Genomic DNA, 115343 nt, shown 5'->3' with positions numbered 1-115343 from the left:
GGCAGATAACGAAATATCAATGGGCGGCATTATTGCAGCCGTCATGCTCTCTAGCAGAGCCATCGCTCCTATGGCTCAGCTAGCAGGTTTAATTACTCGCGGTAATCATACCATTAGCTCATTACGTCAACTTGACGCCATTATGAGCCAAGAAGATGAGTTTGAGGATAAAGGACATTTAGCCAGTAAAGAACGATTTATGGGTAAAATAGAAGCGGATAATATCAGCTTCAGCTTTCCCGGATCAGAAAAGCCAAGCCTACACCCTCTATCTCTTCGTATTAATCCTGGAGAACGTATCGCCATTATTGGCCGAAATGGGTCTGGTAAAAGTACGTTAGCCAAGCTATTACTCGGGTTATACAAACCGACTCAAGGTAGCCTACGTTATGACGGTCTTGATGTCGGGCAAATTCACCCTAGCGACCTGAGACGTAACTTTGGTTACTTACCCCAAGATGTCACCTTATTTCATGGTTCTATCCGCGACAATATTTTATTTGGCTCTCGCCAAGTCACTGAACATCAATTGATGAGAGCGATTCAGCTTTCAGGAGTAAGCTTGTTTACCAATTTAGAGTCTGAAGGTTTAGATCAACAAGTTGGTGAAGGTGGATTGGCGTTAAGCCGAGGGCAAAGACAAACAGTTGCGCTCGCGCGAGCAACCTTAAATGACCCTTCGATACTCTTAATGGACGAACCTACAGCAAGTCTTGATGCTCGAGCAGAAAAACAATTTGTTCGCTCGATGCAGTTAGTTAGTCGCGATAGAACTTTATTACTGATTACCCATAAAATGCATCTGCTCAATTTAGTTGATCGTATTATTGTACTCGATAAAGGCCATGTGATGGCTGATGGGCCCAAAGATGAAGTCCTGGCGAAGCTAAATGCCGGAGCGATTTTGGGGGGGCAGAACTCATGAGTAAGCATCTGACAACTGAAGAGTTGGAAATGGTTGATGACGTATACGGCGCAATGATGACCGATGCTCCTTCCGGGCATCGTCTGATCATATGGTCTTTGGCTGCTATGATGGTATGCTTTTTTATATGGGCTTATTTCTCAGAGTTAGACCAAGTGACAACAGGAATGGGTAAAGTCATACCCTCCTCGCAATTACAGGTAATTCAAAGTTTAGATGGCGGTATTTTACAAGATGTTTACGTTCAAGAAGGAGCCATTGTCACCAAAGGACAAGCGTTAGCTCGTATTGACGACACACGTTTCCGCTCAGACTTTGATCAACAGGAACAGGAAGTTTATGGATTGCAAACTAATATACTCCGCATGCGGACTGAATTAGACAGTATTATTATTTCAGATATGTCTTCTGACTGGCGCCAACAAGTCAAAATTACCCAACAACAATTGATATTTCCACAGAGCATTATTGATCAAGAACCAGAGCTAGTTAAACGTCAACAGCAAGAATATTCAATTCGGCTCGATAATTTAAGTAATCAATTAGAAATTTTGGTACGTCAAATACAACAACGTCAGCAAGAAACAGACGAACTAGCCTCTAAAATAAGTACCCTTACAAAAAGTTATCAATTAGTATCTCGCGAACTAGAATTAACAAAACCTCTAGCTCGTAAAGGTATTGTCCCTGAAGTTGAACTGCTAAAACTTGAACGCACAGTTAATGATATTCAAGGTGAACTGCAATCTGTTAGGATCTTACGCCCTAAAGCGAAAGCATCTATGGATGAAGCCATCTTAAAGCGCCGTGATGCAGTATTTGTTTACGTTACCGATTTACGTGCACAACTCAATGAAATGCAAACTAAACTATCTCGCATGAATCAGGCACAAAAAGGTGCATTTGATAAAGTCAGTAAGGCCGTCATAGCATCTCCAGTTGTTGGTACCATTAAAAAAATCAACTTTAATACTTTAGGTGGTGTCGTACAGCCAGGCGAAGATATTATGGAAATAGTGCCATCAGAAGATAAATTACTGATAGAAACCAAAATATTGCCAAAAGATATTGCTTTTTTACATCCTGGATTACCCGCAATAGTAAAAGTCACTGCTTATGACTTTACTCGTTACGGTGGGCTCAAAGGAACCGTTGAACATATTAGTGCCGATACATCTCAAGATGAAGAAGGTAACAGCTTTTACATCGTAAAAGTACGAACACAAGAATCTAGTTTAATGAAAGACGATGGCACGGAGATGCCTATAATCCCAGGGATGCTTACATCTGTTGATGTCATCACAGGGAAAAAATCTATACTTGAGTACATTTTAAATCCAATTTTAAGAGCAAAAGATACCGCTCTTAGAGAGCGCTAAGAAGAAACCGGGAGGGTTTTTAATGCCTACAATTATAAATCAACAAAAAAAGCTAAGTGCTATAGCCTTAGCTTTATCAATGTTGATAACACCAACCGCTTCAAGTCAAACACTTGAACAAGCTGTTGCACATACACTGGACACAAATCCAGATTTACGTATCGCTTTTAATAGCTTTAAAGCACGTGAAGAGCAAGTTAATCAGGCTATCGCAGGTTATTTGCCAACCGTAGATATAACTGCAGGCTATGGCTGGGAACAAACAGATAGCCCATCGACACGCCGCAAAGCGGGTCAAGGTGATGTCAATGATGACGGTATTATTGAATTAGAACGTGGCGAAGCTGGCTTTAGTATCAAACAAATGATCTTCGATGGTTTTTATACCAGTAGCGAAGTCGATCGTTATTCGTTTGAAGCCAGTGCCGATCAGTGGGCATTATTTTCTGCTGCTGAAGATATGGCATTGGATGTCACCAATGTGTACCTTGATGTAATCCGTACCGAACAAGTATTACAACTCTCTGAAAAAAACCTCGCCAGTCATAAAGAGATTTACGATCAAATAAAACAGCGGACAGACTCAGGGTTAGGCTCGATAGCAGATTTATCACAAATCACTGGTCGTCTTGCCCGAGCAAATGCCAATGTTATTTCGGCTAAAAATAATTTAGAAGACGCACGAGCAGCCTTTATAAGAATTGTAGAATCACAACCAGATAACTTAATCTTACCAGTAGCTGATGCCGACATGCTGCCAGAAACCTTAGCACAAGGGATCATTACAGCAAAAGCGAAACATCCAGTGTTAAAAACAGCTGCAAACGACATAAATGCCGCGAAAAAAGAGCGTAGCTCAGCCAAGGCCACCTATTTCCCACAACTAAGCCTAGAGCTGAATGGTAATTGGAATAACGATACTGATGGAGAAGATGGCTACAGCGCAATTAGCAGCCAAAATGTCAATGGCTACAATAACGAGTTAGTCGGAATGGTTAGGGTTAAATATAATCTTTTCGCTGGCGGTAAAGACATCGCTAAAGATAGAGAAACCGCTTATAAGATCAATGAAGCGAAAGAAATTCAACAACGCGCTTATCGACAGGTAATTGAAGGAACGACTCTAGCTTGGAATGCCTATCAAATGTTAGCACCGCAAAAACAATTCATTCGCGAACATGTAGAAGCGGCTAAACAGACTCAAGTGGCTTACGTGCAACAATTTAATTTAGGCCAACGTAGCCTTCTCGATTTACTCGATACCGAGAACGAACTATTTGAAGCACGTAAAGACTATTTACAAACGGAATATGATGAAATCGCTGCTCGATATCGAGTTTTAAATGCGACTGGCGATCTACTCGACTCACTTCGAGTTACCCGCCCAGAAGAATGGCGCGGCGAGCGCGATTATGAAGGAGGCGTGAATTAATGAGATATTTAATTATTCTACTGATATTACTAACTACCGTAGGTTGTTCACTCAACAATATTGTCGAAAATAATTCGTCAACGCTACAAAAATTTGATCTTACAGACAATGATCATGACGGTGTAATAATGGCTCGAGATAACTGTATGGGCACAAATATTGGTGCGGCAGTCGATAATTACGGTTGTGGTAACATTAAGGACATCAACGAACGCCAAGAATTAAAAATACTCTTTAGTAATAATTCTAATGTTATCGAACCTCAATATTACGACCAAATTGAACGCGTTGCGGAAATAATGAAAGCCTATCCTATTACTAAGGTAACGATTGAGGGTCATACAAGCAAACGAGGTAGCTATGAGCTAAATTTAGCGTTATCTCAGAATCGCGCCAAGGCGGTAGTAGAAGTACTCGAAAAAAACTTTGGTATTGATCCTAGCCGTTTAACTGCGATTGGCTATAGTTTCGATCGTCCCATTGATAACAGTGGTACACCAGAAGCAGAAGAGCGTAATCGCCGAGTTATCGCAGTTGTAACAGCCGATGACACTGTTCCTGAAATGAAATGGAATATCTACACGGTAGACGGACAATTCGAATAAAGGACACACAAGGTATTGATTTTTTGAGTCGTGAAGGCCAAGTAAAAACATCGCAATACAAAAGGGTCTGTCATGTTTCTATTATGACATCGGCTCTTTTAGTTTCATGTTTATATGCGGCGCCGACTCAAGAGTTAAATCAACAAGAAACAGTTTCAGTATTATCAAAACACTATGGCGATCGTGCAGGGTTACGAGCAAAGGCTTGGTTTAACATCCTCAATGATTCACAACAACTTGCAGATATAGACAAGTTAGAAAAAGTTAATCAGTTTTTTAACTTATTTCATTTCATTGATGATCAAACTCTGTGGGGCGATTCTAATTACTGGGCATCACCGATGGAGTTTATTGGTGCCAATGGCGGTGATTGTGAAGACTTTTCAATTGCAAAGTACTTTACCCTTCTTCAGCTTGGTATTACTGAAGATAAACTTAGGATCACCATGGTAAAAGCAACATCATTAAATCAATATCATATGGTGTTAGCATATTATGAAAAACCAAATTCGATTCCATTGGTGCTCGATAATTTGGATAAAACGATAAAATTGGCAACAAAACGAAAAGACCTCCTGCCGGTCTATAGTTTTAACGGTAAGCAATTATGGTTAAACAAAGAAAAAGGCCGGGGTGTATTAGCTGGTTCGTCATCGCGTCTTGAAAAATGGACTGACCTTAAACTTAGATTAGGCGTAGACCGTTTACGCCAACCAAAACTCAACATGGAGTAGTGACAACATGACCCTGTTCAGGCAGATCTATGCGTTACTTTTCGGGCTTTTCTTGTTAACGATTGCAAGTGTTGCCTATGTGCAATTTTCAGAGACTCAACGTTTTTTAACGACACAAATGGAATCTGATCTCAATAATGCCAGTAATTCATTAGGTTTAATGCTGACTCCTGTTTTAGAAGCTGGCGATGATGCCGGGGCAGAAACATTAGTCAATGTTATTTTTGAGGGCGGATATTACCAACAAATTAAGTTAACTTGGTTAGTCGATGGCAAACAACAAGTATGGAATAATGCGATTAGAATCGAAGGTGTGCCGCAATGGTTCATCGACTTAAATCTATTTCACACTATAAAAAAAGAGAGCACAATTACCTCTGGCTGGCTACAACTAGCAACATTAGAAATTACTGCCCACCCAGGTTTTGGCTACCATGAATTATGGCGAATCATTTCAGATATTATCATTCTATTTTCAATTTTATTTCTCATTGCTATCGTGCTTGCAAGAGTAGGATTAAGTTGGATCTTAAAACCGTTAAACACACTTTCTGTACACGCAAAAAAAATTGCTGACCGTCAATTTGGCCCCGATATGCCAACGCCAAAAACAAAAGAATTAAAAGAATTGGTAAATGCATTTAACAGTATGTCGGCTCAGTTAAAGCAAGTATTTAACTCACTTGACGAGGAAGTATCCGCGTTAAGAAAGAAAAATCTCGTAGATCAAGTATCTGGATTACCCAATAGACAGTATATGGTCAGCCGAGTTAATGGTTGGTTAAGCGAACCGAGTACTGGTGCACTTTATTTAGTCAAAATGGATTGGCTAGAAGAAGTTCATAGTAAATACGGCTTCCAAGTTCGAGATGAAACCATCCGCATTCTGGCTGAAAAGCTACAACATCATCAAGATGAAATCTCTATTTCTGTTATCGCTCGTATAGCCGCTTATGAATTTGCTTTCCTTGTTGAAGACTGTGAACATGATCAATTAACTAAGTATTTACAAAGTTTAATACGAACGGTTAATAAAGAAATATCTAAATCCGGCTGTAAACCAAACGAACAGTTTTATATTGGTGTGGCAGAGCGTCTGGGACAAATGACCGTATCGGATATGTTGGCCCAGGCAGATAATGCTCTCCAACAATCGATTAAAGAAGGCAAAGTATTTCATTGGTTTGAGAACACTCAAAAGCAATTGTTCACTCGAGAAGAGTGGCGCAGTAATTTGAATCATGCAATAAAACATAAGAAATTCCAATTTCGCTGGCAGCCGATTCAACTTTGTGAAAAAGATGAAATTTGTCAGCGAGAACTATATTGCCAACTGCAAATAAACGATACAATCCTGCATGCTGGTCAGTTTATGCCATATGTAGAATTGCTCTCATTAGGCACAATGCTCGATCGCTGTTTAATAGAGACGGTAAGTGAACATCGTTTACTTGAACGTAATTATGAACGCGTCGCTATTAACCTCACCTATCAAAGTATTAGCGATGCTGATTTCCATATTTGGTTAAAGCAATTTCTTAGAACCAATAAATATACTAATCGCATTTGTTTTGAAATTCCTGAAGCCAGTGTTTATAGCGATTTAGAATCTTGTGAAAACCTCTGTAAAATCATCCGAGATTCAGGAGCACTTTTTGGAATTGACCATTTTGGCCGCCAATTTGGTTCAATGGCCTATTTACAAAGCTTGCGTCCACACTATGTCAAACTCGACCAATCACTTGCTTATATTGAAGACAACCAACATAACAGTGAGCTATGCAGAGCTTTAGTCAATGTAGCCAAAGGCTTAGATATTCAAGTAATTGTGACGGGTATTCAAGAGAAGGAACAACTCTCTCGCTTTACTGAATTAAGAGTTGATGCATATCAGGGCTTTATAGTACCGCCGGTTAATATAAAGCTATAAATCATATTGCTTCGCTCACACTAACCACTCTTCGGAGTGGTTTTTTATACCTTAGTTATTTACTCATAACACATTATGATAAACCCAAAAGCGATGCCAATGTGCATAATCCTATCGGCAATGCTAACCTCCCATACTTCAACACATTACTTGCTAACCATGTCAGCATAATACGAGTTAAACGATTACCAAGCTTAGTCATAAGATTAAGCAATATAATGACCAGCGCCCCAAGAAATATAACCACATAAAATTCTGTAGCTACGGTTAATTTGAAATCTCACTAGATGATTTTAAATTTGTGAGTTATCCCGCTCTTAATCAGACAGAGGTTAGATAACCACAGCAACCGTATCGAGGTTACAGATGCGCTGCAATATAATGGCCTACTTGTGGGTAAACGCCATGTACCCTTGCATATAGACAGTACAAGCGTCACTAAGTTAGCTAATAACAATATCATTGATATTAGCTATTTTTAAAGCTGGAGTATTAGTAATCAAATGGAACATTGGAATAATTAATCAAAATTGTAAAAACAAAAAAGCCACTCTAATGAGTGGCTTTTTTGTAAAATTGGTCGGTGATAGAGGATTCGAACCTCTGACCCTCTCGTCCCAAACGAGATGCGCTACCGGGCTGCGCTAATCACCGAAATTTTTCGTTAACTCTTAACTGTAGGCCAATTAACATGACATTAATCAGAATACATAAATATGGTCGGTGATAGAGGATTCGAACCTCTGACCCTCTCGTCCCAAACGAGATGCGCTACCGGGCTGCGCTAATCACCGAAAATAAAACTATATAAAACAACAAATTGAATGGGGTGACTGATGGGGCTCGAACCCACGACAACCGGAATCACAATCCGGGACTCTACCAACTGAGCTACAATCACCACTGACTTTCAATTCTACTAACCAATACGACAGAAACTGTACATGCCGAATGGTGCGCCCAGAAGGATTCGAACCTTCGGCCTTACCCTCCGGAGGGGTACGCTCTATCCAGCTGAGCTATGGGCGCTCGCCTTGGTTAGCGACGCATATAATAAGGATAAACCTACCCCGCGTCTAGCCCTGATTTGCTTTTTTTAACTAACTGGTTAACTTTTGACTCATTTACGATAACTAATTACGGATTCATTATAGTTATTAACCTTATACTTACATTTATTTCTCTTGGATCACATTTGTATTTATGGTAAATATAATGGTTGTTCAACAATAATTCTTCACATAATTAATAAGATAAGAAGAACAGGTAATATGGATACGGATTTCGGCCTCTTAAAAGCATCTCAACGAGTCGAACACCTGCAAAAAAGGGTTGTTCGCTTGAAAGGGTTGGCTAAAAAGTATAAACGTTCTGAAATTATTCAGAACGCGTTACTCGGCATTTCCAATATTGCTACTCAAGTCACATCTCTTGATGACTTTTATCAAAGAGTTCATTTACATTTACAGCAACTCATTCCTGCAGAAAACTTTTTTATCGCATCTAAAGACGCCGAAACAGGACTCACTAGTTTACCTTTTTTTGCAGACCAACAAGATTCTCATCCATCTGAACTTTATCCAGACCAAGAAATATCAACTTTACTCAATGCAGGTCTAACGGGTTACGTGCTCCGTCATGGTGTACCTTTATTATGTGACGATAATAAATTTGAGGAACTGATCGCCAGTGGCGAGATTAAAAGCCTTGGCTCTCCAAGCCATCAATGGCTCGGTGTGCCGATTAAAAGCCAAGATGTCATTAGCGGTGTACTGGTAGTACAAAGTTATAACCCAGCCAATACCTATGGCGAATTAGAATTAGAATTAATGGGGTTTATTTGCCACCATATTTCAGGGGTTATGGAACGACTTGAGCATCATGAACAACTTGAACAAGCTATTGTAGAGCGCACAAAAGAGCTCAGCAAAGCATATGACAAAGTCAAAATTGAAGTAAAAGAACGCGTAAAAGCAGAAGAATTACAAAAAGCGCTATTTGAAATTGCAGATCTGTCTGCATCTAAGGTATTTCAACAAGATTTTTATTTACGGCTCCATAGAATTATCAGTCAATTAATTCCAGCTAACAACTGTTTCATCTCACTGATTGACGACGATAATATGTTGTCATTTCCTTTTTATGTTTCACAAAGGACTACTGAGTATCCAGCTTCACGGCCAATGCAAGATGGATTAACTGAATATATTTTACAACATAAGTTGCCACAATTATGGTCCGCAAAAGAAATTGCTAAAATGGTCGCTATGGGTGAAGTGTATGCAAAATCCCCAAGTTTGAATAAAACGCAAAAGATGCACCAGTGGATTGGCATTCCGTTAATGATTAATGGCGATATTGGCGGTGCATTGACAATTTACAGTCTGGATGATGAGCATATATATCAATTAAAAGACTTAGAATTACTGACCTTCGTTTCCCAACATATAGCTAATGCAATTGAGCGAAAGCAAGCGGTTGAATCACTCAAAAACAGTTATGAGCTACTAGAAGATAAAGTAATAGCCCGTACCCATGCGCTGGCCGAATTAAATAACAATCTGCAGCAAGAAATAAACCAACGTCGAAAGATAGAAGCTCAACTGGTTCATGATGCACAACACGATGGATTAACAGGTTTACCCAACAGATGTTTTTTGATGGACCGCTTGTCACAAGCATTAAAACATTTTCGCCGCCATGGATTAGATCAGTTTTCGCTATTATTCATTGACTTAGATAGATTTAAGGTAATAAATGATTCTTTTGGTCATTTAGAGGGTGATCGTTTTCTCATTGAAACCGCAAAACGATTAAAGTCGTGTATTCGCGAGAATGATACTCTCGCTCGTATGGGAGGAGATGAGTTTGTAATATTACTTGATTCAATTAATGCGACAGAAGATGCAAAAGACGTCAGCGAACGAATTTTACACGCCTTATCAATGCCATATCAACTAGCAGAACAAAATTTCATTTCGGGAGCAAGTATCGGTATCGCCTTTAGTGGTCATAATAAAATGATCACCAGTGAATCGATCTTACGAGATGCTGATGCCGCGATGTATCAAGCTAAGGCCAATGGCAAGGGTTGTTATGTCATTTTTGATGACAAACTCAGTCTACAAACAAAACAACAATATGACTTAGAGATTGACTTCAAAAAAGCCTTAGACCGACAAGCATTTGATATTTATCTCGTTGAAGTCGTCGATTTTAGTAACGGTGAAATTATTGCCATTGAGCCACAAATTGAATGGCACCATCCAGAACAAGGCAAGATTGAACATGCCAAAATGAAACATCTTGCGGCACAATACCAGCTCACGCTAGATTTAGATGGTTATATTTTTAGTTATTTGCAGAACCAATATCAATCGCTAAAACAACAATATAGTAAGGATGTAAGCTTACATCTGTCCATTAGCAGTCAGCATATTAAAAATAAATTTGTATTACGTAATTTAAAAAACACCATAAAAAGCAGTAACATCAACGTCAACAAATTAATGCTATTCTTCAACGAAAAAGCCCTAGTACAAGATACTGAAAATCACATCAATGGTTTCGAGCTTATCTCACAATTAGGAGTCAACATCGGTATTGATGGTTATGGAACAGGTTATAGCTCATTAAGTTGTCTAAGTTTCTTACCCATTAAGGCATTAAAATTAGATAATGATATCAGTAAGCACTTACTCAATGAGAAACAATTACAATTAGTGAAAGCTTATCAATTGACGGCTAACACACTTAATTTTGATATGTACGCCACAACAGTAGACACCCAGCAACAAGTCAGGCAATTTTTAGAGCTCGGTTATGCTCGTGGCCAAGGACGAGCAATTAGCAAATTATTTACCGAAAACAAAATCAGCACCAACCATGCGCTTAATCAATTAAACATAAATGGTTAAGCTTATTTTTTAAACATATCGCGTATATTGGCGATATGACTTTTACTGGTTTCCACACGTTGCTCTTCAGTTTGTACTGGTTTACGGTTTTCCCAAATTAAATCATCTTGCGGTAACTCAAGTAAAAAACGGCTTGGCTCACAACGCATCGTTTCGCCAAATTGGCGTCGCTCTCGGCATATTACAAACCATAACTCACGTTGTGCCCGAGTAATCCCCACATAAGCCAAACGTCGTTCTTCATCAACATTATCTTCATCAATACTCGACTGATGGGGTAAGATCCGTTCTTCAACACCCACCATAAACACAAAAGGATATTCCAATCCTTTAGAGGCATGTAGAGTCATTAACTGAACTTGATCGCCACCTTCATCCTCGCTATTACGTTCCATCATGTCGCGCAGGGTTAATCGAGTGACCACTTCAGGTAAGGTCATCGGCTCATCTAATTCATCACCTTCAAGCATTTCGGTGACCCAACGATACAATTCTGAAATATTCTTCATCCGCATTTCAGCCGCTTTGGCGCTGGTACTGGTTTCGTAAAGATAATCTTCGTAATTAATTTTGCGAATTAACTGTTTAATTGCTTCAACAGGCTCTCCACGAGTAGCGACCTCACCAGTATCGACAATAAACTTACCAAACTGATACAAGGAGTTAACCGCTGCGGGCGCTAAATGATGGTTGAGCTCAACATCAAAAATCGCTTCAAATAACGAGATATGCTTTTGATTAGCAAAATTACCTAAGCGCTCCAGTGTCGCAGGTCCAATACCACGCTTAGGTAAGTTAACCACTCGCAAAAAGGCATTGTCATCATCAGGATTCACCACTAAACGCAAATACCCCATAATATCTTTAATTTCTGCTCGAGAGAAAAATGAGGTGCCACCACTCAGTTTATAAGGGATCCGGTTAGTCATTAGCGATCGTTCTAGTAAGCGAGACTGATGATTACCACGATATAAAATGGCGTAATCACCAAACTTGGTTCGTCCAACAAACTTGTGACGAATAATTTCGGCAACAACTCGTTCAGCTTCCTGTTCTTCATTTGCGGCAATTAATACCCTAAGCGGCTCACCATAAGCTAACTCACTAAATAACGCTTTGTCGTACACATGAGGGTTGTTAGCAATCAAAATATTGGCTGCACGAAGAATACGTTGGCTCGAACGATAGTTTTGCTCTAATTTAATCAACTTTAGTTTGGGGAAGTCTGTTCCAAGTAACACTAAGTTTTGCGGTTTCGCACCACGCCAAGAATAAATAGACTGATCATCATCGCCAACCACGGTAAAGCGTGAACGCTCACCCACCAAAAGTTTAACTAATTCATATTGGCTGGTATTGGTATCTTGATATTCATCCACCAACAAGTATTGGATTTTGGTTTGCCAACGAGTTCGAACGTCTTCATTCATGCGCAACAATAAGGTAGGAAGTAAAATAAGATCATCAAAATCGAGGGCGTTATAGGACTTCATATGCTGAGCATAGCGTTGATACAACATAGCAAACAATTGGCTTTGTTCATCTTTTGCCATACTGATTGCTTGTTGAGGAATGACTAACCCGCCCTTCCAATTTGAAATTGCAGATGCCAAAGATTTGATCAGATCTTTATCTTCATCCAATTCATCTTCGGTCAACTCTTTTAATAACGCGAAAGTGTCTTGATCATCAAACAGTGAAAAACCCGCCTTCAGCCCAAGCACTTTATGCTCACGCTTAATGATTTCAAGACCTAAAGTATGAAAGGTAGAAATCCATAATCCACGGGCTTCTTTGCGCCCCATAGACTGTGCCACACGCTCTTTCATTTCACGCGCAGCTTTGTTGGTAAAGGTGACAGCGGCAATATTTCGAGCTTTATAACCACATTTTTCAACTAAATAAGCAATTTTATTAATGATCACCCGTGTTTTACCACTTCCAGCGCCAGCGAGCACTAAGCATGGACCCGATACATAATGGACCGCTTCATTTTGCCCTGGATTGAGTTTCATTAATCATTACACCTTACTTAACCTTAAACGAGGACGGATCATAGCAGAATCAACTGGTGACGGTTAACGAAAAATCACAGTTAAGGTTTGGAAAAACGCTTACCTCGGTTACAATTGACTCAATATCTCAGTAGGGAATCATTATGATTAATCCAAAGAAAATTGAAGAGCTCGCTAAACAACTTAGCGACAATCTGCCTAACGGTGTAAAGCAGTTTGCCGGAGAATTTGAAGAGCGCAGTAAACAAGTACTGCAAAACCAACTGATGAAACTGGACGTAGTTTCACGTGAAGAGTTTGAAGTACAACAACACGTATTACTTAAAACCCGCGAGAAGCTAGAAGCATTACAAGCACAAGTGAATGAATTAGAAAAAAAGCTTGCTGAGTAGCTCACCAGAATTAGGGATAACACTCGATGTTACTGGCTCTGTAATCGTTTCAATAAACTTTTCAGACATAAAAAATGACGCTATTTAGCGTCATTTTTTTACTTACATTAGCTGAGTAAACCTCAATTCTGGTTAAGAGACTCTTCTAATGCATATAAACAAATGGCGACGTTTTCACGACGGGCACTAAAGCCCATTAAACCAATGCGCCATGCCTTACCCGCTAAAGCACCTAAGCCAGCACCAATTTCTAAATTATATTCTTCCAATAAATACTTACGCACGGCAGCGTCATCAACACCATCGGGAATATACACAGTATTAAGTTGTGGTAAACGTGATGCTTCTTCAACCACAAATTCAAACCCAAGTTTGGTTAATCCATCACGCAAAAACAGATGCATTTTACGATGTCTTGCCCAGGCATTTTCGAGCCCTTCGTTGGCTAACAAACGCAAAGACTCGTGCAGTGCGTACAAGGCATTAACTGGGGCGGTATGATGATAACTGCGTTTAGCGCCTGCACCATTCCCCCAATAACCCATCACTAAGGTTTGATCTAAGAACCAACTTTGTACTTGAGTAGTACGGGCTTTTAACTTAGCAACTGCCTTAGGCGAAAATGACACAGGAGATAAGCCAGGCACACAAGACAAACATTTTTGACTACCCGAATAAATGGCATCAATTCCCCATTCGTCCACCAGCAACTCCACGCCACCTAATGATGTTACCGCATCAACAATGCTGATACAGTCGTGTAATTGCGCTAAGGTACACAAGGTTTTGGCATCAGACAGCGCACCTGTTGAGGTTTCAGCATGCACAAAGGCTAAGAATTTTGCATCAGGATGCGCAACAAGCGCAGCTTCAACTTTATCAGGGCATACTGGTTCGCCCCATTCATTGTCGACCACTACCGCAACACCACCAACACGTTCAACGTTTTGGCGCATTCGCTCACCAAATACACCATTACGGCACACAATGACTTTCTCGCCTGGCTCGACTAAATTAACAAAACAGGTTTCCATACCGGCACTGCCTGGTGCTGATACGGCTAAAGTCATTTCATTTTTGGTTTGAAAGGCGTATTGAATGAGGCTTTTTAGTTCATCCATCATACCCACAAAAAGTGGATCAAGATGACCAATAGTCGGTCGAGCTTGCGCAGCAAGTACTTCAGGATACACATCAGATGGGCCTGGGCCCATTAGGATTCGGCGTGGTGGCATAAAAGCTTGAATTGTTGGTACGGGTAACATCAATGTCTCCTTAAAATGAGGTCTTATATGCTCGTATTACCAGCATATGGAAAAATTCACCCTACATATAAAGCAACCCACCCCAATCGCATAATGCAATAACCGCATAGAGCATTGGCAGTGTTGGTACTCACCCACGAATATATTTTCGTTTTAGGCGCACTGACAATACCACATTGAGGCGTTAAATCACCTCAGTATGGTATTTTAATATCAATTATGATTTTGCTTTAGTGCTATTCAAAAATAACTGATAAGCCGGACTATGAGTCTCTTCTTGATACACAAAACCCAAGTCTGTTAAAAACTGGGCAAATGCGACATCATCATTTTCAGGTACTTCAAATCCTGTTAACACTCTGCCAAAGGCTGCACCATGGTTGCGATAATGAAATAAACTGATATTCCATTTGCTCTGTAAGGTGGTTAAAAACTTCAATAGTGCCCCAGGATGCTCAGGAAACTCAAAACTAAACAGGCGCTCTTCTAGTGGTTCTAGTGGATGACCACCCACCATATAACGCACATGTAATTTTGCGGTTTCATCTTGAGATAAATCTTGAACCTCAAAGCCTTCCGACTCAAGTAACGCGATAATATCTGCTAACTCGGTTTGCCCACCCGTTAGTCGAATTCCGGCAAATACCACCGCAATATCACGACTGCTAAAGCGATAGTTAAACTCGGTCATAACACGGTTATTCAGTAACTGACAAAAGCGTAAAAAACTGCCTGGTTTTTCAGGTATTTTGACCGCTAACACCGCTTCTTTTTGTTCACCTAATTCACAACGCTCAGACACATAACGTAAGCTATGAAAATTAACGTTAGCACCACTTAAAATAGCAGCCACTTTTTTAGGTGCATCGATGGCGTCACCCTGTTGAGCCATGTACTTTTTAAGCCCAGCAATTGATAAAGCCCCTGCGGGTTCGGCAATCGCTCGGGTATCTTCAAAAATATCTTTGACTGCCGCACAAATTTCATCAGAAGTGACAGTAACCACTCCATCAACGTATTCACGCGCTAATCGAAATGGCTCATCACCAATACGTTTAACGGCAACCCCATCAGCAAACAAACCAACTTGAGCCAGAGTGACTGGTTCATCGGCTTCTAACGCGGCTTTTAAGCAGGCTGCGTCTTCTGGCTCTACGCCAATGATTTTAACTTGTGGCATCACCGCTTTGTAATAAGCTGCAATGCCTGCTATTAGTCCACCACCGCCAACCGGTACAAACACAATTTCAATATCACGTTGTTGCTGCACCATTTCTTGGGCAATGGTGCCTTGACCGGCAATCACCGCTTCGTCATCAAACGGGGCGATATAAACACGCCCTTCTGTTGCTGAAAGGTTTTTAGCATAATCATTCGCTTGATCAAACGCTTGCCCGTGTAGCACTACAGTGCCACCCAAGCGTTTTACTGCATCAATTTTAATATCAGGTGTCGTACTCGGCATCACAATAACCGCATCGATACCGCGGCTGGCGGCTGACATTGCCACACCTTGAGCATGGTTACCCGCCGATGCACACACCACACCTCTATCACATTCATCTTGAGTTAACGCAGCGATACGGTTGTAGGCACCACGTAACTTAAATGAATGCACGGGTTGCATATCTTCACGCTTTAAATACACCTGACAACCAAATCGAGCAGACAATTTATTCATGCTCGACAATGGCGTCACTTTAGCCACATCGTAAACCGACGACAGCAAAATTTTCTGTAAATAATAATGAGCGAGATCTAATTGAGCTTTAGACGCCAAAGCCAACATATTACCCCTCCAGCTTAGAACGATCGCGTACAGCACCTTTATCAGCACTGGTAGCAAGTAATGCATAAGCTTTCAGTGCTAATGACACATAACGCTCACGGGAAACAGGCTTCCAACCTAATGGGCCTTTGGTATCCATCGCATTGCGACGACGAGCAAGCTCTTCATCACTGACATTAAGTTGAATGTTACGCTGAGGGATATCAATGGCAATTTGGTCGCCATTTTCAATTAACGCAATAGTGCCACCAGAAGCAGCCTCTGGTGATACATGGCCAATCGATAAACCAGACGTTCCACCGGAAAAACGACCATCGGTAATTAGCGCACATTTAGCGCCTAAACCACGTGATTTTAAATACGTTGTTGGATACAGCATTTCCTGCATGCCAGGGCCGCCTTTAGGGCCTTCATAACGAATAACCACGACATCGCCTTCTACCACTTCTCCGCCTAAAATGCCTGCTACAGCATCATCCTGGCTTTCATATACTCGAGCACTACCGACAAACGTTAGATTAGATTCATCGACGCCAGCCGTTTTAACAATACAGCCATCGACAGCAACGTTACCTGACAATACGGCTAAGCCACCTTCTTGGCTAAAGGCAAACTCACGCGAGCGAATACAACCATTTTCGCGATCATCATCGACACTGTCCCAACGACAATTTTGACTAAATGCTTTAGTGGTTGGAATACCTGCTGGGCCTGCACTAAAAAAGCGCAACACGTCAGGATCGTTAGTTTGTTTAATGTCATACTTGGCCAACACAGTTTTTAAATCGCCACCGTCATCTGCTGCTACGTGTGGCACATCATTATGCAATAAACCAGCACGGTCTAACTCACCGAGAAGAGCCATTACACCACCCGCACGATGCACATCTTCCATATGATATTTAGGTGTTGATGGCGCAACCTTACATAAATGAGGAACTAAGCGCGATATCCGATCAATATCCGCCATGGTAAAGTCAATTTCGGCCTCTTGAGCAGCGGCTATTAAATGCAATACCGTATTGGATGAGCCTCCCATGGCAACGTCTAATACCATGGCATTTTCAAATGCTTTAAATGAAGCAATATTACGTGGCAATGCTGTTTCATCGTCATGCTTGTAATAACGCTCAGCCAACTTCATCACGCGGCGACCGGCTTCTAAAAATAATTCACGACGGTCCTCGTGAGTTGCCAACATAGAACCATTACCCGGTAACGATAATCCTAGGGCTTCAGTTAAACAGTTCATTGAGTTAGCAGTAAACATACCCGAGCACGAGCCACAGGTAGGACAAGCACTACGTTCAATTTGCTTACTGTCTTCATCACTGACATTGGTATCAGCACCGGCAACCATCGCATCAACCAAATCAAGTTTAATCAGTTGATCAGATAACTTGGTTTTACCCGCTTCCATTGGACCACCTGATACAAATACCACAGGGATATTTAATCGTAGCGCGGCCATTAACATGCCAGGAGTAATTTTGTCGCAGTTAGATATACACACCAATGCATCGGCACAATGGGCATTCACCATATACTCAACACTGTCTGCAATTAACTCGCGCGACGGTAAGCTATACAACATGCCACCATGACCCATGGCAATACCATCATCTACCGCAATAGTATTAAATTCTTTGGCAATTCCGCCAGCTTCTTCAATAGCACCAGCAACCAATGACCCCATATTCTTTAAATGTACATGGCCGGGTACAAACTGAGTGAACGAATTAGCGATTGCGATAATGGGCTTGCCAAAATCGTTTTCTTTCACGCCAGTGGCACGCCATAGTGCGCGGGCGCCTGCCATGTTGCGGCCTTCGGTACTGGTAGCTGAACGTAATTTTGGCATTGCTAATATCCTTGGTTAAATGTGGTGCGCGTTACCTGTGTCATCACGATAACGTTCTAATAAATGGTTAATAAAAAACTTAACTGTTTGCTGCTTGGTCCAATGACACGGCAGGTAATACTTTACAATGCGTCACATCAATTAATTTATCTAACTGGTTACTGAGTAATTCAATTGCACGTTCAGCCTCAACCCATAAGGCAATAGCCATGCTGGCGTCATCATTGATGTGTACCTGCATTTGAGTGACTTTAAATCCACGATGGCGAGTAACACGCAGTACACGCTCAAGTACTTCAGGGCGTTGTTGAACGGTTATTTCTAATGCATGCATCATGTTTGTTTCTCCATTTGATCCATCATTTCACTATTACTTGCGCCCGGTGGTACAAGAGGCCATACGTTAAAAGCATCATCAATCGACACATGCAGCATATAAGGACCTTTACTGTTCAACATTTCGTCTAATGCTTGTTCGACTTGATCTGCACGGGTTATCGTTCTACCCGGAATATCAAATGCCGACGCCATAAGGACAAAGTTAGGATTATCAGATAAGTCGGTTTCACTGTAACGCTCTTCAAAAAATAACTGCTGCCACTGTTTAACCATACCCAATTTTTGATTATCAATCAGTAAGATTTTTACTGGTAATTTACGACGTTTAATGGTGGTTAACTCTTGAACATTCATCATAAACGAGCCATCTCCAGAGACTGTGACCACGGTCGCATCAGGTCGCGCAACTTGAGCGCCAATCGCAGCAGGCAAACCAAAACCCATAGTACCTAAACCTGCACTTGATAAATGATCTTCTGGACGACGGAACCACATATGTTGTGCGACCCACATCTGATGCTGACCTACATCACAGGCAACAACACTGTCCTCGGGAAGTTTATTGGCTAAACGACGTAACATCGCAGGGGCATAAATTAAATCTCCAGGATGATGATAATCCCATTGGTGTGTACGAGATAGCTCTTCAACATTTGCTTGCCACGGACTAATATCAAGCTGTCCAGCTACCGCAGCGGTTAGTGCCGGTAACACTATGCTAAGCTCTGCAGCTATCGCTACGTCAGCTTGGCGTAACTTTCCAATTTCTGCGGCGTCTATGTCTAAATGTAATACTTTGGCGTTGCTGGCAAAACTGGCAAGACGACCAGTAACTCGGTCATCAAAACGAGCTCCGACAACCATTAGCAAATCGCATTCTTGCACGGCCAAATTAGCACCTTTACCACCATGCATACCCAACATGCCTAAATAACCTTTGGTGCCATGCGCAATGCTGCCTAAACCTTTTAAGGTGGCTACCGATGGAATGCCTGTGGTGTCGATGAACTGACGTAAATGTGCAACGGCACCAGCCATTCCAACACCACCACCGACATACAACATAGGCTTTTTAGCATGTTTAATTAGCGCTATAGCGGCATCTAAGTCATCGACTTGTGGAAGTAATTCATCAGTAACGCTTTGAAGGGGTGTTTTGTATTCTAATGCTGCAAGTTGAATGTCTTTTGGAATATCAACTAAAACAGGACCAGGACGCCCTTCTGCAGCAACTTCGAATGCACGATATAAGGTGGGAATAAGCTCATTGATGTCGGTGACCATAAAACTGTGTTTTGTGCATGACAACGACATACCTAATACATCAATTTCTTGGAATGCGTCAGTACCAATAACACTGGTAGACACTTGGCCGGTTATGGCAACTAATGGTACAGAATCAAGTAAAGCATCAGCAAGTGAGGTGATTAAGTTAGTGGCGCCAGGTCCTGAAGTAGCAAAGCACACTCCGGTTTTACCACTAGCTCGAGCATATCCTACGGCAGCAAATGCGGCACCTTGTTCATGGCGGCTAAGTAAGTGCTCAACAGGTCCACCATAGAGGGCGTCGTAGATTGGCATAATGGCCCCGCCAGGATAACCAAACACGGTCGTCACACCATGTGCTGCTAGTACTTTGATTACGGCATCTGCGCCACGCATTTTTTGTCCTGCTTCCATATTCTCGTCTCTACTTCGTCAATGTATCTGCTTGCTCTACTGATATGCTATCTGGGTATTGTTATTTACTTGAACTTAAAACTAAAAAACCCCCGGTCCTTTCGGAGCGGGGGTTTTTGCAATCTGTTTGACTTAAGTCAGTCTAGTTGCCAAAACGCCACCCCCGCTGTGATTTAATAATCACTACGGTAATAATTTCGAGAATGAGTATGGCTGAGTGGTTAAACATATTATCGACTGTATCCTAAGTATCTTCGCTAATTCATATCGTGGTATTTAACCACAACCTTCATGGTGTACTTAAAGAAGTACCATAAAAGAATTACCCAATACAACTAAAAAATCTACTTTGTAAAAAAAAATTCAGCTTCCCTGCCGAGACAATGCAAACAACAACAAAAACTTAACCCATGAATTCAATAAATATTTATTGTGAATTCAATTTAACCATTTGTTTTTTCAGCGCCCCAATCAATAAGATGAGGACGTTTCGATTGATGCCTGTCCGACAACGGGGCTTAATTTCAGCCAAAACTCTGAACAGGTACAACATCAGTTCAATTTAACGTTTAGTATTAACCACTAATAATTTGTGCTTAGTTAGCTTCCACAATACTTTTCATATCAGTCATGTAACCACGTAATTCAGCGCCGATAAACTCAACTTCTGTATTACGAATTTGATCATTTACATCAATTAAGCGCAGGTTATCAACACCAGTGGATTGATCCTTAAAACCGCCGCCTAAATACTCAGATGACATTGCGTTTACGTATTCACGTAGCATTGGCACTGCCGCATGGTTAAACAAGTAACAACCGTATTCAGCTGTATCTGAAATAACGATGTTCATTTCATATAAACGCTTACGCGCAATGGTGTTAGCAATCAAAGGTGTTTCATGTAGCGACTCATAGTAAGCAGACTCTTCAACAATGCCTGCGGCAACCATGGTATCAAACGCAAGTTCTACACCTGCTTTGATCATAGCAACTAAGAAAATGCCTTTATCGAAATACGTTTGCTCATCAATATGATCAGATGAAACTGGCGCATTTTCAAATGCAGTTTCGTTGGTTTCAGCTCTCCAACGCAATAAGTTAGCATCATCATTAGCCCAGTCTTCCATCATAGTGCGAGAAAACTCACCACTGATAATATCGTCCATGTGCTTTTCAAATAGTGGCTTAAGGATTTCTTTTAACTCTTCAGCCATATCAAATGCTTTGATTTTAGCTGGGTTAGACAAGCGATCCATCATATTGGTAATACCGCCGTGCTTAAGCGCTTCGGTAACGGTTTCCCAACCTTGTTGAATTAACTTGCCGGCATAAGCTGGGTCAACACCGTCGGCAACCATTTTTTCGTAACCTAAAATAGCACCCGTTTGCAACATTCCACATAAAATAGTCTGTTCGCCCATCAAGTCTGACTTAACTTCTGCCACAAAAGATGACATTAATACGCCGGCACGGTCGCCACCGGTAGCGCTAGCATAAGCCTTCGCAATGGCCAAACCGTCACTGTTAGGGTCGTTTTCTGGGTGTACAGCAATCAATGTTGGTACACCAAAACCACGCTTATATTCTTCACGGACTTCTGTCGCAGGGCACTTTGGTGCAACCATAACAACAGTAATATCTGGACGAACTTGCATGCCTTCTTCAACGATATTGAAACCATGTGAATAAGATAACGTAGCACCTTGCTTCATTAATGGCATAACCGCATTAACAACGTTAGTATGTTGCTTATCTGGTGTTAGGTTTAACACTAAATCAGCTGCAGGAATAAGCTCTTCAAAGGTTCCTACTTTAAAGCCGTTATCAGTGGCTTTTTGCCACGATGCACGCTTTTCAGCAATGGCTTGCGGACGTAAGGCAAAAGAAATGTTTAGGCCTGAGTCACGCATGTTTAAACCTTGGTTAAGGCCTTGGGCGCCACAACCTAAAATCACGATATTCCAATCTTTAATATATTGGCAACCATCACTGAATTCAGTACGGTCCATAAAGCGGCATTGTGCTAATTGAGCTAATTGTTGACGTAAATTCAGAGAGTTAAAATAGTTAGCCATCTGATACCACCTATAAAATTTAATAATTTGGGACTCAACATCTTATTAGTCAGCGACCTTAAGCGTTGTGATTGAAGTCACTATAGCGCATGCATATGATTGCTTAAAATGATATATTCGGGATGTCACGTTGCAATTAATGCAACATTAAATGCTTAACCTAATATTTAACTTACATTTGAGCTCTAAGGTGCTGTGATGGATATTCGTTCACTTAAAATGTATTTACACTTATGTGATAGCCTGCATTTTGCCAAAACAGCAGAGCAATCGCATGTCAGTCCATCGACATTAAGCCGTGCCTTACAACGTTTAGAAGAGGAAGTGGGTAGTAAATTGTTTGAACGTGACAATCGCAGTGTCACGATGACCCATGCAGGTATTGAATTTAAACGTTTTGCCGAGCACACATTATCGGAATGGACTCAATTACGCAGTCGTATTGACCCAAGTCAGCAAATTTTACGCGGCAATCTTAATTTGTATTGCTCGGTGACTGCGACTTATAGCCATTTACCAGCATTGTTAGATCGATTTAGACGTGAGCATCCTCATGTCGATATTAATCTCCATACCGGAGACCCGGCTAATGCAGTAAACCAAATCCAAAAAAATCGTGCCGATATTGCCATTATTGCATTGCCGGAAGTCTTTCCTAGCAGTTTGCATTTTACGCCGATTGATAAAGTACCCATTTCCGTCATTGCCCCAACAATACAATGCCAAGTACAGCAATGGGTAAACCAATCCCAAATTGACTGGGCTAAGTTGCCCTATATCGTACCGGATCATGGTCCCGGCAGAAAAAGAATTGATTTGTGGTTTAAGCAAATGGGCATAAAACCCAATATTTATGCCCAGGTATCAGGTCAGGAGGCGATAGTCTCTATGGTCGCGCTCGGCTGTGGTGTTGGTATCAGTCCAGAAGCCGTGCTCCTCAATAGCCCGGTACGTGATCGCATTCAAACTTTATCGTCACCAGTCGCGATCCCGCCATTTGAATTAGGCTGTTGCTGTAAAGAAAAACGCACCAATGATCCTATCATTAGTGCATTCTTAGCGATCATTTAATGACGCTGTTTAGCTTATCTAGGGAAATTGACTTAAGGCAGTGGTGGTATTTCAATGTCTATACGAGTCACCAGCAGTTGGTCAACTTTGTATGAATCAATATCGACCACTTCAAATTTATACCCGGCGTAATTGACAAAATCGGTTCGTTTAGGAATTTTGCGCAACATATACATCATAAAACCAGCAATAGTTTCGTAATTTTGATTATGCGGAAACACTTCAATATTAAACGCACGCATTACATCAGTAATAGGCGTCACCCCATCCACTAACCAAGAATTACCATCACGGGCAACAATTTGCTCTTCGCTTTCATGTAATGACCACGCGCCCATAACAGCACTTTGTAAATCATTGGTGGTGACAATGCCTACAACCAACGCATACTCGTTCATCACCACAGCAAAGTCGGAACGATTATTCTTAAAATATTCCATCGATTCAGACAAGGTTAACGTATCAGGGATAATCAAACAGTTATGTACTAACGTACTGCCTTTTAAAGTTATGTTCTCGCCGTTAATTACTCTAATTAGCAATTCTTTTGCATCAACAAAACCTTTGATCATATCAAGTTGACCATCACAAACTAAAAACTTGTTATGCGGATTTTTAGCAATTTTCTGTTTAATGTCTTCTTCGCTGTCTTGCAGTAAAAAATACACTAAACTTTCACGCGCAGTCATTGCAGAGGTCACCGAAACCGACTGCATTTCAAACACGTTTTCCATCATTTGCTGTTCGCCTTTATCCATCACCCCCGCTTCTGTACCTGCGGTCATCATGGCGTAAATATCATCATGGGTCACTTGGTCATTACGCGCAGTAGGTACTTGTAACAATTTAAAAATTGCATTGGCCAAGCCATTAAAAATCCACACAAATGGCTTTAATATTTTAATACACAAAATTATTGGCATCACAAAAGTAACCGCGACTTGCTCTGGGATCACCATCGCAATACGTTTAGGCATCAAATCAGCAAATAGAATAAACAACGAGGTGACAGTCACAAATGAACAGACAAAACTCAGTTGCAAACCCCATTCATTGCCTAATAAAGGCAACAGTAATGCTTCAAAATGAGGTCTAAATGCCGACTCACCCACGATACCGCCCATGATCGCAACCGCATTCAGTCCGATTTGTACCACGGTAAAAAAACTACCTGGAAGAGCTTGTAGCTTCAACACCTTTGCTGCACGCAAGTCACCCTCATCAGCCATTAATTGCAAACGCATTTTTCGTGATGCCGCAAGGGCAATTTCGGACATAGAGAAAAAACAACTGATGCCTATCAGGCACAAGATGATCAATAAATTATCAGAGAGGCTCATAGTTTACCTTTACCTGAATACTAGCCAAAACATCAGGATTGTATATACATATCATTGTTGCAAAATGGGCAAATGCAAGACCTTAGCCATTTATTAATATTCAAATTAACAAGACTAATGATTCAATACACATAGAAATAACGAGTGTTGAAATATCATTATAGTGTTTCACGACAACAGACCTATTTATGATCCTTCCTTGTGTACTATAAAGCGACGGCATTCTACTCAACATCACTGATTTAAACTAGCTTATAAACATAACTTTATCTGACTTATTTAGCCTATATCACGCAAAAAAATACATCGCTGCTAGACTATAAACATATCTTCACTTGTATATTATTCAAACAAAAGGAATTGTTAATGGCGATAGCCTGTGTATTTACTCGAGCAAGCTGCGGTGTAGAAGCGCCAAGAGTTACTGTTGAAGTGCATTTAAGCAACGGTTTACCCGCATTTAATCTAGTGGGACTGCCAGAAACCTCTGTCAAAGAAGCTAAAGAACGCGTTAGAAGTGCGTTAATTAATGCTGGCTTTGAATTCCCACAAAAACGCATTACCGTCAATTTAGCCCCAGCAGATTTACCCAAGCAAGGCGGACGATATGATTTACCTATCGCAGTAGGTATTCTCGCAGCATCAAATCAAGTTCCAGCTAAAGCATTACATCAATGTGAGTTTGTCGGTGAACTGGCACTCTCCGGCCAAATACGCCCTTGCAGTGGATTATTACCAGCCATTATTGCGGCACGTAATGATCAACACCATTTTTTTATGCCCATCGAAAACCGCCATGAAGCTGAGCTGGTTGGCTATCATCACAGTTATTTTGTCGCCCACTTGCAGAACTTAGCGGCTTTTCTACACGGCCAAGCACAATTACCTCTGCTTGATACCTTACCTGAATGGATAGAAGAAGAGCCCCGAAACCATTCATCGCTTTGTATGAGCGATGTCATCGGCCAGTATCAAGCCAAGCAAGGACTTGAAATTGCGGCGGCCGGAGGACACAACATGCTGTTCGTAGGACCACCAGGAACGGGGAAAAGCATGCTAGCCAATAGAATCATTCCACTATTACCAAAACTCACTTACGATGAAGCCATTGAAGTAGCAGCTATTCATTCTGTCGCTGGATTACATGTAAAACCGCAAAATTTTCTTAATCGCCCTTTTCGCTCGCCACATCATACATCATCATCTATTGCACTGATTGGTGGTGGAAGTCATCCAAAGCCAGGTGAGATATCATTAGCGCACCGTGGGATATTATTTCTTGATGAAATAGCTGAGTTTCCGCGTAAAGTATTGGATTGTCTGCGTGAACCTTTAGAAACCGGCCAAGTTGAGATTTCACGTGCTGCAGCAAAATTGACTTTTTTGAGTCGATTTCAACTTATTGCCGCAATGAACCCAAGCCCTTGTGGCGATACAGAGCGCGCGCGTTCAACTCCTGATCAAATTCAACGTTATTTATCCCGTTTATCAGGGCCATTTTTAGACCGCTTTGATTTAACCGTGGATGTACCCAAACTTCCTGCTGGCACCTTAACCCAACAGCATCAACCCGGTGAGACCAGTATTGAAATAGCCAAGCGGGTCAAACAAGCACGCGATCAACAACTCAGCCGATCTGGAGTGTTAAATAGTGAATTATCCCCAAAACAACTCAAACAAGATGGTGCTATTACTCAACCCGATCTTGAATTTTTAGAGCAAAGCGTTGTGAGTTTAGGCTTGTCTGTACGCAGTTTTCACCGCATTCAACGGGTATCACGCACCATTGCCGACTTGCAGCAATCGCCTACCATCGAACGAGGTCACATTGCTCAAGCCCTTGGTTATCGGGCAATGGATCGATTACTGGCAAAACTGAATCAGCAATAAACCTAATTTAACCTATCGTATTGATTGAGCAAAACCGCGACTACTAGTAACATAGCCCTCCGTTTATAGGAGAGAACAATGTCGCTGCTGTCGAAAATCAAAGGTTCAATTGCATTCTTATGCTACTTATTTAATACCATTTTTTGGACCATTCCCATTTTAGCTTTCAGTTTTGTAAAGTTAATCCCCATTGGCATTATCCAAAAAATCTGTAGTTATATTCTCGATAATTGCGCGACAGCATGGATCAGTGTCAATACCGTGGTAGAAGCTATTTTTCATCCTATGCGTATTCATATCACAGGCGACCAATCCTTTTCTGAAAAAGAATGGTACATGGTAATAGCCAACCATCAGTCATGGGTCGACATCCTTATTTTACAACGGGTTTTTAATCGTAAAATTCCTTTTTTAAAATTTTTCCTAAAACAAGAATTGATTTTCGTCCCAATACTCGGTATTGCTTGGTGGGCATTAGACTTTCCTTTTATGCGCCGTTACAGCACGGCACAATTGCGCAAAAATCCTAAATTAAAAGGTAAAGACATCGAAATAACCCGCAAAGCGTGTGAGAAATTTAAAACCAAACCTGTCAGCATTATGAATTTTGTCGAAGGTACACGGTTTACTGCGGCTAAACATGACAAACAAGAATCGCCTTTTCAACATCTTTTAAAACCCAAAGCGGGCGGAATGGCATTTGCGTTGTCAGCCATGGGTGAGCACATTAATAAATTGGTTAATGTCACCATATATTACCCAGATATAGTGCCAACCTATTGGCAATATATTTGTGGCGGATTATCTGAGGTCAGAGTGGATATCAAAATTACAGATATTCCCCAGCGGATGCGGGGTGATTATATGAAAGATCGTGAATTCAAAATTGACTTCCAAGAACAGCTTAATCAACTCTGGATCGACAAAGATAAGCAGTTGGATATGTTTGCTGCACAAGCAAAACAAGAGGTATAGCCAAGATGCTGACTTTTTTACCTGGCCCAGTACTTTATTTTATCAGTCTGTCATTATTGATTATCAATACAGTTGTATGGAGTTCATTGCTAACAATCGGCGGTGTGGTTAAATTTTTATTGCCTTTTTTGCCGATACGTCGACTATTGACACGAATAATGAACCGTCTTATGTGGTCATGGGCAACATGCAATGGCGGTATTTTATATCTTATTTCTAATATTGAATGGGATGTAAAAGGATTAGAAAAACTCAACCCTGACGGCTGGTATTTATTGATAAGTAATCATGTCAGTGGCTTTGATATTGCCGCCCAAACTTACTTATTGCGTAACCATATCCCAATGTTGAAATTCTTTTTAAAAAAAGAACTCCTTTATGTACCTATCATGGGGCTAGGTTGTTGGGCGCTAGATATGCCATTTATGGACCGGACTAGCGCAGCTAAGTTAAAAAAGAACCCTAAATTAAAAGGTAAAGATCTCGAAACGACTCGCAAGGCATGTGAACGCTTTAAGCATTCACCAACATCCATTATTAATTATGTTGAAGGTAGCCGTTTTACTGAAGAAAAACGATTACGTCAGAATTCACCTTATCGTCATTTATTACGCCCTAAAGCCAGCGGGATTGCTTTTACACTATCAGCAATGGGCGAACAGTTTACAAGTCTGCTAAATATCACCATAGTTTATCCAGAAACTTCAGAAAAAGTGTTGGCTAATGTCATGCATGGACGCACTAAAAAAGTGGTGATCCGCATTGAGGTACTTCCCGTGCCGCGAGTCGACCCAGAAGTCTACTTTAAAAGCCCAGAAACTCGTGTCGAGTTTCAGCGATGGTTAAACCAACTTTGGTTCGAAAAAGATCAGCAAATCGATGACATTATAAAAATACATCAAGATCAAAACGCATAGATTGCTCTAAAAATGACCAATTATGGTTTTATATTGCTTTGTGCGTGGAAAATGGTCAGTTTTACACTAAAAAAGAGTTAGTCTGTCACTCAATTAATAAAAAATTTAACATCTGAGTTTGTAGTACTTAAGTTAAAATTTTATTGTTACTATAACTAGACTATGAGTAACAGCCTTTCCAATGTAACTTTTATAGGTGAAATTTGAATTTTAGTACATTTACGCTTTTAGTACACTATCTCATGTTAGTCATAACATTGAGTTTTTCGGTGTCTGTTGCAGCACAAAAAGACGGTCCTAATGATGGTCTAACCGAAGTAAAATTTGAACACTTTGATACAAGTAATGGCCTCAATCAAAACTCAATTACCCGCTTGTTTATGGACAGTTCGGGAATGTTATGGATAGGAACTCAAGATGGACTCCACAGCTACAATGGGGTTGAGTTTAATTTATATCTAAAACAGCAACAAAGCAGTAATTCTATTTCGGGAAACTTTATTACCGACATATTGCAGTCGCCCGATGGGGATTTATGGGTCGGCACCTATAATAGTGGCCTCAATAGACTCAATCTCACTAACGGAAAGTTTACTCAATACAAACAGGCTCAAGGCTTAAGCGAATTACAAGTAACTCAACTTGCTGTTATTGGCGAGACTATCTGGGTAGGCACTCGATCTGGTCTTTTCATTCTGTCACTAAAAACAGAAAAAATTATTCCCGTTAGTTTAGGTAATAACATCACTCCTAATGTGACCAGTATAGCCAATATTGATGATAAATATATTGTAGTGGGTACCCAGTCCAATGGCACATTTGCCATTGATAGTAATACTATTATTCGCCTTGATATTCCTGTCGACAAGGCGGTTAACGACATAAAATTTAGCTCTATTTATTCTGTATGGCTTGCGATTGATAACCAAATTTGGCGCTATAATTTAGAGAACCATCAAAAAGAACTCATTTGGTCGCGGGAAAATTATCATGGCGATAATAAAAAAATTGATCAATTTGTGGTTAACAATGCCAATCAATTATGGGTCATTGGTAATAACTCAGGCTTAACTCAACTCGATTATGATGGTAAAAAGTGGCACAGCACCGTTTATAAGCACAACTCACAAGCACTAAACAGTATTAGCGCGAATAACATACAAACATTAATGCTAGACCCTAATGGTATCTTATGGATAGGTACATTTTTTTCCGGTATCGATAAGCTCAATATCAACCATCAATATTTTAGCCACTTTTACGATAACCAAACTAATACACCTCGAATGGCAAATATGGTCCGCGCCATTTTCAGGGACAAACAACAGCGCCTATGGATTGGTACTCAAGGCATTGGCGCTAAATATCTCATTCCAGGCGATAATAAATACCATTACATCAACGATTTATTTAGCCAGCTATTAGCTATCCCAGAAGATCAACTTTCTCTCACTGTCCAAGACATTGTGCAAGACATACATGATTCACTATGGTTCGCGACCAATGTCGGCATATTTACCCTCGATAACAACACTCTACGGCAAATTAAACCAGACAATGAACAACTCCATACGGATACCATGTTTCGCAGTTTAGCCTTTGATGATAAAGGCCGTTTATGGATCGCCAGTAGCAAAAGGTTATATTCTATTTCGCCAAATAGTCAAAAAATGGTCTCCTATAATTTCGATTTTCAAACTGAATACTCACCATTCAAACATCAAATTATTAAAATATATTTTAGCCAAGGTTATCTATGGTTAGGCACCATGAGTGGGTTAGTAAGACTGGCGCCCGATGAGCAAAAACTAGACTTTTTAATTCACGATCCAAAAAATCTCAATAGTTTAAGCGATGACCGCGTTCGGGATTTTTTACTCACTGAAAATGGTGACTTTTGGTTAGCGACTCATGGCGGTATAGACAAGCTAACAATCGAAGATGGGGCTTTTAACTTTGAGCGTATAGATGTCAATGCAGATAACAGTAGCGACACGGTTTACGCCATTTTAGAAGATGCACAACATGATTTATGGTTAAGCACAAATAACGGGATTTCACGATTTACACCTAAAACGAATGAATTTATATCGTTTAATCAATATGAAGGTTTACAAGCCAGAGAATTTAATGGCTCGTCTAAATTTAAAGACCGTAATGGTGATTTATGGTTTGGCGGCATTCGAGGACTGAATCGATTTAGCCCAGCCCAGATCCCAAAATACCGAGCAGAGAATAAATTAGCCTTAACAAAGTATACTATCGGCGAAACAACATACCCTATCCTCGATTTAAGCCATGCACCTGACATTAATATGCCCTACGAAAAGCAGTTAATTAGCTTTGAGGTTAGTTCATTAAACTATAGTTACCCTGGATTAAGTCGTTTTAGTTATTTTCTCAATGGTTTTGATACCGCTTGGCATCAGTTAGCGGATGGCAATAAAATTTCCTACACCAATTTACCCCCTGGAGAATATCAATTAATAGTACGCCATGCTCTTGGTGCCAATCAATACGGTAAAAACACCTTAAATGTAAACGTATCGGTTGTTCCGCCTATTTACATGACAAATTTAGCTTATGCGCTATATTTTTCGGTCGCATTATTATTGATAATCTGGTTTATTACCGCCCGAAAGAAAAAACACATCAAACAACGTGAATTCGATAGCAGTATTCGAGCCTCTGAAGAGCGCCTCAAATTGGCACTGTGGGCTTCAGGTGATGGGATGTGGGACTGGAATATCAAAGAGGACAAAGTTTATCGAACCAATATGGTTGAGCCAATGGACTTCGGTCAAAAAGGTCAATTGCTCATCAGCAGTATCCATTCTGAAGACCGCCCTAAGGTACAGATGCTGCTCAACGACCATTTAAATGGAGAGACAGAATTCTTTGAAGCTGAATATCGTGTTGAATCAGCCCCTGGTAAATGGTCATGGCTATTAGACCGTGGGCAAGTCGTTGAGCGCGACGAAAATAATGTCCCCTTACGAATGGCAGGCACTCATAAAGACATTACCAATCGTAAAGTAACTGAAAATGAGTTGAAGCTTTCATCACAAGTACTGTTTAGTATGAATGAAGCGGTCATCGTCGGCGAGCTAGACTACCAAATCCGCTCAGTTAATCCTGCATTTAGCCGTATTACCGGCTTTAAACACCGTGATGTTGTCGGAAAACATTTTCTGTTTCTGACAATGGGCAAGCAATCTAGTGAGTTTTACAATGCTGTCGAAACCCAGCTATTAAGACACAAACATTGGGCTGGCGAGATCAAAATTCGTACTCGCGACCGTCGCGGCATTCTTGCATGGCTTGAGATCAACCAAGTAATCGATAATAAAGGTGAAACAAGCCATTTTGTAGCAGTATTCACTGATATTACTGCGCGTAAAAAAGCTGAAGAAGATTTGCGAGTATTAGCTAATTTCGACCCTCTCACGGGACTGCCTAACCGCACGCTATTTCAAGATCGCCTCAATCAAGCAGTCACTAAAGCGCATCGCGCAAACAACATAGTGGCATTATTGTTCTTAGATCTTGACCGATTTAAGCATATCAATGATTCAATGGGACACCATATTGGTGACTTACTGCTTAAAGCTGTCGCTCATCGACTGCAAAACTCTGTACGTGATGGTGATACGGTTGCGCGTTTAGGGGGCGATGAATTTACCATTATTTTAGAAGGTGTAGCCAAAACTAAAGCCGCGACCATCATTGCAGAAAAAGTCCTCAATGCATTCCAAACCCCCTTTTTACTTGACGATAAAGTACTGACCATTTCACCGTCAATCGGCCTCAGCTTGTATCCCGAAGATGCGCAAGATACAACATCTTTAATTAAATATGCTGATACTGCCATGTATCACGCAAAATCACTGGGGCGCAATAATTTCCAATTCTATACCGAACAATTAAATAAATATGCTACCCGCCATGTTCAGTTAGAAGCGGGGCTTAAAAAAGCGATGCAGGACAATGAACTGTATCTGGTTTATCAACCTCAATTCGATGTTAAGACCGAGATGATTATTGGTCTAGAAGCATTATTACGTTGGGACAGTCCAGAACTAGGCTTTATTTCACCGGTTGAATTTATCCCACTGGCAGAAGAAACAGGTATGATAAATCAAATAGGTAACTGGGCCATTAATGAAGCCTGTAATCAACTAGCAGAGTGGCACAATTTAGGCTTTGAACATATATCTGTAGCGGTTAACCTTTCTGCCAGACAATTGAAAGCCGATATAATATCTACAATAGAAGTCGCATTAGCAGTATCAGGTTTACCGGCAAGTGCACTAGAACTCGAATTAACAGAATCGATGATCATGGGTAATCCAAAAGATTCTGTTGCAGTATTGGCGAAATTAAAAGCATTAGGATTAACCATTGCCATTGACGATTTCGGTACTGGGTATTCCAGCTTAAGCTATTTGAAACGTTTCCCAATTGATACGTTAAAGATTGATCGTGAATTTGTTCGAGATATTACCGAAGATCCTGACGATGCAGCCATTACGAGTGCCATTATCACCTTGGCCCATAGTTTAGAGCTTAACGTGGTTGCTGAAGGGGTTGAAACTCAAGAACAATTAGATTTCTTACGTGAAGGAGGCTGCGATCAAGTACAAGGCTTCTTACTCAGTAAACCATTGAACACTGTTGATTGCCTGGCATTATTAACCAAAGAAAAAGCTGCCATTAATCGTTTTTAACGCAAAACAAAAGCTCCATAAAGGAGCTTTATTAAACAACATTAGCAGATAGAGTAACCTATGGAGCGACACGCTCAATACGTTTTACCCAACCTGTTGGTGCAGGAATATTGCCTTTCTGTAGGTCAGTAAAGACTTTATAAATCCGTTGGATATTAGGTCCAATTTTGCCATCACCCACGGTAATAATACGTCCATCTTCAAAAATATATGAACTCACAGGAGACACGACAGCTGCAGTACCAAAACCACCCGCTTCAATAATTTCACCAGATTCAATGTCCCCAATAAACTTATCCAACATCACCGTTTCTTGTCTTACTTCACAGCCTAATAAATCACCTAATTCAAGCATAGATTGAGAAGTAATTGATTTTAAAATGGTATCGGTGAATGTAGGAATAATCACAGTGCCGTCTTTTAAAATATGGAAATGATTCATTGCACCCGCCTCTTCAATTTGGGTGTTAGTAGAATCAAGATATAGCACTTGTGATGCACCATATTCCGCTGCAGCTTTGCCTGCACGTAAAGATGCAGCATAATTACCAGAAGCCTTAGATGCACCTGTACCACCTGACACTGCCCGGTGAAATTTTGTGGTGATCAATAAACGGATGCCACTGTCGACACCTGTAGCATAATAAGCACCAGATGGGCTTAACATGACACAGAAGGTGTATTTCTGACTTGGACTAACCGACAAACGATCTTCTGTAGCAAAAATAAATGGACGAATATACAAACAGGCACCATCTTGTTGCGGAAACCACAAACGGTCCACGTCAATAAGGGCATTAATAGCCTTCACTTGCATTGCTTCATCAATATTGGGAATACACACAATATCGGCAGAACGATTCATCCGTTCGGCATTTTTGTTTAAACGGAAAGTATAAATCTCGCCATCTTCGTGCATAAAGGCTTTTGCGCCTTCAAATATTGATTGTCCATAATGTAACGTCATTGCACCTGGCGCCATTTCAAACGGACCATAAGGTACAATGCGCGGATCGCACCACTGACCATCACGATAATCCATCAAAAACATATGGTCAGTACGCAACTTACCGAAACCTACGTTGCCTTCAGGCTTGAAGGGTTCTGTACGGCGCTCTGACGCTGATTTCAAATTATATTTTATGTCCATTGCATACCACCTTAAAAACTGAGCTTGCAGACTATGGAGGCTTGAGATTAATGTCAAGTCGAAGCCATAAATCCTAAATCAAATTACGTAAAATGAACGTAACAAGCATCAATATATTTATTCATACTGCAACAGACAAACTGTCAGTGCATATCTCATTCTATCACTCGCTAATCGCAACCAATCAATGACTCTAATGTAACTAAACATGATTAGCCATGAATGGCTAACTTGCCACTGCTGCAGCAATTACTGATATTTCAACTAAGTATTCAGGCTCGGCAATTGCTGCTTGCACACAAGCTCTTGCAGGGGCATGCCCTTTAGGTAACCAGTTGTCCCACACTTTATTCATAGCATCGTAATTGGCCATCTCTTTAAGGTAAATAGTGGCTGATAAAATATTTTCTCGTCGGCTGCCCGCTTGTGTAAGTAGAGTATCAACTTCTTCGAGCATCGATACAGTTTGGCTATTGATGTCGGTTAATTTGTCTTTTGCGACTTGGCCACTCAAATAAACGTTATTATTGTGGATCACTATACTGCTCATACGAATGCCAACATCGAGTCTGCGGATTGTCATAGAAAGGTCTTTGTTGCCTTGGTTAGCAGATAAAAATAGCGCGATCTCAGATAAAGTACAATATCGAACGATTTATTGAATATATTTTAGCCACTTAGTTTTAAAGGCTATTCCTATAGGCCTTGTCACTGCTAGAATCGGGGTTCCATCCAGAAACGTATAGGACTGCCCCCATGAGCTTTGAATTATTGTCCCAACTGGAAACCAAAATCCAGGCAACACTCGAAAATATTGAGCTACTAAAAATGGAGCTTGATGAAGAGAAGCAAAAGAATGAAGCATTGATATTAGAACAACAAGAATTGGCACAAAAAAACCAACAATTGCAGCAAGACCTAGACTCTTGGAGTGATAAGGTCAACGGCCTTGTTGGTTTATTGAATAACGAAATCTAAATGGATTGATACTGCTGCGATTGCGCTTCAATCAAGGCATTTAATTCACTGATCGCCTGCTTCACATGTGGCAGGCTTTTTTTCGTCTGTAAAAAGCGGCCTTTATCAAACTCAAGCAGTCCTAAGTCTTTTACCCAAATAACTCCACTCAAAAAAATTCGAGCATGCTTAACGATAAGTTTAGGGGCATAAACAGGGAACATTCTCATACGGCTTCCTCCAAGAAGATAACATCCACAACATGCATGGAATAGTTAACGATAAGCCGCGTGTAACCTAAATATACAAACGCCACAGCAAACTACTATCCACTTTTATTAAACGATAAACACAGTTTTATACTTGTCAAATTGGACAGCTTGCAGCCAAAAGAGTTTCATTAATTGATGATTATTTATTGCCCTACTAAATCAAATATTATAAATCGGCACTTTAATGTCACTTGCCAATATTTTGACGCCATGTTAATATCTTTACTGTTACTCAGGGTAAAAAAGAGTTATTTAACTCATCTCCGTATTGTCTTTTATAGACATGCGGTTTTTTTTTGCCTTTTCACCGTTCAAGCCACCTTCTCGTAAATATGTCTCTTATTTAGGCAACAAAAAAAGGAGCCGAAGCTCCTTATTTACATAACCCATCGGTAGTGGATTACTTTTTATCTATTGATGTTAAGTAAAATGCGATATCAATTAACTCATCATAAGATTTAATAGAGCTGGTTTCGACGCGGTATTTACCGTTAACAACTAATGAAGGAACACCTGAAATTTTAGCATTTTCAGTATCACGCTTCATTTTTGCCATTTGTGCATTAACCATAAATGAGCTAGCTGCTGCATCATAAGCTTTAGCGTCGACACCATTAGCAATGAATAATGATCTGATATCGTCTGCACGTGTAAATTGTTGACGCTTATCGTGGATAGCGCTAAATAATGCAGGTTCAATTTTGTCTTTAACATTAAGTTGTTCTGCAATTGCAAAAGCACGAGACATTTCAATGCCCATTTGGCGACCAATAAACTCAACGTGAGCTTGATTAAACGTGACACCTTCAGGCAAGTTGGCTTCAATTTTAGGCACTACTGTTTTAGAAAAATTAAAACAATGCGGGCAAAAGAAAGAGAAAAACTCAGTAATCTCTGGTTTGGCTGTTCCTGGGCCTTCATTAATTACAGTGTAATGTACACCTTCTTTATAATCAGCAGCCATCGCCGCCATCGGTGCCAGTAGTAGTGCTACGGCCATCAGTAATGCTTTTTTCATTTTACTTCCTTAAAATAGGCAAAATATAAATACGCTGGCTCTATCATAGTCTAGCGTTAGCCTGTAACTCAATATCTAGCTAATTGTATTTGTAACTAAATACTATTAGGTAGTGATTATGAAATATTGTTAATTAAAACTGGGTAAACTCAATGGTGGTTCATTCAGCGCAGAGAGCTGTTCTTTAAACGCCAACGTTTGTTGTTCCCAGTACTTAATATCACCAAACCATGGAAAATTCATTGGAAATGCAGGGTCCTGCCAGCGCTTGGCTAACCACGCATTATAATGCACCATCCTAAATGCCCTTAATGGCTCAATTAACGCCAACTGTTTAGCATCAAAATCACAGAACTCTTGATATCCTTCTAACAAAATATCAATTTGTAATAATTGTTGCTGGCGATCACCCGTCAACATCATCCATAAATCTTGTACTGCCGGACCTTGCTTAGCATCGTCTAAATCAACAAAACCAGGGCCATCTGGTGTCCATAAAATATTACTAGGGTGTAAGTCTCCGTGCAGACGTATTGAAGTAAAGCTGTGTTGCTGCCAAATTTTCTTTGCTTTATCCAGCACCTGTTCAACAACAGTAAAAAATGCGTTTTGCATCGAACTGGAAACGATATCGCTCTCGCGTAAGTAGCGATAAGGCTCATCGCCCAAAATAGCAGGAGTCAGCGATTCACGGTACTTAAAAGGCTGCATTGCGCCATATTGATGAATACGGCCAATAAAGCGACCAACCGATTCAAGTTGTTCTAAATTATCAACTTCAAATGCGCGTCCACCAATAGAAGGAAACAACCCAAAACGATACCCTTGATATTCAAATAAGGTTTTACCCTCAATAACCACCGGAACGGCTATGGGAATGTCTTCAGCAGCGAGTGCCAAGGCATAATCGTGTTCTTCTTGAATTTGTTCATTGCTCCAGCGATGTGGTCGATAAAACTTCACCACATAACGAATGCCTTGGTCAGAACGGAATTGATATACCCTATTTTCATAACTATTTAATGCTAATAATCCCGTCTCAGGAAAGACACCGATGCTTTCGATGGCATCTAAAATGAGATCGGGTCTCAATGCCTGAAAATGAAACTCTGCACCTATACCGTTATCCATGTATGCCTTATTACGTCGTTTGAATATGTGGAGTAAGTAGCGTTAGCAAAAATGCTAAAACATCTAAATCATTGGGGTTATCAATGGAGATCCAACAACTATCACCATAAAATTCGTAATGTAACCATAAAGGACAACCTTCAAAATTCAGTAACCATTGATGCCGATCTGCGCCCCATTGGCGCTCACGGATTTCGCAGTCAAGTGCCGCGGCTAGCGGTTCTGCAAATTGTTCAAATTGCTCAAAATCTACCTTTGCTTGTATAACCAAACTTAATGTTTGTGGATCTAATCGGGCTGACAATACATTCATACATTGACTCAGATAAAATAATTCAATTAACTGCTGCAAGACATAATTAAGCCTTGCCCCCAATCGGGTGGGCGTTTGGCAAGATCTTCCATTTCAGGTTGTTCATCATATGGACGACTTAACACTTGCTGAAGTTGTAATAACTTACTGTTATCGCCATTTTCTTCTATGTCTATAATAGCTTCTTGTGCCAGATAATTACGTAAAATGTATTTTGGATTAACACCATTACGCTCACCTTGCCACATATTAACATCGTCTACCTTACCCATCCGGTCTTGGTAAGCTTGATACCAAGTATCAAAGCCAGCAAGATCGACCATACTGTCACGTAATACCGAGTGTGAACTATTAGGGTCCAACTGGCCAAAGTCGCGTAAACTATTGCTGTAATCAAGCTGGTTATTTTCAAGTAATACAGTAAATTGTCCCACCAGATGCAAATCCAGCTGTTCTTGCTCCGCTTCACTGAGTTTATTTGCACTGATGTTTAGTTGCGGTAGCCCCAGCTTAGCGCGCATAAGCAATAAATACTGCTTAACCAACTCATCTTGATAAGTATTTAACGCGGCAATTAAATCGTCAGACTCAATAATCGGCGTTAATACTTGGGCCAACCGCTTGAGGTTCCATAATCCGACTCCAGGTTGCTGACCAAATGCATAGCGGCCTTCGTGATCAGAATGATTACAAATAAAGTCTTCTTTAAATGTATCTAAAAACGAAAAGGGGCCAAAATCAAATGTATCACCTAAAATCGACATATTGTCGGTGTTCATCACCCCATGAGCAAACCCGACAGATTGCCAATGGGCAATCATTATTGCGGTCGATTTCACTACCTCATAAAACCATTGTTTGTACCCTGCAGCATCTGTCGATAAATGGGGGTAATGTTGCTTGATAGTAAAATCAACCAATTGTGTCAGCTTGCCAGCATCACCTTTTTCACTATGAAAGAAATATTCAAAATGGCCAAAACGAATATGACTTTTGGCTAAACGTACGGTAATTGCGGCAGTTTCTTGGCTTTCGCGCCACACGGGCAAATCAGAACCAATGACGGCTAAAGCACGGCTGGTAGGTACGTTTAACGCAGCCAGCGCTTCTGACACTAAAAACTCCCGAACCGCCGAGCGCATTACCGCTCTGCCATCACCTTGGCGAGAATACGGTGTAGGCCCGCCACCTTTTAACGCAACATCCCAAGCGCCATTTGGCCCAATGGCTTCACCTAATATAATTGAACGCCCATCACCTAATCTTGGGGTATAGCCGCCAAATTGATGACCACTATAAACTTGAGCATAATAACTCGCACCAGGAGCCGCATGGTTGGCCGACAATTGCATCAGCAATTCATCATTAGGCTGTTGCAAACCAATCAGTTGAGCAGCGTCCTCGCTCCAACCAAGCCAATGAGGATTACTGATGGGTAAAGGATAAACTTGCGAATAAAAGCCTTCTAATTGTTCAAAATAATCTTGCTTAAATTGCATCACGCTCCGCCCCTACGGCTAAGCTTTTACACTGCAATTGTTCCTGTTCGTCTACCTGACATAACTCACCGCACACAAAAGCTTGCTCTGCTGGCACTGATGACAATTGTAAGTGCAACATCCCCGCGCCCTTTGCTTGGCATTGCTCAAGAGAGTCGTAATAACCTGTTATGTGGTCTTGTACAGCAATCTCTGTTGGTAATGGTGTTTGATCTGCAACATAAAACAAGGTCCATTCTGGGGTGCGAATACAACCAGAAAGTGAAACTACAGCTGCAGAAATTAGCAATATTTTAGTCAATGTACGAGTCATTAATGTCATTTTAAACCTTGTAAGCATTAGATTTTAAGCAACAAAAAAGCGAACCAAGGTCCGCTTTCCTTTTGAATATCATACCTGATATCCATCCAACAGTATTGATTAGCCTGTTAGCTAACTTTAGCTTTGGCTTTTTCGATACGTTTAATTCGCCCTTCAAACCCAGTGACAGTGCCGTCGGTTAACTGGTATTCAAGCGCTTGCTGGCAAACTTTAATCGCATCATCAAACTGACCGACATCATTTAGCAAAGTCGATAACTGCATAAATACTGGCGATTTTATTTCATCAGTACTTTTTTGACTGACACATTGTTGATGTAATGCGCTATATAAGCCTAAATAGGTCAACTGCAATGCCGCACCATATTGGCAATAATCAGCCTGTTTACGCATTTTATAACAATGGTTTATCACACTGGCTAAGTTGCTGTGCTGGCTTTCAAGATCGCTAGCATTGTTAGCGGCGTCAACCTGTTGTATAAAACTCTCACTGGCCCAATCACCTTCAACACGTCTAAGATTCAACGCTTGACCTTGATAACTTGGTTCTTTAACTGTTGATACACCAGCGACGCTTGCTTCAACGTTAGCCGTGTTTACTTCAACCTCTGAAATCGCATCTTTTACCACAGTTTCTGGTTCAGTAACCATTTCTGTTTGTGGACGATCAGACTCAGAGATTATTGCTGTTGTAGGTGCCTCAACGGATTCAGCAGTATGCTCTGCTACTACTTCATTTTCTGCTACTACGTCATCTTCTGCGACTTTATCGATGACAGCATGCTCTGGATCTGCCACTGCAGTATCGTCTGCTACCATTGAAGGTTTAGCGATCTCATTAGATGATGAATGCGCTGCAGCATTGCTATCGGTTTTATCTTGTTCTTGTTTTGCCACCGCTTGAGTGCGTCTGTAAAGATACAGAGCAATTGCAACCAATATGACAATTAAAATTACCTTCATTAGGCTTCACCTTGCTGATTATGTGCATAGCACATGATTTTATCTCACTCACAACAGTATTCGTCGTGAGGCAACGTAACGACATTCATACATAATAGTGCGTTGTTGTTTAAACGCTGTGCTTTTTTTAAGCACCGCCCATTATTATTTCAATGTACACTATAAAATCAAGTATTTATCTATTTAAATCTGTAATAAGCCGTAGATCGCTCATCATTTATCCCTTGTTTGGATCATTTTTGCGATCCAAACCTCAGAAAAGTACGTTTTGTGTTTAAGTTCAAAGTTAAATAAGCTGAATTTGTCAGCTCATATTGCCAAGCTTACACTACTAATGTCCGACTGTTTCACTAGGGTATTAAATCAGGAATAACACTATGGCCGATGTAGAATTATTAAGTGGTAAATTACTTTACGAATTTCAAACCATGCAAGCCATGGTCGAAATATATTGTAAAGCGCATCATCCCCTCAAACCATCCCATGGTGTTTGCCAGCAGTGTAGTGAATTTTTAAGCTATGCCAATACTCGCCTCGATCGTTGCCCCTACGGCCAAGACAAACCCACTTGCAATAAATGCCCTGTGCATTGTTACAAACCCCATATGAAAGAAAGAGCACGTGAAATAATGATGTATGCGGGGCCAAGAATGCTATTGCCTCATCCCATTTTTGCCATTAAGCATTTACTGGCAGAGCGTAAACCGGCACCGGGTTTACCACCGGAGAAAGCGTCAAACAGGCATTTACGTAAAGCTGAGCAAAGTTAGCAAGCAAAAACTATTCGGTTAGCAGGAAGTAGGTTAGTATTCACTATCGTCAAAGAGAGTGAAAATGAACCAATTTAACGATTTATTCATTCAAACATACTGGTGGCTCTCCTTACTAGGAGGCATTCATTGCCTTGGGGTAGGTTTGTATGTGCATTATATTTACCAAAGTACCACCCGCAGCCATAGCCTGCTGGCTGGAATATTTTTACTTATCGGTTGTTACTTCTTAACAGGTTTACTTACCCCAGAAACCACCCCAATCCCGATACATTTAACCCTAACACTGTTTATCCCGATCTATTTTTTATTAATGCCAATGCTGTATTTATATTGTAAAAGCAGCCTAACAGGACAAGATTATCAACCACTGTTAATTAAACATTTTGGCTTTGCCATTATCGTTGCATTAGTCACCAGTTCAACTGTTTTATTTCATATTGGTATTGATCCACAAGCCTCAAGTAACACCATTGGGACACTCGATAAATTAAGCAGTATTAATCTATTAGCCATGATCTTACCCATATTTTTAATGCTACAAACTGTTGGCTATTTCTGGGCAATTTATCGTTTATTATCCCACTACCGCCCTCAATATTTGGCCAAAAGGCAACTTAACTTACAAGTGATTCGATTTCGTTGGTTAAGTGTACTCACCATAGGTATTCTAATTAATTGGGTACTGCGGATTATATTGGTTTATTTACCATTTTACTTAGGTGACTCTGTTTCATTATTAACCCAAGGAGTTACCCGTTTAACGCTTTTACTGACCGTATACATATTTGCACTATATGGTATCCAGCAAGTCACGCGAACCGCCTATCTACGCGGTGGGCTCAACGCCAGCGACAAAACTACATCGCCCCACAAAACACTCAACACTAACTCGTTACTAAACGATGAAGAAATGAGTTATTTGCAAGATTTAATGGTGGATGATGAGCACGATACAAGCGATAACGTAACCGAAACCAAAGACCACTCAAAAAAGTAACTCGCACCTATTTTGCATTCGCAGACAGCAACCAATAACACCCTGACACACAGCAAGTATAAATGTTTATTCATTAGTGCCATTTAAGGGGTATGCTACTCTATGGTTAGTTTTTGCCATGACAACTTAGTCAATGAGGTTATTTATGAAACGTTCAATTAGCTTAGTTTTTTCCAGTGTTCTCGTGTTATTAAGCTTCGCTTTTTCAGTTCCAAGTTTTGCTAGCGATGAAGCTTACAACGACGCTATTACTAATTTCAAAAAGGCCGATGAAAGCCGGAGTTTATTTAATACGGCTTATGGTTATGCCATCTTCCCCAGCGTAGCCAAAGGCGGTATCGGTATTGGAGCCGCATATGGTAATGGTCGCGTATTCCAAGGCGATAATTACATGGGTGATTCCACGTTAACCCAGCTATCTATCGGTTTTCAATTAGGTGGACAAGCTTATAGTGAAATCATCTTCTTTAAAGATGCCAAAGCTTATAATGAATTCACCAGCGGTAGCTTTGAATTTAGCGCGCAAGCGTCTGCAGTGGCAATTAATCTTGGCGCTAATGCTCAAGTAGGTACCACAGGTAATTCAGCTAGTGCAGGCCAAGCAGGCAGTAATCATGCCGCCGCCGCAGCCTATATCAATGGTATGGCGATATTTACCGCCGCAAAGGGTGGGCTAATGTTTGAAGCCGCTCTTGCAGGTCAGTCGTTTACCTTTGATGGTAAGTAACCACTGCTAGTTTGTATTTATGGCCTGCGGCCACTAACGTCGTGGTGCTTCGCCCACACCAGACATTTAAGAACGCAAGGTTCCACCCTGCACGGGCCAAAAGGGGATCAACAGCAATCCCCTCTTGGATCACCCCTGCCGTTCCGGCAACATTTTCGCTATTCAACCAAACAACAGCAGCGAAAAAATTGCGACGAAAATTTATCCAGCTTTTGGTTTCATTTTAGCGTTCCTCGGTCTTATTCGAAAATGCTAACGCTTTCGATGGTACATCTGATGTGAATGGATTCACGAATGTCGTGATGGCATGGTCTATGATGTTCCCGACATCATAATGACATTTCCCATATCCATATGGGTCTGATGCCAAAGAGCGACCTGTACCGCGAAAGCTAGCCCGTCATGCATGGCTAGCTCACGCATTCTTTTATAAAGAGTCTTCAACGGCCTCAAGTTCAGAGTTGAATTTAGGCATTTTCAATCATGGCTTCTGACTCACTTATGGACAGAAACGTTTTAGAAAATCCAGTGTTTCAATTTACTTTTCATAAAGTTTACCCTGACCCCACGACCCCACTAAATTCTTCTAGCGGGAAATGAGCGCATCAAAAGCAACGACAAGAGTGAGAACAGTTGATTCGTCAGCTAGGTTTTGGCTCGGCGAGTAATCAGCTAAATTAGTCTAACTCTATTGTGGCAATCTCCTTTCCCGCACCCACTACTATTGTTATCTCCTGCACATGGCGCTTCAAAGCTCCTGATCAAGTAAGAAATATTCTAACTAGCTAACAAAAAAACCGTTTTTGTAGAGGTACAATAATTGGAAATATCCCCTGCGTTATGGAAATCACAGATGTCGTCTATTTATCAACAGTTACTCACTACAGCACCAACCGATCTACCACCAATCAAAGCAATCCACATTTGCCACGAAGAAAATAACCCAAGTGCCAAGTTTGGGGTTGTCGAATTAGAAGGCGGTACCATTGGCCTAACCTACGTAAAATTGGGCAACGCGTTTGAGCAGTTACAAAATGAATCGCTATACAGTGATTACATTGGTAAAGCAGTAACGGATTTAGCCCAATTAAGCGTGCTGCAACAAGATTGGCAGCAAGTGCTTGGCGCCGGAGCGCTTAATGCCATTAGCCAATATGTACTCAAACAACGTGGCTTTAACTACCACAACGAAGAAGACAGTTTAGAGCTGCTAGATATTCAACCTGGTGAGCGCGTTGGTATGGTTGGCTACTTCGCCCCGCTTATAGCCCAACTCCGCGAACAACAAACCCCTTTAACGGTGATCGAGCTGCGGGCTGAATTGGTTCAGGCCAAAGGCAATTTTGAAGTAACCACAGATCCAAGCAAATTGGCGCAATGCGATAAGGTACTTATTACTGGCACCAGCGTAATCAACAACACCCTAGAAGGCTTGCTAACGCATTGCCATAAAGCCCAAGAGATCGCGCTGGTGGGCCCAAGCGTTGGCCTGTTGCCAGAGGTACTATTTGAACATGGCATCACTCGCATCGGTGGCCGCGCAGTAGTAAACAGTGAACTGTTCCTTGAGCGTTGGAAAAGTGGCGAGAAGTGGAAAGAGTCCGTTACTCGTTACTCTTTGAGAAACAGCGACTACAAATAATTTCTCATATTAAGGGCGAGACATAACCGTGCGCCCTTTCATCCACCTATATAATCAGAAAAACCACGCCCATTTGTGGTGACAAAATCAGCAAACAAGCGTAACAGCGCTATGCTTGAGCTGTTCCATAAGCGGTTATCGTCAGTTTCTCTGAGACAGGCTAGTAACTGCCGGTGAGAATAACAATAGGATAAACCTATCAAAAACCTATTTATATCCCCAAGGCACTGGTGGTAACGCAACCGGTTGGGTTAAATCAAACTCGACTTTAAAGTCGCGATCTTCTCTGGTTAAACGATAAGTAAAAGTATGTGCTTCAATCATCATCTGCCACTCGTTAGTAACCGACTGAGTTAAGCCATGTTGCTTAAAGTTGGCAATCGACTCGTCATCGACAGGGAAAGTCTGCATATTTGCAGTACCAGTATCACGGGTATCGCCACCATACATAGTCACTTTATCTTCACTACCATCTTTATGACGATGATCATGCTTTAAACGTAGCCCTGTATCGGTTTGAGTGATAATCCACGTTCGTGAATGATCTGCACCCACATGAAATGGGATTTTCAACTGCTTATCTGTACATTCTCGCACATGCATAACTAATGGTTTGCCACTAAAACCATCACCTTCAGCTCCACCAGCTGTGATTTTACCGGCAAAAGCTTTACCACAAAGCGCACTAATCGCTTCAAAAAATTGTTGTTGCTGTACCGAATTAGCAGCATAACTTGGGGTTGCCAATAACATACCGCCACACATTAACGCACTGCTGAAGTAACCACTTAGTCTAGACATTTTAGCCATGATGCTCATTCCTTACTTATCATTTTTATTCAACACAGAGTACACGCTTTAGATAAACTAAACCCGCATAAATGCGGGTTTAGTTAACTCAAGTCTATAAAGGCACTGACTACTTTGCGTATTTCGATTTGGTTGCCCAACCCGTTTTTGCAGAATGTTTAGCGCCTTGGCTTTTGGGCGTTTGCCCTTTTGCCGCTTGGCCCGAAGCCTTAGGCGAAGACTTACTGTTTTGCCCTGCAGGTTTGGCGTTGCCTTTATCTGCTTTAGTACCGCCTTTACGGTCTTCAAACTGATCGGCAGAAAAACGGGTCATTGCTTTTTGGCCGCTTTGCTCTTTTGTTTTAGCCGATGGCTTTTGGCCCCACTTCACTTTAGTTTGCTCGTTACGGGTTTCTGGTGGCACCAAATGATTTGGACCATTACCAATTAACGACTCTTTACCCATGGCCACTAAGGCTTCACGGATCATCGGCCAACCCATTGGGTCGTGGTAACGCAATAAGAATTTATGCAATTTACGCTGACGGCCTTTTTTCGGCACCGTCACGTGCTCACTATCATGCTTAACGTTTTTCAATGAGTTAAGTTCGGTATGATAAATCGTGGTCGCATTGGCCATCGGAGATGGATAAAAGTTTTGCACTTGGTCGAGCTTAAATTTCTGCCCTTTTAACCATAATGCCAAATTAACCATGTCTTCGTCGGTGGTACCTGGATGCGCCGAAATAAAGTACGGAATTAAAAACTGCTCTTTACCCGCTTCTTTAGAAAATTTATCAAACAGTTCTTTAAACTTGTCATAGGTTCCCATACCTGGCTTCATCATTTTACTGAGAGGGCCTTCTTCGGTATGTTCTGGGGCAATTTTTAAATAACCACCCACATGATGCTTAGCTAACTCTCTAATATATTCAGGGTTTTCAATAGCTAAATCGTAACGAACCCCCGATGCAATTAAGACCTTTTTAATACCAGGCACTTCACGTGCGGCTTTATATAAGTCGATGGTGTGTTTATGATCTGTACCTAAATGGCCACAAATAGACGGATACACACACGATAAACGTCGGCAGGTTTTCTCTGCTTTCACGCTGGTACAGCCTAAACGGTACATGTTTGCCGTTGGGCCGCCTAAGTCAGAAATAACCCCTGTAAAGCCTGGTACTTTTTCTTGAATATCTTTAATTTCTTTGATGATCGACTCTTGCGAGCGACTTTGAATAATGCGTCCTTCATGCTCGGTAATCGAACAGAATGAACAGCCACCAAAACAACCACGCATGATATTGATTGATGTTTTAATCATATCGTAGGCTGGAATTTTTTCTTGGCCATACATAGGGTGTGGAATGCGTTGATAAGGCAAATCGAATACTGCATCCATTTCATCAGTGTTTAATGGCCAAGCCGGTGGATTGACCCATACCCCACGGTTAGCATCATGTGGTTGAAACAGCGCACGGGCACAACCCGGGTTTTGCTCTTGGTGCAAAATACGCGAGGCATGGGCATACAAATACTTGTCTTCGCTGACCTTGTTATAAGCAGGAAGCAGCACATAGGTTTTTTCCCATGGCTTTGGACGAGGCGGTTGAACGCTAATGGCTTTAGGAGCCTCGTTATCAAAAATCTTTTCGTCTGTTGGACCTGATAAATTACTGCAACCAACGTCATCTGCACCATATGGACTAGGTAATGGCTCAATTTTATGTAATTGGTCTATTTTACGCGAATCCATACCACGCCAACCGGGCATAGGCTCTTTCCGCATTGTTGCGGTACCACGAACATCATCAATATCGCTAATGGCTTCACCCGCTGCAATACGGCGTGCCACTTCCATTAATGGTCGTTCAGCATTACCGTAAATTAAGATATCTGCTTTAGCGTCAAAAATCACACTGCGACGGACTTTATCAGACCAATAATCATAATGTGCAATGCGACGTAAGCTAGCTTCAATGCCACCAATCACCACAGGGACTTCTTTAAAAGCTTCTTTACAGCGCTGGGTATAAACGGTCACGGCACGGTCTGGGCGTTTGCCACCAATATCACCCGCGGTGTATGCATCGTCATGACGTAGCTTACGGTCAGCGGTGTAACGGTTAATCATCGAATCCATGTTGCCAGCGGTTACCCCAAAAAATAAATTTGGGCGACCTAGCTGCATAAAGTCTTCTTTGTTTGACCAATCAGGCTGTGAAATAATCCCCACTCGGTAACCTTGGGCTTCTAACATTCGCCCAATCACTGCCATGCCAAAACTAGGGTGATCAACATACGCGTCGCCAGTCACGACAATAATATCGCAGCTATCCCAACCTAAAATATCCATCTCTTTACGAGACATGGGTAAGAAAGGTGCTGTTCCGTAGCATTCAGCCCAAAACTTTGGATAATTAAATAACGTTGACTCAACTTGCATGTATATGACCTACATAAATGGGGAAAACCAGTCTCGCTGATCCGATGACAACATCAGCCTATAGCTGAATTTAACGGACGCGGAGTATAGCAGTACAGAGACACTAAGTGTGACTAAAAAAACACCACAAGTGAAATATTTTTATCCCTATATACCCTTATATAAAAAGTGGGAACATTGCTATTCCCTTATGATTTCAATGTTATAACCCAAGAAAGAAGCCAACATTAGCAACAGCTAAGGTTAATAATACAATCCAAGTAATTAACACACCGTAAAAACGACCAAAATGAAGACCTCCTTGACCTTGATTAAGTCCGATAGCATGCAATAAGCGCGCAACAATCCAAGCTGTGCCTAAGCAATGGATTAAGTACAACGGCATACCGTTTAATTCTGCAAGCATCAATAAAATCAATACTATTGGGGCATTTTCAACTAAATTACCATGAGCTCTTATGGCAATGGTCAATCCTTGATGGCCGCCATCACCAATCCCTATTTTATTTGCACGACGAAATTTAACCACTTTGTAAGATAATGCTAGAACCAACAACGCCGTTAAGCCTGCATATAAACCCGATACCATCAATGTCATGTGTTATTCCTTGAGTCGATTATATTATTGTTATTACAGTAACTTTTAATAAGTTAAGACTATACCCATATTTTGGATCAGTTTGGCTGTAAACACACGCCTTAATCGGTTAATATTCGCGCCAAAATAACTATCTTACCTTAACAAGAGTGACTATCGCCCAGTGGATAATCAGGATTTTTTAGAAAAACGCCGATTTATTATAAAGTTAGGGAAATACCTACATAAATTCGGTACTCCGGCGTATCGCTTAGAATCCCACTTACAAACCGTATCAACCACTCTGGGCATTGAAGGATATTTCTTAATATCACCAACATCGATGACATTTGTCCTCCAACATGACACTGAGCAAGAATACAATCACGTCGCACGCGTAAAACCAGGCGACTTAGATTTAGGCTCGTTAGCGCGTACTTTCGAGCTTGTAGAAGAACTCTGCTCTGGACAACGCACCTTACAAGAAGCACTAGAACGCTTAGAAGAAATTGCCAATAAACCCAACCCCTATGGACATAAACTCACATTACTTGCCTTTGGTACCAGCGCGGGTGGTTTTGCGATGTTAATGGGCACTGGTTGGCATGATGTTTTTTGGTCTGCTCTTTTAGGCTTACTGGTATACGGCTTAGTTTTTTGGGCTGAACGCTCAAAACGAATAGCCGAAATGCTCGAACCTATGGCCGCGGTAGTGTGCGCGATTTTAGCGTCGGGGATTGCCACCCTAGACCCTAGTGTCAATTTACCGGTCACCATTTTGTCTGGGATTATTATCTTTGTTCCCGGCCTAGCACTTACACTAGGGTTAGCCGAGCTTGCTGCCCGAGATTTAATCTCTGGTACGGCACGCATTATGGATGCGGTCATGCAGCTGTTTAAATTGTATTTTGGCGCAGTACTTGGCATGACCATTGGCAAAGCCATTTTTGGCGACGTTACTTATATTGACCCCATTCCACTACCTCGTTGGGCTATTTGGTCTGCTGTACCCATATTGTCTATGTCATTGGTCATTATTTTTAAGGCCCGTTTAAAAGACTCACCTTGGGGTGTATTTGCCGGCATTGTGGCATTTTTCTCTGCAATGCTCGGGGGGATTTATTTAGGCGAATCTATTGGTATTTTTGTTGGAGCATTAGCGGTGGGAATTTACTCAAACCTTTATGCCCGTTGGATGAAAGCACCTGCATCTATTGCGCTACTACAAGGTATTGTTATTTTAGTGCCTGGCAGCAAAACCTATATTGGGTTAAATGCGCTAATTTCTGGCGAAACCATGCTTAATCAAGCCCATTTAGGCTCCCAGATATTTCTTATTTTCATGTCATTAATTGCTGGGCTTATATTTGCTAACGTAGTGGTTCCGCCAAGACGCTCATTATAATCTCATCGGCACTATCAATTTAATCATACTTCTTATAAGGGCTGCATTTAATGCAGCCCTTATACTTTCTGATGTTGATTTAGTCTAAATAACCTAAATACTTGACTCTTTAACGATTCCAGTGTGTTATTAAGTGAAACCCTAACTCAAAGGCACCATTCCGATAACGCTAAATTAACATGTGTATTTCCTTAAAAATTATAACAAAAACAATAATAAGGACGAATTTATGCCAACAGTCTTACTGTCAGCTTGTTTTTTCGTCATCTTGCTTTTTCACACTAGCGTTAGCGCTAATGATGACGCTGCAGTAAGTCAATCTGAACCGTCAACTGTGAACAAACATGATGTCGATAGCGTTGCTAATATCGTCATTGTCAGTCACCCCATTTTTGATGAGTCAGCCCCAGATGCTATTTTTTTGCATCGCTGGGCAAACTATTTACACATCAACACTAAAGAATCGACCATTCTTAACAGCTTAAGCTTTGAAAAAGGCGACAAAATCACCACAAAAAATCTTCTCGAAGCCCAACGCCTATTACGTTATGAGTCTTACATTCGTGATGCCAAAATTAATATTGCCAGAAAAGACCCATTAGCAGCAGACAACGTTGAAGATGTGGTGTTAGTTGAAACGTGGGATAACTGGTCATTATTACCAACCGTAAGCCTGAGCAAAAATGGTGGCGACACCAAGTACTCGTTCGGAATTAAAGAAGATAATTTGCTTGGTTTAGGGGTACAAACAAAAATAAAATACCAATCCAGTGAGGACCGTACTGGGTATAAAATTGCATTTGATGCACCAATAAGATGGGTAAAGCACGGTAATATTTCGGTAGATTTTTATGATAATAGCGACGGCCAAACCTCGTCTCTAGCGTTTAATAAACCTTTTTACTCATTAGACACCAAAGACATGTACACCGCGGCATGGTTAACAGATACTCGAACAGACACCATAAGACAAAATGGCGAAGACATTAACGAGTTTGAACATATTATTGATTACGCCAACTTGGGTTTTGGTTGGTTAGTGGATAAGCAAGATGATCAATTGCAACGCATTAGCTTAGGTATCACTCAAGACCAACATCAATTCAATAATATCGCTGAATATCCAGAGTCACAGTTACCCTACGACCGTGAATTTATTTACCCGTGGATAAGCTACGAATACCTAGAAGACCAATTTACGGTACTGAATAACATCCACCTGATAAATAACAACGAAGATTTTAACTTAGGCTGGCGCCATGTTGTCACTCTAGGATTAGAACTCAACGATGTGGCTGACAGTGCAGCCTTAGGTTATCACCTCAACTTATTAACCACTCGAGGTTGGCAACAAGACAATCAATTACTACTGATGAGTTTAACTGGTAGGACAGATATTCAAACTGGGCAACAAGATTTTTATAATATCGGTTTAGCGGCAGAATATTTTCATCAAATTAGCCCTAAATGGACCGCCTACTCCAAAGCCAGAATTGCCACCTCACATAATAATTATCTTGACCAAACATTTGCGCTGGGTGATGAAACCGGTATACGAGGTTACCCTAATGACTACCAGCATGGCGATAATCAGTGGTTACTGACCAGCGAAATTCGTTATTACCCAAATATCAATTTATACCAATTGGCTGAATTAGGTTGGGCGATATTTGCCGATATTGGCCAAGCAACTGGCGGCACAGATGAGCTAAACGAGGTTAATGGCCCCATTGCGAGTATTGGCATTGGCGCACGTGTTTACTCATCTAAATCCAGTTACGGCAACGTGGCACACATTGATGTTGCAGTGCCAATGACCACCGGTGATGATACCAATGCTTGGGAGTTTCGATTCCAAGTTAAAAATCACTTCTAAATCTACAGATCTTTGTTACTACAGTGCCAAACCAAAACTACCAACGAGTAGATGACAAAGACGAAACACTCAACACTTCCAAGCAAAAAGATGATTAATCTTCATTTGATTTAATACACAAAACCAGGCATCGAATTAATGTAAAAAATGTAAATAATGTGTACCCACTAATGATAATGAATATCATTACACATCATTCATTGTTTATTAATCGGTATACTTATGTTATTCAAGCCTAGCCAATTGGCTATAGCTACTCACTGCGCATTATTTTTATTGGTACTCCCCGCAACTAATGCCAATGCAGAATCATCACCACAAGCCAAAGACAATAATGTCTCAATGGAGCGCATGATTGTGACTGGTAGTCGATCATCCGAACGGATAGAGGAAGTCCCTTCTTCTGTCACGCTCATAGAGCAAGAAACCCTCGCGCGCGATATGTTAGTCACTTCGCAGTTACAAAACTTACTCGCATTTCGCGTTCCAGGGCTAGCGCCAAGCACTGGCACATCAAGTAACTCGGGACAAAACTTACGCGGTAGAGCCGCATTAGTGATGATTGACGGCGTGCCACAATCTACCCCATTACGAAATGGTAAATTAGGCATAAGCTCTATCGATGCTGGAGTCATTGAGCGTATTGAGGTTATTAAAGGGGCGACCTCTATTTATGGCAATGGCGCTTCGGGCGGCATTATAAACTACATAACTAAACGAGCTAGCGAAGACAAAGCACGAGTTAATGTTGGAGTTTCCAGTAAATTTAGTGCGATAAAATTACAAGACAGTGCTGGTTATCGAGTGGATACATCAATAGGCGGTACGATTGATAATTTTAGCTACGTATTTAGCGCCATTACCGAAAAAACAGGCGTTGAACGTGATGCAGAAGGTGATGCTATCGGATTAGTCTATGGTTTATCAGAAACTAAATCCAACAACTATTTTACCAAACTTGGCTACCAACTTGACGACGATAAGTCGATTCAACTAACGTATAACTACTACGAAGCGCAACAAAACTCAGACTATATTGATGTTACAGGTAATGCTAGCACTGGTGAAAAAACTTACTCGATAGAAAACCCTACTGGGATAGCAAAGCTGGGCGTACCTCAAGGACCGCGCGGTAATCATAACCTAATGTTAAAATACGTCGATCAAGAAGTATTCACTAACACCCAGTTAACTGTTGATGGTTATCTGCAAAAAATTGAAAACATGTTTTTCTTTTCAACTGCACTAGCTAACCTAAGTGAAGGTTACGAAGGGGGCCAGTCGTTCATCAAGTCAGAGAAGAAAGGCCTACGTGTTAACTTTGCTACCCAAGTTGATTGGGATAATGTTGAATCAACCTTTATTTACGGTATTGATGCGCTGCAAGACATCAGTTCACAACCATTAGAAGACGGCCGAATTTGGGTGCCTGAAATGGATATGCGTAACTTAGCCGTTTATTTACAAACTAAGTTTGTTATTGCCGATGATTGGGTTTTTAAAGCCGGTATCCGCCAAGACAGTGTTGATTTAAGGGTCGATGATTATCAAACTTTAAAACTTTGCCGAACGCCAAGTACTTGCTCAGTACCTTTTGATGTCACAGGCGGAGAATTAACATATAACTCAACCACCTATAATATTGGCTTACGTTACAATATGAACGAGTTATTTAACCCGTTCATGAGCTTTTCCCAAGGTGCAGATATTTCAGATATTGGCCGTCTTTTACGAACCGCCACAGTCAATGATATTGCATTAATCCGCACTGAATCATCCATTGTTGATAATTATGAAATCGGTTTTTCTGGTCAACTTGGTGATCTGAATTATGAAATTGCCGCCTACCGAAGTAAATCAGAATTAGGCACAAGTAACAGCTTTGATTCAACAACAGGCATTTACTTACCCGTACGCGCACCACAAAAAATTTGGGGTTACGAAGCGCAAGTTGATTATCGAGTGTTAGATAATCTCAATACAGGTTTAAGCTATAGTTGGGTTGAAGGTAAAGACACCGAAACCGATACTTATATAGATGGTGGCACCATATCACCACCTAAATTAACAGCTTATATTAGTTGGCAACCCGTTGAAGAAGCTAGTATAGGGATTAACTACATGTATGTTGGTGACCGAGACCGATTTGATCCGATCGATGGCGAATATATTGGCTCTCAAGGACCTATAGCAAATTATAACGTCGTGAATCTAACTAGTAGCTATCAACTCAATAATTGGCAACTATCGCTTGGTGTAGAAAACTTACTTAATGAAGATTATTTTTCTGCCCGAGCACAATCTTCTACTAATGCGAGTTACTATACCAAAGCACTGGGTACCACCATCAATCTGGGCGTTAAAGCCAGTTTTTAAACCTGCTCTGAAATAATAAAAAAGGGAATAAACAATTAATTGTTTACTCCCTTTTTTATTAAAGAAAACCTTATGGGTCTTCCGTTAATAGTCTTAAGTTAAAAGTGATGCGATACCTGTAATACCACTTCTCTTGGCGCACCAGGGAAATGGCCATTACGTTCAGAAAATCCGCTCACTGCATATTCTTTATCAAACAGATTTTTCACATTCAGTTGAAATTGGGTTTCTTGCCAAGTGGTTGTCCAGCTCATATCAAATACGGTATAAGGTTTAACCTTTTGCGCATCCGCACTGACTTGCTCACTGACATAGTCGGCACCAAATGCAACGGCAGACTGTAAACTGTCGATATCATAACGTGTCCATAAACCCGCTTGATGTCGTGGCGCATTAACAAATTTACTGCCGTCGGCATAGGTATCGCCAATATCGCCTTCAGTGACTCTGGCATCGTTATAAGCGTAGTTTGCCATGATAGTCCAATCGGCAGTGATGTCACCGACTAGGGTAAACTCAACACCTTTACTTTCTACTTGACCTAAACTGACTAAGGCCGCGATACCATCATCAATACCAGTATCGTCAGGGTTATTCATCGCCACGTCTTTCTTGTTAATTTGATACACAGCAAGCGTGGTCATCATGCTACCGTCAAACCACTGGTTTTTAATACCTACCTCAACCTGCTCACCTATTTCTGGTGATAAGCCACCATCAGCACTGGATTCTTCTTGATCACCAATAGAGGTTGGATTAAAACTTTCAGAGTAATTAGCGTAAAAAGAGGTATCTGGAGAATACTTGTAAACAATACCTGCTCGAGGTGAAACATGATGATCGCTATACTCAAAACCAGTCTCTTTATCAAAATCATTAAAGTGATCGTAACGTAAGCCCACCAGCAACAGCCATTTTTCGCTTAAGCTAATTTGATCTTGAGTATATAAACCCATACGTTCGGTTTTTTCACCATCGCGGTTTTGATCTGTTAAGTTGTAATCCGCGGGATCGCTCTGACCATAATTCAGATCAAAAATATTGAGATTAGCCACGCCATCTGCTTCATAACGAGCGCGCCAATAATCATATTCAGTGTCAACATGATGATAATCTGCACCAAATAGCAGAGTTTGCTCAATGGCACTATCTAAGCGGTATACAAAATCTGAGGTTAAGCTCACTTCTTTATTGGCTCGATACTGCTTACGGTACTCGCGTTTAATAGTTTCATCATCAACGTTGGCTTCACCATCACCATTAACATCTACCCAGCCTTGCGACTCGTGATAGCCTTGAACACGTTCATTATCAAGGTAACGAACTGTGGTATTCATACTCAAAGCATCGCTAAAGTGATGTTGTAAATCAGCTTGTAATATTGTTGCTTCAAGGTTTTGATAATCAGATTTTTCATTGGCGTTGTAACTTGGATCAACCAAAAAATTACCATCATCATCAACCGGAACACCCCGTAAACGATTACCGCCTAAGTCTTGTTTAATGTAATCTATCGAGGTTGTTAGTGTGGTGTCATCGCTAAGTTGAAATAATAGTCCACCTGTCAATTCAACATTTTTAGCGTCAGCATTATTACGGAAGCTGTCTTTTTGCTCATAAAAGCCGCCAAGGCGATAAGCAATATTGTCTGTTAAGCCACCTTTTGAGTCTATTGAGCCACCCATACGGTCGTTATCACCAGCAGTTAATGTTACCTCGGTGTCTTGGACAAAACTCGGCTTCTTGGTAACATAATTGATCATGCCGCCCGGTTCGCCACCACCGTATAATGCTGCGGCAGGACCTTTTAGTACTTCAACGCGTTCTATATTAAATAGCTGTGGCACGCCAAAACCAGAAAAAGGGTCACCTCTTACACCATCATAGAAAACGTTGCTGTCATCTCTAAATCCACGAAACGTTACGCCCGAATAACTGTAGGCACTCACACCAGCGATAGAACGGTATAGGTCGGTAATTTCACGTGCGGCTTGGTCAACAATCAACTGCTCATTCAACACCTGCACCGATTGTGGCAAGTCCATAATATCGGTTTCAACTTTGGCACCAACAGAAGTCGCAGATTCTCGGTAAAATGTTTGCGCTCGGCCCATTACAGTTATTTTTTCAATCGAAGCACTCGGAACTTTTTCAGTACTTTGTTCATTAGCACTCACACTCAGTACAGGTAAAAGCAAGCTTAATACCCCAAGATTAATCACGTTCAAATGCATAACGGCTTACTCATTAACAACGGTAAAATTTGGCCACAATATAACACCAAAAATTAATGATAACCATTTGCATTTGAAGATTTACATTTATGCCATTTTTGTTAACGATACAAGCACTTTGTGTTGATTTTTATCGGGAAAACAATTAAATATACATGAATAAAATAAGGGATGTTTACCTTGTCGCTCACTGAGATTACAACAAGGTAAATGTTAATAATAACTATATAGACTTGAGTTTTTGTGCATCGCGATAAAGACGATATTCGGCCCCACTTAACGTGCTGTGAGTAGAATAAAAATATAATTTATCAATGATCTCCAACGAATCTTTCTCTATTTCGTCAATATATTCAAAGTTGCCTTCAATACTGGTGGCACAAATCAAAAACATGAAACAGCCGGATATACAATACATGCCTAAATGAATAGGTGATAACGTAAACATACCTAAGAAAATAGTAATACATAATGCTATTTCATAAAATGCTAACCCCTGCCTAAATTGATAATGTTTAGACTGAGCAATGTCAGTTCTTTCTTTAATATAGTGATCATTAATATAGTTTTTTTGGGCTTTTTTGTATTTAGCTGTACCTGGTTTTACACCAAAAATAGTGGTCTTTTTTGGTGGTTCAATATTAAAAACCTCAAATAACTCTGGTTGATTTATCGCGAATTCTTTGGCATAACGTGATGATAAATAGTGGTTACCATCACGGGATTTTTGCAAAATAATGCTCTCTGGGTTGTTTTTGTTAAATCCGTTTGAAATACCAAGGTCAACATAAACTCCAAGAGCCAATAGACTGAAACACACAACACCAATAGCCGCAATTGTTTTGGTCGCACCAAGTGATTCCTTACCACTTAATCGGATAAGCTTTGCCAGTAAACTACGCTGTGGCGTTATAATGGCAGCAATAGCAAACCACGCAATTAGTGCCAGCCAAATTGCCATTTCAATATGCCCGAACATCGCCATGAATATATCGAATGTATAAGGCGCTAATGAAGTGCTAAGCACTTGCTGTCCCATACCCAATACGTCTAGTAAGCGCACAAATACGAGCGGTGAAATTAAACTAAATAACGCTGCGTAACGTAGATAACTTAACCCCTTACGACCTGATTTTGCCGCTACCATAGCCGCTTCATTGCGCTGCAAAATAAGCGCGTTGACCTTATCATCCGCTTTTACGAATAAGCGAATATAGAGCACAATAATTGAAGTAATGGCGGGCTTAATAATGCCATGAAATAAAGACAAAAAGCAGGCAACAATACCGAATGGAATTAACGCCCAATTTCCCCCTCCCGTTTCAATCATATTATTTTCAAAAACATGATTAGATACCAGTAACACTAAAAAAGCCGTCAATCCCATGCCATAGTAATACACAATAGTTAAGCCATATTTATCAGCATTATCACCAATGGCTTTAACTTTTATGCTGTTTTTAAACATTGACCCCAAAATAACAACGGTTAGCCACAAGTACAATAACCAAGGAGCCCTTTCATAAAGCCAACCTAACGATGTAAAACCGTAGGAAAACCCAATAACAAAAGCGCAAAATAGTCCTATGGTGAACAAGAAAGCTAAAATAACCAACATTAGCGCGCCTAAACCGCCGCCATTCGATGCTTTAGGGCCACTTGCCCCAACAAATACCAGTCCCATAAATCTCAGGTAGTAAAAAAAACTGAGGATAAACTGCATCACACCACAAAATATTGGGATGGTAGACATCCAAAGATAGAGTTCATCATTAAACTTTGGTGAAATTAGTCGCATTGTCCAAGTACTACGTGGCTCAATGATTTCGTTACTCATAACGGTCCTTTTATAATCGACATTTATTTTCAATGTTGAAATTAATTAATACTCAAAAAAATACAGCGGAGTTATTTTTCTAAAGGATATATTAACAATGCATCTAGCCCAGAATTATTTAGTTTAATGATTAATAAACTTCATCATTTGAGATCTCGCGCTTATGTTAATACTCAGATCTCACATAAACCAATAAAAACTCAGTTGTTACTATTTCACTTTTTCTAAAATAGCGTAATTCCTTTCACCTCGGCCAAAGTTGTACACAATAATGAGTTCATCGTTCACCACATCAATACCAACCATATTTTGTTTATCGTTGAGCATTATAAAATCAACGTCGATATTAATATCCAAACCCAATTGCTTATATGTCGTCTTAGCATGAGCAAAATGCTCACGTTGATTTTTTCGCAACACAGAAAAATGTTGATACTCAAACAGTACAAAAGCATTAAGACCAACGACAACATTGTTTTGGTTGTAGTAATCAAAAACTAAGGTATTAGCTTCATTCTTTTGTACAAAGTCTTTTCGTAATGGCTTAGCACCGTTATAAATGGTGGATTCTTGAACACTATCAATATTCTCAGAGGTGTAATGTTTATTAATATATTCAAATTCATTTATATTATTTAGTAGCGCCTGTATTTTACTTTTACCTTGAGCCGCGACAATGGTTTCAAGGCGTAGTCCGGCGACTTTATTTTGCGTAATTCTGCTGTTAAGACTCTCTAAATCACCTTGGTAAATAGACACAATGTGAGGTTTTCTGTTGGCGAAATGAGTATATTTACCTTGCGCTTTTATCACACTCCATTGGCCACTAAAAAACTGACTATCAAATACTTTAGGGGTGTCGCCTTGATTCCCATGATAAGGGCTAACGTCACTCGAACATGCCGATACCAACATCATTACCCCAAAAAGCACCACTTTACATATCGATCTATACATAATATTTCCCTTAATCTAGCGCCATAAGCAACAATCTTTAACCGAAATACCTTTGGGACGGCAGATAAGACGCTTATACAGACAGATATTTAATGATGAATAACACTCACCAAGCTGTCTCGTTTTTGTTAAGGGAATAATGACTGACGCAATGGGTTAGCAGTAGGTACGTATTCGCGAAAATTTTACGCAAAATATTTTTGCAAAGAAGTTATGTGAAGCGTTTTATCTTTAGGTAGGGAAATACTGCTCAAGGGATTAAAACGTTTGTGAATAATGCTAATAGTCTATTTTATTCAGCCACCCATTTTATATTGCAGCCGATAATCATGGGTAATGTTCTTTATTCAACTAACGTTCTTTTTATTTAATAGACATAAGCTTACTTTTAATTTCTGTTGCGAAGTCATGATACCCACCATTAATTCAAGCAAAAACAAACTCTTCTCAGTCATTCTTAAAGTGATTGTCATCACATTAGCCCATGATTGTGTTAAGCTTATCGCGACAACAATGTTGTTACATTAAGCCATAGAATTTAACAAACCAAGTTAATATCTAATCAGATGTAAGATCCAATACAAGTTACCGTCAAACATAAAGCAAGTATTCCTTTTATGCAGGAGGCATTAAATGCAAGACTACGTAGAACAAATCGATATTAATCAATACCTACCGTTAATAATTGATGTAGGGATCAATGTATTATTAGCTGCGCTAATTTTAATCGTTGGTCTTTATATTGCTAATAAAATGAGCTCAATCATCAATAAAATTGGTGAAAGTTACGATAAGCTCGACAACACATTATTCCGTTTTTTAGGCAGTGTAGCGAAGTACATCATTCTCGCTTTCGTTGCTATAGCGGTGTTAAATCGTTTTGGCGTGCAAACAGCCTCTATTGTGGCATTGTTAGGTGCTGCTGGTTTAGCTGTTGGTTTAGCATTGCAAGGAACATTATCTAACCTTGCTGCAGGCGTAATGTTATTACTATTCCGTCCTTATAAAGTAGGTGACTTTATTAGCGCTGCTGATCGATTCGGTAATGTTCAAGAAATCGATTTATTCACCACGATCCTTAAAACTTTTGATAATCAGCATATTATTGTGCCGAACAATCAAATTTGGGGGGCTCAAATCGTTAACCATTCTTTCCATGATATTCGTGGTGTAGATATGCACTTTGGTGTGGCTTACAAAGAAAATACCGATGAAGTACGCAAAGTTATTGACGCGGTATTGGCAGCACATCCACATATTTTAAAAGACCCTGCGCCATTTGTTGAAGTTGAAACCTTAAATGACAGTTCAGTGGACTTCTTGGTCCGTCCTTTCTGTCATGGTGAACATTACTTCGACATCCTGTACTCAATCCCTGAGCAAATCAAAAAAGCACTGGATGAAGCAGGTATTGAAATTCCTTTCCCACACAGAAAGCTGATCATCGAAAAAGAGCAATAATCTCTATGTTTTGATGACAACAACGAGCAAGTGCCTTAGGGCCTTGCTCGTTTTTATTAGCCTATAAATCGCGTCTGTGTTAGCTAGCCACCTATTATTATGAAATCTTAATTTCACTCCTTTCATTTATTTTACGACTCTTATTTTTCGCTATTTTTAATTACTCAATTTTTTGAGCTTGTGGGGTAAGTGTAAACTTTATTTCATATCTTCAATCTGGCAATCAAAAACTGACTTATTTGTTCCTAATACAGCTAACATTATTAGTGCTTACAGCACCTTGCTTAATCATAAACATAAGTTCGCTTATTAATATGCTCTCCACATTTGTCACAATCTATAGGTCACCTGCGTCAGGCAATTAGTCCGCATGAAGGTTTAGTATAAATAAGCTTGATTCCTCCCTTTGGGGTAGGCAATGACGATAATCAATAATTTTTCATACCAACAAAAAAAGGCCTCGCATTGCTACGAGGCCTTTCATGTAAAGAGGTGAGTTGGCCGATAAGCCGCCATGCCCTAGTTGAGCGCGGAGTGGTCAGTTATTTGCTGGTAAAATTTTTCAGCTCTAGCCCATAAAAAATAAAAGGCCTCGCATTGCTGCGAGGCCTTTCATGTAAAGAGGTGAGTTGGCCGATAAGCCGGGTCCTGTCGAGGACAGTTATTCATCTAGGCCTGCAATCGCTCACAGGCTCAAGCGACCTACCCGGTCCCAACGCGAGCAGCGCCATACGGGACCCTATTTGGTCTTGCTTCGGGTAGAGTTTACCTTGCTACGAACTATTACTAGTCGCACGGTGCGCTCTTACCGCACCCTTTCACCCTTACCATTTTTATAGCCGAAGCTAATCAAATGGCGGTCTTCTCTCTGCTGCACTTGTCGTCGGTTCACACCGCCCAGGCGTTACCTGGTACCCTGCTCTTTGAAGCCCGGACTTTCCTCCCCGTACTTGCGTACGCGGCAACTGTCTGGCCAACTCGGCGCGGATTATAGCCTAAGCAGACCAACAAACCAATGCCAAACGATAGGCTTTTTATAAATCCAATTCTAAACCGTATTTATACAAGGCGTTTTTCTTTAAACCGTGTATTTGTGCGGCAATAGCGGCTGCTTTTTTAAGTGGTAACTCTTCACAAAGTAGCTTCAACGTAGCAACGGCAACGGCAGGAATACCTTCTTCGTCTGTAATGGTGAAGCCGTGGCACATAATCACCATTTCGCCTTTTTGCTGATTATCATCAGCTTCAACCAATGCTAATACTTCTGCTGCAGTCCCAGAGAGAAAAGTTTCAAACATTTTAGTGACTTCACGAGCCATCACTATTTGTCTGTCTTCGCCTAACACCTCAACAATAGCGGCAAGACTGTATAAAATACGATGCGGAGACTCGTAAAATATCAATGTACGAGGATCTTCTTTAAGAAACTCCAACTTGTCGATACGGGCTTTTTCTTTTGAGGGTAAAAAACCTTCAAAACTGAATCGATCGGACGGCAAACCAGATGCACTCAAGGCCGTAATCGCGGCACAAGCACCTGGTAACGGCACAACTCTGTGTCCCGCTTGGCGAACATGGTTAACTAGGTGGTAGCCTGGGTCAGAAATTAACGGTGTACCCGCGTCGGAAATAAGCGCAATTGACTTTCCGGCATCTAATTGTTCAACTATCCATTGCACTCGGTCACGTTCATTGTGATCATGTAATGCCGTTTTACGGGTTTCAATACCAAAGTGACTAAGCAGTCTTCCGCTGTGGCGTGTGTCTTCACAGGCGATTAAATCAACCTGTTGCAGCACCTCTATTGCCCGAGCGCTGATGTCGCCAAAATTACCAATTGGGGTGGGAACAATATACAGCGCGACCATTTGGTCCATAATTACCTCGATAATGAATCTACCTGATACTTTCGCCAAGCGTAAGAGCAGGTTAAACTAGTGCCAGCATCTTACCAGAGTATAGCCAAGTGTTAAAAAGACTGAATACTACAAAATTTGTGTGTGCGTTGATTTTCTCTGTATTGGTGGCCAGTTGCGCTACCCAAAAACAGCAAGATAATGTTGAAGCAAGTGCATCGCTCGTTGCTGCGGAGCATCCGGCTAAAATTTATTTGGCTCAAGCAACCAAAAGCAGTTTACCAGAAAAGCGCGATCGTTATTTATTACTCGCCGCTCACGCTTATATAAATGATGGTAATTTTAATGCTGCAACTAATGTTTTAACCTCAATGCAAAAGTCGATGGTGAATGTGCAATCACTTCAGGCTGAGCATATCTATTTGCGCGCTCGCATTGCGGAGAAAACCACTAACAGCCAAGCCGCTTTAGATATTTTACAGTATCCACCACATTGGCAGCTACCACGATGGCAAATGGCCAGCTATCACCAATTTAAAGCTAAATTGTATAAACATACCCAACAACCCATTGAGCAAGTTAAACAATTAAGCTTATTAAGTAATTACCTACCAAAGTCTGAAACTGCAGCCCTTAACAATGTTATCTGGAAATTACTCCAGCCATTGCATGAAGAAACCGTGCAAGCATTTATGCGCGATCAATCTAATCCTATTTTTGCTGGTTGGTTGCAACTGACTTATATCGCTAAACATTATGCCGTTGAGCCGTCTCAACTAGTACGTTATTTAGGTGAGTGGCAACGTAATAACCCTTACCATCCAGCTGCGATGAAGTTACCTAACGATTTAGAAAAAGCACTTAATGCTAAACCCTTTAGGCCGCAAAATATTGCGATATTATTACCGTTAACAGGTCCACGAGCTGCGGTTGCAGAACCTATCCGCCAAGGATTATTATCTAGTTATCTATCTGACTTCGATAGCAATGTCTCACTTAACTTTTATGATACTCAGCAAGGTGTGACTGGCGCTTATCAGCAAGCTATCGCCAAAGGTGCAGAGTTTATCATTGGGCCATTATTACCCAATGAGGTTGAAGAGTTACAAAAAATCAACGACAAGCAAAAAACCACTGTACCTCAACTATATTTAAACCAAACTGATACGTTTACGCCGCAGGCTAATCTCTTTTATTTTTCATTGTCTCCGGCGCAAGAAGCCAGTGATGCCGCGCAAAAACTGTTTAACGACGGGGTAAAGTTGCCATTATTGCTTGCCAGTAATGATTCTATTGGTAAACGTATGGCTGAGAGCTTTAATCAGGCGTGGTTAGCCCTAACAAATAATACTGTTGAAGTGCATTATTATGATGCCGGCGACCAAATGAAACTGACCGTTCAAGAAGCCTTGGGCGTTAAAGACAGCCAAGCTCGCATCGCTAGAATGCGTGAATTGTTGGGCAGTCGTTTAGAGGCTGATTTCCGTTCACGTCAAGATATTGATGCAATCTACATGATTTCAGGTTCACAAGACTTGGCTCTACTTAAGCCGTTTTTAGATGTTAACTTTAGCGTATTCTCTGAACCAGTCGCCTTGTATACCACTAGCCGAAGTCGCCTCGAAAATGAGTCGGCCCAGTCATCGCAAGAACTGAATAACTTGATGATTAGTGATGTTCCATGGTTAATGCAGTCTAATGACGAAACTCAAATGGTGGCAGAGCTATGGAGTGGTTGGAATAACAGCCAAAAACGTTTATATGTAATGGGCTTCGATGCACTTGAATTGGTTAATCGTTTAGCGCAAATGCGTGCTTTCCCTGGTTATCAATTTATGGGGCGAAGTGGTGCATTATCGGTTAAACCTAATGGGGTGATTGATCGTCAATTGTCTTGGGGTCTATATACTAAAGGGCAATTAACACCTCTATGAACCGTGGACAATTAGCTGAGCAACAAGCGCGAACTTATCTTGAACAACAAGGTCTGACGTTTGTAGAGGCTAATGTGCGTTACCCATTTGGTGAAATAGATTTGATTATGCGCCAACAGGATGTGTGGGTGTTTGTTGAAGTAAAATTTAGGGCGTCAAACCAATTTGGTGGTGCCTTAAATGCATTAACAAGCAAACAGATCACCCGGATAAGATTGGCGGCAGATCATTATTTACAACGACAAAAATTGAATCCACCTTGTCGCTTTGATGTCATTGCAATGAATAATGATGAAATAAACTGGCTACAAGGGTGTTTTTAAGCAACAACTGATTACCATAACTTTGATTTATGGCATTATATAGTCAAATTACTGAGTCTAACTGATGGATGCTCACAAAAAGCCCATCAGAGACATCGTAGATATAATTTAGCGTAAGGATTGTTGCATGTTAGAACGTATTAGAGATAGTTTCACCGAATCAATTCAGACTAAGATTGATGCTGCAGAAGCATTACCAGAGCCGATTGAAAAAGCTGCAGAGATGATGGTGCAATGTCTACTTGGCGGAAATAAAATTCTGTCATGCGGTAATGGCGGCAGTGCTGGCGATGCTCAACACTTCTCTGCTGAATTATTAAACCGTTATGAAATTGAACGTCCGCCGCTACCTGCAATTGCATTAAGCTGTGACACGTCAACGATTACCGCCATTGCTAACGATTATAACTACGATGAAATTTTCTCGAAGCAAATCTTTGCATTGGGTCAACCGGGCGATATTTTATTAGCTATTTCGACCAGTGGTAACTCTGGCAACGTTATTAAAGCCATGGAAGCAGCATTAAGCCGCGACATGACAATTGTTGCGCTAACTGGTAAAGATGGCGGCGCAATGGCTGGCTTGATGAGTGCGGGTGATGTAGAAATTCGTGTACCATCAAACGTCACTGCACGTATTCAAGAAGTCCATTTGCTGGTTATTCACTGTTTATGCGATAACATCGATCGCACCTTGTTCCCACAGGATGAACAAGCATGATAAAAGGGTTACTCATCATCACAACTCTAGCAATATTGCAGGGATGTGCTGGTGCCGTCATGGTTGGTGCCGTTAGCGGTGCCAAGATGGTTAATGACGAACGCAGCATGAGCACTCAAGTCAGCGATACTAATGCTGACTTTGTTATTGCCAGCGCATTGTCGAAACATGATGACCTTAATAATCAAACCCATATTGCGGCAATTGTGATGAACAATAATGTATTGATGATAGGTCAAGCGCCTAACTCGATGCTGCGCGATAAAGCCGTTAAAGTAGTGCAAGATTTACAAATCGGCGGCAAAATACATAACCAAATTCGTATTGGTAATCCCACCTCATTCACCACTCGCAGTAACGACACTTGGGTAACAACCAAAGTGAAAGGCCGTATGCTGAATGAGAAATCTCTCGATATTACTCGAGTGAAAGTGATTACCGAAAATGGTGAAGTGTTTTTACTGGGCTTAATTGACCACAAGCAAGCTGATTTAGCCGTAGACGTCGCTCGAAATACTGCCGGAGTTCGTAAAGTGATTAAGGTATTTGAATATACTGATTCTTAATCCAACTGTCCCACATTTTGTTAGCGGTATAAGATTCATCCAGCATTTTGCTCGATGAATTTTTTTTACCTTTATTTGTATCAATGGCATAAAGCAGAAACGGTAGTATCAACAAGATTGTTCATATTGGATTTATCCAGCAGACCTTTTTAAAACTTTAATAAGCCCAACAACGCCTCATCAAATAATAGTCACCCCAGCAACCGTCAACTCAATAACTACATATTAAATAACCGCATATTAAATAACCGCATATTAAATTAAACGTCACAAAAAATAAGCCAGCAAAAATGCTGGCTTAATTAACGTTAATCCTTGATGGTTTATACGATAAGACCAATCTTCTCATAAACCTTTTTAATGGTTACGGCTGCACGAGCTTTGGCTTTTGCTGCACCTTCGGCCATAACTTGGTGTAAGAATGCCTCGTCAGCACGATACTCTTTAAAGCGAGCTTGTAATGGCTCTAGCATACCCACAACAGCTTCGCCGGTTGCCACTTTTAAATGACCATACATTTTGCCTTCAAACTCTGCTTCTAAAGCAGCGATTGATTGCCCAGTACAACCAGACATTAAGCTCAATAAATTTGAAACACCTGGCTTTTGCTCCATGTCAAAACGCACTACTGGTGGCTCGTCGCTGTCGGTCATGGCTTTTTTCACTTTCTTTAAGATCACTTTAGGATCTTCAAGCAAACCAATGACGTTGTTACGGTTATCATCCGATTTAGACATCTTTTTAAGCGGTTCTTGCAACGACATGACCTTAGCACCGTGTTCTGGAATGAACGGTTCAGGAATGGTAAAGGTGTCGCCATAGGCATTGTTAAAACGAGTAGCGATATCACGGGTCAGTTCTAAGTGTTGCTTTTGGTCTTGACCAACAGGGATTTCATTGGCTTGATAAAGCAAAATATCTGCCGCCATCAATACTGGATAGCCATATAAACCAACGTTGATATTATTGGCATGCTTTAACGACTTATCTTTAAACTGGGTCATACGATTTAACTCACCCATTTGGGTGTAGCAGTTTAATGCCCAACCCAACTGTGTGTGCTGCGGCACTTGCGACTGAATAAACACTGTACTTTTTTTAGGGTCAACACCACAAGCAAGGTATAACGCCAAAGTATCTAAACAGGCTTCTCGCAGATTTTTTGGATCTTGGCGAACGGTAATGGCATGTAAATCAACAACACAATATAGGCAATCATGACTATCTTGCATGGCAACCCATTGACGAAGTGCGCCCATATAATTACCTATGGTTAATTCGCCTGATGGCTGTGCACCGCTGAGAACTATGGGTTTAGTCATGTGTTTTATTGCTCCAGTTTATCTTATGAATAGTAAATTATTGTGGCAGTAGGTACTGACCAATATCAGCAAAATGTTCGCATACCGCATCCGGATGACTTAGACCGATATCTTCGCCGTAGTTGTAACCGTAGGTCAAGCCAATAGACATAACATTCGCGCCTTTGGCTGCAAAAATATCATTCTTTGAATCGCCGACCATGAGTAAATGCGATGCCTCTAACTTCCATTGTTTAAGTAGATGTTGTAATGGCATGGGATCAGGCTTCATTTTTGCCAATGAATCACCACCAAGTACTTCAGAAAAAAAGCCATCAATACCAAAAGCCGTTAATAACGGTACCGTAAATCGGTAAGGTTTGTTGGTGACAATAGCGAGTTTGAAACCCGCTTCTGTTAACTGTTGTAACGTAGCTAATACGCCCGGATACAAACGGCTATGCTTTTGTAAGTTTTCACCATAATTACGCAAAAATTGCGGCATAGTTTGCTCAAGCATCGCCTGCAGTTCTGGAGAGTCTTCTGCCATGGAAGAGGAATAACTTAGTGCTCGTTGCATTAACATTTTAGCACCATTACCCACCCAACTACGCACCAATGCATCTGTCACTGGTGGATATTGGCTTTGTGCTAAGGTGGCATTTGTAGCCACAACTAAATCAGGTACGCTGTCTATTAGCGTGCCATCTAAATCAAAAGCTATTGCGCTGATATTTGACCATTGCATCATGTAAAGTCCCACTGATGGCGAATAAAGATATTATGATACAGAAGCGAGTTCAGCACGCATTTGATCAATAACAACTTTATAATCTGCTTGACTGAAAATGGCCGAACCAGCGACAAACATATCTGCACCCGCTGCGGCGATCTCTGCGATATTATCGACTTTAACGCCGCCATCCACTTCTAAGCGAATATCAAAGCCACTGGCGTCAATAAGCGCACGTACTTGGCGAAGTTTTTCGAGTGTATGCGGAATAAATGACTGACCACCAAAACCTGGGTTAACAGACATCAACAAAATCACATCAAGCTTATCCATCACATGATCTAAATAATGCAGTGGGGTAGCAGGATTAAGCACTAAACCCGCTTTACAGCCAGACTCTTTAATCAATTGTAGAGTGCGATCAACATGCTCTGAAGCTTCTGGATGAAAAGTAATGATGGATGCGCCAGCTTTAGCAAAATCAGGAATAATGCGATCCACAGGTTTAACCATTAAATGCACATCAATATCTGCGGTGATACCGTAATTGCGTAACGCCGTGCAGACCATTGGGCCTATGGTCAAATTTGGAACATAGTGATTGTCCATTACATCAAAATGAACCACGTCTGAACCTGCATCTAATACGGCTTTAACATCGTCACCTAAACGGGCAAAATCGGCGGACAAAATTGATGGTGCAATTAAAAATGGGCGCATAATCTTCTCTATTGGCAGATCAAAGTGACGACATTTTACCCTTTGCGGCTGCAAGCCTCTAGTCTAGCAAGGGAAATAACCCATTTATAATGCGATTTTAGTCTAAAACTAGACCAGAAGTAGGAATTGTTATTTTTTACACATAAACCAGTGTTCAATAACTAAGCTATTTTGCTATACTCAAAAAAGTTGTTATCTTAAGGACTAAATTGTGGATTCACATTTGGTCTAGGATTTAATATTAGTCGTCACTTCAACCGATATATAAACCACGGATAAAGTAACCCTTATGGTTAAGCAATTACTTCGCAAACTTTCGAATCATGATGGCAAAATATTGCCAGCATCTGTTTATGCTGTATTTGCAACGTCAGCACTTGCATTATTATTAAGCCAAGTATTGATAGCATCAGAGATCCATAATGCCAGTGGCGAAACCTGTGTATGCAATAGCAACGCAAGTTACGACGCCAAACTACCAAGCAGTCATCCTAAAAATCGCTGCACAGAGCAGTCAAATGATGTCAGTTGGGGGAATTGGGTAGCAGGTAATAGCCGTTCAAGCCAATTTCACTTTATTGATTTACTAGAGTTGATCCATGGTCACAAAGATAAACCTTTGAATGATATGCCAACTTCTAGTAGTTCAAATCAGATCTTACACTAATGTCGATTTGGCAGGTGTTCAGTAGCACTGTTGCAGCTTTCTTTGGTGTGCAGACAGAGCAGAATCGCCAAAAAGATTTTAAAACTCAATCCCCGCTACCTTTTATTATCATGGGGATAATTCTCGCTATAGCATTAGTCATTTCTTTGATATTAGTCGTCAACCAAGTGCTAAGTTAATCAGCAGCCGTTATACACACCCACTAAAGTACCCGTTAATGCAGCGGTTTTACCACTCTTCTTCGCGATAATGTTGGTCGTACAACGCCATAATTTCATCCACTTTTTTCCGTGAGCTGCCTTTTTGGCTAATATTACGTTGTACAGAAATCGTTGAGAAAGAGGCGCCACGATATAACTCTCGTGTTAATGGAATATCATGATTACTGATCAACACCGGAATATTGCGTTCGTGAGCAATAAGCCGTGAATGACGCGCGAGTAATGCTTGGTCGTCTAAACTAAAACCTGGCCCCACATATGTGGTAAAGCTGGCGGTCGTTGATAAGGGCGCGTATGGAGGATCACAATAAATAACGTCACCGCTATTAGCTAAATCAAACGCCTGCTCATAACTAATGCATTTAAAAGTCGCTTTTTGCGCTTTTAATGAAAAGTGACGAATTTCAGCTTCAGGAAAATACGGTTTTTTATACGAACCAAATGGCACGTTAAAACCACCCTTGCGGTTATAACGACACAAGCCATTAAAACCATGGCGGTTCATGTATAGAAAATAAACCGAGCGAGTAAAAGGATCACGACAAAGATTGAATTCTGCTCGAATACGATAATAGGCTTCTTTATCATTCATTTCATCAACGAACATTGCCTTTGCCGCTTCGATATAGACATCCGGCTGCTGTTTAACAATTTGATATAGATTGATTAAGTCTTGGTTAATGTCGCATAACAAGTACTCATCATAATGAGTATTGAGAAAAACCGATCCCGCCCCAACAAAAGGCTCAATAAGTCGATTTCCAGATGGAAGGTGTTTTGCTAGCTCATCAACGAGTTTATATTTACCACCCGCCCATTTGAGAAAGGCTCTATGCTTTTTTATCATGAATAGTCATTATGCCAGCAAAATTAAAGCACAAGATTGTACTCTGTTTAGCAAAAATTATCATCGGCTAAAGTAGAATAATTGTGTCGAATTTTCATATTATTGACTTAGATAGCGTTGAATACAAAACACTTAATCTTGCCGTTTATAATCATTTAAGTCCGCCCACTTTCTTACCCAAGGTTCAGCCAACCCATACTTTTTCTGGAGCATTTTAGCTTTCGAGTTTGCCGCAGCTAAATCATCGAAATCGCCTAAAAATAAGATATAACGTTGTTTGTTGCTCATAATGAAAACCTGCGACTCTTGCGCAAGCTTTGCCAAAATAGGAGTGAGTGATGATTTATCATTTACGCTTGCGAGTTGCAGTGTAAAACCTTGTACTTTCACAAGCTGTTTATTATCTCTCTCAACAATATCACTTGGTTTATCTGCCGCTTTGATTTTTACTTTGGTTAATTCGCCTTCAAAGGACAGCCCTTTTATTGACGAACTCACCTTCACATCGGTGTAATTGTTTGCAGGCAATTCATTAGAGAAGGTTAAGTCATTATTATCCACAACCAAACTGTCGACTACTTTTTGCGATTCAACTAACAACATTGGCGGGTAATTGTCACCAAATTCAGCCCGTGTTAGTCCCCGCAGAGAAAAGTATTTATTCAACGTATTATCTGCAAATTCAATTAGATATTGATGCGCGCTTTCACGTTCGATCGCTTCTTCGACCGTCAACGTTGGTTGCGGCGATGTGGCAATTGGTTGAGGTAATAGTGTACTGACCACGAAACCAATAGCGACACAAATTGATATGACAAATACAGTGATAGACAACTTAGTCGCGAAACGCCAAGGAGTTTTATCTGTTTGAGGCTCTTCTAATGCTAACGCTAACAATTTAACAACTTCAGCTGGTGTGCCTTGTTGTTTCTCTAATTGTTTATGGATAATTTCACGTGGGATAAACGGCGTTTGTCGACTTCTCAGTAATAAACTCTGATACAAGCCGTCACGTTCTGCAACCGATAAGGATTCAATTGTGACAGGTAATAACTTAGCGCGAGTATCATCTGTTAAGTCGGCGACTAAGGTTTGCCAAAAACTAGGCGTAACAGTCATCGTTACAGCAACAGGTTTACCTGCACAGTATATTTGACTCAGCAAGATGCATTCCGCCCAGATATCTTTCGGCAAGAAATCAGCATCATCAATAATAATATGTAATGGCTTTTTTAAACTGGATTGGATTCTGAGCACAGTGTCCATTAAAGGACGCTCATCATCGAAGATAGGGGCTGAGATTAATTGAACCAGAATTTTTCGGCGAATTTCCGCACTATCTGCATGTTGAGGACAAATGATTAATGCAGAATTATAGTCATCTAACTCACTCGCTAGTGCAGCCGTTAGCGTTGACTTACCCGAACCATTGCCCCCACAAATAACCAACAACTGCTCGCTATAGCTAGCAATGTGCTGCAAACGCTGAACTAGCGCTTCTTGAGTGGGTAGTAACAATAGCCCTGGAGTCGTCAAAGATTCACCACACTATAGTTTATAAGCCGCTAACAACCTGTTTAAGTAAGTCTTCACTAACTTCACTAAACACATCAGCTTGACCTATTCCTGTAGGTAACACTAAGCGAATTTTACCACCTAGGACTTTTTTATCGCGGCGCATATGCTTAATAAAATGTTCAAAACCCATCGACTCAGGAGCCGTTACAGGTAAATCAAACGCCAACATCAGTTGGCGAATACGCTCAACACTTTGCTTATCTAATAAATTAAGCTTATATGCTGTTTGTGCTGCAAGAATAGTCCCAGCAGCAACGGCTTCACCATGCAACCAGACACCGTAGCCCATTTCAGCTTCGATAGCATGCCCAAAGGTATGTCCAAGGTTTAATAATGCTCTTACACCTTGTTCTGTTTCATCTTGCTCAACTACATCTGCTTTAATTTGGCAACATTTAGCAATCGCATAGGTTAGCGCATCAGTTTGAAGCGATTTTAATGCTTCAACATTGGCCTCAAGCCATTGAAAAAAGTCTGCATCCCAAATAATACCGTACTTAATCACTTCGGCCATCCCTGCAGCAAACTCATTTGCGGGTAATGTATTTAAGCAAAGTGTATCGATAATCACAGATTTGGGTTGATAAAATGCACCAATCATATTTTTCCCAAGCGGATGATTTACTGCTGTTTTACCACCAACAGAAGAATCAACTTGGGACAGTAACGTAGTGGGTACTTGGATAAAATCAATTCCACGCTGATAACACGCTGCCGCGAAACCAGTCATATCACCAACAACACCACCACCTAACGCAACTAATACAGAATCACGGGCAAAATTATGCTCAAGTAATCCGGTAAAAATATAATCTAGATGTTGTAAATCTTTAAATTTTTCGCCATCAGGCAAAATAACCGTTTCAATTCGCGCGCAAGCGCTCATCGCTTGTTGTATCTTTTTCAGATACAACGGAGCAATGGTGTCATTTGAAACAATTAAGGCTTTTTTGTGTGTTAGGTAGCGAGTAAATAACTCGCTGTCACTCATCAAATCCTGGCCAATGTAAATGGGGTAACTTCTATCACCTAATTGAACCTGAATCTGTTGCATGTTATTACCTAAAAGCCAAGTTGCTCGATAATTTGGTTTGCGACGATTTTCGCGCTTTGCTCATCAGTCTTAACGATAACATCCGCAATTTCCTCATATAAAGGATTACGGATCTCCGCTAAGCTTTCGAGCACTTCACGTGGATCATCTACTTGTAACAACGGTCGACGCTTATCTCGCTGAGTACGCGCGACTTGCTTGTCGATTGTTGTTTCCAAATAAACCACTATACCTCGAGCAGAAAGATAGTTGCGGATATCTTTACTCTGAACAGAACCACCACCTGTTGCGAGAACGATACCTTGCCTTTCTGAAAGATCACCGATGACTTGTGCTTCACGACGACGGAAGCCCTCCTCACCTTCAACATCAAACACCCAGGCAATATCTGCACCAGTACGTTGTTCAATCTCGTGATCTGAATCGTGGAAATCTAAATGCAGCATTTGCGCCAGATGGCGACCAATTGTGCTTTTACCTGCGCCCATAGGGCCTACCAGAAAAATATTGCGTTTTTCAGCCATTTCGTATACGTCTGAATCTTATATGGAAGAATGCCTTATCGACTTAAACTCAAGCCGACCTATAATTTAACCTTGCTCTAATGAGACTTGACGGAGGATTATCTCAGTTAAGGGCTACCGCTTGCAAGTCATCACGGCTATTTATAGTAATTTTATTATTGTTCATGATATTCCCAAGGTAAAAAATCCATAATAAATATATTAATATATAATTAAAATTATAAAATTAAATGATAAATAACAATAGTTTAAATTAAAAAACCAGCTATAAAATAGCTGGTTTTTTACGATGTTGTTGCTAAAAATTATGTTATAGCTTTTCGGTCACAATCTTGGGTGTAACGAAAATTAACAGCTCTTGACGCTCATTAGAGTCAGTTGAGTTTCTAAATAAGAAGCCCACTAACGGAATATCACCCAATATTGGCACTTTGCTGACCCGACTAATTAAGTTCTGTTGGTAAATACCACCAAGGACAATTGTCTCACCATTATCAACTAGCACTTGTGTACCGATGCGTTGAGTATCAATGGCAACTGCTTCCCCCGTTCCGGTTGATACTGTTGTGCCTTGTGAATCTTGAGTAATTTCAAGATCAAGGATCACACGGTCATCTGGGGTTATTTGCGGTGTGACTCGCAGCGATAACACAGCCTTCTTAAAGGTTACGGTTGTCGCCCCACTTGATGCAGACTCAACGTATGGGATTTCAACACCCTGTTCTATGTATGCCGACTTCTGATTAGATGTGGTAATACGAGGGCTGGCAATAATTTCACCTTTATTTTCTTGTTCTAAAGCGCTTAGCTCTAAATCGAGAATGGTACCATCTGCCAATTTAGCCACATGAAAAGCGATACTGGTCGCCGAACTTGCCGCTGCTGGTAGATTCACATTAAGACGATCATCTACACTAGGAATCGTACCATTTGCAATGCTGGTAGCACCTTCAATAGTACCGGAAGTCCCGTCTGATCCCTGTTGGTCTGTTATACCCCAACGAATACCTAAGTCTTCACTGACATCGTCTTTAACGGTCACCATACGTGCTTCAATTAAGACTTGTTTAATCGGAATATCTAACACTTCAATTAATCGATGTACGTTTTCTAAAATCTCAGTAGTATCTTTTACTAACAAGGTATTAGTACGCTCATCGACGGCAACACTGCCACGAGATGAAAGCAGGGTTGAATCAGTTGTTTTAAGTAACTCAGCAATATCGACTGCTTTGGCATAATTTATTTGTAAGTATTCAGAATATAGCGGGGCTAACTCTTTCACTTCTTGTCTATTTTTTAAGTCATTGCTTTCTCTGATGGCAAGTTCTTCACTTGGTGCCACCATTAGAATGTTGCCTTCAATCCGTTTATCAAGACCTTTAGTTTGCAAGATCAGATCTAAAGCTTGATCCCAAGGTACATCATCTAAGCGTAAGGTAATATCGCCTTCAACCGTATCACTGGTGACAAGGTTGAAGTTGTTATAATCGGCAATAATCTGCAAAACAGTTCGAACAGAAATATTTTGGAAGTTTAAAGACAATGAGCGGCCATTATATTTTTTGGCTTCTTTCGCCATAGAAACTCGTTCAACTTTATCTACACTGACCTTAAATACGTTGCCGTCTTGGCGATAGTTGTAATCATAGTTACCTTCTATATCAACCAAAATACGGGCGGTTAAGTCATCTTTAAATGTCTCAAAACTATTCACTGGTGTGGCAAAGTCTTGTACATCCATAACGTAAAGTAAATCACTACCAATATTGGTATTGTAGAGTTGTATTTCTAGCTTTGAACCAACTTGTTCTACATTCGCCGCGACTGAACGATTACTAAGATTAAATAATATTTCTCCACCACCGGTTTTATTGCGGCGAAAGTCAATACTGCTAATACTATTAACAAATGGGTTATTTGCTTCAACTGGGCCTGATACATCATCATTTATGGTTAAACGGTAGCTATTACCAACAATTTTACCTTGATATGGCTTTACTTTATTCATTGCAATAATGATTTGTAAATCGCTACCTTGTTGTTGTGCATTTAACACTTTTACACCAACAACATTTATCGGAATGGTATTTTTATTTAAATTTGAAATCGTGTCAGAGAAATTCAATATGATTTCTGCTGGGTCAGCCGATAAATCAACAGATGGTGACGCTATTGATGATTCAAAAACTAACTCTAATTCTAATTGATGATCAACCATTGAATGATATTTGACATCTATAAGACGGTTAGCAGCTATCGCACTAGGTATTAAACCCATTATTAATACTGCACCAAAAAGTGCTCTACTAAATATTAATTTTGTTATTGTTTTTTTCATCGTGGCAGAAGACTCCATTATTCCCTCATCCTTCGCACGTTATTTTCCTGATAGTTCTAAATTGCTGGATCTTTCTGCCCAACAACCTGAACCATCAGGGATAATTTCGATAATTTCGATAAATTGCGGTGTTACTTTTGCAATTCGGCCATGATAAAGCCCTAAATACTCACCTACACCAACACGATAAACATTGCCATCACTAGACTCCACTAAAGCCCATATATCACTACCTTCACTCAATGTTCCACGCATTCTTAAATTATCTAATGCATAGGTTTCTAACCGACTTTTACGACGTTTCAAGTCTGGTTGCAAACAATCCTTAGATGTATCAATTACTTCTTCTGTTAATTCCCTTGACGGAGGAACAAAAGGGCTGCGCAATGATTCAACTTGATAAGCAAAATGTTCAAACTTCGGCGTTTGTTTTAATGGTGGTATACGCGCTACCTGTTGTGCTTTTGTAGTAGTAACAAATAGCTCTAAATCGCTGCGTTCGCCAATACAACCACTTAATAAAAACACCATTGATAATAATAAAGGCAAAAATTTCATTATTTCTGCCCCTTCTTAGCCGGTGGTGTTAATTCAGCCCCTTCTTTAAAACGATACGTTTTAGCAAGAATATCCATGGATAATCCACCGGTATCATTTTGCTTTATAATAAAGTCGTGCAAACTCACAATACGAGGTAACTTTGCAACACCACTAACCATATGCCCCATTTGATGGTAATTACCTTCTACAGACATTTTTATTGGAAATTCAATATAAAAGTCACGTTCGATTTCATTATCCCAATCTAGACTGTTAATTCTGAGACCTGCATCAGTCGCTACAAAGGTTAAATCATCTAACAACCCTGGCATTTCATTTTCAGACGGTAGCATTTTAAGTAATTCAGCAAATTGTATTTCCATTTCTGCTAATTGTTCACGATATAATTTAAGGTTTACCGCTAAACGATATTTAGTTTCAAAATCTTCACGCAGTTGAATTTCTTTTTGCTGTTCAGCTTCCATTTGGTCGAGCGAATCTGAAATAAATAAATAATAACTGGCACCAATAACACACAGAGACAAAAAAGCGGCGAAAACAATTTTCACCAACTTGGGCCAACCACCAATATTGTCAAAATCAATATCGTTAAATTGCTCTAAGTCGAGATTCATTTTCTCTCTCCTTGGCCCGAGTCAACATTCATTAATTGCGAATCATCACGAATAGTAATTCGTAATTTAAACCGTTGTAATTGCCTTAGCTCTTCGTTTTGGGTCACGATAGATTGCATACTAGGATCATTAAGATAAACAGAGGTTTTAACTTTTCTCATCATATTAGCGACATTGTTATTTGATTCACTTCGTCCTTCAATTAATAACACACTACCCTTTTTCTCTATGCTTGAGAGATAAATGCCAGGTGGTACTACTCGAACTAATTCATCTAAAACATGAGTCGGTAAATTACGTGACTGTTGCAGATTAAGAATAATTTCCGTACGACGTTCAATGTCTTTTTTACGCTCGGTAATTTTTTTAATTTCTGCTATTTGAGTATTGAGCAAGCTAATTTCAGATTCTAAATAGGCATTGCGTTGACGCTGATCGTCTGTAACAACTTCTAAAAAACCCAAAAATAAATAGACTACAAGTGACGTGACTAAAAACACTAACGAGAGAATACCGATAAAGTCGCGTTTTTGTTTTTCTCTAGCTTCTTCACGCCAAGGTAATAAGTTTATATTCGCCATTGAGCATAACTCCTTAGCGCAAGGCCACATGCCACCATATATTTACTTATAGTAGGTTGAAGCTGACTTTTTATTAAATCACTAGCATGTAAACAACCTTGGAAAGGATCCGCAATAATCGTATGCGTACCCAATTCGTTGCTGAGTAGCTCAACCAATCCCTCTAACTTAGCTGTGCCACCACATAATACAATATAATCAACTTTCTCTCGCCCACTGGCGGTACAGTATATCTGTAGTGTTCGTTTAATTTGTTGTAGTAACTGCATCTGAAATGGTGATAATACTTCAAACATATAATTGCGAGGTAATTGGCCAGTTATTTTAGCGTTTTCAGCCTCATCATTAGGCATACCATAAAAGGATGAAATTGATTGAGTAAACAACTCACCACCAAAAGCTTGCTCACGTATGAAGGTAGTATCACCGTGTTCGACTACAGAAAAGGTAGTCATATTGGCACCAATATCAACCATGGCGATAGATTTTTGAGTGGCATCTTCAGGTAACTGACCATAAATTAATTCTGCTGAGCGCCCTAATGCATAAGCCTCTACATCAACTACTTTGACGTCTAATTCGACTGCATCCAATGAATCAAGCCGTGAATCGATATTTTCGGTACGGCAGGCACTGAGTAACACATCGACTTTTGTTGGGTCGGTTATGTTTGGACTGAGCCTTTCAAAATCAATACTTACTTCATCAATTGAATAAGGAATGAGGTTGTCAGCTTCAATTTCAATTTGCGCTTCCATCTCTTCTTCACTTAACGAAGCATCCATATAAATGACTTTCGTCATAACGGCAGAACCGGAAACAGCGACCGCTGCGAATTTAAGAGATTTAGGTAAGCCGCGCCTAACCTGCCTTAATGATTCAAGGACAGCTTCAGTGTCACGAATATCATGATCGACTACAGCGCCCTTTCTTACAGGCACTGCCGCATAATTCTGAATTTTATATCCATCCGCCGTCTTGCTCAACAATATGGCTTTAATTTCATGAGACCCAATATCAATCCCGACCATTTGAGGTGCTTGACGCTTCCATAATTTTGAAAGCATAGTCCGTCATCATTCTATTTTTATTTTCTAAGAGATTAGCACATAATCAACTCGTTATAAGTATTTAGATAAAATGTTTAAACATTTTACAAATGCTTTTTAGTTATTTCATGTTTTACTTCACGAAAAAGCCTCCCGCTTATATACTACCGCCACTATTTCTAATTTTACTGGAATGATTGAGTGAAGTGGTTTAAACGTTTATTGATTGCATTTTTTAGCCTATCACTACTTGGCGTCGGCGCTATCGTTGCGGCTTACTTTTATGTGTTACCAAGTTTGCCGGATGTTAATTCACTAAAGACGGTCCAATTACAAACTCCACTGCGTATTTACAGCCGTGACGGTAAGCTTATTTCTCAGTTTGGTGAGAAACGTCGTATTCCAGTAGAATATGAAGATGTGCCTGTTCAGTTAATTAATGCGGTTCTCGATACTGAAGATGCACGATTTTTTGAACATAACGGTATCGATCCAATTGGTATTATCCGCGCAGCACTTATTTTGGTCACGACAGGTAAAAAGAGTCAGGGCGCGAGTACTATTACCCAACAAGTTGCACGAGGTTTTTTCTTATCAAATGAAAAAACTTATATTCGTAAGATCAAAGAGATTTTCCTTGCTCTTAAAATTGAAAAAGCTCTTTCCAAACAAGAAATTTTAACCCTTTATTTAAACCGTTCTTTCCTAGGAAATCGCGCTTATGGTGTTGGTGCGGCATCTCAAGTCTACTACGGTAAAGAACTTAGCCAGCTTACACTACCAGAGATGGCAATGATTGCAGGTTTACCACAAGCTCCTTCTGCAGCGAATCCTATTAGAAACCCAGAGCGAGCGATATCTCGTCGCAATTGGGTACTTAGCCGTATGCTTGAGAAACGCAATATTACTCAAGCTGAATACCAAGTCGCTATTAATAGTCCCTTAACCGCCAAATATCATGGTGCCGAAATTGATTTATATGCTCCATATATCTCAGAAATGGCACGAGACTATATGATCCAAAAATACGGCGAAGAAGCAGCCTATACCAACGGTTACAATGTCTACACTACGATATCATCAGACTTACAACTAATGGCTCAGGAGTCTTTAAGAGATAATGTTTTTGCTTATGATCAACGCCATGGTTATCGTGGTGCAGTGGCTGAGTTATGGACTGATACACCGATACATAATGAAGATATTGTGGCGATTTTAAAACGCACACCTTCTATACAAGGCATTATGCCCGCGGCAGTCATCAGCGTAAAAGATCAACAAGCACAAGTTATTGATGAAAAAGGCAAACTGATTACGCTTGAATGGAAAGGCTTAAAATGGGCTCGTAAGTTTATCAGCGATAAACGTCAAAGCTTACCACCAAAACTAGCGACTGATATTTTAACTGCTGGTCAGCAAGTGTGGATCCGTCATAACGGCAAGCATTGGCAATTATCTCAAATTCCGCAAGTGTCTAGTGCAACGGTTTCGCTTGCACCCCACGACGGCGCAATTGAAACCTTAGTAGGCGGATTCAGTTTTAGCCAAAGTCAATTTAACCGAGTAACACAAGCTAAACGCCAATTGGGTTCTAATATTAAACCTTTTATTTATGCCGCTGCATTAGAACATGGTTACACATTAGCCACGCTCATTAATAACGCGCCAATTAATAAACCTGACACTCGCCAAGGTACGGCATGGCGTCCTAAAAATTCACCTGATATTTACGGCGGTCCAACACGTTTACGGATAGGTTTGGCTCAGTCAATTAACGTCATGTCAGTTAGAGCGATGCGTCATACTGGCTTAGATAACACTATCAATAAATTAGTGCAATTTGGTTTTGACCCGAGTGATTTACCTCGAAATGAATCGTTAGCATTAGGTTCTCCTTCGGTCACACCATTACAAGTTGCTACAGCATTTAATACTTTTGCTAATGGTGGTTATCTCGTTGAACCGTATTTTATTGATCGTGTAACTGACTCATACGACAACATGATTGAACAAACTATTCCTGCCATTGCCTGTAGTAAACCTGAGGCTGAAGAACCCATTGCTATTGATGACCCATTCGCGGCAATGGCTGAAGAATTAACGCCGCAAATGGTAAAACCATCAGCGGACAATGCACATGAAACAACCGAAGTTAATTTAATGACCGTTGAACAAAATATTTGCACTAATCCGCAAGCGCATTTTGCTAAACGAGTCATTTCTGAACAGACTGCATTTTTAATCACAGAAGCACTAAAGAGCGTAATTTGGGGTGGCGGCGACTGGAGCAAAGGCACTGGTTGGAATGGTACTGCTTGGCGTGCATCTAAATTAATTAAACGTCATGATATTGCGGGTAAAACAGGAACGACTAACGAATCTCGAGATACTTGGTTCAGTGGTTTTAACCCAACACTTACGGCAACTTTCTGGGTTGGTTTTGATGATCATGGTCGTCAGCTAGGTCGCTCTAGTTGGATGGCTAATGGCGAACCAGATCAAATATCGGGTGCAGAAGCCGGAGCAAAAACAGCAGGACCTGGTTGGAATGACTTTATGAACAAAGCCCTTTCTGGTACCCCTGAAGCTTCAGTCATTCCCCCTAAAGGGATTGTGTCAGCACGTATTGATTTAGCTACGGGTAAATTAACACGTAAAACAGACTACACTACTCAGTTTGAATACTTTGTAGAGGGTACTGAACCTAAAGAATACGTTACCGAAACTCAACAAAATGGTGATATCTTTATTGATAATCCAGCTGAAGATTTATTTCAGTAAGTGGGATAACCTTTTACGTAATAAAAAAGCCATTCACTTGAATGGCTTTTTTATTTCTGTTGTCACTGCGGATTATTTCGGCATCAATAGCTGATGTAGTTCAGTAAGATTACGCACCTGATAACTTGGGGAGATATCATCACTCAACGGCTCGTCATGATGATTTAGCCAACAAGTGTCGATACCGGCATTAATACCACCTAGAATGTCAGAATGTAAGTTATCACCGACCATCAACACCTGCTGTTTTTCGGGATTGCCCATTAAACTAAACGCATGATTAAAAATAGCGACATCAGGTTTTGCTTTACCAAGTTGCTCTGAAATAACGACCGGATTAAAGGCATCTTGAAAACCTGTGCGGCTCAAACGGATACTCTGTAATTCGGTAAAACCATTAGTAATGATACCTAGATTAACCTTGCCATTTAATGAATCAATAAGGGTTCTAGCCCCAGGTAGTGGCTGACAAATATCGGCCATTGCCATTAGAAATTGGCTATTTAAATGTTGTGGTGTGACTAACAATTTACTTGCCCAATGATGAAAACGAGTATGCTGCAGATGGCTAGCACTAATTAATCCATTTTGATATTCAACCCATAATGGTTTATTGACCTGCTGATAGGCAGCAAAATCTTCTATATTAAAATCGACCTCAAAGCGCGAAAACATTAATTTCAATCCAGCAAAGGCATCGAAATGAAATAAGGTTTCATCTGCATCAAATAAAATCCATTGATATTTATTGAGTATATGTGACATCAACTAAGGCCTTATTGGTTAAAATAATAGATGTTGTGATGACGACTATAAGTCGAATAATGGCATTAATTGGTTTTCTTGCTGCAACAGACTTTGATAAATTGTTAACTGATTAATGCCGCGATCCAAATTATGATTTGGATGCTTTATGCCAAAATAAATATCACCATTTACATAATCAGTTAAAAATCGTACTCCCAGCATTAATGGCATCACTTTAGTGCCTAGCCATAAACTGCGTTTTTCGAGTGGGGTAATAATATCTTTAAGAGACTGAATGTACGCGTTAGCAGCCGCGACAATTATCTCCGATCGTGCGTGCACATTGGCCAAGTTGGTTGAATCTTCAGCCTCGGGAGAGCAAAAGGCGCGAACCATATCACCAAAGTCATACATCAAATAGCCTTTCATACAGGTATCTAAATCGATAATGGCCAGACTTGATCCATCTCGTTTATCAAAAAGCATATTATTGATTTTAGTATCATTATGGCATATTCGCATAGGCAAATCGGTTTCGTACTGTACCAATGTGGCCAATAGTTCTGTTTGCGCTAAACATAAGTCTACCCATTTTTTACAATGGATTAGTCGATTGTGAGCATCAGCGGCCTTTGCATCATGTAATTGAGCCATTCGTTGAGGTAAATTTAAAAAATTGGGAATAACATCGATAACATCATTGGAGGATAAATCACTCAACGCCGCCGCAAAGCGCCCAAAAGCCTCAGCCGCCAGCATAGCCTGCTCGGGAGTATTAACCACTTCAATTGTGTCACAGTGGGGCAAATAATCTATTGCCCGCCAAAAGCCATGTTCAGCAAAATCCAAATAAAGTTCACCAGCTACTGTGGCTATTGGGCTAACTACTTGTAGTGGATAATGCTGCTGTTGGCGCTTAGTCAGTAAATGTTGGCTTATGGTGGCAGCATTTTGTATGACCACCTTAGGTTCTGTAAATATTTGGGTATTAATGCGCTGTAACACCAACGATTTTGATTTATCACTCACCAAAAAGGTTTGATTAATATGGCCATTGCCCAATGAACTAACGGTACTGAAATTGTGACTAAAACCAAATTGAGGCAGTACATTTTCGCGGATAAAATTAATCAATCAAGAACTCCAATATCCTGTTTATCAAAATAAAGATAACCCCAAAAAATTATTTATTGGTTATCTACAAGATGATTATTGGCTTAGTATCATTTCAAATTGAGGGTTTTGCATTAACGTCGCCTGACTGCCTTTAAGACTAAACTCATAACCACACAACTTAAAACTGCCTCTAAGCGCGACATTATTCACAATGGCATTTTTATCTAGCGGAGTAAATCGGGCTTCAGTAGCACTATCCTGTAATAAATCAACCGTTATAGGCCGATAACTACTACCGTCATTAAACTCAAGATGACTACAGGTTTTATCACCTTTTGCGGTAGCTAAATCCCACAGCTTATGTGCATCACCACTATCACCTAACCACCTAACAATAAGGATATTATTGTCTAATGCTAACCAAAATCCATCTGGCAATTTAATGGTTTGTCGTAAGCTAGTTTGCTGCTCATTAATTGTATCTTCAGTCGGTTGACTTTGTTGCGCTTCATTGTCAGAAAAAGCACTGACTAAAGCGAAAACTAAATAAACAACAAGACAAACAGCCAAAATAGCAACGGCAATTTTACCGATAAGTATCAGTTTTAATCGATGTAATTTGGCCATATTAAGCCAAGTCTTTGTAAGCTCAGTAATTGACCCTGACTGTAACGCATTTTGGTCGACATACAGAGGTTGATGACTACGACTTGATGATGTTGTGAATGATGCAGATTGGTCACTCTCAACGGCCGAATCAGCTGAATGAGCTATATGCACATCATCTTGATCTATTATTGTTGGTTGCTGTAAATCATCTTTGAATTGATGCTTATCAACCTCTGCAGAATGTGGCACAGCCGAGTCAGTTAAGACGGCTTCATTATCACTCAATACTGGTGACGTAAATGAATGTTCCGACTCAGAATTAACAGGGGGGATTTGACCTTTCATTACGGGTTCTTGACGCTGGTGTACCGAACCGAAAATGGATGATTGTACTATGCTTGGTCCATTATACCCTTGCACATACCTAATCGAATTTTTAGCAGGTAAAAATGCAAAGTACCCACCACAAGCAAGGCCAAATAAAAACACCCCAGCTAATATCCCTACAGGCATCATAAAGTAAATCAATATGCCAAAAATCAATACTGGAACAACACAGATCATCGCCAACTTAATCGGTTTGTTGGCGTCATTTAAACGACGAATAGCAGATAAACCAACAATAGGCATGACCGCCAACATCACAATCCAATTAATTACACTCGCCGAAAATACGATCGCAGTGACCGTTAATAGCAAAAATGCTGCTAATAAAATTGCCATTAACCTTAAACCTGTGTCACGGCCTTCTCTGCACAGTACGGTTTTTAAAGACATCAATCATTCCTATTTATTTACAAAAATATCAAAAATAACTCGCTAGAAAACACAATTCGTTGATAATTCTACTCCGTTATATTGGCAATTATTGAATTGTTGTTAACACCATAATCATCAGTCACTGCTAATAGCGCAAAGCCTACAGAATTAATCCTATAAAGCCAGAGCCGACCTAGTTTTTTCGTTACTTTTTTACTGACTCTCTTGCAAGTTGCTTATGCCAATCATTGACTCACTTTAATTAATCCTATCACCATAATATACATCAGCAATCTCTATGATTGCGCTAGCATAACCTTACTGTTAGCGAGTATAATATTAAGCTTTCTTAATGAATAATTGGATGAGACTCCCTATTTATGAGCACTCGTGGAAATCTTTTTATAGTGTCAGCTCCTAGTGGCGCAGGTAAATCGTCACTTATATCAGCACTTTTAAAAGATAAACCCAGCGATAAACAGGTTTCTGTGTCGCATACGACCCGTAAACCTCGCCCCGGCGAAGTCGATGGTCAACATTATCATTTCGTTACTGTTGAGCAATTTAAAGCATTAATTAATCAAAGCGCTTTTATTGAATGGGCCGAAGTCTTTGGTAATTTTTATGGCACATCCAAAAGTGTCATTGAACAAACCTTAAATAAAGGTATTGATGTATTTCTTGATATTGATTGGCAAGGTGGCGAGCAAGTAAAAATATTGATGCCTAATACCGTTGGGGTGTTTATTTTACCCCCATCTAAAGCCGAACTTGAGCGTCGCTTAACTGGCCGAGGCCAAGACAGCAAAGAAGTCATCGATGCACGTATGGCACAAGCCGTTTCTGAAATGTCTCATTACACTCAATATGATTTTGTGATTGTAAATGATGATTTTGATAGCGCATTAGCTGACCTAAAGGCAATTATTCGTAGTCAACGCTTAACCTGTGCTAGTCAGCAGTATGCTCAAAATGATATGCTTAATGATCTCTTGGCAGATTAATTGTCATAGTGTACAATTTTGCGTCATTTTTTCCCATAGATAACACTGGAGTTTCAACACATGGCTCGCGTAACTGTAGAAGACGCCGTAAATAAAATCGGCAACCGTTTTGATATGATCCTGGTTGCAGCGCGTCGTGCACGCCAAATCGCCGTGCAAGGTAAAGAACCTATGGTTGATGAGATGAATGATAAACCAACGGTTATCGCTTTGCGTGAAATCGAATTAGGTTTAGTCACCTCAAATACTTTAGATGCTGATGAGCGCCAAACTGTTCGTGAACGTGAAGCAGCAGAAATTGCCGCTGTCGCCGCCATTGCAGAAGGCCACGTTTTATAAGGAGTAGCGCCACTTGTATCTGTTTGAAGGTCTAAAAGAGTCAGCATCCAGCTATTTAGAGCCGGATCAAGTAGAATTACTCAAGCAGGCCTATTTAGTTGCGCGTGATGCCCACGAAGGGCAAATGCGCACAAGTGGCGAGCCTTACATTACCCATCCAGTTGCGGTTAGCCGCATCTTGGCAGATATGCGTCTCGATCACGAGTCGCTTATGGCTGCCTTGCTCCATGACACCATTGAAGACACCCCTGTTACCAAAGAAGAACTCACTGAGTTATTTGGTATTACAGTGGCAGAACTCGTAGAAGGTGTATCAAAGCTAGATAAAATTAAATTTCGCGATAAAAAAGAAGCTCAAGCGGAAAACTTCCGCAAAATGATGATGGCGATGACTCAAGATATTCGAGTTATTCTCATTAAATTGGCTGACCGAACCCATAATATGCGCACATTAGGCGCCCTTCGCCCTGATAAACGTCGCCGCATTGCTCGCGAAACCTTAGAAATCTACGCCCCAATTGCCAACCGATTAGGTATTCATAATATCAAAATCGAACTTGAAGACTTAGGTTTTCAAGCTTATTACCCTATGCGACATCGAGTAATACGTGACGTTGTCAAAGCTGCTCGTGGTAATCGTAAAGAATTAATTAATAGTATCGAAGTCGCTATCGAATCTCGCCTAGAAGATGTAGGTGTGCCCGCGACAGTGAAAGGTCGAGAAAAAAATCTCTATTCGATTTATCGAAAAATGCGCAGTAAAGAATTGCAATTTCAAGAGGTCATGGACATCTATGCGTTTCGCGTAATAGTAGACTCTATCGATACTTGTTATCGCGTCTTAGGTGCAATGCACGGTTTATATAAACCACGTCCGGGCCGTTTTAAAGATTACATAGCCATTCCCAAGGCCAACGGTTATCAATCGCTACACACCTCATTATTTGGCCCTCATGCTGTTCCTGTTGAAGTGCAAATTCGCACCGAAGAAATGGACCAAATGGCGGATAAAGGTGTTGCTGCACACTGGATGTATAAAAACAATGCCGATGCACCTCAGCAAAATACCACCCAAGTTCGGGCTAACAAATGGATGCAAAGCTTGCTTGAATTGCAGCAGAGTGCAAGCAGCTCATTTGAATTTGTTGAAAACGTTAAAACAGAACTGTTCCCTGAAGAAATTTATGTGTTTACCCCTGAAGGGCGCATTTTAGAATTACCTGTTAATGCTACAGCGGTGGACTTTGCCTACGAAGTGCATACTGATGTTGGTAATACCTGTGTGGGAGCTAAAGTTAACCGCCAGGCTTATCCTTTGAGTCAGCCGCTAATTTCTGGGCAAACTATTGAAATTATTACGGCTAAAGGTGCTCGACCTAATGCCGCATGGCTCAACTTTGTTGTAACAGGTAAAGCCCGCGGTAAAATTCGTCAGGTCCTGAAGAGTTTAAAAGGTGATAATGCAATTGCACTCGGCAGACGACTACTTAATCATGCATTAGGTGATACTAAGCTAGAAACGATACCTGTCGAATTACTTGAAAAAGTCATCAAAGAAACCAAACATAGTTCTTTAGACTCTTTACTCGCTGACATTGGTTTAGGTAACGCCATGAGTATCGTGATTGCCCAACGTTTATTAGGTCAGCAGTTAGACGCTCAAGATCAAAATAATGAAACGTCGCAAATGGCTATTCGTGGCGCAGAAGGAATGTTGGTTACTTATGCTAATTGTTGTCGCCCTATCCCAGGTGATGCAGTCATAGCCCATGTGAGTCCAGGCAAAGGCTTAGTGCTGCACATGGAAAATTGTGCCAATATTCGCGGTTATCAAGGTGAGCCGGATAAATACATTTCAGTACATTGGGATAATGTAGAAGGCGCAGAATATCAAGCAAACTTACGCGTTGAAATTGTTAACCATCAAGGTGCGCTAGCTAAAATCACCTCAATTATTGCTTCTGCGGGATCAAATATTCACAATCTCAGCACCGAAGAACGTGATGGCCGAGTGTATTTGATTAATTTACGTATTTCAGTTAAAGATCGTGTTCATCTGGCCAACGTTATGCGCCGGATCCGTGTGTTACCTGAAGTATTACGTACCTCGCGTAACCGCTAATTCCTAACAACAATAAAGAGAGCACAATATGGCTGAAAAAATTATCATCACAACAGACAAAGCCCCACAAGCAATTGGGACTTATTCTCAAGCTGTTAAGGTTGGCAGTACGGTTTATCTTTCAGGTCAAATTCCACTTGATCCAAAAACAATGACTATGGTGAGCGATGATTTTTCTGAACAAGTCGTACAAGTGTTCGAAAATTTAACGGCTGTATGTGAAGCCGCTGGCGGAAACATGAGTGATATCGTTAAGTTGAATATATTCCTAACCGATCTATCCCATTTTGCGACCGTGAACGAAATTATGAGTCGTTATTTCCAGCAACCTTACCCTGCTCGTGCAGCTATTGGCGTCAAAGAGTTACCAAAAGGGTCATTGGTTGAAATGGACGGAATAATGGAAATCTAACAGTGACACTTCAATATGTCAAAGGCGCCTAGGGCGCCTTTTTTATTATCAGCAAACTGCCTTTTGTAGAGTATTTACTCAATACCTATTGTTTATTCAACCCATTCTGCTAACTTGGTTACAGTGTTACCTTGCACACATATTGTGCAATTGTTTGCGCCAGCGCACAAAAATGGCCATAATAAGTTTATAAATACCCACAATAACAATAATGAACATGGAAGCTTCGATGGAAAACTTAATTAAAACTCCTGTTGAGATGTTGTCTCATTGGGTTGATACACAAGGTGACAAAGTTTACCTTCGCCAACCGATTGATGGTAAATATGTGGATTTCACATGGCGTGAAGTTCAACAAAAAATGCACCAAATTGCAGGTTCGCTACGCCATTTAGGTCTTGAGCGCGGAGACAAAATTGCCGTACTATCTAAAAACTGCGCCGAGTGGTTTATTGTCGATTTAGCGTTAATGTACGGTGGCTACATTAGTGTACCTATTTACCCAACAGCTAATGCTGAAACCATTCGCTATGTTGTTGAACACAGCGGTGTTAAAGCTATTTTTACCGGTAAACTCGATCATTGGGCAGAACAAGAAGCCGCTGTTGGCGGTGATATTCTTCGTTTGGCCATGCCTTATGACACCATGCCTGCGCAATACCATTGGCAGCAACTGTTAAAACTTGGTCAACCGCTTGTTGATGAACCTCTACCAACAGCCGATCAGGTCATGACCCTCATATATACTTCAGGTTCAACCGGTAAACCTAAAGGCGCAATACAAACCTTTACCAGTTATGGTTGGGCGTGTGAAGCAGTGATTCGTGACTTACAAGTTAATACCACTGACCGACTTTTATCCTATTTACCACTAGCACATATTACTGAACGCGTTGCGATTGAAGGTTCGTCATTTTATTCCGGTGCAACTATTTCTTTTGTTGAAGGCCTCGACTCATTTGTTGATGACATTCAACGCTGTCGCCCAACGGTATTTTTCTCGGTCCCGCGTTTATGGACTGTATTCCAATTAAACATTATCAACAAAATTGGCGAGAAAAAACTCAAAACCTTACTCAAGTTACCTATCATTAGCAGTATTGTTAAACGTAAAATTAAGAGCGGTTTAGGACTCGATCAATCACGCTTAAACGGCTCAGGCTCGGCTCCAATCCCACCATCTTTGATTCAATGGTATAACAACATTGGCATTGATATTTGTGAAGCATGGGGTATGACCGAAAACAGTGCTTACTCAATTATCAACTATCCATTCAATGCCAAGAAAATTGGTACTGTTGGTCGTCCCGTTGAAGGCTGTTTAGTGCGCCAAACTGAAGAAGGTGAGTTGTTGGTTAAAAGTCCTGGCTTAATGAGTGGTTATTACTTACAAGATGAAGCCACCGCTGCAGCCTTTACTGAAGATGGTTTTTTCCACACGGGTGATTTGTGTGAAATCGACGAAGACGGTTATATCGATATTACCGGTCGCGTTAAAGACAACTTTAAAACCTCAAAAGGTAAGTATGTTGCACCAGTACCGATTGAACGTAAACTGGCTCAAGATTCGCATGTTGATTTAATTTGTGTTATTGGGTCAGGTTTACCGCACCCAGTGGCTTTGGTACAGCTTTCAGAAGGTTCAAAACTACAACCTCGCGAAGAAGTCAGAACATCATTAAAGGAAACTCTGGATGGTGTTAATCCACATTTAGAATCGCACGAACATGTTGATGCCATTATCGTTGTCAACGACGAATGGACCATTGAGAATGATGTGTTAACCCCAACCTTAAAAATTAAACGTCACGTGCTTGAAAAAGCCTTTAGCGCTAAAGTAGACGGTATTCGCGGTGCCAAAGTGCGTTGGGAAGACGAATTATAACAAGCTATTTTTATTTGGTTTTACGTTCAAAAAAATACACGCTAATTGCGTGTATTTTTTTGACATATTCTGTCAATATACGCGAAATTTAAAAACCGCGCTGCTTGAGTGCGGTATACATCACAAGGCAGATACGGTCATGTTAATTGCGTTATCCATCATTGGTGGTTTTATTATTTTAACCTTTGGCGCAGAAGCTTTAGTCCGCGGGGCAAGTGCAATTGCGCTTCGCTTAGGTATTGCACCACTTATAATAGGCTTAACCATTGTCGCATTTGGTACCAGTGCCCCCGAATTGGCTGTCAGTGTAAAATCTGCACTTGCGGGTAATCCAGGCATTGCTTTAGGTAACGTTGTAGGTTCAAACATTGTTAACATTGGATTGATTTTAGCGGTCACTGCACTAATACGCCCTATCACAGTGCATTCTCAAATGGTCAAACGTGATATTCCAATCATGATTTCCGCTTCAATTTTTGTATGGTTTTTATTGCTTGATGGCGATGTCAGCTTTATTGATGGAGCAATATTATTTAGCTTACTTATTGGCTATCTTGTATTTAGTTATATTAGTTCTAAAAATAATCCAGAAGAAGTAGACATCGACACAAAACCACAAAATCCGCTACTTTCAATTGCCCTCATTGCCGTCGGTATCACCATGCTAGTAGGAGGGGGAATTTTGTTTGTTAATGGTGCTGTTGATTTAGCTAAACAATTTGGTATCAGCGAAGTGATTATCGGCTTAACGATTGTCGCGATAGGGACCAGCATGCCTGAGCTTGTGACCTCGGTAATGGCTGCACTTAAAGGTCAAAGTGACATTGCAATTGGTAACGTCGTGGGTTCCAATATTTTCAATGTCCTGGGTATTTTGGGCGCTACAGCGCTAATTCATCCAGTCTCAGCTGAAGGTTTTAATGAAATTGATTTTATTGCCATGATTATCTTTGCCATTATGGTGCTTCCATTCGCGTGGAGTGGATTTCGAATTGGTCGTCGTGAAGGTGCTGTGTTACTCGCAGGTTACCTTGGATATACCAGCTACTTAGTGATGCAAGTGGTTTAATCTATTCATCACACTACCCATTGTTGATAAATAAGACCGAATGTAAATGCGGTCTTATTCACAAAGTACATGACATTTGTCACCCTATTTTGATGACCTTTGTGTCTGATAATTAATCATGTGTTTCTCCATACTAAGCCTATCCCAACAACTTGTTGGGCTAACTTACCCGGAGATAGCCATGAAGACCTTACTATTGATCACCAGCTTAACCTTAGTCAGCCATAGTAGCTTTGCAGATATCAGCGACATTGATGCTGCGGCTAACACCATGAACATTACCGAACTAAGCCAATATAGCGAAAACAGCAACGATTATGAAAAAGCCTATGCTGATTATCGTCTAGCCATCACAGCCAACATCATCGGACAACGTCAACTTGCTGCAGATTCATTAAACAATGCTCAGCAAACTCTCGAAACCATGTTGAACCAACACACTTCAGCTGACTCGCAAGCTTTGTTAGCGGCAGTATATGGTATGCAGATCGCCTTCGATAATACTAAGGGGGCGGAATATGGCATGAAAACAGCTCAGCTATTACAACAAGCCAGTGAGCTTGAGCCCAACAACCCTCGTGTCAATCTTGTTAAAGCCATTAATGCATTTTATACCCCAAGTACATTTGGTGGCGGATTGGATAAAGCGCAAACATTGGCAAGCCAGGCTATTACTCAGTATGACCTACCCTGTGACACTATTTGCTGGGGACACGCTGAAGCTTACACATGGAGAGGTTTAGCTAAACAAGAACAAGGTGACTTAAGCGGTGCAATGCAAGACTGGCAAGCAGCATTGGATATTGACCCGCAATACGGTTGGGCAAATTTTCTATTAAACCAACAGGCTGTAAAACAATAATGCCGATTGCTTTTTTCTTGAGTTAACGCGCAGTTACTCTATGATTAACTGCGCTGGGAGGCACAATGACAATTTGTTTATCATCTAATAATGAAAAAAGTTATGAGCAAAAAACCGCTTGGGTTTACCTCATAAACTTAGGCTTTTACTTTATTCCACTATATTTCATGGGTGACCAATGGTTAACAATAGCCTTGGCGATCTTGTTACTGATCCCGTTTATCATTGGCTATTTTTGGGCATATAACAACTCAACAGAACAAGCATTTAAGCCTATTCTGTTCATGTTATTTATCGCTATTATCTCTGGATTTTTAACCAGCGGCGCAATTTCATTATTCAGCTTTTGTTGTTTCTTTATTGGCTTTTTTTACTCGCTTCGAACCGCTATATTGAGCTTTATAGGCATTAGCCTTCTACTTCTAGCCATTGATCTTTGGGTCGGTTACCCTGGTTACTTTTTTACATTTTACGGCATGGGGATCTGTTTAGGTGTTGGCGTATTTGGGGTTATTGAACAAAAACGCCAACAAATAAAGCGTCAGCAGCAACAGTCTAAAGATGAAGTAACCCACCTTGCTACGGCCCTTGAACGCGAACGTATCGCCCGTGATCTTCATGATGTGATGGGACATCATTTAGCCTCGATAGCATTAAAAGCCGAACTGGCAGACAAACTCATTAGTGCGGGTAAAACCGAACAAGCACAGCAACAAATTAGCCAAGTTAGTCAAATAACACGCGACTGCTTGAGTCAAATCCGTCAAACAGTCAGCGATTATAAACACCAAAGATTAAGCCAAACGTTAAAAACGCTAACGCAAACTTTGCGTGATAAATCCATCGCAGTCACGATAGAGGGTCAATGGCCTAAGCTTAATGAATTAACAGAATCACAACTGTGCCTGATGTTAACTGAGTTAGTAAACAACACCATTAAACATAGCCAAGCTGACCATTGCACTATTTTAACCCAAACAACAACAGACAAGGTGTTGCTTCAATACATGGAGAATCGAGCTGTAAAAGTCCTAACAGAAGGTAACGGACTAAAAGGGATAAAAGAGCGCGCTGCACTATTGAATGGCGATGTGCAGTTTCAATTAAGTCCACAGTTTGTCGTCAGCATCACTTTGCCATTAATTGAGTCAACATGAAAATTTTATTAGCAGAAGATCAAGCCATGGTGCGCGGAGCATTAGCTGCATTATTAACATTGGCAGCCGATGACTTAAATGGCATTAGCATCACCGAAGTAGAAGATGGTGATAAAGCCATGACAATGCTGAAATCACAGCATTTTGATTTACTCTTAACCGACATCGAAATGCCTGGAAAATCAGGATTAGAACTAAGCCAATGGCTGCAACAACAAGCCAGTTCGACTAAAGTGATTATTCTCACCACCTTCGGTCGAGCTGGCTATATCAAACGAGCATTAGAATACGGTGTCGGTGGTTTTTTATTAAAAGATGCGCCTTCAGATGACCTCATCAACGCCATAAAGTTAGTGATGGCGGGCAAACGGATTATCGATCCTGAGCTGGCCTTTAATGCCATTGGTGAAATTGATCCACTCAATGACAAAGAGCGACGGGCATTGCGACTGGCCAGTGAAGGTTTATCTACGGCAGACATTGCCAACCAACTATTTATTGCTGAAGGCACGGTGCGAAACTATTTATCAGAAGCAATTAACAAACTCAATGCCAGCAACCGAATCGATGCGGCCAGAATCGCTAAACAAAAGGGTTGGTTGTAATTGATTGCTGAATATTGCCTTGTATTCAAAGTCTGCTAAGATACCTTAAACATCTGTATATAATTACAGTGATTTGAGATTGATAGCTTGAAATCACTATGATTTTTACATCTTTGATAATCTATTTGGGTGAACACAATTTGCTACGACTGGATCTTGTTCCGATCACCGACCTTAAAGGCGTTGCTAAAAAGGTTGCGGAAAAACTGGCTAAGTTAGGTATTAAAACCGTACAAGATGTACTGTTTCATTTACCGCTGCGTTATGAAGACCGTACACAAATACATCCTATTGCCGCACTACCTCCTGGCAGTTATGGCACTATCGAAGCAGAAATTCAGTCGACTCAAATCATGCTGGGGCGGCGGCGCATGTTAGTGTGCAATGTCCGCGATCACAGCGGAATGATGAGCCTGCGATTTTTTAATTTCTCTATGGCACAACGTAACGCCATGGAAAATGGCGCCAGCATTCGGGCGTACGGTGAAATACGCCGTGGCAATCATCATAAAGAAATTGTTCATCCGGAATATCAAATTATTCATCCTGGTGAATCAATTACATTAAGCGACACATTAACCCCCATTTATCCGACAACTGAAGGGGTAAAACAAGCCAGTTGGATAAAATTGACAGCGCAAGCCTTGGCGATGTTAGACCAAGGTGGATTACCCGAGTTACTGCCCAGTGCATTACAACCAAACAATATTAGCCTGCATGATGCGCTGCATATTTTGCACCGTCCCCATAGTTCGGTGTCACCCTTTGAATTAGAACAAGGTCAGCATCCAGCACAGCAAAGATTAATCCAAGAAGAATTGCTGGCTCATAATCTGAGCATGTTGCAACTACGCCAGCGCAGTAATCAAGATGCCGCAGTTTCAATGCCTGCTACAGGGCAATTGTTAACCCCATTTTTAGCACAACTGCCTTTTAAGCCAACAGGAGCACAACAACGAGTTGTAGCCGAAATCAGCCAAGATATTCAGCATCCAACGCCCATGATGCGTTTAGTTCAAGGTGATGTAGGTTCTGGGAAAACTTTGGTGGCGGCACTTGCTGCGTTACAAGCAATTGAAAACGGATACCAAGTGGCCATGATGGCACCGACTGAATTATTGGCTGAACAACATGCTGCTAACTTTGCAGCTTGGTTTGAACCACTTGGGCTAAAAGTCGGCTGGTTGGCAGGTAAACTTAAAGGCAAAGCGCGAGTTCAATCACTCGAAGATATCGCTTCTGGCGCTGCTCAAATGGTCATCGGTACTCATGCGATTTTTCAACAGGCAGTGGTATTTAATAAGCTGGCGTTAATTATTATTGATGAGCAACATCGTTTTGGTGTTCATCAACGCTTAGGGTTACGAGAAAAAGGCGTTAACCAAGGCTTTCATCCACACCAGTTAATTATGACTGCCACACCCATTCCACGAACTTTAGCCATGACAGCTTATGCAGATTTAGACACTTCAATTATTGACGAGCTTCCTCCAGGACGTACACCGGTCACAACCGTTGCTATTGCTGATAGCCGTCGTGAACAAGTGATTGAACGAGTGAAACAAGCTGCACTGCATGATAACCGTCAAGCTTATTGGGTATGTACGTTAATTGAAGAATCTGAGGTTCTTGAATGCCAAGCTGCAGAAGATACAGCAGCTGAACTCACTATTGCACTACCAGAACTAAAAATAGGCTTGATTCATGGCCGAATGAAAAGCGCTGAAAAACAGGCGATTATGGCGCAATTTAAATCAGGTGAATTGAACTTATTGGTTGCCACAACCGTCATAGAAGTGGGCGTTGATGTGCCTAACGCCAGTTTAATGATTATTGAAAACCCTGAACGATTAGGCCTTGCTCAATTACATCAGTTAAGAGGTCGAGTCGGCCGCGGAGCTGTGGCCAGCCATTGTGTATTGCTTTACAAAGCGCCATTGTCACAAACCGCCACTAAACGTTTAGGGGTGTTGCGAAACAGTAACGATGGTTTTGTTATTGCACAAAAAGACTTAGAAATAAGAGGGCCAGGTGAAGTTCTGGGCACCAAACAAACCGGTTTGGCTGATCTTAAAATTGCAGATCTTATACGTGATCAACATTTAATTGCACCAACACAAAAATTGGCATCCCACGTTAACCAGCAAGTGCCTCAAAACGTAGATGCTATCATTCAACGCTGGATAGGTGATAGACAACAATATGTCCAAGCATAATACTGTTTATAATATATTATTCATTATCAGCAGTTATCACTAGACAAGTCTGCTGAATATTGCAAAATGGTATACCAATCGTATTCGTTATCTGATCATGCTGCGGAAATTAAAATTACGGTAATCAAAGCGAAGGTTTGAAAGCATAGCCATTTTACGTTTAAAGGCTTCAACGCAGAGTCAAGTAATTTGAAACCCGTTCTTCTGAAGCGTTTCAAGCATTCAAGTACTGCGTTGCATTAACTTAAAAGGGAACAACCATTCCTACATTAATACGCCTTGAATTGAAAAGCTTGTGATACTCAGAACTGTTCAGATAACTGTTGTGATTGGTATCATGCAGAATTTTTCGACTCCACCTAGATATTTATATCGATTAGCAATAACACCAAGGAATTGAAATGCAAGTTAATGAAGAAGACCGAATTACCCCACAAGCCTCTGAAAAGCCAGGGTCTAACATGCTGTTAATCGCTATTGCGGTTATTGCGCTATTAGGTGCAAGCAGTTATTTTTATTTTACCAGTGATGACACTGAAGAATTTGAACCACTCGTTATCACTCCCGTTGAACTACCAGAATCAGTGCCAGAGACACCAATAGAACAAACACCTATTGAAGAACCTCAAAATATTGCTACTACTGATGATGTAGTTCCTATTGGAGAGCCAGAAACGACTGCCATGGTTGAACCACTACCGGCCTTAAGTGATTCTGATGATTTTGTTGAAGCAAAAACCTTAGCAATTGCCAATGGTATGAAAATCGCACCGATGATTTTGAAAAAAGACATCGCACGCCAATTTGTCGTATTCGTCGACAACTTAGCCCAAGGCGATTTAGTGCGTAAAGCTAGCCCGTTAAAAGGCCCTGATACTCAATTCTCCGTGAGTGAAATAACCAACAAAACTTATCTTAATCCAGATGGTTATCATCGATATGACGTGTATGCGAATTTTATCGCAGACTTAAGCGAAAAAGATTTATTATCGACTTACACTGAATTAAAACCGTTATTTTCCGAAGCATTTACTGAACTTGGTTACAATGATGTTGATTTTGATAAGCGCATGCAACAGGCTTTTAGCATGATTATTAACGCACCCATAATTGAAGATCCTATTGAGCTATCATCTATCAGTGTTAACTATAAATATGTTAACCCTAACCTTGAAGCATTACCCAATGCGCAAAAACTGTTGATTCGTATGGGACCAGAAAACACTCGTAAGATCAAAGCAGCGGTAAAGAAGTTACAAAAAAGCTTTCCAAATAAATAAGCTTGTATAGCAAACAACATTGTTATTTTATTTAACTACCAGCTATCAGCGCGACGATTATCGTCGCGCTTTTTATTTAAAAACCATTTTTGTTCATTTAACCCCCAACTATAAGCCTTTTTCGTCTACATGACTTCTTATCAGTATTAACTTAGGTGTACAATTAGTAAGGTTAACGAATTTTAATCATTAACATAATGATTGTTAACTCTTAGATAAGGATAGCTAGGCAGTTATAGAGGGAATGTAGTGCATTTAGTATTTGATCTTTTATCATGGGGCGCATGGTCACCTGACTTTCAAACAGCTGAAAGTTGGCAGCAATGGCAGCAGCCTAATAGCAACCTGTCGCCTAAGCCTGACTCACCAGCATTAAAGCACATTCCTGCTATGCAACGTCGTCGTTTTAGTCGCTTAACTAAAATGATGCTCACTGCCGCACATCAATGCCAACCAGATAACCATTGCCGGAGTATTTTTTCATCTCGTCACGGTGAACTCACTAGAACCTTAGGAATACTTAAGGACATAGCCCAGCAACAAGCTTTATCGCCAACGGCTTTTAGTCAGTCAGTGCACAATACGGCCAGTGGTATTTTTGGTATTGTAAATAATAATACTGCAGCTTCAACATCGGTGGCTGCAGGAGAACAAACTCTTATTCAAGCACTTGTTGAAGCCTACGCTCAATTAGCACAATCACCACAACCGGTATTAGTTGTGTTTGGTGACGATCCGGTTCCACCGGTATACAGTGAATTTACTCACGAAGTCGAACTCCCTCTAGCATTGGGTTTATACCTTGCACCGCTCAATAACGTCAGCGATCAAGTAGACAAGCAGACCACTGAAACCGAATACCAACAAATTAACCATCAAAAGACGACCCTTAGCATATCTGATCATCCACTCAATCTCAGTCACCTCGACAACCAACAAAATCAAAAAAGCCATAATGGCCAAAATGACATCAGCTTGAGCGAATTGATCCACCATATTGCCAACAAAACAAATATCCAAGGTAAATTGTGCCATTGGTATTGGTCACTCGAACATCATGACTAATCAACAACAAACAGCACAACCAGCTGATGCTATTGAGCAAAAAAATGCCATATCCCCAAAACTCAGCGGATTACGTTATATTCCCCGCTGGATTGGTGGTGTGCTTTGTTATATTGCTTTTGGTTTAGGTGGTCTGTTAAGTTCATTGACTATTTTACCAATATTACGATTTTGGCCCGGTAAAAAAACGGTACGAGTAGCACGGGTACAAAAAGCAGTAAGCAGGATGTTTAGAGCTTTTGTCGCCATGCTTAGTTTTGCTGGAGTTATTGCTGTCAGCACCAAGAATATTGAAGCACTACAGCAAACGAAGGGACAAATTATCATCGCCAATCACCCAACGCTGGTGGATGTTGTGGTATTAATTAGCCTTATGCCTAATGCGGGTTGTATTGTAAAACAAGGCTTATGGCGTAACCCGTTTATTCGCGGTGTGCTTGCCAGCGCAGGTTATATCCCTAATCGTGGCGCCGATTGGTTACTACATGACTGTCGACAAGTATTGCATACCGATACTAATTTAATTATTTTCCCCGAGGGTACCAGAACATTAACGGGTAATGTCGTTAATTCTTTTGCTCGTGGTGCCGCCAATATAGCACTACGCACCCAAACTGATATTTTACCTGTAGTATTGCGTACCGATGTTGCCGGATTAACCAAACAACAACCTTGGTACCAAATTCCACGGCAAACCATAAATATGTCAGTAGAAATTGGCACAAGCATGTCATACCTATTGTATGATGCTCAACAAGGTAATGAAGCCAAAATGGCTCGACAGCTGACGCGCGATTTGCAGCAGCACTATCTTGATACACTTAAACAGCCTATCAAATCATATTGATAGCCATACTTATAAGAAAGACAAATAATGAACTTACACAATCAAATTAAACAACTGATCATTGATTGCTTAGATCTAGAAGATGTTACAGTCGATGATATCGAAACTGATGCGGCCTTATTTGGCGATGGTCTGGGTTTAGATTCAATCGATGCGCTTGAATTAGGCTTGGCGATAAAGAAAGAGTTTGATGTCAAAATTGAAGCCAATTCTGATGCGACTAAAGCACACTTTTTCAGTGTTGCTAGCTTAGCTAGCTTTATTGAATCTCAACGTGTTTAGGAGCCAGCATGCAAAATCGTGAACAAATCCTTGAGATGCTTAGTGGTATTTTAGTTGAAGAGTTTGAAATAGAAGCGACAGATATCACTCTAGAAGCTTCTTTGTATGAAGATCTAGATTTAGACAGTATTGATGCGGTAGATTTGGTGATTAAATTGCAACAGCTGACGGGTAAAAAAATTCAGCCAGAAGCATTTAAAACCGTACGTTCAGTGAGCGATGTCGTTAATGCTATTGAAGGCTTAATTAAAAGCTAATGCGGTTAACTCTGCAGATTATTACGACCTTAGTGATTATTGCTTACCCTATAGCGGTATATTTTGGCTTGCAGTATTTACCACCAGGCACCATCGCTTTGCTGCTATGTTTGTTATTATTGATTAGGTTTGTGGTCACAAAGCAGCAAGTAAAATCCATGACACTGCCAATAGTGGTGGGCATAGGGTTAACGGCGGCCAGTTTCATTACTCAACGTAACGACTGGTTACTGTTCTATCCGGTGGTGATAAACCTGAGCATGTTGGGGTTATTCGGTTATTCACTGATTAATGGCCCAAGTATGATTGAGCGCTTAGCGCGCTTAAAAGAGCCTGATTTACCAGACTCAGCAATACCCTACTTACAAACCATCACTAAACTTTGGTGTGGGTTATTTATTGTAAATGGTGGTGTGGCAGCCTATACCGCCATAGCAACAAGCATTGAAATATGGACGCTTTACAACGGATTGATAGCTTATCTGCTTATGGGTATGCTGCTCAGTAGTGAATGGATTTATCGTCGCTTTTGGTTGAAAAAACATGAATAAACTTTTACTCAATTGGTTATCAACAGGCCCTGCCTCGCAGCAGCTAATCAGCTTTGACCATCATGACATCATGACGGGATCGTTGTTTTGTGCGCAAGTGGCCCACATACATGCTCAGCTGATTCAAAGTGACGCTCAGCGTTGGTTGCTTGCTGCCAAGCACAGTGACTTATTTGCCGCAGGTTTATGCGCAGCCTTGTTAGCTGGTAAGCAAGTGATATTACCTGCCAACACCCAAGATGGCACTTTGAGTCAGCTCAACCATGAATTTGATGCCATTATTGCCGACGCTCCCTTATGTGAAGTGCGTGAGTATATTGAGCTAAAAAAAGAATTAAGTTTACCCGCAGCAATTTGGCCCAAAACCAAGTCATTAGGTGAATTAGTACTATTCACCTCTGGCAGTAGCGGTCAACCCAAGGCAATCAAAAAAACACTGCAACAATTAGATGCCGAAGTCAGTATTCTTGAACAAACATTTGCTGAACATTTGCCTCACTGTTCAGTGGTATCGACAGTTTCACATCAACATATCTATGGTTTATTGTTTAAAATTCTGTGGCCTTTAGCCGCGAGCCGAGCATTCTTAAGTGAACAAATCGACTTTCCCGAAACCTTAAGCTACTACTTGGCCATCATGCCTAATTTATGTTTAATCAGTAGTCCCGCTCAATTGACCCGCTTGCCTGATGCTCTAGAAAATCAAAAACAACAACGTATCCCAAGCTTAATTTTCAGCTCTGGTGGTCCGTTAAATTTTGATGCGGCCCAAGCAGTTAAACAATGCTTTAATCAATTACCCATTGAAATATTTGGCAGCACTGAAACCGGCGGTATTGGATATCGACGCCAACAGCAACCCATGCAACCATGGCAAGCATTTACCCAAGTTAATGTTGATATGGATCCCCAAGATGGTGCTCTGATGCTGCAGTCTGTTTATTTAGACAATTCAACTCAATGGTTAAAATGTGATGACAAAATTGAACTGTTAACTGATGGCCAGTTCCGCTTATTGCATCGCCTTGATCGCATTGTCAAAATTGAAGAAAAACGCTTGTCGTTAGCGCAAGTGGAGCATTTACTGCAAACTCATCCTTTTGTCAGCGAAGCGGCCGTCACGGTTTTAGAACAACCGCGCACTATGCTAGGTGCTGCAGTCTGTTTAAGTGAATTAGGCCAGAAAACACTCAAAGCTGAAGGAAAATTAGCGGTTAATAATGCCTTAAAAAATCATTTATTAAGTCAGTTTGAACGTATTACCCTACCACGACGCTGGCGTTATCCTGCACACTTGCCACTCAATAGTCAGGGCAAGCGCACCCAATCAGAAATTGTAGCCTTATTCAGTCATGATTAAGTCAGAATTACCGCATATTGTTAGCCATGAAGGCGATAATAATCTCTACCAATGGCGTTTATTTGTCAGTGCAGATTTGGCCTTCTTTGATGGCCATTTCCCTCAGCAACCGGTGTTACCTGGTGTCACCCAATTGGATTGGGCGGTCAAACTTGGCTGTGAGGCATTTGGTTATTCAGCCCAAGTTGCCACATTAGAAGTGCTTAAGTTTCAGCAACTCATTTTGCCAAACACCTATGTTGATTTGGTTATAGAACATCAGCCCCAAAAAGCAAAAATGATTTTTAGTTATCGTGATCAAGATAAACGGTTTGCCTCTGGCCGCATTGCGCTTAAGCCTGCTGTAGTCACTACTGCGCCGACCGTCAATGAGACCGCCTCATGAAGCTAGCCTTAGTGATCCCCAATTACAATCATCATATTGCCATTGAACAAACCTTAACTGACTTGGCAAAATTTAATCTGCCATGTTATTTGGTTGATGATGGTAGCCAAGATGAAACCCGTTATATTTTGCAAGCCATGGCGGAAAAGTTTACTTGGGTAACGCTCATTAACCATCCTTTTAATCGCGGTAAAGGTGCGGCTGTGATCAGCGGGCTGCGTCAGGCTTACCGTGATGGTTTTAGCCATGTATTACAGGTTGATGCTGATGGACAACATAATTTAGACGATATCCCGTTAATGATATCAACTGCAGAACAACAGCCTCAGGCATTAATATCTGGCCAACCCATTTATGATGACTCTGTGCCTAAAGGGCGTTTATACGGGCGTTACATCACCCATTTTTGGGTATGGGTTGAAACCTTAAGTCTCGACATTCAAGATTCTATGTGTGGTTTTCGGGTTTATCCATTAGAGGCTACTGAGCAGTTATTAAGCCAGCAAGCATTGGGTGAACGGATGGACTTTGATATTGAAATCATGGTCAAACTGCACTGGCAAGGAACTCCAGTGGTTCATGTGCCGACCAAAGTAATCTACCCTGATGACGGTATTAGTCACTTCCAAGGCTTGCAAGATAATGTGCGCATTAGCTGGATGCACACTAAATTATTTTTTGGTATGTTGACTCGTTTGCCACAAATTCTGAATAAAAACAGTCCGCATCAACATTGGTCATCAATGGGAGAGCGTGGCAGTTATTGGGGCATAAAGTTACTAGCAGAAAGCTATCGATTAGGCGGCCACTGGCTTTGCCGAGCCATTATGTATCCGGTGATTGGTTACTTTTTTCTAACTGGTGCTTCCGCTCGTCAAGCGTCGATGAATTTTCTAGCCCGAGTGCAGCAACAAGTTCCTGAGCATCCAGATTTACATCAACCCACCCATTGGCGCGACAGCTTAAATCACTTTATTGCTTTTGGTAATGCTGCTCTAGATAGAATTGATGCTTGGTGCGACCGTATCAAACTCAATCAAGTCGATTTTAACGATCGTCATATTCTGGCAAACCAAGTGGCTTCTGGTCGAGGAGCCGTGCTGATTGTGTCGCATTTAGGTAATTTAGAGTTATGCCGTGCGATTTCAATCCACCAGCAGAAAGTGAAAGTCAACGTTATGGTGTTGACTCAACACGCCGAAAACTTTAACAAAGTATTACAACAGTTGAACCCACAAAGTAGCCTTAACCTTATTCATATCAATGAGCTTGATCCCAGCACCGCCATGCTGTTACAGCAAAAAATTGATATGGGCGAAATAGTGGTTATTGCAGCAGACCGTACCTCATCAAATAGCCAAGGTAGGGTAGTTTATCTACCCTTTCTCGGTCATGATGCTCCGTTTCCACAAGGACCATTTATTCTTGCTAGCTTGTTAAATTGTCCGGTTTACACCATGTTCTGCATTCGCCAACAAGGCCGCTATAAAGTACATGTCGAACACTTAAGCGATAGTTTAAAAGGTCCGCGAGCAGGGCGCATTGAACGCTTAACTGATGCAATGAAATTGTACAGTCAGCGCTTAGAGTATTTTGCCAAACAGGCACCATTGCAGTGGTTTAATTTTTACGATTTTTGGCATAAAGACGAATTGATTGATCGTCCGCTTTCACTCCCCGCTACTGCTTTTAATACAGGTACAGCACCTAATACTGGTAGTGCACTTAATACCGGAAGAGCACTTAATACAGGTGCTGCGTCAAATACAAATACTGCACCCACTAACAACACCACTTCAACTAGTCAGGATAACTAATTCAATGAGCAACACTTCTTCATCGCCATCATCTGCCGAAAACATTGTGCATTTAGGCCAGAGCTACCTGAGTCTTGAACAAGTGGTCGCTGTCGCCAAGGGCGCAACGGTCAAGCTAGCAGACTCTTCTGACTATGTTGAATATATTCAAAAAGGCGCCCGTTTCATCGACAGTTTGCTGCATGAAGAAGGCGTGGTATATGGCGTCACCACAGGTTACGGTGACTCTTGTACCGTCAATGTCAGCTTAGACTTAGTCCATGAATTACCGCTGCATTTAACCCGTTTTCATGGTTGTGGTTTAGGTGATGTATTTAGCCCAATGCAAGCCCGCGCGATTATGGCTTGCCGCTTAAACTCATTGGCGGTGGGTAAGTCAGGTGTCAGCTATCTGCTGCTACAGCGCATTGAATGGCTACTCAATAATGATATTACCCCTGTTATTCCTCAAGAAGGTTCGGTTGGCGCCAGCGGCGATTTAACCCCTCTATCTTATCTTGCAGCTGTATTAGTTGGCGAACGTGAGGTGATATACCAAGGTAAACGCCAAGCGACCAAAGATGTTTATCTGAAATTCGGCATGATGCCATTAACACTGCGTCCTAAAGAAGGCCTTGCGTTAATGAATGGTACCGCGGTGATGACCGCACTGGCCTGTTTAGCCTATGACAGATCGCAGTACTTAACTCGCTTATCAAGCCGTATTACAGCCATGGCATCGTTAACCCTTAAAGGCAATGCAAACCATTTTGATGAAATTTTGTTTGCCGCCAAACCTCACCCAGGACAAAACCAGATTGCCAGTTGGATCCGTGAAGACCTAAACCATCATGCGCATCCACGTAATTCTGACCGTTTACAAGACCGCTATTCTATACGCTGTGCACCGCACATCATTGGCGTACTGCAAGATGCTTTGCCCTTTATGCGTCAGTTTATTGAAACCGAACTCAATAGTGCGAACGACAATCCGATTGTCGATGCCGAAGGTGAACATATCCTCCATGGCGGTCACTTTTATGGCGGCCACATTGCCTTTGCCATGGATGCGATGAAAAATGCGGTGGCCAATATCGCCGACTTAATTGATCGTCAAATGGCCTTAGTCATGGACCCTAAATTTAACAATGGTTTACCGGCTAATTTATCTGCCGCAGAAGGCCAACGTCGCGCCATTAACCATGGCTTTAAAGCGGTACAAATCGGTGTTTCGGCTTGGACTGCAGAAGCATTAAAAAACACCATGCCTGCCAGTGTGTTTTCTCGCTCAACAGAATGTCACAATCAAGACAAAGTGAGCATGGGCACCATTGCCGCCCGCGATTGCATGCGGATTTTACAACTGACAGAACAAGTCGCTGCCGCCGCATTATTGGCCATGAGCCAAGGCATTCAACTACGCGTTATACAGAAAGAGTTAGACCCCAATTCACTAACACCATCACTTGCCAATACTTTGGCCCAAGTCAGTGAAAATTTTGAACTGCTTACCGAAGACCGTCCATTAGAAGCCGTGCTGCGCCAAACCGTAGAAAAAATTCAACTGGGCCTGTGGGAGGTATGTTAAATGAAAGGTTTATTACTCACAGAAATGGAAATGGTGATCCCGTTTCACGATGTCGACTCAATGGGCATTACTTGGCACGGTAATTACTTACGCTACTTTGAGGTTGTGCGTTGCCAATTACTGGATAAGCTCGGTTACAACTATCGCACTATGCTCGAATCTGGCTACGCTTGGCCAATTGTAGATGTGCAAATTAAGTACGTTAAAAGCAGCACCTTTGACCAAAAAATCAAGGTTATCGCTGCCATTGTTGAATGGGAAAACCGTTTACGCATTAACTATCAAATTGTTGATGCCGACACCAACACACGCATCACCAAGGGCTATACCATTCAAGCTGCAGTTGAGATTGCTACCCAAGAATTATGCTTTGTTACCCCAGATATATTTCAGCAAAAAATTCACCCATTACTCGATGCGAGCCAAGTGTAATGAGTGCCCGCAGCAGAGTATTTGTGAGCCTATTTACTAGCATATTTATTAGTGTATTGGCGCGAGTAAGCAGCATCATTATGCTGTGTTGTCTGTGTATTGCAGCCTCCTCGGCTAACGAACATCCACCAGCAGGCAATAATGAACCTCTTACTCAAACGCAACTGGCAGATATTCAGGCGCTGTATACTCAACCAGCCACCACAGAGGACCTCAGCGCGCTAGCGCAGCAACTGAATCTACAACTAGATACTCGTGGGAAGTTTGTTCAACTACGCCATTTACAAGTGCTTAAAAAGCCCTTACTCAGCCAAGGACAGTTTATATTTAGCCCAACGCAAGGGTTGGTATGGCAGCAGCAGCGTCCATTCAATACCTTGATGGTGCTTAAAGATCAGCAGTTGATCCAACAAAACAGCCAAGGCAAAATTCAACACTTTAATGCTGGGGCTAATGGCAATCCGATTGCACAGCAATTACCGCGTTTATTACAAGCCATTATGGCGGGCGATATTGATGCCTTAAGTGCCGATTTCAACTTATTTATGCCTGCTGCTCAATCCGTAATTCAGCCCGTAATTCAGCCTGCAACTAAGCCTGAAAATAGGTCATGGCAACTGGGCTTACAAGCTAAAGACCCACAAGTGCAATCGTCTATGGGTAACATTACCCTCAGCGGCGATACCCTTATACGTTCATTAATCATGACCAGTAACCAAGCGGATATTAGCGACTATACTCAAATTCAATTTACCCTGACCCAACAAGGGCCACTAAGTGAAGCAGAGCTGGCGCTTTTTAGTCTTGGCAATGAGTCCTCTAAATAATGCAGCCAATATCGCTAACCGCGTTGCTATCTCCCATTGGGCGTTTTGTCTTATGGGTATTATTGCTGCTGACAATGTTAGCCTCGGGCTTAATACAATGGCAACAGGGCGCACATATTCAAACTGATATTTTGGCGATGTTGCCGCATTTACAGCAAGACAAACTCACTGAAACAGCATTAAACAGAGTTGAACAACAACTCGCTAACCAAGTGTATATTGCAGTAAAAGCCGATAATGACAACCAAGCTATCAGTGCCGCACAGCAACTGATGGATGCGCTAGATAAACAGCCTCAACCGCCCTTTATTCACATTCGTAGCGGCGCGGATGATCATCTGCAAGACTTGGCTAAAGTGTATTTCGAACATCGCTTTACCCTACTCACCGCCGAGCAAGCTAAAGCCATTGCAACAGATAATTGGCGACAGTTGCTTACTGCGGCCCAAAATCAACTTTATAGCGCATTTGGTTTTGCCAACAGCCAACTGCTCAGCAATGACCCGTTACTGATGTTTCCAGCCAACTTACTGGCGTTATCACCTAATAGTGCGCTGCGAAGCCAGCAAGGTATTTTACTCACCGATACTACCGAGGGTGTGGCTGCAATTGTCATGGCCAAAGGCCGCGACAGTGCGTTTAGCCCGACCGCTCAGCAACAGCAAATACAAGCATTAGAGTCTGCGTTTAGCCAAGTGACGCAGCACAACCCAGATGTCAGTTTCCTTAAAGCTGGTGCACTTTTTCATGCGATCGCCGCTACCGAATCGGCCAAACAAGAAATCAGCCGAATTGGCTTAATTTCCATGTTGGGGATCATCTTATTAGTCTGGTTGGCCTTTCGGTCGATTATGCCGTTATTTGCCGCACTACTGACGTTAACGTCTGGGGTGGTATTTGCGTTTGTCGCCACCTTAAGTATTTTTGGTGAGTTGCACTTACTGACACTAGTTTTTGGTACCAGCTTAATTGGTGTCGCCATTGATTACAGCTTTCACTTTTATTGCGAAAAACAAGCTCATCCCAATAACAACGCAACAGACACCTTAAAGCAGATTTTTCCGGCGCTCACTCTCGCCCTTGCTACTAGTGCCAGTGCCTTTATCGCCATTGGCTTTACGCCATTTCCGGGAATGCAACAAGTGGCCGTCTTTTGTGCTGCTGGGTTAATTGGTGCTTACCTAACGTTGTTATTGGTGTTTCCATTACTGGGTAACCATGCGCTTAAACCGACGCCTGGATTAACCCTTGCCCAAGGCTATTTGGCGCTATTACAACGTATTTTTACCCCGAATAAATTGTGGCAAAAAATAGCCATAGCAGCTCTGATCATTGGTTTGTCGACAATATTATTTTTCGGCCTGTCACAAATAGACTCTAACGACGATATTCGTCAGCTACAGCAAAGCCCTGCAGCTATCACCACCGAAGAGAACCAACTACGGCAACTGCTCAGCGGCGGCACCGACAACCAATTTATTTTAGTCAGCGGTCCCAATGAGCAAGCTTTATTACAAACATTAGAGCAATTGACACCAGTACTGGATAAAGCAGTCACAGATGGTGAATTAGACCAAGCAATCAGTCTCAGCCGCTTTATATCTAGCATTGCCAAACAACAACAAAACTATCAGTTACAGCAACAGCTTTATGGGCAACATTTAGACGAGATCATCAGTGAAATGGGCCTCGATGACAGTATAAGCACTAGTCTGATGGCGCAACTTAATCACGCCGAATCACAATGGTTAACCCCAACCATGATACTAGCCAAAGCCAATGATGATTTACAGACGTTATGGCTTGGCGCGATTCCAACAACAGACAAACCCCAGCAATTTGGCGCCATAGTATTACTCGGTGGCATACACTCGTTAGCCACTCTTGAGCAACGACTGACTGAACATCAATGGCCTTTGGGCCAAGTTCGGTTAATCGATAAGGTCGGTGATATATCCCATTTAATGGGCAAGTATCGCCAACTAACATTACAACTATTAATGTGGGTATTTGCCTTAGCCAGCTTACTGTTTAGTATTAAATATGGTATTAAGTTGGCATTCGCTATCGTCGCTGTGCCCGCATTATCGGTGCTGCTCACACTAGCCTGTTTAGGCCTTGTCGGTTCAAGCATTAGCTTGTTTCACGCCTTAGCGCTTATTTTAGTATTAGGCATTGGTATCGATTACAGCCTCTTTTTTGCCGAGGCCAAGCACACTAGTCGCGGAGTGATGATGGCAATCTTTATGTCAGCCTGTTCAACACTATTGGCTTTTGGGTTGCTGGCGTTGAGTCAAACCCATGCCATTCACTTTTTTGGTTTAACGCTTCTTTTTGGGATCAGTTTTTCATTTTTACTGGCACCGTTTATTTCATTTATTACTAGGAAAACTGTAAATGCCATTTAGTCATTCACATACAGTCAGCAACATGGACGTTGACGTTGCCATCATTGGTGCAGGCCCTTCCGGAGCCATTGCCGCAAGTCTTTTACGCCAACAAGGTCATCAGGTTGTTGTTATTGAAAAACAGCATTTTCCACGTTTTTCCATTGGCGAAAGCCTACTGCCTTGTTGTATGCAGTTTCTCGAACAAGCAGGCATGCTAGACGCCGTTAAGCAGGCTGGATTTCAATTTAAAAATGGTGCCGCATTTCAGCACCAAAGACGCTACACCACCTTCGACTTTACCGATAAATTTACCCCAGGCCCTGGGACTACGTTTCAAGTTCAACGGGCAGATTTTGATAAACTCCTAGCCGACACGGCTATCAGTCAAGGGGTTGAGATCCGCTTTGGTCATCAAGTTGATGCGATTGATTTGACTCATAATCCTCGTTTAACAGTAACGAATGACCAAGGGGCACAATATCAAGTTAATGCTAAGTTTGTGCTTGATGCCAGCGGCTTTGGCCGAGTATTACCGCGATTACTGAACTTAGAGCAGCCATCAAATTTAGCGCCACGAAGCGCCATTTTCACCCATATTGAAGACAACATTAGCGATCCCCATTTTGATCGTAATAAAATCTTAATCAGTGTTCATCCTCAACATAAGGATATCTGGTACTGGTTAATCCCTTTTAGCAATAACCGTTGCTCAATAGGCGTGGTAGCTGAGCCGCATTTACTCGAGCATTTATCCGGTAGCCTTGAACAACAATTGTTAGCGGTAATTAATGAAGAGCCAGAGCTACAGCAGTTACTGAGTAATGCCAATATTGTTCAGCCTTGTGCCACTCTCAAAGGTTATTCGGCTAATGTCACCACCTTAGCAACCAATAAGTTTGCTTTATTGGGTAATGCTGGCGAGTTCCTTGACCCAGTATTTTCATCAGGGGTGACAATTGCAATGCAGTCAGCATCAATGGCTGTCGCCTGTTTACATAAGCAATTGAATGGCCAAACGGTTGATTGGGATAGCGAATACTCTGCGCCATTAATGCAAGGGGTTAACACCTTTAGAACCTATGTCCAAGCTTGGTATGACGGACGCTTTCAAGATGTCATTTTCTATCAACAAGCTGACAATAAGATTAAACAAATGATCTGCTCAATTTTAGCGGGCTACGCTTGGGACATGAGTAACCCGTTTGTAAAAGAGTCCGAAAGACGCCTCAATACCATTGTTGAATTATGTCAGGAGCCAGAAACCGATGTTGCTTAATCGGCTGTGGCATTCTGCAGAGATAATGTTGCCTCGCCTTGTTGCGCTGTTACTGTTAAGCCTATTAAGTGCTTGTAGTCAGCAAATCGAGCGGCAAACTTGTGTCCCACTCGCCAGTGAAGCACAATATTGTCTAAGCTCAGCCTCTACGGTGTTAGCAACGTCACCACAACAAGACACCAGCTTAAGCCAAATAGTGAGCATTACTCATGGACAAGAAAATCATGAGTTATTAACCCAGCTGGAGCTTAATTCACAACAGATGACGTTAGTAGGATTCGCGCCACTTGGACAAGCATTGTTCACGTTAGTATACGATGGGCAAACCCTGCAAAGTCAGCAAAGTCTGTTATTAGGTGAGCAATTTAAAGCAGAGTATTTAATGGCCATAATGCAGTTAATTTACTGGCCAACGGAGCAAGTTAATCAACATTTAACCGGCGGTGAATTAGTCACTATGGCATGTGATATGCCGTTATGTAAGCAACTTAATAATGCAAGTGGTGCGTTAATAACGATAACCTATAGCGATATCGACCCGTGGTTAGCGCAAGTGAATGTAGACATCAACGCCGCCGATATTCATATGCAAATAAACCCTATTAATTAACTAATTGATTAACTGATTGATAAACAAGTGCACCAGCATAACCCAATAAACCGAGATAAATAGGCAATCAAACTAAACATGAAGAGTCGCATTGCAATAACTCACATCGGATTGTGTACACCTCTGGGCAACTCGCCAGAAGAGGTACTGCCGCGCCTCATCAATGGTGATATTAGTGCCATGCAGTGGCGCGATAATTTATTGTTCGATGCACCAACATTAGTCGGTTGCGTCGATGATAAAAGATTAATAGAGATAGCCGATCATCTCAGTTTATTCGCTTGCCGTAATAATCGTTTATTAAACACTGCCGCCCAGCAACTTGCTCCGGCAATAGAACAAGCTAAACAGCGTTTTGGCGCAGATAGAATTGGGGTGGTATTAGGCACCAGCACCTCAGGTATTTCTAAAGGCGAAGCAGCGATAAAATATCAGCTTGAACATGGTCATTTTCCTCCGAGTTATCATTACTCACAGCAGGAACTCGGTAGCACCAGTGACTATTTAAAACAGTTATTTGAACTATCTGGCCCTTGTTATACTGTGTCTACAGCGTGTTCATCGAGTGCAAAAGTGTTTGCCAGTGCGCAGCGATTACTCAATGCAAATATGTGCGATATGGTAATTGTGGGTGGTGTAGACAGTTTATGCCAGTTAACCGTTAATGGTTTTGCCGCATTAGAATCAGTATCCAAAGGCCATTGTAATCCGTTTAGCCGCCATCGTGATGGCATTAATATTGGTGAAGGGGCAGCCTTATTTATCTTAGAACGTGGCCAAAGTGACGTCATGCTTGCAGGGATAGGCGAATCTGCCGATGCACATCATATTTCAGCACCACATCCGCAAGGATTAGGCGCTATTGCCGCCATGCAACAAGCCCTAGTAGAAGCCAACATTACTGCTGAACAAATTGATTACCTCAACCTCCACGGCACCGCTACACCCAAAAATGACGCCATGGAATCGCGTGCTGTCACTGCAGTGTTTAGACATTCACTGCCAGCTTGCAGCTCAACCAAACCACTCACAGGTCATACTTTAGGTGCTGCTGGCGCGATTGAAGCTGCCTTTTGCTATTTATTATTAAGCCCACTTAACCATGATAAGCGTTTGCCGCCGCACATCTGGGATGGGCAGCAAGATGCTAATGACCCTAAAATCGCTCTCGTTAGCGCCAACAACAATACTGGCCTTAGCCAACTCAATTTTATTATGAGCAATTCATTTGCCTTTGGCGGCAGTAATGCCAGCCTGATTTTTTGTCGAAAGGATGCCTAGTTTCATGTCAATAGCCACTGCAACTCCGGCGATGTTAGCGCAAGAGATAAGTACGTTTATTCCACATCGGGCACCGATGATCTTAATTGATAATATCTTAGAACATCTCCCAGACTGCTTAATCACTGAAACCCATATTAGCTCCAAGTGTGCCTATTTCGACGCCCAACTCAATGGCGTGCCAAATTATGTTGGTATTGAGTATATGGCCCAAAGTATTGCTGCGTTAGCGGGTGTTGAAGCCTTACTGCGCGACGATGGTATCCGAGTCGGTTTTTTACTCGGCACCCGCAAACTGCAAATGCATATCGACACATTTACCTTAGGTGAGTCATATCGCACTCAGGTCACTCGGCTATACCAAGAAGAGTCTGGATTAGCGGTTTTTGAATGCCAAATTTATCATCACCAAACGTTAGTGGCGGAGGCCAATGTCAATGTATTCCAACCACAAGACACCCAGGCTTATATTGATGAAAGCCAAGTCGACGAGTAAGCATGATCAACAACCCTTTTGACACCCCTATTGGAGTTCCTCGAATCAATCACGGAGAGACATTTTGAATAACAGAGTATTAGTTACTGGTTCCAGCCGAGGAATAGGTAAAGCCATCGCGATTAAATTAGCCGAGAGTGGTTTTGATATTGCGCTGCACTTTCACAGCAATCATGCTGCCGCAGCGCAAGTGCAAAAAACCTTATTAGATCTTGGTGTTCAGGTTAGTTTACTGCAATTTGATATTGCCGACCGTCAAGCGGTCAAGCTGGCAATCGAAACAGACATTGCCGAAAATGGTGCCTATTATGGCGTTATTCTTAATGCGGGTATTAATCGCGACACCGCTTTCCCAGCGATGACTGAAGATGAATGGGACAGTGTGATCCACACTAATCTTGATGGATTTTATAATGTTATCCACCCTACGGTTATGCCAATGGTACAAGCACGTAAAGGTGGACGTATTATCACCCTAGCCTCTGTGTCAGGCATTGCAGGTAATCGTGGTCAAGTGAACTACAGCGCATCAAAAGCGGGAATTATTGGCGCAACTAAAGCCTTGTCGCTTGAGTTAGCTAAGCGAAAAATTACCGTCAATTGTATCGCACCGGGGTTAATTGAAACCGATATGGTCACAGATATCTCAACCGATATTGTCAACCAAATAGTACCGATGAAACGCATGGGCAAACCCAGTGAAATTGCCGGCCTTGCTAACTTTTTATTATCAGACGATGCCGCCTACATAACTCGCCAAGTTATCTCAGTTAACGGAGGCATGATATGAATCGTGTAGTCGTTACCGGAGTGGGCGGTATTTCCGCATTAGGCCAAAACTGGCAACAAATTAAAGCCAGCCTACTAGCCAAACATAACTGCGTTATTCGCATGGATGAATGGGATCGCTACCCAGGTTTAAATACTCGTCTGGCGGCACCAGTGACTGATTTTACTCTCCCAGCCCATTATTCACGTAAAAAGATCCGCTCTATGGGGCGAGTATCCATGATGGCAACACGTGCCAGTGAATTAGCGCTTGAAGATGCAGGCTTGTTGAACGATCCCATCCTTAATTCCGGTCAAGTTGGAGTTGCTTACGGCTCATCAACTGGTAGTACCGATCCAATTATGGGCTTTGGTGACATGTTAAAAACCGGCGAAATGTCGGGGTTAACCGCCACCAGTTATATCCGCATGATGGCCCACACTACCGCGGTTAATATTGGGGTGTTCTTTGGCCTGCAAGGCCGTATTCACACCACCAGCAGTGCGTGTACCTCTGCCAGTCAAGGCATTGGCTATGCTTATGAAGCGATTAAATATGGCATGCAAACCATTATGCTAGCGGGTGGTGGTGAAGAGCTTTGCCCTACCGAGGCCGTGGTATTTGATACTTTATATGCCACCAGCACCCAAAATGATACTCCAGAGCTAACGCCACGACCATTTGACCAGAACCGCGATGGGTTGGTTATTGGTGAAGGTGCTTGTACCTTGATATTAGAAGAGCTTGAACATGCTCAAGCCCGTGGTGCTAAAATTTATGCAGAGCTAATTGGTTTTGGTACCAACTCAGATGGCCAACATGTCACTCAACCCAATGCTAACACCATGGAAGTGGCTATTCGTTTAGCCTTAAAGGATGCCCAATTATCGGCTCAAGACATTGGTTATATCAGTGCTCATGGCACCGCAACAGATCGCGGTGATATAGCAGAAACTGCCGCGACTCACGCAGTCTTTGGTGCAGAAACGCCC

At 41.2% G+C, this 115343-nt stretch carries 98 protein-coding genes, 4 tRNA genes and 1 other RNA gene (2 of these 103 cut by a window edge); 58 read left to right on the top strand and 45 right to left on the bottom strand.

Translation table 11 applies throughout. The features are described from left to right. The 6 genes from ABIS04_RS02015 to ABIS04_RS01990 form a co-directional block, all read left to right on the top strand. Positions 1–925 carry the 3' end of a type I secretion system permease/ATPase gene (locus ABIS04_RS02015; protein ID WP_350432429.1) on the top strand. The gene continues 1253 nt to the left of window position 1, outside the view, so 925 of the gene's 2178 nt are visible here — the last part of the coding sequence; the start codon falls outside the window, past its left edge; the stop codon is at positions 923–925. Further along, complete coding sequence (locus ABIS04_RS02010; protein WP_350432428.1) at positions 922–2304, top strand: HlyD family type I secretion periplasmic adaptor subunit; 1383 nt, start codon at positions 922–924, stop codon at positions 2302–2304. The genes ABIS04_RS02015 and ABIS04_RS02010 overlap by 4 nt, the downstream gene beginning before the upstream one ends. Positions 2305–2326: 22 nt before the next feature. Then, positions 2327–3736 (top strand): TolC family outer membrane protein, encoded by a 1410-nt coding sequence (locus ABIS04_RS02005; protein ID WP_350432427.1) that lies wholly within the window; start codon positions 2327–2329, stop codon positions 3734–3736. Beyond that, a complete protein-coding gene (locus tag ABIS04_RS02000; RefSeq protein WP_350432426.1) occupies positions 3736–4341 on the top strand; it encodes an OmpA family protein in 606 nt (201 codons plus the stop codon). The genes ABIS04_RS02005 and ABIS04_RS02000 overlap by 1 nt, the downstream gene beginning before the upstream one ends. Positions 4342–4424: 83 nt before the next feature. After that, complete coding sequence (locus ABIS04_RS01995; protein WP_350432425.1) at positions 4425–5075, top strand: transglutaminase-like cysteine peptidase; 651 nt, start codon at positions 4425–4427, stop codon at positions 5073–5075. A 7-nt stretch (positions 5076–5082) separates the two neighbouring features. Then, positions 5083–7005, top strand: coding sequence for an EAL domain-containing protein (locus ABIS04_RS01990; RefSeq protein ID WP_350432424.1), 1923 nt, complete (start codon positions 5083–5085; stop codon positions 7003–7005). A gap of 577 nt (positions 7006–7582) precedes the next feature. On the opposite strand, the gene ABIS04_RS01985 is transcribed toward ABIS04_RS01990, so the two are convergent. The 4 genes from ABIS04_RS01985 to ABIS04_RS01970 all read right to left on the bottom strand — a co-directional run bounded on the left by ABIS04_RS01985 (position 7583) and on the right by ABIS04_RS01970 (position 8034). Next, positions 7583–7659: transfer RNA gene (locus ABIS04_RS01985), tRNA-Pro, on the bottom strand. 63 nt (positions 7660–7722) lie between these two features. Next, positions 7723–7799, bottom strand: a tRNA-Pro gene (locus ABIS04_RS01980). A 31-nt stretch (positions 7800–7830) separates the two neighbouring features. Further along, positions 7831–7906 (bottom strand) — tRNA-His (locus ABIS04_RS01975). Positions 7907–7957: 51 nt separating this feature from the next. Beyond that, positions 7958–8034: transfer RNA gene (locus ABIS04_RS01970), tRNA-Arg, on the bottom strand. 242 nt (positions 8035–8276) lie between these two features. Between ABIS04_RS01970 and ABIS04_RS01965 the strand changes: the two genes are divergently transcribed. Beyond that, on the top strand, positions 8277–10922 hold the full coding sequence (locus tag ABIS04_RS01965; protein WP_350432423.1) for a diguanylate cyclase domain-containing protein: 2646 nt from the start codon (positions 8277–8279) through the stop codon (positions 10920–10922). 2 nt (positions 10923–10924) lie between these two features. Here ABIS04_RS01965 and rep read toward each other — a convergent pair whose 3' ends face one another. Then, on the bottom strand, positions 10925–12937 hold the full coding sequence (gene rep / locus ABIS04_RS01960; protein WP_140233161.1) for a DNA helicase Rep: 2013 nt from the start codon (positions 12935–12937) through the stop codon (positions 10925–10927). Between the two features lie 143 nt (positions 12938–13080). On the opposite strand from rep, the gene ABIS04_RS01955 reads away from it, so the two are divergent. Next, positions 13081–13329, top strand: coding sequence for an accessory factor UbiK family protein (locus ABIS04_RS01955; protein ID WP_140233160.1), 249 nt, complete (start codon positions 13081–13083; stop codon positions 13327–13329). 122 nt (positions 13330–13451) lie between these two features. On the opposite strand, the gene ABIS04_RS01950 is transcribed toward ABIS04_RS01955, so the two are convergent. From ABIS04_RS01950 to ilvC, 6 genes are all read right to left on the bottom strand, one after another. Next, on the bottom strand, positions 13452–14594 hold the full coding sequence (locus tag ABIS04_RS01950; protein WP_140233159.1) for an alanine--glyoxylate aminotransferase family protein: 1143 nt from the start codon (positions 14592–14594) through the stop codon (positions 13452–13454). Positions 14595–14811: 217 nt separating this feature from the next. Continuing rightward, entirely contained in the window at positions 14812–16383 is a 1572-nt protein-coding gene (gene ilvA / locus ABIS04_RS01945; RefSeq protein ID WP_350432422.1) for a threonine ammonia-lyase, biosynthetic, read from the bottom strand. Position 16384: 1 nt separating this feature from the next. Next, a complete protein-coding gene (ilvD, locus tag ABIS04_RS01940) occupies positions 16385–18244 on the bottom strand; it encodes a dihydroxy-acid dehydratase (RefSeq protein ID WP_350432421.1) in 1860 nt (619 codons plus the stop codon). A gap of 79 nt (positions 18245–18323) precedes the next feature. Beyond that, positions 18324–18581, bottom strand: coding sequence for an acetolactate synthase 2 small subunit (gene ilvM, locus ABIS04_RS01935; protein ID WP_350432420.1), 258 nt, complete (start codon positions 18579–18581; stop codon positions 18324–18326). After that, on the bottom strand, positions 18578–20263 hold the full coding sequence (gene ilvG / locus ABIS04_RS01930) for an acetolactate synthase 2 catalytic subunit (protein WP_350432419.1): 1686 nt from the start codon (positions 20261–20263) through the stop codon (positions 18578–18580). Before ilvG ends, ilvM begins: the two co-directional genes overlap by 4 nt. 596 nt (positions 20264–20859) lie before the next feature. Further along, positions 20860–22341 carry a ketol-acid reductoisomerase gene (ilvC, locus tag ABIS04_RS01925; RefSeq protein WP_350432418.1) on the bottom strand — a complete coding sequence of 494 codons (1482 nt, stop codon included), beginning with the start codon at positions 22339–22341 and terminating at the stop codon, positions 20860–20862. A 198-nt stretch (positions 22342–22539) separates the two neighbouring features. On the opposite strand from ilvC, the gene ilvY reads away from it, so the two are divergent. After that, positions 22540–23412 carry an HTH-type transcriptional activator IlvY gene (gene ilvY, locus ABIS04_RS01920; RefSeq protein WP_137223454.1) on the top strand — a complete coding sequence of 291 codons (873 nt, stop codon included), beginning with the start codon at positions 22540–22542 and terminating at the stop codon, positions 23410–23412. A 32-nt stretch (positions 23413–23444) separates the two neighbouring features. Here the strand turns inward: ilvY and ABIS04_RS01915 are convergent, their stop codons facing one another. Then, positions 23445–24752, bottom strand: coding sequence for a hemolysin family protein (locus tag ABIS04_RS01915; RefSeq protein WP_137223456.1), 1308 nt, complete (start codon positions 24750–24752; stop codon positions 23445–23447). 366 nt (positions 24753–25118) lie between these two features. Between ABIS04_RS01915 and ABIS04_RS01910 the strand changes: the two genes are divergently transcribed. The 4 genes from ABIS04_RS01910 (at position 25119) to ABIS04_RS01895 (ending at position 33261) form a co-directional block, all read left to right on the top strand. Continuing rightward, complete coding sequence (locus ABIS04_RS01910; RefSeq protein WP_350432417.1) at positions 25119–26642, top strand: YifB family Mg chelatase-like AAA ATPase; 1524 nt, start codon at positions 25119–25121, stop codon at positions 26640–26642. 78 nt (positions 26643–26720) lie between these two features. Next, positions 26721–27617 carry an acyltransferase gene (locus ABIS04_RS01905; RefSeq protein WP_350432416.1) on the top strand — a complete coding sequence of 299 codons (897 nt, stop codon included), beginning with the start codon at positions 26721–26723 and terminating at the stop codon, positions 27615–27617. A 5-nt stretch (positions 27618–27622) separates the two neighbouring features. Then, entirely contained in the window at positions 27623–28534 is a 912-nt protein-coding gene (locus ABIS04_RS01900; protein WP_350432415.1) for an acyltransferase, read from the top strand. A 242-nt stretch (positions 28535–28776) separates the two neighbouring features. Continuing rightward, positions 28777–33261: an EAL domain-containing protein gene (locus ABIS04_RS01895; RefSeq protein ID WP_350432414.1), complete on the top strand. Its 4485-nt coding sequence runs from the start codon at positions 28777–28779 to the stop codon at positions 33259–33261. Positions 33262–33319: 58 nt separating this feature from the next. On the opposite strand, the gene ABIS04_RS01890 is transcribed toward ABIS04_RS01895, so the two are convergent. After that, entirely contained in the window at positions 33320–34411 is a 1092-nt protein-coding gene (locus tag ABIS04_RS01890; RefSeq protein ID WP_350432413.1) for a branched-chain amino acid aminotransferase, read from the bottom strand. A 226-nt stretch (positions 34412–34637) separates the two neighbouring features. After that, entirely contained in the window at positions 34638–34994 is a 357-nt protein-coding gene (locus ABIS04_RS01885; protein ID WP_350432412.1) for a RidA family protein, read from the bottom strand. 173 nt (positions 34995–35167) lie between these two features. On the opposite strand from ABIS04_RS01885, the gene ABIS04_RS01880 reads away from it, so the two are divergent. Continuing rightward, entirely contained in the window at positions 35168–35389 is a 222-nt protein-coding gene (locus ABIS04_RS01880) for a cell division protein ZapB (protein WP_137223466.1), read from the top strand. Here ABIS04_RS01880 and ABIS04_RS01875 read toward each other — a convergent pair. From ABIS04_RS01875 to ABIS04_RS01845, 7 genes are all read right to left on the bottom strand, one after another. After that, positions 35386–35598, bottom strand: a complete 213-nt coding sequence (locus ABIS04_RS01875; RefSeq protein ID WP_137223468.1) for a DUF1107 domain-containing protein — start codon at positions 35596–35598, stop codon at positions 35386–35388. The two genes, ABIS04_RS01880 and ABIS04_RS01875, sit on opposite strands and share 4 nt — an antisense overlap. 442 nt (positions 35599–36040) lie before the next feature. Further along, a complete protein-coding gene (locus tag ABIS04_RS01870; RefSeq protein ID WP_350432411.1) occupies positions 36041–36658 on the bottom strand; it encodes a thiol:disulfide interchange protein DsbA/DsbL in 618 nt (205 codons plus the stop codon). A gap of 129 nt (positions 36659–36787) precedes the next feature. Next, positions 36788–37789: a serine/threonine protein kinase gene (locus ABIS04_RS01865; protein WP_140233150.1), complete on the bottom strand. Its 1002-nt coding sequence runs from the start codon at positions 37787–37789 to the stop codon at positions 36788–36790. A gap of 10 nt (positions 37790–37799) precedes the next feature. Next, positions 37800–38102 carry a DUF3630 family protein gene (locus ABIS04_RS01860; RefSeq protein ID WP_140235492.1) on the bottom strand — a complete coding sequence of 101 codons (303 nt, stop codon included), beginning with the start codon at positions 38100–38102 and terminating at the stop codon, positions 37800–37802. Positions 38103–38128: 26 nt separating this feature from the next. Next, a complete protein-coding gene (locus ABIS04_RS01855) occupies positions 38129–39601 on the bottom strand; it encodes a protein adenylyltransferase SelO (RefSeq protein WP_350433368.1) in 1473 nt (490 codons plus the stop codon). Next, positions 39591–39923, bottom strand: a complete 333-nt coding sequence (locus tag ABIS04_RS01850; RefSeq protein ID WP_350432410.1) for a hypothetical protein — start codon at positions 39921–39923, stop codon at positions 39591–39593. Before ABIS04_RS01850 ends, ABIS04_RS01855 begins: the two co-directional genes overlap by 11 nt. A 107-nt stretch (positions 39924–40030) precedes the next feature. Further along, positions 40031–40885 carry a hypothetical protein gene (locus ABIS04_RS01845; RefSeq protein ID WP_140233148.1) on the bottom strand — a complete coding sequence of 285 codons (855 nt, stop codon included), beginning with the start codon at positions 40883–40885 and terminating at the stop codon, positions 40031–40033. Between the two features lie 377 nt (positions 40886–41262). Between ABIS04_RS01845 and ABIS04_RS01840 the strand changes: the two genes are divergently transcribed. From ABIS04_RS01840 to ABIS04_RS01830, 3 genes are all read left to right on the top strand, one after another. After that, positions 41263–41655 carry a nitrous oxide-stimulated promoter family protein gene (locus ABIS04_RS01840; RefSeq protein ID WP_137223480.1) on the top strand — a complete coding sequence of 131 codons (393 nt, stop codon included), beginning with the start codon at positions 41263–41265 and terminating at the stop codon, positions 41653–41655. Between the two features lie 64 nt (positions 41656–41719). Further along, entirely contained in the window at positions 41720–42655 is a 936-nt protein-coding gene (locus ABIS04_RS01835) for a hypothetical protein (protein ID WP_140233147.1), read from the top strand. 145 nt (positions 42656–42800) lie between these two features. Then, positions 42801–43382: a lipid-binding SYLF domain-containing protein gene (locus ABIS04_RS01830; RefSeq protein ID WP_350432409.1), complete on the top strand. Its 582-nt coding sequence runs from the start codon at positions 42801–42803 to the stop codon at positions 43380–43382. Here the strand turns inward: ABIS04_RS01830 and ABIS04_RS01825 are convergent. Then, a complete protein-coding gene (locus ABIS04_RS01825; RefSeq protein ID WP_140233145.1) occupies positions 43363–43548 on the bottom strand; it encodes a hypothetical protein in 186 nt (61 codons plus the stop codon). The two genes, ABIS04_RS01830 and ABIS04_RS01825, sit on opposite strands and share 20 nt — an antisense overlap. Positions 43549–44202: 654 nt before the next feature. On the opposite strand from ABIS04_RS01825, the gene ABIS04_RS01820 reads away from it, so the two are divergent. Then, complete coding sequence (locus ABIS04_RS01820) at positions 44203–45024, top strand: Rossmann-like domain-containing protein (RefSeq protein ID WP_350432408.1); 822 nt, start codon at positions 44203–44205, stop codon at positions 45022–45024. A gap of 207 nt (positions 45025–45231) precedes the next feature. On the opposite strand, the gene ABIS04_RS01815 is transcribed toward ABIS04_RS01820, so the two are convergent. The 3 genes from ABIS04_RS01815 to ABIS04_RS01805 all read right to left on the bottom strand — a co-directional run bounded on the left by ABIS04_RS01815 (position 45232) and on the right by ABIS04_RS01805 (position 48860). Beyond that, positions 45232–45825, bottom strand: a complete 594-nt coding sequence (locus ABIS04_RS01815) for a hypothetical protein (RefSeq protein ID WP_206194452.1) — start codon at positions 45823–45825, stop codon at positions 45232–45234. 118 nt (positions 45826–45943) lie between these two features. Continuing rightward, on the bottom strand, positions 45944–48262 hold the full coding sequence (locus ABIS04_RS01810; RefSeq protein WP_350432407.1) for a YgiQ family radical SAM protein: 2319 nt from the start codon (positions 48260–48262) through the stop codon (positions 45944–45946). Positions 48263–48464: 202 nt separating this feature from the next. After that, complete coding sequence (locus ABIS04_RS01805) at positions 48465–48860, bottom strand: MAPEG family protein (protein ID WP_137223491.1); 396 nt, start codon at positions 48858–48860, stop codon at positions 48465–48467. Positions 48861–49023: 163 nt separating this feature from the next. Here ABIS04_RS01805 and ABIS04_RS01800 point away from each other — a divergent pair, with 163 nt between their 5' ends. The 3 genes from ABIS04_RS01800 (at position 49024) to ABIS04_RS01790 (ending at position 54496) form a co-directional block, all read left to right on the top strand. Next, positions 49024–50244: a threonine/serine exporter ThrE family protein gene (locus ABIS04_RS01800; RefSeq protein WP_140233142.1), complete on the top strand. Its 1221-nt coding sequence runs from the start codon at positions 49024–49026 to the stop codon at positions 50242–50244. Between the two features lie 229 nt (positions 50245–50473). Beyond that, complete coding sequence (locus ABIS04_RS01795) at positions 50474–52120, top strand: ShlB/FhaC/HecB family hemolysin secretion/activation protein (RefSeq protein ID WP_350432406.1); 1647 nt, start codon at positions 50474–50476, stop codon at positions 52118–52120. 222 nt (positions 52121–52342) lie between these two features. Beyond that, entirely contained in the window at positions 52343–54496 is a 2154-nt protein-coding gene (locus tag ABIS04_RS01790; protein ID WP_350432405.1) for a TonB-dependent receptor, read from the top strand. A 98-nt stretch (positions 54497–54594) separates the two neighbouring features. Here the strand turns inward: ABIS04_RS01790 and ABIS04_RS01785 are convergent, their stop codons facing one another. The 3 genes from ABIS04_RS01785 to ABIS04_RS01775 all read right to left on the bottom strand — a co-directional run bounded on the left by ABIS04_RS01785 (position 54595) and on the right by ABIS04_RS01775 (position 59524). Next, the gene (locus ABIS04_RS01785) at positions 54595–56730 is read right to left on the bottom strand and encodes a TonB-dependent siderophore receptor (protein ID WP_350432404.1); all 2136 of its coding nucleotides are present in this window, start codon (positions 56728–56730) and stop codon (positions 54595–54597) included. A 223-nt stretch (positions 56731–56953) separates the two neighbouring features. Then, the gene (locus ABIS04_RS01780) at positions 56954–58567 is read right to left on the bottom strand and encodes a hypothetical protein (RefSeq protein WP_350432403.1); all 1614 of its coding nucleotides are present in this window, start codon (positions 58565–58567) and stop codon (positions 56954–56956) included. Positions 58568–58777: 210 nt separating this feature from the next. Continuing rightward, positions 58778–59524 (bottom strand): hypothetical protein, encoded by a 747-nt coding sequence (locus ABIS04_RS01775; protein WP_350432402.1) that lies wholly within the window; start codon positions 59522–59524, stop codon positions 58778–58780. 633 nt (positions 59525–60157) lie between these two features. Here ABIS04_RS01775 and ABIS04_RS01770 point away from each other — a divergent pair. Continuing rightward, positions 60158–60985, top strand: coding sequence for a mechanosensitive ion channel domain-containing protein (locus ABIS04_RS01770; protein ID WP_350432401.1), 828 nt, complete (start codon positions 60158–60160; stop codon positions 60983–60985). Between the two features lie 621 nt (positions 60986–61606). Here ABIS04_RS01770 and rnpB read toward each other — a convergent pair. Together rnpB and rsmI are read right to left on the bottom strand one after the other, a co-directional pair. Then, positions 61607–61966, bottom strand: an RNA gene (gene rnpB / locus ABIS04_RS01765) — RNase P RNA component class A. 53 nt (positions 61967–62019) lie between these two features. Next, positions 62020–62862 (bottom strand): 16S rRNA (cytidine(1402)-2'-O)-methyltransferase, encoded by an 843-nt coding sequence (gene rsmI / locus ABIS04_RS01760; protein WP_350432400.1) that lies wholly within the window; start codon positions 62860–62862, stop codon positions 62020–62022. Positions 62863–62951: 89 nt separating this feature from the next. On the opposite strand from rsmI, the gene ABIS04_RS01755 reads away from it, so the two are divergent. The 4 genes from ABIS04_RS01755 (at position 62952) to ABIS04_RS01740 (ending at position 66385) form a co-directional block, all read left to right on the top strand. Next, positions 62952–64775 (top strand): penicillin-binding protein activator, encoded by a 1824-nt coding sequence (locus tag ABIS04_RS01755; RefSeq protein ID WP_350432399.1) that lies wholly within the window; start codon positions 62952–62954, stop codon positions 64773–64775. Continuing rightward, the gene (locus ABIS04_RS01750) at positions 64772–65098 is read left to right on the top strand and encodes a YraN family protein (protein ID WP_137223509.1); all 327 of its coding nucleotides are present in this window, start codon (positions 64772–64774) and stop codon (positions 65096–65098) included. Before ABIS04_RS01755 ends, ABIS04_RS01750 begins: the two co-directional genes overlap by 4 nt. Before the next feature lie 127 nt (positions 65099–65225). Next, positions 65226–65819, top strand: coding sequence for a phosphoheptose isomerase (locus tag ABIS04_RS01745; protein ID WP_137223511.1), 594 nt, complete (start codon positions 65226–65228; stop codon positions 65817–65819). Further along, positions 65816–66385, top strand: coding sequence for a BON domain-containing protein (locus ABIS04_RS01740; RefSeq protein ID WP_137223513.1), 570 nt, complete (start codon positions 65816–65818; stop codon positions 66383–66385). Before ABIS04_RS01745 ends, ABIS04_RS01740 begins: the two co-directional genes overlap by 4 nt. A 323-nt stretch (positions 66386–66708) precedes the next feature. Here the strand turns inward: ABIS04_RS01740 and trpS are convergent, their stop codons facing one another. Genes trpS through rpe form a run of 3 tightly spaced genes read right to left on the bottom strand, consistent with a single transcriptional unit; the run spans position 66709 to position 69139 of the window. Continuing rightward, on the bottom strand, positions 66709–67707 hold the full coding sequence (gene trpS / locus ABIS04_RS01735) for a tryptophan--tRNA ligase (RefSeq protein ID WP_350432398.1): 999 nt from the start codon (positions 67705–67707) through the stop codon (positions 66709–66711). Positions 67708–67744: 37 nt separating this feature from the next. Further along, entirely contained in the window at positions 67745–68437 is a 693-nt protein-coding gene (locus ABIS04_RS01730) for a phosphoglycolate phosphatase (protein WP_350432397.1), read from the bottom strand. A 30-nt stretch (positions 68438–68467) separates the two neighbouring features. Beyond that, positions 68468–69139, bottom strand: coding sequence for a ribulose-phosphate 3-epimerase (gene rpe, locus ABIS04_RS01725; protein ID WP_137223519.1), 672 nt, complete (start codon positions 69137–69139; stop codon positions 68468–68470). 289 nt (positions 69140–69428) lie between these two features. Between rpe and ABIS04_RS01720 the strand changes: the two genes are divergently transcribed. Together ABIS04_RS01720 and ABIS04_RS01715 are read left to right on the top strand one after the other, a co-directional pair. Then, complete coding sequence (locus ABIS04_RS01720; RefSeq protein WP_137223521.1) at positions 69429–69806, top strand: hypothetical protein; 378 nt, start codon at positions 69429–69431, stop codon at positions 69804–69806. Then, positions 69806–69985 carry a DUF2970 domain-containing protein gene (locus tag ABIS04_RS01715; RefSeq protein WP_137223523.1) on the top strand — a complete coding sequence of 60 codons (180 nt, stop codon included), beginning with the start codon at positions 69806–69808 and terminating at the stop codon, positions 69983–69985. The genes ABIS04_RS01720 and ABIS04_RS01715 overlap by 1 nt, the downstream gene beginning before the upstream one ends. A 49-nt stretch (positions 69986–70034) precedes the next feature. Here ABIS04_RS01715 and ABIS04_RS01710 read toward each other — a convergent pair whose 3' ends face one another. The 9 genes from ABIS04_RS01710 to ABIS04_RS01670 all read right to left on the bottom strand — a co-directional run bounded on the left by ABIS04_RS01710 (position 70035) and on the right by ABIS04_RS01670 (position 79194). Further along, positions 70035–70874, bottom strand: coding sequence for a Dam family site-specific DNA-(adenine-N6)-methyltransferase (locus tag ABIS04_RS01710; protein WP_140233127.1), 840 nt, complete (start codon positions 70872–70874; stop codon positions 70035–70037). Positions 70875–71006: 132 nt separating this feature from the next. Continuing rightward, positions 71007–72410, bottom strand: coding sequence for an AAA family ATPase (locus ABIS04_RS01705; protein WP_350432396.1), 1404 nt, complete (start codon positions 72408–72410; stop codon positions 71007–71009). A 19-nt stretch (positions 72411–72429) separates the two neighbouring features. Further along, positions 72430–73506 (bottom strand): 3-dehydroquinate synthase, encoded by a 1077-nt coding sequence (aroB, locus tag ABIS04_RS01700; protein ID WP_350432395.1) that lies wholly within the window; start codon positions 73504–73506, stop codon positions 72430–72432. 8 nt (positions 73507–73514) lie between these two features. Then, positions 73515–74030 (bottom strand): shikimate kinase AroK, encoded by a 516-nt coding sequence (aroK, locus tag ABIS04_RS01695; protein WP_011635865.1) that lies wholly within the window; start codon positions 74028–74030, stop codon positions 73515–73517. Positions 74031–74340: 310 nt separating this feature from the next. Next, positions 74341–76389, bottom strand: a complete 2049-nt coding sequence (locus ABIS04_RS01690) for a type IV pilus secretin PilQ family protein (protein WP_350432394.1) — start codon at positions 76387–76389, stop codon at positions 74341–74343. Positions 76390–76410: 21 nt separating this feature from the next. After that, positions 76411–76929 carry a pilus assembly protein PilP gene (locus ABIS04_RS01685; RefSeq protein ID WP_137223533.1) on the bottom strand — a complete coding sequence of 173 codons (519 nt, stop codon included), beginning with the start codon at positions 76927–76929 and terminating at the stop codon, positions 76411–76413. After that, positions 76929–77546, bottom strand: coding sequence for a type 4a pilus biogenesis protein PilO (locus ABIS04_RS01680; protein WP_140233123.1), 618 nt, complete (start codon positions 77544–77546; stop codon positions 76929–76931). Before ABIS04_RS01680 ends, ABIS04_RS01685 begins: the two co-directional genes overlap by 1 nt. Then, positions 77543–78127: a PilN domain-containing protein gene (locus ABIS04_RS01675; RefSeq protein ID WP_140233122.1), complete on the bottom strand. Its 585-nt coding sequence runs from the start codon at positions 78125–78127 to the stop codon at positions 77543–77545. Before ABIS04_RS01675 ends, ABIS04_RS01680 begins: the two co-directional genes overlap by 4 nt. Beyond that, on the bottom strand, positions 78115–79194 hold the full coding sequence (locus ABIS04_RS01670) for a pilus assembly protein PilM (protein ID WP_140233121.1): 1080 nt from the start codon (positions 79192–79194) through the stop codon (positions 78115–78117). Before ABIS04_RS01670 ends, ABIS04_RS01675 begins: the two co-directional genes overlap by 13 nt. Positions 79195–79377: 183 nt before the next feature. Between ABIS04_RS01670 and ABIS04_RS01665 the strand changes: the two genes are divergently transcribed. Further along, entirely contained in the window at positions 79378–81957 is a 2580-nt protein-coding gene (locus tag ABIS04_RS01665; protein ID WP_350432393.1) for a PBP1A family penicillin-binding protein, read from the top strand. 72 nt (positions 81958–82029) lie between these two features. Here ABIS04_RS01665 and yjjG read toward each other — a convergent pair whose 3' ends face one another. The 3 genes from yjjG to ABIS04_RS01650 all read right to left on the bottom strand — a co-directional run bounded on the left by yjjG (position 82030) and on the right by ABIS04_RS01650 (position 85206). Beyond that, positions 82030–82722 (bottom strand): pyrimidine 5'-nucleotidase, encoded by a 693-nt coding sequence (gene yjjG, locus ABIS04_RS01660; RefSeq protein ID WP_350432392.1) that lies wholly within the window; start codon positions 82720–82722, stop codon positions 82030–82032. A 45-nt stretch (positions 82723–82767) separates the two neighbouring features. Continuing rightward, positions 82768–83838, bottom strand: coding sequence for a phosphotransferase enzyme family protein (locus ABIS04_RS01655; protein ID WP_140233118.1), 1071 nt, complete (start codon positions 83836–83838; stop codon positions 82768–82770). Between the two features lie 75 nt (positions 83839–83913). Then, complete coding sequence (locus ABIS04_RS01650) at positions 83914–85206, bottom strand: DUF805 domain-containing protein (protein ID WP_137223547.1); 1293 nt, start codon at positions 85204–85206, stop codon at positions 83914–83916. Between the two features lie 362 nt (positions 85207–85568). On the opposite strand from ABIS04_RS01650, the gene gmk reads away from it, so the two are divergent. The 29 genes from gmk to ABIS04_RS01505 form a co-directional block, all read left to right on the top strand. Beyond that, positions 85569–86192: a guanylate kinase gene (gene gmk / locus ABIS04_RS01645; RefSeq protein ID WP_137223549.1), complete on the top strand. Its 624-nt coding sequence runs from the start codon at positions 85569–85571 to the stop codon at positions 86190–86192. A gap of 60 nt (positions 86193–86252) precedes the next feature. After that, positions 86253–86531, top strand: coding sequence for a DNA-directed RNA polymerase subunit omega (gene rpoZ / locus ABIS04_RS01640; protein WP_137223551.1), 279 nt, complete (start codon positions 86253–86255; stop codon positions 86529–86531). Between the two features lie 13 nt (positions 86532–86544). Then, complete coding sequence (gene spoT, locus ABIS04_RS01635; RefSeq protein ID WP_137223553.1) at positions 86545–88653, top strand: bifunctional GTP diphosphokinase/guanosine-3',5'-bis pyrophosphate 3'-pyrophosphohydrolase; 2109 nt, start codon at positions 86545–86547, stop codon at positions 88651–88653. A gap of 28 nt (positions 88654–88681) precedes the next feature. Beyond that, a complete protein-coding gene (locus tag ABIS04_RS01630; RefSeq protein WP_137223555.1) occupies positions 88682–89065 on the top strand; it encodes a RidA family protein in 384 nt (127 codons plus the stop codon). A 229-nt stretch (positions 89066–89294) separates the two neighbouring features. Then, positions 89295–90950 (top strand): AMP-binding protein, encoded by a 1656-nt coding sequence (locus ABIS04_RS01625; protein WP_140233115.1) that lies wholly within the window; start codon positions 89295–89297, stop codon positions 90948–90950. A gap of 139 nt (positions 90951–91089) precedes the next feature. Then, positions 91090–92019 carry a calcium/sodium antiporter gene (locus ABIS04_RS01620; RefSeq protein WP_350432391.1) on the top strand — a complete coding sequence of 310 codons (930 nt, stop codon included), beginning with the start codon at positions 91090–91092 and terminating at the stop codon, positions 92017–92019. A gap of 181 nt (positions 92020–92200) precedes the next feature. Then, positions 92201–92881, top strand: a complete 681-nt coding sequence (locus ABIS04_RS01615) for a hypothetical protein (protein WP_350432390.1) — start codon at positions 92201–92203, stop codon at positions 92879–92881. Between the two features lie 65 nt (positions 92882–92946). Continuing rightward, on the top strand, positions 92947–94038 hold the full coding sequence (locus ABIS04_RS01610) for a histidine kinase (protein ID WP_350432389.1): 1092 nt from the start codon (positions 92947–92949) through the stop codon (positions 94036–94038). Then, on the top strand, positions 94035–94643 hold the full coding sequence (locus ABIS04_RS01605) for a DNA-binding response regulator (RefSeq protein ID WP_140233111.1): 609 nt from the start codon (positions 94035–94037) through the stop codon (positions 94641–94643). Before ABIS04_RS01610 ends, ABIS04_RS01605 begins: the two co-directional genes overlap by 4 nt. A gap of 140 nt (positions 94644–94783) precedes the next feature. Continuing rightward, positions 94784–96859: an ATP-dependent DNA helicase RecG gene (gene recG / locus ABIS04_RS01600; RefSeq protein ID WP_350432388.1), complete on the top strand. Its 2076-nt coding sequence runs from the start codon at positions 94784–94786 to the stop codon at positions 96857–96859. Between the two features lie 401 nt (positions 96860–97260). After that, positions 97261–98139 (top strand): DUF3014 domain-containing protein, encoded by an 879-nt coding sequence (locus ABIS04_RS01595; protein ID WP_350432387.1) that lies wholly within the window; start codon positions 97261–97263, stop codon positions 98137–98139. A 249-nt stretch (positions 98140–98388) separates the two neighbouring features. Beyond that, positions 98389–99204: a beta-ketoacyl synthase chain length factor gene (locus ABIS04_RS01590; protein WP_137223571.1), complete on the top strand. Its 816-nt coding sequence runs from the start codon at positions 98389–98391 to the stop codon at positions 99202–99204. After that, positions 99197–100051 carry a 1-acyl-sn-glycerol-3-phosphate acyltransferase gene (locus tag ABIS04_RS01585; RefSeq protein ID WP_350432386.1) on the top strand — a complete coding sequence of 285 codons (855 nt, stop codon included), beginning with the start codon at positions 99197–99199 and terminating at the stop codon, positions 100049–100051. The genes ABIS04_RS01590 and ABIS04_RS01585 overlap by 8 nt, the downstream gene beginning before the upstream one ends. A 27-nt stretch (positions 100052–100078) precedes the next feature. Further along, complete coding sequence (locus ABIS04_RS01580) at positions 100079–100333, top strand: phosphopantetheine-binding protein (RefSeq protein WP_011635842.1); 255 nt, start codon at positions 100079–100081, stop codon at positions 100331–100333. Positions 100334–100341: 8 nt separating this feature from the next. Continuing rightward, complete coding sequence (locus tag ABIS04_RS01575; protein ID WP_137223573.1) at positions 100342–100590, top strand: acyl carrier protein; 249 nt, start codon at positions 100342–100344, stop codon at positions 100588–100590. Beyond that, positions 100590–101141, top strand: coding sequence for a hypothetical protein (locus tag ABIS04_RS01570; RefSeq protein ID WP_137223575.1), 552 nt, complete (start codon positions 100590–100592; stop codon positions 101139–101141). Before ABIS04_RS01575 ends, ABIS04_RS01570 begins: the two co-directional genes overlap by 1 nt. Further along, complete coding sequence (locus ABIS04_RS01565) at positions 101134–102501, top strand: AMP-binding protein (RefSeq protein WP_140233106.1); 1368 nt, start codon at positions 101134–101136, stop codon at positions 102499–102501. Before ABIS04_RS01570 ends, ABIS04_RS01565 begins: the two co-directional genes overlap by 8 nt. Next, positions 102494–102886: a thioester dehydrase gene (locus ABIS04_RS01560; protein WP_137223579.1), complete on the top strand. Its 393-nt coding sequence runs from the start codon at positions 102494–102496 to the stop codon at positions 102884–102886. The genes ABIS04_RS01565 and ABIS04_RS01560 overlap by 8 nt, the downstream gene beginning before the upstream one ends. Beyond that, entirely contained in the window at positions 102883–104703 is a 1821-nt protein-coding gene (locus tag ABIS04_RS01555; protein ID WP_350432385.1) for a glycosyltransferase, read from the top strand. The genes ABIS04_RS01560 and ABIS04_RS01555 overlap by 4 nt, the downstream gene beginning before the upstream one ends. A 4-nt stretch (positions 104704–104707) precedes the next feature. After that, positions 104708–106270 (top strand): histidine ammonia-lyase, encoded by a 1563-nt coding sequence (hutH, locus tag ABIS04_RS01550; protein ID WP_137223583.1) that lies wholly within the window; start codon positions 104708–104710, stop codon positions 106268–106270. Further along, the gene (locus ABIS04_RS01545) at positions 106271–106702 is read left to right on the top strand and encodes an acyl-CoA thioesterase (RefSeq protein WP_350432384.1); all 432 of its coding nucleotides are present in this window, start codon (positions 106271–106273) and stop codon (positions 106700–106702) included. It begins immediately after the preceding gene. Then, complete coding sequence (locus ABIS04_RS01540; protein ID WP_350432383.1) at positions 106702–107529, top strand: outer membrane lipoprotein carrier protein LolA; 828 nt, start codon at positions 106702–106704, stop codon at positions 107527–107529. Before ABIS04_RS01545 ends, ABIS04_RS01540 begins: the two co-directional genes overlap by 1 nt. After that, complete coding sequence (locus tag ABIS04_RS01535; RefSeq protein WP_350432382.1) at positions 107529–109937, top strand: MMPL family transporter; 2409 nt, start codon at positions 107529–107531, stop codon at positions 109935–109937. The genes ABIS04_RS01540 and ABIS04_RS01535 overlap by 1 nt, the downstream gene beginning before the upstream one ends. After that, on the top strand, positions 109927–111195 hold the full coding sequence (locus tag ABIS04_RS01530; protein ID WP_350432381.1) for an NAD(P)/FAD-dependent oxidoreductase: 1269 nt from the start codon (positions 109927–109929) through the stop codon (positions 111193–111195). The genes ABIS04_RS01535 and ABIS04_RS01530 overlap by 11 nt, the downstream gene beginning before the upstream one ends. Next, positions 111185–111805 carry a DUF3261 domain-containing protein gene (locus ABIS04_RS01525; RefSeq protein WP_350432380.1) on the top strand — a complete coding sequence of 207 codons (621 nt, stop codon included), beginning with the start codon at positions 111185–111187 and terminating at the stop codon, positions 111803–111805. Before ABIS04_RS01530 ends, ABIS04_RS01525 begins: the two co-directional genes overlap by 11 nt. A gap of 78 nt (positions 111806–111883) precedes the next feature. After that, complete coding sequence (locus ABIS04_RS01520) at positions 111884–113086, top strand: beta-ketoacyl-[acyl-carrier-protein] synthase family protein (RefSeq protein WP_137223594.1); 1203 nt, start codon at positions 111884–111886, stop codon at positions 113084–113086. A gap of 4 nt (positions 113087–113090) precedes the next feature. Next, a complete protein-coding gene (locus tag ABIS04_RS01515; RefSeq protein WP_137223596.1) occupies positions 113091–113582 on the top strand; it encodes a hotdog family protein in 492 nt (163 codons plus the stop codon). 64 nt (positions 113583–113646) lie between these two features. Beyond that, positions 113647–114372: a 3-ketoacyl-ACP reductase FabG2 gene (locus tag ABIS04_RS01510; protein WP_137223598.1), complete on the top strand. Its 726-nt coding sequence runs from the start codon at positions 113647–113649 to the stop codon at positions 114370–114372. Beyond that, positions 114369–115343 carry the 5' portion of a beta-ketoacyl-ACP synthase gene (locus ABIS04_RS01505; RefSeq protein WP_350432379.1) on the top strand. Its footprint extends 252 nt past the window's final position, so only the first 975 of its 1227 coding nucleotides appear in the window; its start codon is at positions 114369–114371; its stop codon lies beyond the right edge, outside the window. The genes ABIS04_RS01510 and ABIS04_RS01505 overlap by 4 nt, the downstream gene beginning before the upstream one ends.

The sequence above is a fragment of the Shewanella sp. H8 genome (assembly GCF_040285065.1).
Taxonomy (GTDB): domain Bacteria; phylum Pseudomonadota; class Gammaproteobacteria; order Enterobacterales; family Shewanellaceae; genus Shewanella; species Shewanella polaris.
Note: the sequence above shows the minus strand (reverse complement) of the source record. Positions and strands in the feature narration are given on the sequence as shown.

Coding starts and splice junctions, on each gene's coding strand:
- ABIS04_RS02010 (WP_350432428.1), top strand. CDS start 922: ATGAGTAAGCATCTGACAACTGAAGAGTTGGAAATGGTTGATGACGTA.
- ABIS04_RS02005 (WP_350432427.1), top strand. CDS start 2,327: ATGCCTACAATTATAAATCAACAAAAAAAGCTAAGTGCTATAGCCTTA.
- ABIS04_RS02000 (WP_350432426.1), top strand. CDS start 3,736: ATGAGATATTTAATTATTCTACTGATATTACTAACTACCGTAGGTTGT.
- ABIS04_RS01995 (WP_350432425.1), top strand. CDS start 4,425: ATGACATCGGCTCTTTTAGTTTCATGTTTATATGCGGCGCCGACTCAA.
- ABIS04_RS01990 (WP_350432424.1), top strand. CDS start 5,083: ATGACCCTGTTCAGGCAGATCTATGCGTTACTTTTCGGGCTTTTCTTG.
- ABIS04_RS01965 (WP_350432423.1), top strand. CDS start 8,277: ATGGATACGGATTTCGGCCTCTTAAAAGCATCTCAACGAGTCGAACAC.
- rep (WP_140233161.1), bottom strand. CDS start 12,937: ATGAAACTCAATCCAGGGCAAAATGAAGCGGTCCATTATGTATCGGGT.
- ABIS04_RS01955 (WP_140233160.1), top strand. CDS start 13,081: ATGATTAATCCAAAGAAAATTGAAGAGCTCGCTAAACAACTTAGCGAC.
- ABIS04_RS01950 (WP_140233159.1), bottom strand. CDS start 14,594: ATGTTACCCGTACCAACAATTCAAGCTTTTATGCCACCACGCCGAATC.
- ilvA (WP_350432422.1), bottom strand. CDS start 16,383: ATGTTGGCTTTGGCGTCTAAAGCTCAATTAGATCTCGCTCATTATTAT.
- ilvD (WP_350432421.1), bottom strand. CDS start 18,244: ATGCCAAAATTACGTTCAGCTACCAGTACCGAAGGCCGCAACATGGCA.
- ilvM (WP_350432420.1), bottom strand. CDS start 18,581: ATGATGCATGCATTAGAAATAACCGTTCAACAACGCCCTGAAGTACTT.
- ilvG (WP_350432419.1), bottom strand. CDS start 20,263: ATGGAAGCAGGACAAAAAATGCGTGGCGCAGATGCCGTAATCAAAGTA.
- ilvC (WP_350432418.1), bottom strand. CDS start 22,341: ATGGCTAACTATTTTAACTCTCTGAATTTACGTCAACAATTAGCTCAA.
- ilvY (WP_137223454.1), top strand. CDS start 22,540: ATGGATATTCGTTCACTTAAAATGTATTTACACTTATGTGATAGCCTG.
- ABIS04_RS01915 (WP_137223456.1), bottom strand. CDS start 24,752: ATGAGCCTCTCTGATAATTTATTGATCATCTTGTGCCTGATAGGCATC.
- ABIS04_RS01910 (WP_350432417.1), top strand. CDS start 25,119: ATGGCGATAGCCTGTGTATTTACTCGAGCAAGCTGCGGTGTAGAAGCG.
- ABIS04_RS01905 (WP_350432416.1), top strand. CDS start 26,721: ATGTCGCTGCTGTCGAAAATCAAAGGTTCAATTGCATTCTTATGCTAC.
- ABIS04_RS01900 (WP_350432415.1), top strand. CDS start 27,623: ATGCTGACTTTTTTACCTGGCCCAGTACTTTATTTTATCAGTCTGTCA.
- ABIS04_RS01895 (WP_350432414.1), top strand. CDS start 28,777: ATGTTAGTCATAACATTGAGTTTTTCGGTGTCTGTTGCAGCACAAAAA.
- ABIS04_RS01890 (WP_350432413.1), bottom strand. CDS start 34,411: ATGGACATAAAATATAATTTGAAATCAGCGTCAGAGCGCCGTACAGAA.
- ABIS04_RS01885 (WP_350432412.1), bottom strand. CDS start 34,994: ATGACAATCCGCAGACTCGATGTTGGCATTCGTATGAGCAGTATAGTG.
- ABIS04_RS01880 (WP_137223466.1), top strand. CDS start 35,168: ATGAGCTTTGAATTATTGTCCCAACTGGAAACCAAAATCCAGGCAACA.
- ABIS04_RS01875 (WP_137223468.1), bottom strand. CDS start 35,598: ATGAGAATGTTCCCTGTTTATGCCCCTAAACTTATCGTTAAGCATGCT.
- ABIS04_RS01870 (WP_350432411.1), bottom strand. CDS start 36,658: ATGAAAAAAGCATTACTGATGGCCGTAGCACTACTACTGGCACCGATG.
- ABIS04_RS01865 (WP_140233150.1), bottom strand. CDS start 37,789: ATGGATAACGGTATAGGTGCAGAGTTTCATTTTCAGGCATTGAGACCC.
- ABIS04_RS01860 (WP_140235492.1), bottom strand. CDS start 38,102: ATGAATGTATTGTCAGCCCGATTAGATCCACAAACATTAAGTTTGGTT.
- ABIS04_RS01855 (WP_350433368.1), bottom strand. CDS start 39,601: ATGCAATTTAAGCAAGATTATTTTGAACAATTAGAAGGCTTTTATTCG.
- ABIS04_RS01850 (WP_350432410.1), bottom strand. CDS start 39,923: ATGACATTAATGACTCGTACATTGACTAAAATATTGCTAATTTCTGCA.
- ABIS04_RS01845 (WP_140233148.1), bottom strand. CDS start 40,885: ATGAAGGTAATTTTAATTGTCATATTGGTTGCAATTGCTCTGTATCTT.
- ABIS04_RS01840 (WP_137223480.1), top strand. CDS start 41,263: ATGGCCGATGTAGAATTATTAAGTGGTAAATTACTTTACGAATTTCAA.
- ABIS04_RS01835 (WP_140233147.1), top strand. CDS start 41,720: ATGAACCAATTTAACGATTTATTCATTCAAACATACTGGTGGCTCTCC.
- ABIS04_RS01830 (WP_350432409.1), top strand. CDS start 42,801: ATGAAACGTTCAATTAGCTTAGTTTTTTCCAGTGTTCTCGTGTTATTA.
- ABIS04_RS01815 (WP_206194452.1), bottom strand. CDS start 45,825: ATGTCTAGACTAAGTGGTTACTTCAGCAGTGCGTTAATGTGTGGCGGT.
- ABIS04_RS01810 (WP_350432407.1), bottom strand. CDS start 48,262: ATGCAAGTTGAGTCAACGTTATTTAATTATCCAAAGTTTTGGGCTGAA.
- ABIS04_RS01805 (WP_137223491.1), bottom strand. CDS start 48,860: ATGACATTGATGGTATCGGGTTTATATGCAGGCTTAACGGCGTTGTTG.
- ABIS04_RS01795 (WP_350432406.1), top strand. CDS start 50,474: ATGCCAACAGTCTTACTGTCAGCTTGTTTTTTCGTCATCTTGCTTTTT.
- ABIS04_RS01790 (WP_350432405.1), top strand. CDS start 52,343: ATGTTATTCAAGCCTAGCCAATTGGCTATAGCTACTCACTGCGCATTA.
- ABIS04_RS01785 (WP_350432404.1), bottom strand. CDS start 56,730: ATGCATTTGAACGTGATTAATCTTGGGGTATTAAGCTTGCTTTTACCT.
- ABIS04_RS01780 (WP_350432403.1), bottom strand. CDS start 58,567: ATGAGTAACGAAATCATTGAGCCACGTAGTACTTGGACAATGCGACTA.
- ABIS04_RS01775 (WP_350432402.1), bottom strand. CDS start 59,524: ATGTATAGATCGATATGTAAAGTGGTGCTTTTTGGGGTAATGATGTTG.
- ABIS04_RS01770 (WP_350432401.1), top strand. CDS start 60,158: ATGCAAGACTACGTAGAACAAATCGATATTAATCAATACCTACCGTTA.
- rsmI (WP_350432400.1), bottom strand. CDS start 62,862: ATGGACCAAATGGTCGCGCTGTATATTGTTCCCACCCCAATTGGTAAT.
- ABIS04_RS01750 (WP_137223509.1), top strand. CDS start 64,772: ATGAACCGTGGACAATTAGCTGAGCAACAAGCGCGAACTTATCTTGAA.
- ABIS04_RS01745 (WP_137223511.1), top strand. CDS start 65,226: ATGTTAGAACGTATTAGAGATAGTTTCACCGAATCAATTCAGACTAAG.
- ABIS04_RS01740 (WP_137223513.1), top strand. CDS start 65,816: ATGATAAAAGGGTTACTCATCATCACAACTCTAGCAATATTGCAGGGA.
- trpS (WP_350432398.1), bottom strand. CDS start 67,707: ATGACTAAACCCATAGTTCTCAGCGGTGCACAGCCATCAGGCGAATTA.
- ABIS04_RS01730 (WP_350432397.1), bottom strand. CDS start 68,437: ATGATGCAATGGTCAAATATCAGCGCAATAGCTTTTGATTTAGATGGC.
- rpe (WP_137223519.1), bottom strand. CDS start 69,139: ATGCGCCCATTTTTAATTGCACCATCAATTTTGTCCGCCGATTTTGCC.
- ABIS04_RS01720 (WP_137223521.1), top strand. CDS start 69,429: ATGGTTAAGCAATTACTTCGCAAACTTTCGAATCATGATGGCAAAATA.
- ABIS04_RS01715 (WP_137223523.1), top strand. CDS start 69,806: ATGTCGATTTGGCAGGTGTTCAGTAGCACTGTTGCAGCTTTCTTTGGT.
- ABIS04_RS01710 (WP_140233127.1), bottom strand. CDS start 70,874: ATGATAAAAAAGCATAGAGCCTTTCTCAAATGGGCGGGTGGTAAATAT.
- aroB (WP_350432395.1), bottom strand. CDS start 73,506: ATGCAACAGATTCAGGTTCAATTAGGTGATAGAAGTTACCCCATTTAC.
- aroK (WP_011635865.1), bottom strand. CDS start 74,030: ATGGCTGAAAAACGCAATATTTTTCTGGTAGGCCCTATGGGCGCAGGT.
- ABIS04_RS01690 (WP_350432394.1), bottom strand. CDS start 76,389: ATGGAGTCTTCTGCCACGATGAAAAAAACAATAACAAAATTAATATTT.
- ABIS04_RS01685 (WP_137223533.1), bottom strand. CDS start 76,929: ATGAAATTTTTGCCTTTATTATTATCAATGGTGTTTTTATTAAGTGGT.
- ABIS04_RS01680 (WP_140233123.1), bottom strand. CDS start 77,546: ATGAATCTCGACTTAGAGCAATTTAACGATATTGATTTTGACAATATT.
- ABIS04_RS01675 (WP_140233122.1), bottom strand. CDS start 78,127: ATGGCGAATATAAACTTATTACCTTGGCGTGAAGAAGCTAGAGAAAAA.
- ABIS04_RS01670 (WP_140233121.1), bottom strand. CDS start 79,194: ATGCTTTCAAAATTATGGAAGCGTCAAGCACCTCAAATGGTCGGGATT.
- yjjG (WP_350432392.1), bottom strand. CDS start 82,722: ATGTCACATATACTCAATAAATATCAATGGATTTTATTTGATGCAGAT.
- ABIS04_RS01650 (WP_137223547.1), bottom strand. CDS start 85,206: ATGTCTTTAAAAACCGTACTGTGCAGAGAAGGCCGTGACACAGGTTTA.
- gmk (WP_137223549.1), top strand. CDS start 85,569: ATGAGCACTCGTGGAAATCTTTTTATAGTGTCAGCTCCTAGTGGCGCA.
- rpoZ (WP_137223551.1), top strand. CDS start 86,253: ATGGCTCGCGTAACTGTAGAAGACGCCGTAAATAAAATCGGCAACCGT.
- ABIS04_RS01630 (WP_137223555.1), top strand. CDS start 88,682: ATGGCTGAAAAAATTATCATCACAACAGACAAAGCCCCACAAGCAATT.
- ABIS04_RS01625 (WP_140233115.1), top strand. CDS start 89,295: ATGGAAAACTTAATTAAAACTCCTGTTGAGATGTTGTCTCATTGGGTT.
- ABIS04_RS01620 (WP_350432391.1), top strand. CDS start 91,090: ATGTTAATTGCGTTATCCATCATTGGTGGTTTTATTATTTTAACCTTT.
- ABIS04_RS01615 (WP_350432390.1), top strand. CDS start 92,201: ATGAAGACCTTACTATTGATCACCAGCTTAACCTTAGTCAGCCATAGT.
- ABIS04_RS01610 (WP_350432389.1), top strand. CDS start 92,947: ATGACAATTTGTTTATCATCTAATAATGAAAAAAGTTATGAGCAAAAA.
- ABIS04_RS01605 (WP_140233111.1), top strand. CDS start 94,035: ATGAAAATTTTATTAGCAGAAGATCAAGCCATGGTGCGCGGAGCATTA.
- ABIS04_RS01595 (WP_350432387.1), top strand. CDS start 97,261: ATGCAAGTTAATGAAGAAGACCGAATTACCCCACAAGCCTCTGAAAAG.
- ABIS04_RS01585 (WP_350432386.1), top strand. CDS start 99,197: ATGACTAATCAACAACAAACAGCACAACCAGCTGATGCTATTGAGCAA.
- ABIS04_RS01580 (WP_011635842.1), top strand. CDS start 100,079: ATGAACTTACACAATCAAATTAAACAACTGATCATTGATTGCTTAGAT.
- ABIS04_RS01575 (WP_137223573.1), top strand. CDS start 100,342: ATGCAAAATCGTGAACAAATCCTTGAGATGCTTAGTGGTATTTTAGTT.
- ABIS04_RS01570 (WP_137223575.1), top strand. CDS start 100,590: ATGCGGTTAACTCTGCAGATTATTACGACCTTAGTGATTATTGCTTAC.
- ABIS04_RS01565 (WP_140233106.1), top strand. CDS start 101,134: ATGAATAAACTTTTACTCAATTGGTTATCAACAGGCCCTGCCTCGCAG.
- ABIS04_RS01560 (WP_137223579.1), top strand. CDS start 102,494: ATGATTAAGTCAGAATTACCGCATATTGTTAGCCATGAAGGCGATAAT.
- ABIS04_RS01555 (WP_350432385.1), top strand. CDS start 102,883: ATGAAGCTAGCCTTAGTGATCCCCAATTACAATCATCATATTGCCATT.
- hutH (WP_137223583.1), top strand. CDS start 104,708: ATGAGCAACACTTCTTCATCGCCATCATCTGCCGAAAACATTGTGCAT.
- ABIS04_RS01545 (WP_350432384.1), top strand. CDS start 106,271: ATGAAAGGTTTATTACTCACAGAAATGGAAATGGTGATCCCGTTTCAC.
- ABIS04_RS01540 (WP_350432383.1), top strand. CDS start 106,702: ATGAGTGCCCGCAGCAGAGTATTTGTGAGCCTATTTACTAGCATATTT.
- ABIS04_RS01535 (WP_350432382.1), top strand. CDS start 107,529: ATGCAGCCAATATCGCTAACCGCGTTGCTATCTCCCATTGGGCGTTTT.
- ABIS04_RS01530 (WP_350432381.1), top strand. CDS start 109,927: ATGCCATTTAGTCATTCACATACAGTCAGCAACATGGACGTTGACGTT.
- ABIS04_RS01525 (WP_350432380.1), top strand. CDS start 111,185: ATGTTGCTTAATCGGCTGTGGCATTCTGCAGAGATAATGTTGCCTCGC.
- ABIS04_RS01520 (WP_137223594.1), top strand. CDS start 111,884: ATGAAGAGTCGCATTGCAATAACTCACATCGGATTGTGTACACCTCTG.
- ABIS04_RS01515 (WP_137223596.1), top strand. CDS start 113,091: ATGTCAATAGCCACTGCAACTCCGGCGATGTTAGCGCAAGAGATAAGT.